Below are 114,211 nucleotides of genomic sequence, written 5' to 3'. Positions count from 1 at the left end.
CTGCGCACCGGCCCCGGCATCACCACGTCCGTGAAGAGCAGATCCACCGGCAGGCCGCTCTGGATGACCGCGAGCGCGCTCTGCCCGTCGGACGCCTTGAGCACGCGATAGCCCAGCTCCGTCAGCACCTCCACCACCGTGGCCCGCACCGCCGCGTCATCCTCCACCACCAGGATGGTCTCCGTGCCGCCCTCCACCGCCCCGGAGGTGGCGTCCACCGGCTGCACCGCCGCCTGGAAGGTGCGCGGCAGGTAGATTTTCAGCGACGTCCCGTGCCCCACCTCGCTGTAGATCTTCACGTGGCCGCCGGACTGCTTCACGAAGCCATACACCATGCTCAGCCCCAGGCCCGTGCCGCGGCCCTCTGGCTTGGTGGTGAAGAACGGCTCGAAGGCGCGCGCCATCACCTCCGGCGTCATGCCGGTGCCCGTGTCGGAGATGGCCAGCATCACGTACTGCCCCGCGGTGACCTCCGGGTGCAGCAGCGCGTAGTGGTCATCCAGCATCGCGTTGCCCGCCTCGATGGTCAGCTTGCCCCGGCCGTCCATCGCGTCGCGCGCGTTGATGGCCAGGTTGAGGATGACGTTCTCCAGCTGGTTGCGGTCCACCGACGTGTTCCACAGCCCGCCGGCGATGACCGTCTCCACCTCGACGTCCTCGCCCAGCGCGCGGCGGAGCAGGTCGTCCATGTCACGCACCAGCCGTCCCACGTTGAGCGACGTGGGCGCCAGCGGCTGCCGCCGAGCGAACGCGAGCAGCTGCGAGGACAACCGCGCCCCGCGCTCCACCGCGCCCAGGGCCATCTCCAGCCGCCGCTGCGCGCGGGCATCCCCCACCGTGTCGCGCTGGAGCAGCTGCAGGTTGCCGCTCACCACCTGGAGCAGGTTGTTGAAGTCGTGCGCCACGCCGCCCGTCAGCTTCCCCACCGCCTCCATCTTCTGCGCCTGCAGCAGCGCGGCCTCCGTCTGACGGCGCTCCGCCTCGCTCTCCGCCAGCGCCCGGGTGCGCTCGCGCACCAGCTCCTCCAGGTGCTCGCGGTGGCGTGCCAGCTCCTCCTCCGCCCGCTTCTGCGCCGTCATGTCGTGGCCCTGGACGAAGATGCCGGACACGCTCCCGTCCGCCTCCACCACGGGCTGGTACACCAGGTCCACGAAGGCCTCGCTCAGCGGCCCGCCGGGCTCGCGCTGGACCTCCACGCGCATGCCGTGGCCAATGAAGGGCTCCCCCGTCGTGAAGACCCGGTCCAGCAGCTCGAAGTAGCCCTGCCCCTCCACCTCCGGCAGCGCGTCCCGGACCGTCTTGCCCACCAGCTCCCGGTGGCCCACGAGCTGGAGATAGGCGCGGTTGGCCAGCTCGAACACGTGCCGGGGCCCGCGCAGGGAGCACATGAAGCCCGGAGCCTGTTCGAAGAGGCGGCGCAGGTGCTTGCGTTCATCGTCCAGCGTGCGGTTGGCCTCCTGGACGGCCTGGGCCCGCGCGAACATCCCGCCCAGGAGCTGGACCCCGGGCCCGCCCCCGTCCCGCGAGGGCTCCACGCCGCGCACCGCCTGCTTGAGCTGGTGCACCTCCGTGACGTCCATCGTGTGCTGGAGGATGAAGGCCACCTCGCCCTCCGCGTCCAGAAGGGGCGTGTGCGTGGCGCTCCAGAAGCGGTCCTCCATCACCACGCCCCCGTCTGTCTCGCGGGGCACCCGGTAGGGAATGAGCGCCAGCGTGTCCAGCGCCCGCTCCCTCAACACCCGGAGGAAGGACTCGCGCAGCATCCGCGCGCTGGCGTTGGCGGGGTCGTCCGGGTCATGCGGGAACGCGTCGAAGACGTTTCGCCCGACCAGGTCCTCCAGCCGGCTGGCCGTCACCCGCAGATAGGCCGCGTTCGCCGTCACGTACCTCAGCTCGCGGTCCAGCAGCATGTACGGGTTGGGGGACAGCTCGAAGAGCGTCTGGAAGTCGAAGGGTGCCTGCATCCATTCACCGGGGAGCACGAAAACCTCCCTGTCTTTCCTGGGGCCGCGGGACGCGGAAAGGGCGTTCTTGACCAGTGTACGGACAACACCTCCAACGCAACGCCCAAAAGACCCGAGCCCCCTTCTTCCCGTGCGCCAGCCCCCCTGGAGGGCCGGCTTCTGGAGACCTTTCAACACCTGCTCAACCGCCCAACCGTTTGGGTTTCCACGTCCGTCATGGCTGTAAGTCTGAGCGGGTATTTCAGACCTCACAATTACTGTGATATGAGATTATTACCGCCAAGGCGGTGTAGTCCCACATGAACCGGGGTGCGCGGCAGGGGGTCGCCTTGGGTGGGGGAGGGATGAACCTCCCGGCCTCCCGCCAGAGCGCTCGCGCCCGGCAGGAGGTCTGTCCCAATGCTTGCCGTCCCAGAACAGCCGTCGCTGGATGACTCGGAAGCGGTCACCTCTCGCGTGTTCGACAGAAAGGCGGTGACTGGCACCGTCCGGGAGTTGTCGGTCGTGGGCAACATCCGGGGGCTGTGGGCCGCGACCCGCCAATGGCTCATCATCGCGTTGGCCGTGGCGTTCGTGGTGCAGGTGGACCGGTGGTGGGCGTGGGTGCTGGCCGCGGTGGTCATCTCCTCACGTCAGCACGCGCTGTTGAGCCTGGTGCACGAAGCCTCTCACTACCACCTGCACAACCACCGCGGGTTCAACGACTTCATGGCGGATGTGCTCTGCGCGTTCCCCATGAACATCACCACGGCGGGCTACCGCAAGGAGCACGCGGAGCACCACCGCTTCGTCAACACGCCGAAGGACCCCTACTGGCGCACGGCGCAGCGCGACGCCGCGTGGATGTTCCCGCGCACCCGCTGGAGCACGGCGCGGGTGCTCCTGGGGGACCTGGTGGGCATCTTCACCCTGTCCCACGTGCGCATCATGATTCCCTGGTCCTATACAGGGCGCGCGCTGGGCAAGGGCGGTCCGCCGCCCTCACGCGCGGAGCACCTCCGGTACGCGCTGTGGATGGGCGGCTTCATCACGTTCCTCACGCTCACCGGAGGCTGGCTGCACTACCTGCTCCTGTGGTCGGTGCCATCGCTGACGCTGATGATGGTGGCGTTCCGCATCCGCGCGGTGGTGGAGCACCCCTTCACCCCGGCCACCCCCGACGAGACGCACGAGACGCGGGACGTGGAGTCCGCCACGTGGCTGGAGCGCTTCTTCATCGCGCCCTTCAACGCGAACTACCACCTGTCCCATCACCTCTTCCCGTCGGTGCCCTACTACCACCTGCCCGCGCTGCACGAGCGGCTCAAGGGGACGGCCCTCTACCGCCCCGGGGAGAATCATTTCCAGACGTACCTGGGCGGAGAGAAGAGCGCGTGGCGTTTCCTCACGTCAGCCGCCAGGGATTGAGTCCGGCGGTCCGTTGTCCGTGAGGGATTGAAGAGACGCAGGGCCTGCTCCTGAAGGCGCGCATGTGGCGCCTCCAGGGACAGGCTTCTGTCCTCTCATCAAGCCGAAGGGGGCACGGCCGAGGGCGCTCCCGCGGACGCGGCCGGTTCGGGGCTCGCGGCGTAGACGCCCCGGTACTCCGGCGGGAGGAGCGCGGCCACGCGGTGCATCATCGCGTCCACCAACGCCTGACGCGCGTCGGAGGCGCCGGCCAGCTCCGGCTCCAGGTCCTCCATGCGGAAGGCGGGCCCGAAGGTCACGGTGACGTCCGCCTTGAACAGGCGCTCGCCCCCCATGTCGGAGTCGTTGATGGGCATCAGCTTCTCGGTGCCCGTCAGCGCCACCGGGACGATGGGCACCCCGGCGCGCTTGGCGATGAGGCCCACGCCCTTCTTCGCTTGCAACAGCCCCGCGGAGCGGCTGCGGCCCCCCTCCGGGAAGATGAGCACCGACTGGCCGCCCTTGAGCAGCTCCACGCAGCGGCGCAGCGCTTCGATGTCCGGCGAGTTGGGCGTGATGTCGATGGTGTCCATCGTCTCCGCCGCCAGCCGCGTCATCACCGTGCCGTGCAGCTTCACACCCGCCAGGAAGACGACCCGCCGCGGACGCAGCGCGCGGTAGAGCGTGAAGCCGTCCGCGTTGGACAGGTGGTTGCAGATGAAGAGGCAGGGGCCCGGGGGCAGGTCCTTCAGGCCATGGACCTTCACGCGGGACAGCGTGCCCCACACGGCGTGCATCAGCCCGCGCACGATGTGCCGGCGGGGCCGGCGGGGCATCAGCGACATCAAGGCGAATAACAGTCGAAGCACGGCCGGCCCACGTCCTTTCCCGGTTCCCCCGTGGCGACACGGGGCGCGATGGCGAGACGTCCTCTCGCAGATGTAGTCCTGCCCCCCGGGGAGGGTCAGCGCCTGTCGGGCGGCGCCGCGCTGCCTGTCCGCCCATCCGTCATCCAGCCAACGTCGTATCATCCCCGGAGCCAGGGAGGGGACCGAGTGGGCGCGCGCGAGCCCGGCCGCGCGGCCCCCGTACCCCGCGTGTTATGGGGAACGCCATGAGCGTTGAAGCCACGCCTTCCCGCGCCAAGCGGCCTGTCGAGTACGAGGCCACCGTCACCGAAGTGCGGATGGAAACGCACGACACGGCGACCCTGCTGTTGGACCTGGGCCCGGGGCCGCTCGACTACAAGGCGGGCCAGTTCCTCAACATCGACCCGCATCAGTTCCCGGCGCTCGCCCACCAGTGCGCCTATCTGCAGGAGCAGAAGGGGCGCAAGGAGCCGGCGCGCTCGTACTCGCTCGCCTCCGCGCCGCACGAGCCGCGCGTGGCCATCACGGTGAAGGACGAGGAGTTCCTCCCCGGCATCACCCGCTACCCGCCGCTGCTGTCGCCGCTGCTGGTGCACGGCCGGCTCACCGGCGCGCGCGTGAAGGTCACGGGCTTCATGGGGCCGTACGTGCTGCCGGACGACGTGACCGAACGCACGGACCACGTCCTGCACGTGGTGGCGGGCTCCGGCGCCGTGCCCAACTTCGCCATCGTGAAGGACTCGCTGCACCGGGGCCTGAAGCTGCGCCACACGTTCCTCGCGTCCAACAAGACCTGGGGGGACATCCTCTACCGCGAGGAGCTGGCCGCCCTGGAGCGCGCCTCGCCGGACCGCGTGCGCGTGGTGCACACGCTCACGCGCGAGACGGATGAGGCGAAGTATGGCCCCCAGGTGCGCAAGGGCCGCGTCGGAGAGGCGCTCCTGCACGAGCTGGTGCCGGACCGCGACACCTGCCTCGTCTACGTGTGCGGCCCCGCCATCACGCCCTGGGACCGGCGAAAGGCGCTGGAGACGCGCACGCCGGCCACCCCGCGCTTCATGGAGGCGGTGCTCGGCCACCTGCACGCGCTGGACATCCCGGACAAGCGCATCAAGCGCGAGGCGTACGGCTGACGCCCCACGCGCAAGGCGGCTCAGGGCTCCGGGGCACTGCCCGGGTCCACGGGCCCCAGGGCGTCGAGGAACGCGAGCACGCGCTCGGCCGTCTCGCGCGGCTTCTCCATCGGGAACAGGTGTGAGGCGAGCGGCAGCTCCTCCACCTTCGTGCGGGGCATCTCCTGCTCCGCCCGCGCCAGCGCCTCCGGCAGGAGCGTGTCGGAGCGCTCGCCGCGCAGCACCAGCGTGGGCGCCGCGTTGGCGCGGATGAGCCTCCAGGGGTCCGCGGGGAAGGTCTCGAAGATGCGGGCCTCCCACTCGCGCGGGAAGCGCAGCCGGAAGTCGCCCGCGTCCGCCGGCACGAGCCCGTGGGTGATGTAGTCGTTGAAGCAGTCCGCGTCCCAGTCGCGGAACAGCCTGCGCTGCCGGTAGGCGGTGGCCGCCTCCTCGCGCGTCGCCCACCGCTCCCGCCGCCGCCGGGCGCCCTGCACGATGGCGGTGCGGTCCATGCGGCCCAGCGCCTTCATCAGGCGCACGCCCCACGCGCGCGGCCCGGTGACGAGCACGGGATCCAACGCGACGACGGCGCGGAACAGGCCCGGGTTCGCGGCGGACGCCATCAGCGTGCTCGTGCCGCCCACGCTGTGGCCCACGCCCAGCACGCCGGAGCGTCCCCGGAGCTGGAGCTCGCGCGCGAGGTCGTCGCCCAGCTCCTGCCAGGTCGTGAGCGCCTCCGGCGCCTGGTCCGGCGTCAGCGGCCGCGTGCGCAGCGACACCACGTGGTAGCGGGTCGCGAGCCGCGCGAAGAGCTTCCGGTACGTCTCCGGAGGAAAACCGTTCGCGCAAGCGAAGTGCAGCAGCGGACCGCTCCCGCCCCAGTCATCCAGCTCCAAGGCCATGCCCCCTTCCATCGACAGCGCCCGGCGCGCTCCAGAACGCCAGGCCCTCCCACCGGATTCCGGGGGAAGGCCTCCGGGACTCGCGCGCACGCGAACCGTGTCCAGCGCCGGTCCACTCCGAGACGAACCTCCGTCCCGTGGGATTAGACACCGTTCCCCGGGCTGGGGGTTCCCTCCGGCACCGACGTCTGCGCGCCCATGGGCCCTGACGCGCCCACGTCGTCCGACACGAGTCCGGGCGCGTCATCCTCCGCGCCGCCACCGGCCGCGGGCGTGATGCCCAGCAGCCGCGTCAGCCGGGGCTGCACCCCCGTCTCCGCCAGCAGCGCCTGGAGCTGGAGCCGCGCCCGCCGGTTGTCCCGGTGCACGCGCCGCCCGAGGATGAGCTCGTTCTTCAGCGAGTGCTCCCACCCGGTCAGCTCCGTCACCGTCACCTGGTAGCCGAACGCCTCCAGCGTCAGCGCGCGGATGACGTTCGTCAGGTGCGAGCCGAACTCACGCCGGTGCCAGGGGTGCTGGAAGAGCAGCGACATGGAGCCCGCCGGCTTCGCGCGCTTCTCCTTCAGCTGCGCGGCGACCTCCGCCTGACAGCACGGCACCACCGCCACGTGGTCCGCGCCGTGCCGGATGGCCGCCACCAGCGCGTCATCCGTGGCCGTGTCGCACGCGTGCAGCGCCATCAGCACGTGGAGCCGCTCCGGGTACTCCGCCGCGTCGATGTGCGCCGTCTGGAAGCGCATCCGGTCGAAGCGCAGCCGCTCGGCGCGGCCCTTCGCGCGCTCGGTCAGCTCCGGCCGGCCTTCGATGGAGAGCAGCTCGCCGCCCGCCGCGTCCTTGAGGAACAGCTCGTAGACGACGAAGCCCAGGTACGCGTTGCCGCTGCCCGCGTCCACCACCAGGGGGTTGGCGTGGCGGGCCTGCACATCCTCCATCGCCGGGCGCAACAGGCCCACCAGGTGGTTGACCTGCTTGAGCTTGCGCAGCGCATCCGCGTTGAGGTGTCCCTCGCGCGTGAGCAGGTGCAGCTCCCGCAGGAGCGCGGGGGACTGGTCCGGAAGCAGCTCCTTGCGGACCTGGGGCGCCTTGACGTTGCGTCTCAGACGGACACCACTTCCGTGACCTCGGGAATCATCTCCCGGAGCCGGCCCTCGATGCCCATCTTCAGCGTCGCCGTGGACGACGGGCAGCCCGCGCACGAGCCCTTCATGTGCAGGTAGACGATGCCGTCCTCGAAGCGGTCCAGCGTGATGTCACCGCCGTCCTGGGCCACCGCCGGGCGGATCTCCTCGTCCAGGATGACCTGGATGCGCTGCTCCACGGTGCCGTCCGCCGACACCGTCTGGCGCGCCGCCGCGATCGCCGCCTCGTCCACCACCGGCAGGCCTTCGCTCAGGTGCGTGTCCAGCGTGGACATCACGGAGTCGTTGAGCTCGTCCCACTCCCCCGACTCGCCCTTGGTCACGGTGACGAAGTTCGTGCCCAGCATCACCGCCGTCACGCCCTGGATGTCCATCAGCCGGAGCGCCAGGGGCGATTTGGCCTGCGCTTCGTCCCGGTTGGTGAAGTTCACCGCGCCACCGCCCAGCAGCTTGCGGTCCACCACGTACTTCAGCGTGCTGGGGTTGGGGGTCCACTCGAGCTGGATGTTCACTGACATGCGTGTTCTCCCTACGAAAGTCCGCTTCCTCTAAAGGGCGCCGGGCCCCATAGCAACCTGTCCGGCCGTCAGGCAAACGCCCCGCGACCTTCATTCACTCCGGATGGAGCCCGGCCCGCCGCCGGTGTAAGACACCAGGCCCGTCCATTTCCGGCCCGGGCCCCTCCTTCCCCTGCCCTGCTGGCGAGGACCCACCCCCATGCCCTTCCCGCCGCGCCTCGCCCACCTCGCCACCAAGGCCGTGGTGGTGGCCAAGCTGGGCCCCACCTACGCCGAAGCCCACCGGCTGGACGCCGAGGAGTCCGCCCAGCGCCTCTCCAGCGCCCTCGCCGGTCCCCTGCTGACCTCCCTGCTGGAGGCCACCTGGACGCAGATGCTCGGGAGCACGAAACGTCTCAAGGAAGAAGGCCTCCTGGAGAAGGTGGCCACCACCTTGAGCGACCGGCCCCAGCGGCCGGGCAAGGTCGCCTCCCTGACGCCTGGCTGGAGCGCCTTCCTCGTCCTGGTGGACCTGGAGGTGGGCACCGCCAGCGACGCCGCGCGCCGGGTGATGGAGTCCGACGAGGGCCGCAAGCGCGCCGCCGCCGGGCTCACGGAGGTCGCGGGCTTCCTCGCCCATGAGCTGACGCGCGGGAAGTAGGGGGCGTCCGGGCGGGCGTGGCGGCAGCCGCCACCCGCCGTTATAGGCTGGCGTTCGCCACGTCCATGTCCGCCCCGCTCCCCACCACGCTGCGCCTGCTCACGTCCATCACCGACGTCCCCGCGTCGGCCTGGGACGCGCTCGTGGACCCGGCGTCGGTGCCGTTCCTGGAGTGGGGCTTCCTCGCGGCGCTCGAGGAGAGCGGCTGCGCGGTGCCCGAGCGCGGCTGGCACCCGCGCCACCTCACCCTGTGGCGGGGCTCGCGCCTCATCGCCGCCGCGCCCGCGTACCTCAAGGATGACAGCCGCGGCGAGTTCGTCTTCGACGCCGCCTGGGCCACCGCGGCGGAGCGCGCGGGCCTGCGCTACTACCCCAAGCTGGTCCTCGCCGTCCCCTTCACGCCGGCCACCGGCCGCCGCGTGCTGGTGGCCTCCGGGGAAGACCGGCCGTCGCGCGAGGCGGAGCTGTACGACGCCGCCCTGGAGTACGCGCGCGCCGAGGGCATCTCCAGCGTCCACGTCCTCTTCCCCACCCCGGAGGAGCTGCCGGTGCTGGAGGCGCAGGGCTACGCCGTCCGCCTGGGCGTGCAGTACCTGTGGCGCGACGCGGGCTACCGGACGTTCGAGGACTTCCTCGGCCGCTTCCACTCCAAGCGGCGGCATCAAATCCAGCGCGAGCGGCGCGCGCCGCGGGCCCAGGGCATCACCCTGCGCACGCTCCGGGGCGAGGCCCTGGAGGAGCTGGACGCGGCGAGCGCGTACCAGCTCTACCGCTCCACGGTGGACCGCTACCCGTGGGGCGTGCGCTCCCTGACGGAGGACTTCTTCGCCCGCCTGCTCGCCCGGTTCAGCCACCGGTGCGAGTTCGTGGAGGCCCGGCGGGAAGGCCGGCGCGTGGCGGGGGCGTTCAACTTCACCGGGCCGCGCACGCTGTTCGGCCGTTATTGGGGGGCGTTGGAGGAACACCCGTTCCTGCACTTCAACGTGTGCCTCTATCACCCGGTGGAGGACTGCATCGCGCGGGGGCGCGAGCGCTTCGAGCCCGGGGCCGGCGGCGAGCACAAGCTCACCCGGGGTTTCGAGCCGCACCTCACGTACAGTGCGCATCTGTTCCTCCACCCCGGGCTGGACCGGGCGGTGCGCGGCTTCCTGGCGCACGAGCGGGCGGCCGTGGAGAGCGGCCTGCCGTTGTGGTGGGCGGAGACGGGTTTCAAGGAGCGGACCTGAGCGGTTCCCGTCAGGCCCGCCACAGGTTCGCGAAGCGAAGGCAAGGGAGTCCGCAAGCCCATGGCGCAGAAGCACCAACACGATGACGGCCAGGTCGTCACGGAGGCCGTCCCCAAGCAGAAGCTGAAGAGGCCGACCCTCTACAAGGTCCTCCTGCACAACGACAACTACACCACGCGTGAGTTCGTCGTCGCCGTGCTCAAGGAGATCTTCCACAAGTCGGAGACGGATGCCGTGCAGATCATGATGCACGTTCATTACAACGGCATCGGAGTGGCGGGCGTTTATACCTACGACGTCGCCGAGACGAAGCTCAAGACAGTGGAGGCCGCGGCGCGGGACAACGGGTTCCCCCTGCGGCTGTCCATGGAACCCGAGGAAGGCTGAACCGTGGCAGGACCATCGATCGCCAAAGAATTGCAGGCCAGCTTCCGCACCGCGCTCGACGAGGCGCGGAAGATGCGCCACGAGTACCTGACGCTGGAGCACCTGCTCCTGGCCCTCACCCGTGACTCGCGCACCCGCGAGGTGCTCAAGGGCTGCGGCGCGAACGTCAAGCGCCTGCAGGAGAACCTGGTCTCCTTCCTGGAGGAGACGGTCGAGCGGCTGCCCGACGACGTGGACGCCGAGCCGCAGCAGACCATTGGCGTGGAGCGCGTGCTCCACCGCGCCGCCATGCACGCCCTGTCCGCCGAACAGAAGTACATCGACGGGGGCGACGTGCTGGTCGCCATGTTCCGCGAGGAGGAGAGCCACGCGCTCTACCTGCTCCAGCAGGAGGGCGTCACCCGCCTGGACCTGCTCAACTTCATCTCCCACGGCGTCAGCAAGGACGGCGAGTCCGACGGCGACAGCCGCGCCGCGCCCGCGGGGGACGACGAGGACGGCGAGTCCCAGCGCAAGAGCCCGCTGGAGGCGTACGCCATCCAGCTCAACACCGAGGCCAAGGCGGGCCGCATCGACCCGCTCATCGGCCGCGACAAGGAGCTGGAGCGCACCATCCAGGTGCTCTGCCGCCGCCGCAAGAACAACCCGCTCTACGTGGGTGAGGCCGGCGTGGGCAAGACGGCCATCGCGGAGGGCCTGGCGCTCCACATCACCGAGGGCCGCGTCCCCGCCGCGCTGAAGGACGCCGTCGTCTACTCGCTGGACATGGGCGCGCTGCTCGCGGGCACCAAGTTCCGCGGCCAGTTCGAGGAGCGGCTGAAGGGCGTGCTCAAGGCGCTCCAGGAGCTGCCCGACGCCATCCTCTTCATCGACGAGATCCACACCATCGTCGGCGCGGGGGCGACGAGCGGCGGCTCCATGGACGCGTCCAACCTGCTCAAGCCCGCGCTGGCCTCGGGCCGGCTGCGCTGCATCGGCTCCACGACGTTCCAGGAGTTCAAGGCGTCCTTCGAGCGCGACCGCGCCCTGTCCCGCCGCTTCCAGAAGATTGAAGTGGATGAGCCCAGCGTGGAGGACACCGTCAAGGTCCTGGAGGGGCTGCGCAGCCGCTACGAGGAGCACCACCACGTGAAGTACGGCGAGGGGGCGCTCCAGGCGGCGGCGGAGCTGGCGGCCAAGCACATCAACGACCGCTTCCTGCCGGACAAGGCCATCGACGTCATCGACGAGGCGGGCGCCGCGGAGCGGCTCAAGCCGGAGGGCGTGCGCACGGGCGTCGTCAGCGCGCACGACGTGGAGCAGGTCGTCTCCAAGATGGCGAAGATCCCGGCCAAGAGCGTGTCCGCCAGCGAGGGCGTCCAGATCCAGAACCTGGACAAGGAGCTCAAGGGCGTCATCTACGGGCAGGACAAGGCCATCGAGGAGATGGTGGGCGCCATCAAGCTGTCGCGCTCCGGCCTGCGCGCGCCGGAGAAGCCCATTGGCAGCTTCCTCTTCTCCGGCCCCACGGGCGTGGGCAAGACGGAGCTGGCGAAGCAGCTGGCGCACAGCCTGGGCGTGGAGTTCCTGCGCTTCGACATGAGCGAGTACTCCGAGAAGCACACGGTGAGCCGGCTCATCGGCGCGCCCCCGGGCTACGTGGGCTTCGACCAGGGCGGCCTGCTCACGGACGCCGTGCGCAAGCACCCGTACGCGGTGCTGGTGCTGGATGAAATCGAGAAGGCCCACCCGGACCTCTTCAACATCCTGCTCCAGGTGATGGACCACGCGACCCTCACGGACAACAACGGCCGCAAGGCGGACTTCCGCAACATCATCCTCATCCTGACCACGAACGCGGGCGCGCAGGAGATGAGCACCAAGGCCATGGGCTTCGGCGACACCAGCGTCGTGGTGGACGGCTCGCGGGCGAAGAAGGCCATCGAGCGCACCTTCACGCCGGAGTTCCGCAACCGCCTGGACGGCTGGATTCTCTTCTCTGGCCTGCCCCCGGAGGTCATCCTCAAGGTCGTGGACAAGGAAGTGCGCCTGCTCCAGAAGGTGCTCGACGAGAAGAAGGTCACGCTGTCGCTCACGCCCGCCGCCCGCGCGTGGCTGGCCGAGCACGGGTACGACCCGGCCTTCGGCGCGCGCCCCATGGCGCGGCTCGTGGACAACACCCTCAAGAAGCCGCTCGCGGAGGCCCTGCTGTTCGGCTCGCTCAAGAGCGGCGGCGTGGCCCGCTTCGACGTGGTGGACGACGCGCTGAAGCTCCAGGCCGAGGCCACCGAGGCCGTGCCGGCGTAACGACGGCGCGGCGCGCTGGAAGCACCGCAGGCCCCGGGCCCCTTCCAAGGGACTCGGGGCCTTCGCGTTACTCCTTCTTCGCCTCCACCTTGTACGCGCCCACGGCGCTGGAGAGCTGCTCGGAGATGATTTGGAGCGTGGTGGCCGCCTCGCCCGTGGAGCCGATGCGGGCCACGGTGTCGTCCATCATCCGGGACAGGTCATTCACCGCCAGGGTGATTTGATTGATGCCCACGTTCTGCTGGTTCACCGCGGCGGCGATCTGCCGGACGGCGGCGGCGTTGTCCTGGACGATGGAGGACAGCTCGCGCAGGTTCTGCCCGCTGTCGCGCACCTGCGCCAGGCCCGCCTCCATGCGCTCCGCGCCGCGCTCGGTGATGCGCACCGCGGCGGTGACGGAGTTCGCGATGTCGTCCAGCAGCTCCCGCACCCGCGTGGTCGCCTGGATGGACTGGTCCGCCAGGGCGCGGATTTCACGCGCCACCACGCTGAAGCCCTTGCCGTGCTCACCGGAGCGCACCGCTTCGATGGCCGCGTTGAGCGCGAGCATGTTGGACTGGTCCGCCAGGTCCTTCACCGTCTGGGTGATGCCGCCAATCTGACGGGTGCGCTCGCCCAGCTCGAGGATCTTCTCCGCGATCTCCCCCACCTGCGCGCGGATGTCGTTGAGGCCCGCCATCGTCTGCTCGATGGAGGCCTCGCCCGCCTTGGCCAGGAGGTCCGCGCGCTCGGCGACGTTGAGCACGCTCTCCGCCTTCTGCGCGGCCAGCGTGGAGGTCTGCTTTATCTCCTGCGCCGTCACCTGCGTCTCCTGGAGCGCGGCGGCCTGGCGGGAGATGGTCTGCGCCTGCTCCGTGGAGGACGCGTTGAGGTGGTCCGTGGACTGGGTGAGCGCGGAGGCGGCGTGCTGGAGGTTGAGCGTCACCTCGCGCAGCTTGCCCACCATCTGCGAGAAGGAGTGGGACAGCCGCCCCACCTCGTCGGTGCCGCGCACCTGGATGGGGCGGGTGAGGTCGCCGGACGACACGATGTGGCCCGCCACCGACGTGAGCTCCGCCAGCGGCCGCACGATGCTCCTGCCGAACAGCGCCGCCAGCACCACGCCCGCCACCTCCAGCAGCAGCGCGAACAGCAGCATGTTCCAGCGCAGCGCCCCCACCTTCGCGTCGATGTACTCGCGCGCCATGCCCACGTGCACGGTGCCCAGGCGCCCCTCCGCCACGGCCGCCGCGACGTCCAGGGCGACCAGCGTCTTGCCCCCGCGCGACAGCCGCACCTCCGGGATGACGCGGGTCCGGTCGCGGCCCGGCGCGGCCTGCGCCTCCGTGGCGACCTTCAGCGCCTCCGGGAAGGGGCCCTTGAAGGAGTGCACCAGCACGTAGCCGGTGGGGTCCAGGATGAAGATGTAGGCCAGGTCGTCGCGCTCGCGGAACGCCTCCAGCAGCGGCTGGAGCGACCCCATGCCCGCGGACACGCCCTGCTCCGCCGCGATGGCCAGGCTCAGCGCCACGGCCTCGCCCTCGCTCGCGTGGCGGTCCTCCAGGTTCGCCTCCAGCTGCCGGGTGGCGATGCTGGTGAGGATGAGGGCCACGGAGGCGCTGATGACCGCCGTGACGAGCACGAACTTCGGCGCGAGCCCAAGCCCACGCAGGAACGAGACGGGGAGCGCGGCGGACGGCTTCAAGTGAACACTCCCGGGGTGGCATCTTCCGTGGGCCGACCGTCGACCACCCGACGCCAGGGACAACGCGGGCCGCGGCGGTTTATTGGCGGAAGCCTCACCGGGCCCCGCCCTCCGGGCCTCGCGAGGGACGGAACGACGGGCGCTGGCAGCTCTGGAGGATGAGGTCCGCCACCAGGGACAGCGGCGTGCCCCCGTCGGTGGCCTTCAGCTCCACGGCGGCGCGCGGCATGCCGTAGACGACGCTGGACGCCTCGTCCTGGGCCAGGGTGACGCCTCCCGCGTGGCGGATGGCCAGCAGCCCCCGCGCGCCGTCCTCGCCCATGCCGGTGAGGACGCCGCCGCCGCTGCGCCGGCCATACGCCATGGCCAGCGAGCTGAGCAGCACGTCCCCATTGGGACAGGGGCCGCCGTGGCTGCGCTGCAACCGGGCCAGCCCCACGCTGTCCACCAGCAGGTCATGGCCATCCATCGGGAAGTACACGCGCCCCGGCTCCAGCCGCTCGCCGTCGCGCGCCATGCCCACCTGCAGCTCGCACACCTGGGACAGCCAGCGCACCATGCCCTGGGTGAAGCCCACGGTGATGTGCTGCGCGATGAGCACGGGCACCGGCAGGTCGCGCGGCAGCTTGGACAGCACCTCCGCCAGCGCGGGCGGCCCCCCGGTGGAGGCGACCAGGCCGAACACGTCCACCCGCGCCCCGCTGGGCATGGGCGGCGGCGGCGCGGCGCGCGGGCGGCGGGAGATGACGGGCACCTCCGCCATCAGGCACACGGAGTGGGCCAGCTCCCGGCCCCACCGGCGCAGCTCGTCCGCGTTGGTGACGTTGGGCTTGCCGATGAGCTCCAGCGCTCCGGCGCTCATCGCCTGGAAGCCCAGGTCCACGCCGCGCTGCTCCGCCACCGCGCTCACCACCAGGATGCGCGCGGGCGCCTGGGACATGATGTGCCCGATGGCCGCCGGGCCATCCAGGCCGGGCAGCAGCAGGTCCATGGTGATGACGTCGGGGCGCAGCAGGCGCGCCAGCTGCACGGCGCGGTTGCCGTCCGCGGCCCGCCCCACCACTTCGATGCGCGGCTCCTCCGTGAGCAGCGCGGTGAGCGTGTTGGCCATGGTGGGCGAGTCGTCCACCACGAGCACGCGAATGGGCTTCTTGGAGCTCACGCGCGGCTCCCACGGCGGCTCATCACGTCCAGCACCTCCGCGAGCAGACGGCCCGCGGCGCACTCGCGCTTGCTGAGGAAGCCGTCCGCGCCGGACGCGAGGCCCCGCTCGCGCGCGGACGCGCTGTCGTGCGCGGAGACGAGGATGACGGGCAACGTGCGCGTGTCCTTGCGCTCGCGCAGCCGCGCGATGAGCTCGATGCCGTCCATCTCCTCCATGTCCAGGTCGCAGATGACGACGTCGTAGGTGTCCGCCTGCAGCCGCTCCAGGGCCCGGGCCCCGCTGGCCGCCAGGTGCACCTGGAACCCGCCCGCCTCCAGCATCGCCCGGTGCAGCGCCCGCGCCGTGAGCGAGTCATCCACCACCAGCGCCCGCCGGCTGGCCGCGGACACCGTCACCTTCTCCGAATCCGACACCACCCAGTCCGGCCGGAGGATGAGCAGCAGCTCGCCCCGGCTGAGCGTCGCCGCGCCCTGCCAGGCCGCCACGTCGCGCACCTCCGAAGGCAGCGGGCGGATGACCAGGTCCCGGTCCCCCACCACCGCGTCCACGCCCAGCGCCACGCGCTTGCCACCGCTCTGCACGATGAGCAGCGGCTGCCCTTCCGAGGGAGGCGCGGACGCCCGCAGGCCCAGCCGCGCGCCCAGGTCCACCACCGGCAGCAGCTGCCCCTGGTATTCCATGTGGGCCCGGCGCCGGCCCACGCGCAGCGAGTCCGCGCGCGCCAGCTGCGTGGACTCCACCGCCAGCATGGGCAGGCCCACGAACTGCTCCAGCGCGCGCACCATCAGCACCGGGGAGCTGCCCAGGTCCACCGGCAGGGTCAGCACGAAGCGGGTGCCCTGCCCGCGCGTGCTCGCCACCTCGATGCGGCCCTGAAGCGACTCCACCGTGTCTCGCACCGCGTCCAGCCCCACGCCGCGCCCGGAGGTGTCCGTCACGTCCGAGCGGGTGCTGAAGCCCGCGCTGAAGATGAGGTCGCGCACCTGGTTGTCATTGAGGCGGGCCACCTCGTCCGCGGTGACGAGCCCGCGCTTCTCCGCGACCTTGCGCACCTGGGCCAGGTCGATGCCGCGCCCGTCGTCGCTCGCCTCCAGGTACAGGAGGTTGCCCTGCTGCTCCACGCGCAGCGTGAGCGCGCCCTCGTGGTGCTTGCCGGCCTTCTCGCGCTCGGCGGGCAGCTCCAGGCCGTGGTCCACGGCGTTGCGCAGCAGGTGCACGAGCGCGCCCTGGAGCTTCTCCAGCAGGCGCCGGTCCAGCGACACCTCCGCGCCCACCACCGACAGCCGCGCCTCCTTGCCCAGCTGGCGCGACAGGTCGCGCACCATGCGCTGGAGGGGGTCCAGGATGGTGCGCGTGGGGCGCGTGGTGATGGCCTTGAGGCCCTCCTCCAGCGCGTCCACGATGTCGCTCGTCTCCTCGCCGTCGGTGCGCAGGGAGCGGCCCGTGCCGGACAGGAGCGTGCGCGCCTCCGCCGTCTCCGCCAGCAGGCCCTGCTTGGCGAGCAGCGCGGACACCCGCTCCAGCTCCCGGCTGCGCTCCTCCACCCGCAGGCGCACCTCGCGCAGGCGCTCCACCTCGCGCATCAGCGCCGTCACCTGGTTCGCGCTCACCCGCCACCCGGCGTCCGACGACTCGCCGGACGCGTCCGGCGACTCCACGGGCGCGGCGGGCGCGGCCGCCGGCGGCGGCTGCGCGAACGCCCCACCGGGCAGCACCGCGGCCTCCTCTGGCGGCGGCGCGGCGGAGACCAGCTGCGCCAGCGCGGCGGCGGGGTCCGGCAGGTAGTCCCCGCGTCCGTCCGCGTGGGCCTGCGCGCGCAGCATGAACAGGTCCAGCCCGTGCAGCAGGATGTCCACCACCGGGCGCGGCATCTTCTGCGTGTGCGCCTTGAGCGGCGCCAGCGCGTCCTCCAGCTTGTGGGCGATGTCGCCCAGGTCCTGGAGGCCCAGCGACGCGGCGCTGCCCTTCAGCGTGTGCAGGTGCCGGCCCAGCCGGGTGTAGATCTTCGCGAGCGCGTCGTTCTCCAGGCCCTCGCGCTCCAGCTCCAGCAGGTCCATGGTGACCTTCTGGATGACCTCCTGGGCCTCGACGGCGAAGCCCGCCACCAGCCCCTGCAGCATCGGATCAACGGGCATGGCGCCCCCCCGTGTCGGGCGTGGCGAACAGGCGCTTCGGGTCGATGAGGTGGATGAGCTGCCGGTCCTGGGTGAAGACCTCCACCACCGGCCCCTCCGCCCGCACGCGCGCGGCCTCCACCGACGCGAGCGGCAGCGTGGTGGGGCGCGGGATGGCCTCGCAGTCCAGCGCGCACAGCTCGCCGTCCCCGCGGTCCACCACCAGCAGCACCGCCGGGTCCTGCCGCCACCCGTGGCCGCCCAGGAGCGACGCCAGGCTGAGCGCGGACACCACCTGTCCCTGGAAGCGCAGCACGCCGATGACGGCGGGCGCCGACAGCGGCACGGGCGTCACCATGCGCAGCGGCAGGGCCGCGCGCAGGGACTCCAGGGGCAGCGCGTAGCGCTCCTCGCCCAGCGGGAACTCGGCGATCCAATGGACCGCCTCCTCCACGACCGACTCGCCCTGCTCGCGCAGACGCGCGGCCCGGCGCGCCAGCAGCTCGCGCGTCTCTGACTCCAGGGCCTCGTCCACCATCCGCGGCGTCCCCTTCATTCCAGCGCCCCCAGATTCAGGTAGGCGTCAGCGGACGCCAGATAGAAGCGCGCGGGCAGCGCCTCCGGTCCATCCACCAGCGTGTCCGGCGGCAGCAGCCCCGCGCGCGTGCGCAGGGCGCGCATCAGCGGGAAGGCCGCGTCCCGGGCCCCCGCGCGCTCGCGCAGCAGCGCCAGCTCCAGCAGGCCCGGCAGGTAGTCCGGCGCCTGCTTCACCAGCAGCTCCAACACCGCCGTCGCCCCGGCCACGTTGCCCTCTTCAATCCGCTCCAGCGCCTGGAGGTGCAGCCGCGCGGGCGGGGGCGGTGGGGACGGCGCGACGGGGGGCGGGGTGGGCAGGGGCGCCGACAGCCTCCGCGGCAGGGACACGGGGCGGGGCGCGGCCACGGGCGGCGGCGTGGGCGCGAAGGTGCGCTCCTCCGGCCGGGGCTTGCGGAAGGCCTGGAGCTCCGGAGGCCCCTCGCGCGTGAGCCCCGGCGGCGTGCGGTCCACCTCCACCGTGCCCAGGAACAACAAGCCCCCGGGGGTCAGCGCCCGGGACAGGTGGGTGATGGCCGCGTCGCGCGCGGACGGCGAGAAGTACGTGAGCACGTTGCGGCAGAGGATGAAGTCGAACTGGCCGAAGCGCTCCGGCAGCGGCGCCAGCAGGTTCGCGGGCGCGAAGCGCGTCACGCGGCGCACCTCCGGGAGGATGGACACCTGCCGGCCGTTGTGGACCTCGTAGACGGAATGCAGCGCGGGCGCGGACTCGCGCCGGGACCACGCGCCGTAGGTGCCGCGCCGCGCGGCCTCCAGGCTGGCCTCGTGCAGGTCCGTGCCCACCACCTCCACCGGCATCCCGGCGGGCGCGCACCCCAGCAGGCACGCGGCCAGCGAGTACGCCTCCTCTCCGGTCGCGCACCCCGCGCTCCAGCCGCGCAGGTGCATGGCGCCGTGGCGCAGCGCGGACGGGATGCCCTCCTGCGCGATGAAGCGGAAGTGCTCCGGCTGGCGGAAGAAGTACGTCTCCCCCACCAGCACCGCGCGCACCAGCGTGTAGGCCAGGGGCGACCCCAGCTGCTGCAGCTCGCTCAGGACCTCCGTGTGCACGCGGCCCCGGGCCAGCTCCGCGCGCAGCACGCGCTCCACCGCCTCCTGGGCGATGGCGTCCTCCCGGAAGCCGGTGGTGTCCGCCACCACTTCCCGGGCACGGGCCAGCAGCTTCGGGTCGAGCGCCGCATTCATGCGCTCCGCTCTTCCTCCACCGGCGCGAGCAGCGCGGGCAGGTCGCGCAGCAGTCCCCGCGCGATGAACACCTTCGGATCCAGGATGGGCAGCGCGCGGCCCCCCGTGCGCAGCATGCCCAGCAGCCCCTCCTGCAACAGGCCGTGCTCGGCGCCGCCCACCTTCTCCCGCCGGTCGATGTCGCTCGCCTGGAACTCCTCCGGGTCGCGCACCGCGTCCACGGTGAGCGCCAGCGACACGCCCTCCGCCTCGATGACCACCAGCATCCGCTCCGCGATGGGCACCTGGTGCTTCACGCCCAGCCGCAGCGCCACGTCCAGCACGCACACCGCATGGCCCCGCAGCTCCACGTACTCGCGCAGGTACGCGGGGCCGGTGGGCAGCGGCCGCGTCGCGGGCTGCAGGAGGACCTCCTTCACCGTGTCCAGGGGAACGGCGAACTCGCGCTCGCCCACGGTCAGCCGCAGCACCAGCAGGGCGCCCGTGCGCGAGCGGCGCCGGGCGTTCTCCAGCGCCTCGCCCACGCGGTTGAGCAGCTCGTCCGCGCGGAAGGGCTTGGACAGGAACGCCTCCGCGCCCAGCCCCAGGCACGCCTCCGCCCGCTGCTTCTCCGACGAGATGATGATCACCGGGATGTCCGCCGTGGCGGGATCCGCCTTCATCCGCTGGAGCACCTCGTCCCCGTCCATCTCCGGCATGGACAGGTCCAACAGCACCGCCGCCGGGTGCAGCCGCCCCACCTTGTCCAGCGCCTCACGGCCGTTGCTGGCCGTGTGGATGGTGTAGTGCCCGGAGAGGATGGCCCGCTCCAGCGCCAGGATGGCGTCGCTGTCATCGACCAGCAGCAGGGACGGCAGGCTCACGGTTTCAGGCCCCGTTCAGGAACTGACGCACCGTCTTGGTCAGCTCGTCGTGCGACACCGGTTTCTGGATGAAGGCGTTGGCACCCGCCTCCGAGCCGCGCCTGCGCAGGTCCTCGCCCTTCTCCGCCGTCAGCAGGATGACCGGCACCTTCTTCACCTGCTCCTGCGCGCTCGCGCGCACCTCCTTCACGAACGTGATGCCATCCATCACCGGCATGTTGATGTCGGCGATCACCACGCTCACCGGCACCAGCCGGAGCAGCTGCAGCGCGCGCTGCGCGTCCTCCGCCTCGACGATGCTGACCTTGAGGTTCATCAGGTAGATCTTGAGGATGTTGCGGACGGTCGGGCTGTCGTCCACCAGCAAGACGTTGGTGCTCACTGTGCCACGGCTCCTCGCACAGGCTCCGCGATGTGCGGATGCGATCTGCGCTGCATGGGTGATCCTACCGTGAGCGCTCCAACCGGCGGAAGCGGGGGGCCCCGTCCGCCGGAGGACCGGGCAGGTGAATGTCTGGATTTTCCTGCAAGGGGTCTGGCTTCAGCCTTCCTTGGGCGCAGGGGTCGCGGGGACCCCTTCGGGTGCCTCCACGGAGTCGACGGGAGGCGCGCCCACCGCGTGGTAGCCGCCGTCCACGTGAATCATCTCTCCCGTGGTGGAGGACAGCCAATCCGACAGAAGGGCACAGGCCGTCTTGGCCACGTGGTCATGGCTGTCCTTGTCGCTCCAGCCCAGCGGGGCCTGCTTGCCCCAGTACTGGGCCAGCGCCTTGAAGCCCGGGATGCCCTTGGCCGCCACGGTGGCCAGCGGCCCCGCCGCCAGCGCGTTGACGCGGATGCCCTTGGGGCCCAGGTCGCGCGCCAGATAGCGCACCGTGGCCTCCATGGCCGCCTTGCACACACCCATCCAATCGTAGATGGGCCACGCCTGACGGTTGTCGAAGTCCAGCGCGACGATGGAGCCGCCCTGCGTCATCAGCGGGGCGCACGCCACGGCCAGCTCCTTCACGGAGAACGCGGAGATGCGGAACGCGGTCTGCACGCTCTCCCACGGCGTGTGGAGGAAGTTGCCGCCCAGCGCGTCCTCCGGCGCGTACGCGATGGCGTGCAGCACGCCGTCCACGCGGCCCCACTTCGCCTTGAGGGCCTCCGTGAGCGCCGGGAAGTGCGCCGGGTTCGTCACGTCCAGCTCCAGCACCTCCGTGCCGGGCTTGAGCCGCTTCGCGCTGCGCTCGGTGAGGGACTTCGCCCGGCCAAAGCCGGTGAGGATGACCTCCGCGCCCTGCGCGATCGCGTGCTCCGCGACACCAAACGCCAGCGACTGCGGGGTGAGCACACCGGTGATGAGCAGCTTCTTGCCCTGGAGGAGCATGTCGGTACTTTCTCGAGCAGAGAGGTAAAGTGGGGGCGTGTGCTTACCACTCCTGGGCGGCCGAGGGGGGCCCTGGACCCACGTCCCGTCCACCCCTGGATGTACGTCCGTTCGGCATGTCGGTCGCGCAAGAGCTTCATTTGAGCTCATTCCAGCTTCGGGAATCCGGCGTTCGGTGAAGTTGGGCTCACGCGGGACATGACTCCACCTGCTCCCTTGGATTAAGCGACGCGGCCGGGCATGACGCGCTTCAACAAACTGAGGCGAAAACCCCCCAACGCGACGCCCATCCAGTAAAAGACCCCCGCCATGGCGAATTTCCAGGACAGCTTTCTCTCTGGTGCCAACATCGACTTCATCGAGGGGCTCTACGCGCGCTTCCTCGATGACCCCGGCAGCGTGGATTCCAGCTGGCGCGAGGTGTTCGAGCGGAACAACGGCACGGGCCGCCCCATCTTCAACGCGAAGCAGTTGGAGGCACCGACTGCCGCCGCACCTGAAGGAAAGGACGGCAAGGGGAAGGGCAAGGCCAACGGCGCCGCCGTGCAGGCCGCTCCGGCCGCCGCCGTCGCGCCGCAGCCCGCGGCCGCCCCCGCGCAGGACATCGGGCTGCAGTCCAAGGTGGACCAGGCCATCACCGCCTTCCGGCTGCGCGGGCACCTGCGCGCGAGCCTGGATCCGCTGGAGCGCCCGCGCCCGCCGCTGGGCCACATCGCGGACGTGGCGCTGATGGATGACAACCACTTCGCCGCCAAGGAGCTGGAGCAGGCGGTGGAGTGCAACAACGTCTTCCCGCAGCAGCGCGTGCGCCTGTCGGAGCTGGTCGCGCGGCTCCGCCGCACCTACGCCGGCCACATCGGCGTGGAGTTCATGCAGATGCTCGACAGCGAGCGTCGCCGCTGGCTCATGCAGCGCATGGAGCACAGCGACAACCGCACGCCGTTCTCCGTGGAGGAGCAGCGGCACCTGCTCACCAAGCTGTCGTACGCGGAGGGCTTCGAGCACTTCCTGCACACGAAGTACGTGGGCGCCAAGCGCTTCAGCCTGGATGGCGGCGAGGCCCTCATCCCCATGCTGGACGCCCTGCTGGAGGTCGGCAGCGGCATGGGCCTGAAGGAGCTGGTCATCGGCATGGCCCACCGCGGCCGCCTCAACGTGCTGACCAACATCCTGGGCAAGAAGCCGGATCAGATCTTCAGCGAGTTCGACGGCCCCAAGGACCCCAAGGCCTACCTGGGCCGCGGCGACGTGAAGTACCACATGGGCTTCTCGTCGGACCACACCACGCGCTCGGGCAAGAACGTGCACCTGTCGCTGGCCTTCAACCCCAGCCACCTGGAGTGCGTGGGCCCCGTGGTGGAGGGCCGCGTGCGCGCCAAGCAGGACCGCGGCGGCGACGCGGAGCGCACCGGCATCGTCCCGCTGCTCATCCACGGCGACGCGGCCTTCATCGGCCAGGGCGTCACGTCGGAGACGCTCAACTTCTCCGGCCTCAAGGGCTACACCACCGGCGGCACGGTCCACATCGTCATCAACAACCAGGTCGGCTTCACCACCGACCCGTCGGACTCGCGCTCCAGCATCTACTCCACCGCCATCGCGCAGATGCTGGACATCCCCGTGTTCCACGTGAACGGAGATGATCCGGAGGCGTGCGTCCACGTGGCGCGGCTCGCGGCGGAGTACCGCCAGACGTTCAAGAGCGACGTGGTCATCGACCTCATCTGCTACCGCCGCTACGGCCACAACGAGGGCGACGACCCGTCCTTCACCCAGCCGTCGATGTACGAGCTCATCCGCAAGCACCCGCCGGTGCGCGCGCTGTACGCGAAGGCGCTCGCGGAGGCCGGCCGCATCAGCACGGAGGAGTCGGACGCGCTCAAGCAGCGCTGCTTCCAGGACTTCGACGCGGCGCTCACCCGCGCTCGCCAGGAGAGCCAGTTCAAGGAGCCCAACGCGCTGGAGGGCCTGTGGAAGCCCTACAAGGGCGGCCTGCTGAAGAACGCGCCCCAGGTGCCCACCGCGGTGGCCAAGGCCACCTTGCGCGACGCGCTCCAGAAGCTCGCCACCGCGCCGGAGGGCTTCCAGGTCCACCGCGACGTGGAGCGCACCGTCCTCAAGAAGCGCCAGGGCATGCTGGAGAGCGAAGAGCTCCAGTGGAGCGAGGGCGAGTCGCTGGCGTACGCGACGCTCCTGTCGGAGGGCTACGGCATCCGCCTGTCCGGCCAGGACAGCGAGCGCGGCACCTTCAGCCACCGCCACGCGGTGCTGCACGACGTGCAGACGGGCGAGGAGTACGTCCCGCTGCGCCAGTTCGCCACCGGGAAGGCCGCGTTCAACGTCTACAACAGCCCGCTGTCGGAGATGGGCGTGCTGGGCTTCGACTACGGCTACAGCCTGGACGTGCCGGACGGCCTCACCCTGTGGGAGGCGCAGTTCGGTGACTTCGCCAACGGCGCGCAGATCATCATCGACCAGTTCATCGCCGCCGCGGAGAGCAAGTGGCGGCGGCTGAGCGGCATCACGCTGCTGCTGCCGCACGGCTACGAAGGCCAGGGCCCGGAGCACTCCAGCGCGCGCCTGGAGCGCTTCCTGGACCTGTGCGCCGAGGACAACCTCCAGGTCTGCTACCCCACCACGCCCGCGCAGATCTTCCACCTGCTGCGCCGCCAGGTGGTGCGCCCGGTGCGCAAGCCGCTGGTCATCATGTCGCCCAAGAGCCTCCTGCGCCGTCCGGAGGCCACCAGCCGCATGGACGAGCTGGCGACGGGCACGTTCCAGGAAGTGATTCCGGACGCGAAGGCGGACCCGGCCAAGGTGAAGCGGCTGCTCCTGTGCAGCGGCAAGGTGTACTACGACCTGGCCAAGGCCCGCGACGAGCGCAAGGACGAGTCCATCGCCATCGTGCGGGTGGAGCAGCTCTACCCGTTCCCGCACGACGAACTGTCGAACCTGGTGGCGAAGCTGCCGGCGCTCCAGGAGCTGTACTGGGTGCAGGAGGAGCCGCGCAACGCGGGAGGCTGGCACTTCATGTTCCCGCGCCTGCACGACCTCGTCTCCGGCCGGTCGCAGCAGCACCCCGTGAAGCTGGGCTACATCGGCCGAGCCGAAGCCGCCAGCCCCGCCACCGGTTTCACCAAGACGCACGACTACGAGCAGCAGCTCATCATCGAAGAAGCCATCCTCCGAGGACCCCAGAATGGCCGTTGAACTGAAAGTCCCGCCGCTCGGCGAATCCATCACCGAAGCCGTCGTCGGCAAGTGGAACAAGAAGCAGGGTGACACGGTCGCCGCGGACGAGCCGCTCGTCGTGCTGGAGACCGACAAGGTCACCATCGACGTGCCGGCTCCCGCCGCAGGCAGCGTCGCGTCCATTGCCTTCAAGGAGGGCGACAAGGTCCGCGTGGGCGACGTCTTGGGCACCATCGAGGCCGGGGCCGGCGCCGCTGCCTCCCCGGCGGCGGCCGCCGCCACGCCCGCGCCCGCCCAGGCCGCGGCCCCGGTGTCGTCCGCTCCGGCCGCCACCGACGCGCGCATCACCCCCACCGCCAAGAAGATGGCGGAGGAGAACCGGGTGGACGTGGGCCAGCTGAAGGGCTCCGGCACCGGTGGCCGCATCGTGAAGGAGGACGTGCTGGGTCAGATGAACCGCCCGGCCACGCCCGCCGCTCCGTCCGCGCCTCCCGCCCCGGCCGCGCCGTCCGGCCCGCGCCCCAACGCCGCGCGCGAGGAGCGCGTGCGCATGACGCCGCTGCGCAAGCGCGTCGCCGAGCGCCTCCTCCAGGCGCAGTCCAACGCCGCCCTGCTCACCACCTTCAACGAGGTGGACATGGGCGAGGTGATGGCGCTGCGCAAGAAGTACAACGACAAGTTCCAGGCGAAGCACGGCGTGAAGCTCGGGTTCATGAGCTTCTTCATCCGCGCGTCGGTGGAGGCCCTCAAGGCGTTCCCGCAGATCAACGCGGAGATCGACGGCGAGGACGTCATCTTCAAGCACTACTACGACATCGGCGTGGCCGTGAGCGGCAGCCGCGGCCTCGTGGTGCCGGTGGTGCGCGACGCGGACAAGCTGTCGCTCGCGGAGCTGGAGAAGACGGTCGGTGACTACGGCGGCCGCGCCCGCAACGACAAGCTCACCCTGGCGGAGCTGCAGGGCGGCACCTTCACCATCACCAACGGCGGCATCTTCGGCTCCATGCTGTCCACGCCCATCCTGAACCCGCCGCAGACGGGCATCCTGGGCATGCACAACATCGTGGAGCGCCCCGTGGCCCGCGACGGCCAGGTGGTCATCCGGCCCATCATGTTCATCGCCCTCACCTACGACCACCGCCTGGTGGACGGCCGCGAGGCGGTGCAGTTCCTCGTGCGCGTGAAGGAGTGCATCGAGGACCCCGAGCGTCTGCTTCTCGACATTTGACTTACCCCCTCGCACATGGTGGTGCGGGGGTTCGAAGACTGGCATTCCCGGAGGGCCGGCTGGACTTCCAGTCGGCCCTTTCACTACAAATAGCCCTGTCTCCCCGGTCGTCGGGCAGAACGGGTGGCCTTCCCCACGGCTGCCCTGCAAACGCAAGGAAGCGCAATGGCAACTGGTACCGTGAAGTGGTTCAACGACGCGAAGGGCTTCGGCTTCATCACCCAGGACGGCGGCGGCGAGGACGTGTTCTGCCACCACACCGCCATCAACATGGATGGGTTCCGCACGCTGGCCGAAGGCCAGAAGGTGGAGTTCGAAGTCACCAAGGGCCCGAAGGGTCTGCAGGCGCAGAACGTCCGCGCGGCGTGAAGTGACGCGTCCTCAGCCATTCCTCACGGACTGGTTGAAGTAAGGAGGCCCGGACCCCGCGGTGGGGGATCCGGGCCTCTGCCTTTCCAGGCGTCGCGTCCGCGCTACTTCAGGTTCTGCTCGAAGTGGGCGATGACCCGCTCGTACTGGCGCTCCGTGACGAGCGGATCCGGGACCATGTGCGTGAGGCCCGACAAGGGCAGCAGCTGGTGCGGCTTCCCGGCGCGGAAGAGCGCGTCCGACAGCTTCAGCGTGTGGAAGAAGTAAACGTTGTCATCCGCGGTGCCGTGCATCAGCAGCAGCGCGCCAATGGGGCTGTCCTTCTTCGCGTACGTCAGCAGGCTGCTGACCTCGTAGGCCTGGGGGGTCTCTTCCGGCAGGCCCAGGTAGCGCTCGGTGTAGTGCGTGTCGTAGTCGCGCCAGTCCACCACCGGGGCGCCCGACACCGCGGCCTTGAAGAAGTCCGGGCGCTTCAGCGCGGCCAGCGCGGCCATGTAACCGCCGAAGCTCCAGCCGGTGATGCCCACGCGCTGCAGGTCCAGCTCCGGCACCTCCTTCGCCAGCGCCTGCACCGCTTCAATCTGATCATCCAGGGTGATGGTGGCGAAGTCGTGCTTCACCACGCGGTTCCAGTCCGCGGTGCGCAGCGGCGTGCCGCGCCCGTCCACCTTGACCACCAGGAAGCCGTGGTCCGCCATCCACTGGCTGAGCAGGTGCGCCGCCATGGACTGGTGCACCACCGTGGTGGTGGGGCCCGCGTAGACCTCCACGATGACCGGCAGCTTCGTGCCGGGCTTGAAGTCGCGCGGCTTCACCAGCGACGTCCAGAACTTCTTCGCGCCCACCTGACGCACCTCGAAGTTCGGCGTGAAGGGCGGCTCCTGCGCCACCTCCGGGAGCTCGCCCAGCTTCGTGCCGTCACCCTTCAGCACCACCGTGCGCGGCATGCTCTTGGGGCCCTGCGTGTTCAACACAACGAGCCCGCCGTGCTTGGAGACGAGCCCCGTCTCCAGGCCCGGACCGCTCCCCGTGGCCACCTTCTCCGGAGCGCCGCCGGCCCTCACGCGCCACATGTGGCTCTCCGTGGGGTTCGGGTCGCCGGTGAAGAACAGCGTCTGGTCCGCCTGCACGAAGCGCGCGAGGTTGCGGAAGCCCGCGTCCGGCTTCACCACGGAGCGCTCCAGCTCTCCGTTGGCCTTGCGCAGCTCCACCTCCGGCCCCCCGTTGCGCTCGGTGTACCAGAGGAAGCCAGAGCCATCCTCCAGCCAGAGGGGGAAGTCCTGGTTCAGCTCCACCCAGGCCGCGTCCTTCTCCGTGAGGAGCACGCGCGTCTTGCCCGTGGCCGGATCCACCGCGAGCAGCTGCTCCTCCGTCTGGAGGCGGTTCTGCACCAGCGCCGTCAGTGGCCCGCCCTTGTCCCACTTCACCGTGGCCAGGTACGGGTACTTCCGCGCGTCCCACTGCGCCCACACCGTCTTGCCACCCGTGACGGGCGTGATGCCCAGCCGCACCTTCGCGTTCGGCTTGCCGGGGCGCGGGTACGGGAAGATCTCGCCGCCCTTCTCCGGGTGCATCACGTCCACGATGGTGAGCTTCTCCACGTCGCCCGTGTCGGACTCCGTGTAGGCGATGGACTTCGCGTCCGGGCTCCACCAGTAGCCGGAGAAGCGGCTCATCTCCTCCTGCGCGACGAACTCCGCCAGCCCGTGCGTCTTCTGCGCCGTGCCGCCCTGCGTGACGCGCTTCTCCTGGTTGGCGGCCAGGTCCACCCGGTACACGTCGTGCTCGCGCACGTACGCCACCTGCTTGCCGTCCGGTGACAGCCGGGGGTCGATGACGCCAGGGCCCGTCTTCACCTCCGTGGACTTCCCCGTGGCTCGGTCCACCACGTAGAGCCGGCCCGACAGCGGCACCAGCAGGCGGGTGCCATCCTCGGACAGGTTGTAGGACGTGAAGCCCCGAGCGCTCACGCGCATGCGCTCGCGGCGGGCCTTCTCCTCGGAGGAGAGCGTCTCTTCGTTGCCCTTGAGCAGGGCCTCCGGGGTGAGCAGCTCCCGCGCCTGTCCGCTGGCCACGTCGAACGCGTAGAGCATCTGCACGTTGGACGTGGGGGACGTGCGCAGGAAGAGGACGGACTGCTCATCCGGGGTGATGCGCAGCCCGACGGGGCGGCCGCTCATGAAGCGGCGCGTCTCGGCGTACTGACGCAGGAAGGTGTCCGGCTGCTTTTGCGAAGGGGCCATGGCGGAGGGTTTGCGCTCCTGGGCAAGGACGGGTGCGCTCACTAGGAGGAGCGCGGCGGTAAGGACCTGACGCATGAGTAGCTGAATCCCCGCGCGGGGCGGGGCTCCTTTCGCGGGAAGGTGCGGGCAAGCCTACACTCCAGCCGCCGCGCGGCCCTCCCAACGTCGGACGCCACGGAGGATTCCCACTCGGAAGCGGACGACGCTCCGCGGCACCCACGCTGTCTGGACGGTGCGCCGAGGCCCGAAGCTCACGAAAGCCCCGGCCCCCCGGCCCCGGTCCACGCCCCGAGGCGCGCTGCCGCCAGGGTCTGGCCCCAGGCGGCAACGGCGGGCATGGCGTCACAGCGCCTGCTACTTCAGGTTCTGCTGGAAGTGCTCGATCACGCGCGCGTACTGACGCTCCGTGACGAGGGGATCCGCCACCATGTGCGTGAGGCCCGCCAGGGGCAGCAGTTGGTGCGGCTTGCCCGCGCGGAAGAGCGCGTCCGACAGCTTCAAGGCGTGGAAGAAGTAGACGTTGTCGTCCGCGGTGCCGTGCATCAGCAGCAGCGCGCCGATGGGGCCTTCCTTCTTCGCGTACGTCAGCAGGTCGCTGACCACGTAGGCCTGGGGGCTCTCTTCCGGCAGGCCCAGGTAACGCTCGGTGGCGTGCGTGTCGTAGTCACGCCAGTCCACCACCAGCGCCCCAGCGACCGCGGCCTTGAAGAAGTCCGGGCGCTTCATCACGGCCAGCGCGGACATGTAACCGCCGAAGCTCCAGCCGGTGATGCCCACGCGCTGCAGGTCCAGCTCCGGCACCTCCTTCGCCAGCGCCTGCACCGCTTCAATCTGATCATCCAACGTGACGGTGGCGAAGTCGTGCTTCACCGCGCGGTTCCATTCGGAGGTGCGCAGCGGCGTCCCGCGCCCGTCCACCCTGACCACGAGAAAGCCCTGATCCGCCATCCACTGGTCCAGCAGGGTCGTGGCCATGGACTGATGCACCATCGTGATGATGGGACCTCCGTAGATGCTCACGATGACGGGCAGCTTCGTGCCGGGCTTGAAGTCGCGCGGCTTCACCAGCGACGTCCAGAACCTCCTCGCGCCCACCTGACGCACCTCGAGGTTCGGCGTGAAGGGCGGCTCCTGCGCCACCTCCGGGAGCTCGCCCAGCTTCGTGCCGTCACCCTTCAGCACCACCGTGCGCGGCATGCTCTTGGGGCCCTGCGTGTTCAACACGATGAGGCCGCCGGTCTTGGAGACGACGCCACTCTCCAGGACCGGACCGGAGGCCCCCGTGGCGACCCGCTCCGGCGCGCCTCCCGCCTTCACGCGCCACAGGTGGCTCTCCGTGGGGTTCGGGTCGCCGGCGAAGAACAGCGTCTGGTCCGCCTGCACGAAGCCCACGGGGTTGCGGAAGCCCGCGCCCGGCTTCACCACGGAGCGCTCCAGCGCTCCGTTGGCCTTGCGCAGCTCCACCTCCGAGGCCCCGTTGCGCTCGGTGTACCAGAGGAAGCCGGAGCCATCCTCCAGCCACAGCGGGAAGGCCTGATGCAGGTTGATCCACGCCGCGTCCGTCTCCGTGAGGAGCACGCGCGTCTTGCCCGTGGCCGGATCCACCGCGAGCAGCTGCTCCTCCGTCTGGAGGCGGTTCTGCACCAGCGCCGTCAGCGGCCCGCCCTTGTCCCACTTCACCGTGGCCAGATACGGATACTTCCGCGCGTCCCACTGCGCCCACACCGTCTTGCCGCCCGTGACGGGCGTGATGCCCAGCCGCACCTTCGCGTTGGCATGACCCGCGCGAGGATAGGGGAAGGACTCCGCGCCCTTCTCCGGGTGCATCACGTCCACGATGGTGAGCTTCTCCACGTCACCCGTGTCCGACTCCGCATAGGCGATGGACTTCGCGTCCGGGCTCCACCAGTAGCCGGAGAAGCGGCCCATCTCCTCCTGCGCGACGAACTCCGCCAGGCCGTGCGTCTTCCGCGCAGTGCCGCCCTGCGTGACGCGCTTCTCCTGGTTGGCGGCCAGGTCCACCCGGTACACGTCGTGCTCGCGCACGTACGCCACCTGCTTGCCGTCCGGTGACAGCCGAGGGTCGATGACTCCCGGCCCCGTCTTCACCTCCTTCGACTTCCCCGTGGCTCGGTCCACCACGTAGAGCCGGCCTGACAGCGGCACCAGCAGGCGGGTGCCATCCTCGGACAGGCTGTAGGACGTGAAGCCCCGAGCGCTCACGCGCATGCGCTCGCGATGGGCCAGCTCCTCGGGGGAGAGCTTCTCCTCACCGCCCTTGAGCAGGGCCTCCGGCGTGAGCAGCTCCCGCGTCTGTCCGCTGGCCACGTCGAACGCGTAGAGCATTCGCACGTTGGACGTGGGGGAGGTGCGCAGGAAGAGGACGGACTGCTCGTCCGGGGTGACGCGCGCGCCCACCGGGCGGCCGTTCATGAAGCGCCCGGTTTCGGCGTATTGGCGCAGGAAGGTGTTCCCGGTCTGAGCCAGGGCCTGGGATGTACCCTCCTGGGCAAGCGCGGGGACCCCCAGGAGGAAGAACGCGGCGGTGAGAATGAAGCGCATTTGTGGTCGAACCCCCGCGAGGCGGGGCTCCTTTCGCGGCAAGATGGTGCACCCCCCAACGCTGCCCCCCGGAGGGGGACTTCCTTCCCCATGACTCTGAAACATGACGACGCCCTGCGACACCTGCGGCTCGCGGGAATCGTGCGGCTCGCGCTGGGCGGAGGCCGTGGCCCGACCGACGCGTACGTGTTCGACCCGCATCGGCTCGCACTGCCCGCGTGGGCTTGCGCCCTGGGCGACGCGGGCCCCCCTGCCCTGCTCGTCACCCTGGACCGGCACCTGGACATCGTGGTGCCTGAACATCCCGCGGACATGCCGGACCGCTCCGCCGGACTGCGCGCGCTGGATGAACACGCGCGGTGGCACCTGGACGTGCGCAACTACGACCACATCGTCGCGGCGATGGAGGCCAACCTCGTGGGCGACGCGCTGATCATCGCGCGCACCCGGCCCCGGGGCGCCTTCGCCGGCGACACGTACGTGGACACGCGCGGCCGGTCCCACCGGCTGGTGACGGTCACGACGGTGGACCGCGCGGCGGAGGCGTACCTGCGCCCCGGCCCCACGGACGCGGTGCGCGACGTGCTGGAGGCCTCGCCGGCCGTGCTGCTGGACGTGGACCTGGACTGCTTCACCAGCCTGAGCGACGCGGACCCCACCACCGTGCTGCCCTGGCCCAAGTCCGTCATCCGCGAGTTCCTCCTGCCGCTCGACTCGGAGCCCTTCTGGGACGCGGTGCTGGGCAAGGCCGTGGCGCTCACGCTGGCGCGCGAGCCGCACCACTGCGGCGGGTTGCTCGCGTCCGGGGAGCTGTTCCGCGACGTGGCGGACGTGCTCTTCCGCGAGCTGCTGCGCGTCGAACCGCCCTGAGCCTCAGGGCGAGTCGAGGAAGGTCGGGCGGTAGTCCGTCACCTGCCCGCTGCTGAGGGAGAAGCGGCTGCCCACGGGCGGCCGGTCGCCGTTGAGCACGTAGCCGAAGTCGATGCGGAACGGGAACACGTTGAACTGGGGGAACAGCAGCCGCAGGCCCACGCCCACGGTGCTCACCATCTCCGGCCGCCGGTTGAAGGCACTGCCCGAGTCGAAGAAGAACACCCCGCCCAGGTGCACCGTGCGCACGACGAGCGGCGCGGTGCGGTACTCCAGGTTCACCAGCAACAGCCGCTTGCCCGAGTACGCATCCACCGCCGCGCCGCGCAGGCCGTTGCTGCCGCCCAGCAGGCTCACGCGTTCGGACAGGTCGTCGATGTTCACGTCCAACAGGCCGCGCGCCACGAAGCGCCCACCGAGCACGCGCGGCGACACCTGCACCAGCTCCGCGGCCCAGCGGCGGTTGGTCCACCCTTCCCGCACCCCGGGCTGCTGGGCGCTGAACTGCCGGCGGATGGACGCCGCCGCGGACGCGGTGGTGAGCGCGTCGCCCCAGTGCACGCGGTAGCGCGCGGACAGGCCGCTCTCGGCGAAGTGCGCCGCGGACGGGAACACCGGAGGCGCGTAGCGCAGCGTGGCCACCACCGAGTGCCCCAGCTGGTAGTCCTCCGACAGCGTGTACGAGTCCACGTTGCGGAGCACGTCGTACCGGGCCTTGAAGGCGCTCAGGGACAGGTTCACGTACCCCGCGTCCTCCGCGCGCGGCAGGTAGTTGCGGCGGAACCAGTCCACCTGCGCGTCGGAGAGCTGCGAGGCCACCGGCGCGGCGTAGGCATAGTGATAGGCCCCCGCGCCCAGGCCCACGTTCCACTTGTCGCGGGTGCCGTAGGAGCGCGTATACGTGGCGCCCGCCGCCACTTCGCGCGTGTTGTAGACGTATGGCACGGGCGCGCCATCCGGGAACGGGAGCTGCCAGATGTCCGCGCCCCGGAACTGGCGCGCCGTCTCCACGTTCCACGCCACGGACGTGCTCAGGCTCCACGGCGTGGAGAGCGAATACAGCGGGCGGCTCACGATGAGGCTCCCGCGCGAGCCCTCCGCGCGGCCCGTCTCCCGGTTGATGAGCAGGGCGGCGGACTCCGACAGCGACCAGCGGCTGCCGAGCACGCGCTTGTCCGTGTAGCTCTGGCCGAGGCTGAAGGTGTCCAGGCGCATGATGAAGTCCAGCGCCACCTTCTTGCCCCGCCCCAGGAAGTTCTGCTCCGTGCCCTGCAAGCGCAGGTAGAGGAGCAGCGAGCCGACGGCGGAGAACTCGTTGTTGAGCCGCAGCGACCACAGGTCCTTGGTCACCAGCAGCAGCGCGACCTTGCCGGGCTCACGGCCCTTCACCGGCACCGCGCGCACCACGGAGAACAGCCCCAGCTTGCGCAGGTTGCGCACCGACTCCGCGACCACCGCCTCCGAGTACGGCTGCCCCGGAGCAATCAGCACCTCCTGGCGGACGACCTCGTCACGGGTGCGGACGTGGAAGATGTTGAGCAGCGAGGGGTACGGGTCCATCGGCGCGACGACCTCCTCCGCGGCGACGAGCACCTCCTCCAGCACCTTGCCCTCGGGGGCGGGCTCCACCTGGCGCTCCACCTCCCCCAGCCCCCAGGCGATGAGCGCGTCCTCGTAGTTCGCGCGCGCGTCCGCAGTGGGGAGCGCCGGAGCATCCGTGCCCTCCGGCCCCACGGGCGCGGACTCCGCGCGCGGCGGCGCGGGCACCTCCGTGTTGGACACGCCCGACGGTTCGAAGTCCGGCGCGCGCACGGGCGCGTCCGGCGGCTCGGCGTCGCTCGGCCTGCCGGCGCCTTCCTGCTCCACGGGCGGCGTCTGCCGCGCCTCCTGTCCGGACGGCGCGCCCGTCGCGGCGAGCACGGTGAACAGCAAGACGGTCAGGGGGAGCGGCACGCACGCATCCTGTCACGCGCCGCGCTTGCCGCCAGCCTCCCCTCACTCCAGCGCGGTGCGCAGATCTCCAGGCCGGGCCATGGGCAGCTTCTCCCCCTTCGCGATGGCCGCCACGATGCGGGCCAGCTGATCCACCCCGTCCGTCAGCGCCGCCGGTCCCGGCTGGAGGATGTACGTGCTCCGCACTTCATAGAGCTGGTCGTCCACCACCGCGCGCACGCCCGCCCATCCAGGCCGGGAGATGATCTTCTCGCGCTTCGCCTTGCGCCCGCACCAGCTGGCGATGACCCCCTCCGGGTCGCGCTTCGCCACCTCCGCCGGGTCGAAGATGCGGCCCTTCGCCCCCTGCGACGCGCGCGACTCCTGGCACACGTCCTGGCCCCCCACCACCTCCACCAGCTCCGAACACCAGCGGATGCCGGAGATGAGCGGCTCGTGCCACTCCTCGAAGAAGATGCGCGGCCGCTTCGGCAGCGACTCGGCCGCGTCCGAGTGACGCTCCAGGTTCTTCTCCAAGTCCACCGCCAGCGCCTCGGCCGCCTCCGCGCGCCCCACCAGCGCCCCCGTCAGCCGCACCGTCTGCAAGATCTCCGCGAGCGAGCGCTGGTTGAACAGGTACACGGGCACCCCGCGCTTGCACAGCTCCCGCCCGATGTCCGCCTGCAGGTCGGAGAAGCCCAGCACCAGGTCCGGCTTCAGCTCCAAGATCCGCTCGAAGTTCGCGTCCAGGAACGAGCTGACCCGCGGCTTCTTGCGCGCCTCCGGAGGCCGCACCGTGAACCCCGACACCCCCACGACCAGGTCCCCCGCGCCAATGCGGTAGAGCACCTCCGTCGTCTCCTCCGTCATGCACACCACCCGCCGCGGATACCGCGGCGCGGACGACAACAGCGCGGACAGCTGGGCGTTCATGCCCGGCACCCTAACGCGCCCGCGCCCCCTCCACCTGGGATGACGCGACGCACCAGCCGCGGTCGACTGTGCGGCAGCGGACGGTGATTTTCGCGATTTCCAAACCGCCCGGGGCAAGGATCAGCACGGGAAGTGCGGGAGGGCGGGCGTGAAGCGCGGGCCGGAAACTCGGCCGCGGCGCGCGGCGATGATAGCGGCACGTCTCTTGGGCGGTTTTCAAAGGCGGTGCTAGCATCCGACGCGTTCGAACCGACGTAGGCGGTCCTTCTCTTGGCCTGGGGGAACACATGATCGAAAGCGACGCCCCCCGCAAGGGCGCGCCCACCGACGTGGCGGATCCCCTGCTCGGGCGGATCCTCAACGAGCGCTTCCGCATCCTGGAGACGCTGGGTGCCGGAGGCATGGGCCGCGTCTACAAGGCCATGCAGGCCCCGCTGGACCGGCTGGTGGCCCTCAAGGTCCTCAACCCCCAGTACAGCGGCGAGGGCAAGGACCCCGGCTTCCAGAAGCGCTTCTTCCTGGAGGCCAGCGTCACCGCGAAGCTGCGCCACCCGAACACCGTCACCGTCATCGACTACGGCAAGACGGAAGACGGCATCTATTACATCGCCATGGAGTACCTGGAGGGGCTGACGCTGTCGCAGCTGCTCACCCAGGAAGGCCCGCTGCCGTGGGAGCGCGCGCTCGCCATCGCGCAGCAGGTGGCCCGCTCGCTGCGCGAGGCGCACAAGGTCGGCCTCATCCACCGCGACCTCAAGCCCGCGAACGTGATGGTCCTCAACCAGGAGACGGACCACGACGTGGTCAAGGTCCTGGACTTCGGTCTGGTGAAGTCCTTCCTGGGGGACGCCTCCATGAAGGAGGACACCACCCTCACGCAGGCGGGCGTCATCCTCGGGTCGCCGCAGTACATGGCGCCCGAGCAGGCGCGCAACATCGCCGACCCGCGCAGCGACGTGTACAGCCTGGGCGTGGTGCTCTATCAGACCCTGATGGGCCGGCCGCCCTTCCAGGCGGCGCAGAGCATCGACGTCATCGTCAAGCACATCAACGACCCGCCGCCTCCCTTCCACACCGTGTGGCCGGACCACAACGTCCCCGCGGAGGTGGAGGCGCTGGTGATGAAGTGCCTGGCCAAGCGCCCCGTGGACCGCTACGCGTCCATGGACGCGGTGCTCCAGGGCATGCGCGCCGCCGCCTCCGCGTCCGGCGTCAGCGGCGTCTTCGCCACGCGCACCGGACTCAACGCGGTGGGCTCCGGCCCGCACAGCGGCGTCCACACGGGTCCCCACGCGCTGGGCTCCGGTCCCACCACCGGCCCCAACACCATGGCGCTGGACATCTCCGTGGACGAGGCCGGCGCCGCGCCCGCGAAGAAGTCCGCCAAGGGGCTGGGCATCGCCCTGTTCGGAGGCGCGCTGCTGGTGGGCCTGGCCACGGCGGGCATCTTCGTGCTGCGCTCGCCCCAGCAGGTCCCGGTGGAGCCCCCCCGGCCCGTGACCCGCGCGCCCGTCGCGGAAGCGCCCGTGGCCCACGACCCCGTCGCCGTGGCCGAGCCCGCCCCGCCGCGCCCCGCGGCCACGCCCCGCCCCGTGCGCTTCAGCGTGGACAGCGATCCCCAGGGGGCCGAAGTCACCGTCGACGGGACGGTGCGCGGCCATACCCCCATGGTGATCAACCACACGCCGGACGGCCCGGGCCTCGCCTCCGTGGAGGTCACGTTCGCGCTGGACGGCTACCAGACCGTCAGCAAGACCTACGCGGGTGAGCCGGGCAGCACCGTCCCCGTTTCCATCAAGTTGCCGCGCATCAAGAAGCAGGGACCGAAGCCCAAGGCTCCAGGTTCCGCGTACAAGGACGATCCGTACCAGTGAATCTCCCGACAGCCTTACGACGTGGGACGCTCCTCGCGTTCTGTCTGTGCGCGACCGAGGCCCTGGCGGACGCGCGCCTCGAAGCGCGCCGCCACTTCCGCAACGGCATGAACCTCATCGACCAGAAGCAGTTCGATGAGGGCATCGCCGAGTTGGAAGAGGCCTACAACATCAAGCCGCACCCCAGCGTCCTCTACAACATCGCCCGGGCGTACCAGGACGCGGGCCGGCTCGACGAAGCGCTGGACGCCTACAAGCGCTACCTCGCCTCCAACCCGCCGGACGCCGCCAATGTGCAGGCCCAGGTGACGCGGCTGGAGGCCACGCGCCAGGCGGCGCAGGCCGAGGCCCCCGCGCCCGGCGCCCCACCCAACACGACGGGTTCGGGCTCCAGCCTGCCCATGCCCCCGCCCCCTCCCACGAGCATCCAGGCCCAGCAGCAGCTGGCCGCGCTCATGGAGCGGCTGGAGAAGGCCGTCAACCGCGCGGAGTCGCTGGCGGCCCAGCCCGCGCCGGCGCAGGCCACGCCCACCCCGGGCCCCACCCCCACCGCGAGCGGCGGCGCCGAGTCCGGCGACATCTCCGGCGACCAGGGCCTGGTGCCCTACGAGGAGCGCGTGGTGACGGCGAGCCGCCGCGCCCAGTCCTCGCTCGAGGCGCCCAACGCCACCACCGTCATCACCGCGGAGGACATCCGCCTGTCCGGCGCCACCACGCTGCCGGAGCTGCTGCGGCGCGTGCCCGGCGCGGACGTGATGGCCATGGGCGTGGGCAGCGCCAACGTCAGCCTGCGCGGCTTCAACCAGCGCCTGGCCAACAAGGTGCTGGTGCTGGTGGACGGCCGCACGGAGTACCAGGACTTCCTCGGCCTCACGCTGTGGGCGGGCCTGCCCATCGGCCTGGAGGAGATCGACCGCATCGAGGTCATCCGCGGCCCGGGCAGCGCGCTGTACGGCGCCAACGCGATGTTGGGCGTCATCAACATCATCACCCAGGCCCCCGGCACCGGCCGGCGCGCGCGCTTCGGCGCGATGGCGGGCGGTGGCAACACCGTCCAGGGCTCCTTCGTCAGCCACGGCCAGAACGGGGCGCTGCGCTATCGCGCGTCCGCCGCCTACCGCCAGGAGGACAAGTGGAGCCGTGACTACGCGAGCGGCCGCTCGGACTTCGACATCACGGGGCCCGCCCCGGACCTGGGCCAGCGGGGCGCCCGCGCCAACCTGTCCACCATCTATTCATTCGAGGAGGGGCGCGCGATCGGCCTGTCCGGCGGCGTGCACCGCTACCTCACGGAGATCTACCCGCTGGGCCTCCTGCGCAACTACTACATCGACGGCCTGGGCGCGTACGCCAAGGCCGACGTGGAGCTGGGCGCGGTGAAGCTCAAGGCGTTCTGGAACCACCTGTCCGGTGACGCGGGGCCGCAGTACGAGGCCATTGGCCAGCGCTCGCTCAACACCAGCGTCGCCTCCAACGTCTTCAACGCGGAGGCGCTGTACGCCCGCGGCTTCGAGCTGGCCGGCGAGCACCAGGTGAACATCGGCGTGGAGGGCCGCCTGAAGCGCGTGGCCTTCACCTACCTGGACGGCCTGCGCGAGGAGTACCACGCGGCGGCCTTCGTGCAGGACGAGTGGCGCATCGTGCAGCCCCTGCGCCTGGTGGTCAGCTACCGCGTGGACCGCCACCCGCTGCTCGACAAGGGCAAGCCGGGCCTCGCGCAGTCGCCGCGCCTGTCCGCCGTGTTCCAGCCCATTGAAGGGCACGCCTTCCGCGCGTCCGTGGCCACCGCCTTCCGCGAGCCCACGTTCCTGGAGAGCTACACGCGGCTGCCCGTGCCCGTGCCGGGCGTCAACGGCGTGAGCCTGCTCACCACCGGCAACCGCGAGCTGCGGCCGGAGCGCCTCAACGCGCTGGAGCTGGGCTGGCGCGGTGAGTCGCCCCGGCTGGGCCTGGACTGGGACGTGGCCCTCTACCAGAACACGGTGAAGGACCTCATCGCCCTGTCCTCCGTGCAGCCGCTGCACGCGGGGGACGCCTATGACAGCGGCACCGGCAGCTACCTGCTGGGTCGCTCGCTGTTCACCAACGAGAACGCCATCTACACCGCGCGCGGCGTCGAGGTGGGCCTCAACGTGTCCCCCATCGACGGCCTGGGCGTGAAGGCGAGCGCCGCGTACCAGAGCGTCACCTCCGACCTGCCGGAAGAGGGCCAGTGCGGCCCGTGCAGCCAGGCGCCGGGCTTCCGGCTGTTCGGCGGCGTCACCTACCGCACGCGCACGGACCTGGAGTTCGGCATCGACGCGGCCTTCACGTCCTCCACCACCTGGATTGAACGCGAGCCCGCCGCGACCGACCCGACGCGCGTGGAGCTGCAGGCCAACAACCTCCCCGCGTACACCGTCGTCAACGCCCGGGTGGGCTACCAGGTGGTGAAGGACTTCGTCTCCGTGGCGCTGCAGGGCAGCCAGCTCGGCGGCAACCACTCGGAGCACCCCTTCGGCAACCGCATCGAGCGGCGCGTGTTCGCCAACCTCACGGTGACCCCATGAAGCGCGCCCTTCCCTGTTTCGCCGTCGCGCTCGCGTCGCTGCTGGTCTCGGGCTGCGAGGGCCCGGACGTGGTGCCCACCGCGGACGGCCGCCAGAACACGCGCGCCGCGCGCATCGAGGGCAGCCTCGTCGTGCAGTCGCGCGCCCGCGGCAACGCCATCGTGTTCATCTACGACGCGACCCACCCGCCCCCGCCGCAGGGCTCCGGCCGCCCGAAGGCCTTCACCGTCGTCCCCGCGGGAGAGCTGTTCGGCGCGTCGCTGGGTGACAACTCCACGGGTCCGTTCACCGCGCCCTTCGCGCTGAGCCTCGTGCAGCCGGGCCGCTACCTGCTGCGCGGCTTCATCGACGCGGACACCTGCCGCAACGTGCCGCAGCCGTGCCACGTGCCGGACTTCAACCCCTTCTACGGCGTCACGGCCGAACCCAACGCGGGCGACGTGGGCGGTGGCAGCGTGGACCCCACCACCGGCGCCACGCGCATCCTGGAGGTCACGACGGACGCGGACGGCTGGCCCCAGCCGCTCACCGGCGTCTCCGTGTCCTTCTCCGACACCGCCACCGTGCCCTTCGACCGGCCCGCATTCCAGGTCGCGGAGCCGCGCGAGTTCGACACCGCGACCACCCCCACCAAGCTGCTCACGCTCTCGCCCCAGCCGCTCACCGGCGCGGTGGACCAGCGGCCTCCAGGCTTCTGGGTGCAGCTCACGGGCACCAGCCGCGACGGCGTGCCGGAGTTCTGGCCGCGCGTCATCGTGCGCAAGCTGGCGGAGGGCGTGACGGGCATCGTCGACGAGAACGACCTGAACCGCGACGGCGTGGTGGACGCGGAGGGCGTGGACTACGCGCGCCTCAGCGGCGGCAAGGACGGCAAGCCGGACGCGGTGGTGCTGGCGGCGGGACTGGTGCCCGGTCCCCTGCTCGACGCCCTGCTGGACGGACAAGGGGCTCCCCGCCCGCAGCCCGTCTTCGTCCCGCAGCTCCAGGTGGCCATCCGCGCGCAGGCGCTGGACGCGCGCGATCCCGCCGCGCCCGCGCCCCTGGCGGCCGTGCCCCCGGGTCGCTACAGCGTCACCCTCCTGCAGTCCACGGGTCAGACCTGGCGGGTCCCGAATGAACTGGACCCCGCGCTCGCTGGGCCCGCAGGGCTGTCCGGCGTGCAGTCCCAATCATTCGTGCTGGAGGTTCGTTGAGGCCTTCACGGCCCTCCTGAATTCGCGGCGGGGAGTTCTGGGTTGCTTTGACTTCGCAGGGCCCATCCGCGACCATGGGGAGGTGCTGCCGGAGGCTTCCGCCTCCCCGAGGTCCTGATTCCGATGAAGTCCGGCCCCCTCTCCGCCCCCGAAACCGCGCCCTCCCGTCCCACGGGGAGCACGCCTCCGGTCCGACCGGCCGGCGGGGCCGGTCCGCAGCGCGTGCTGCTGGTGGACGACAGCCGCTCCATCCGGACGCTGCTGAAAATCTACCTCATGGCCCGCAGCTTCGAGTTCCTGGAGGCCGAGTCCGCCGAGGAGGGCCTCAAGGTCGCCGAGGTGGAGCAGGTGGACCTCATCCTCACCGACTTCCACATGGACGGGATGAACGGCGCGGACTTCGCCGGGCAGATCCGCGCCAGCAGCAACGTCAGGCTGTCCAAGGTCCCCATCCTGATGATGACGGGCGACCCGAACGTGGCGGAGGTGCGCGCCCTGGGCCAGAAGGCCGGCATCAGCGCCTTCGTGCGCAAGCCCGTCAGCTGCGCCCAGCTGATGACGCTGGTGGACACCATCCTCCCGCTGCCCCGCGTCGCCAAGTAGCCCTCACGCGGGGCGCTGCTGCGCGAGCGCCGCCCGCCGCTTGCGCACGGCCTCCCCCACGCGCACGGCCAGCAGCAACGTCAGCACGGCGCCGTAGAGCACCGGCTCCGTGACGTCCTTCTTCACCCGCCACACGAAGTGCACCACGCCCAGCACCGCGGCCACGTAGGCCAGCCGGTGCAGGCGCTGCCACGCCGGGAAGCCCAGCCTGCGCACCCACTGGTTCGTGGAGGTGACGGCCAGCGGCACCAGCAGCAGCAGCGCGGTGAAGCCCACGGTGATGAAGGGCCGGGTGAGGACGTCCTCCAGCATGGCGCGCACATCCAGGCCCTGATCCAGCACGGAGTAGGTGAGGAAGTGAGCCGCCGCGTAGGTGAACGCCAGGAGGCCCAGGGTGCGGCGGATGCGCGCGGGCCACGTCCAGCCGGTGACGAGCCGCGCCGGCGTGCACGCCAGCGACGCCAGCAGCACCACCAGCGCGAAGAGGCCCGTCTGGTTGAGGGCGAACTCGATGCCGTTGGCCCCCAGCTGCCCCTGCGCCCCCTGCACCGCGAGGAGCAGCAGCGGGGAGAGGCCTCCGACGGCGACCGCGGGGTTGAGCCAGGAGAGCTTGGAAGAGGCCATCGGTCAGAAGTCCCGCTTCAGGTCCATGCCGCGATAGAGGTCGGCCACCTGCTCCGCGTAGCCGTTGAAGGGGAGCGTGGGCCGGCGGGAAGTCTCGCCGATGCGCCGCTCGGACGCCTGGCTCCAGCGCGGGTGGTCCACCGCCGGGTTGACGTTGGCGTAGAAGCCGTACTCGCGCGGGTTCGCCAGGTTCCACGTCGTGGGCGGCTGCTCGCGCGTGAGCGTGATGCGGACAATCGACTTGATGCCCTTGAAGCCATACTTCCACGGCACCACCAGCCGCAGCGGCGCGCCGTTCTGCGCGGGCAGCTGCTTGCCGTAGAGGCCGGTGGCCAGCAGCGTCAGCGGGTGCAGCGCCTCATCCAGCCGCAGCCCTTCGACGTAGGGCCAGTCCAGCACCGGGCTCTTCTGGCCGGGCATCTGCTCCGGGTCATCCAGCGTGGTGAAGGCCACGTACTTCGCGAACGACGTGGGCTGCACGCGCTCCAGCAGCTTGCCCAGGGGCAGCCCCAGCCACGGAATCACCATGGACCAGGCCTCCACGCAGCGCATCCGGTAGACGCGCTCCTCCAGCGGGAAGGCGGAGATGAGCTGATCCACGTCCACCGTCCACGGCGTGTGCACCTCGCCGTCGATGACGACGGTCCACGGCCGCGTCTTCAGCGCGTGCGCGCGGCGGGCCGGGTCGTTCTTGTCCAGGCCGAACTCGTAGAAGTTGTTGTAGGTGGTGACGTCCTCGTAGGGCGTGCGCAGCTCGTCGGTGTCGAAGACGCCCTGGGCCGGCGCCACCGGCTGCGCCACCGTGCCGGCGTCCGGCACGAAGCCATCCATGGGCCGGGTGCGCTTCATCCCCAGCAGGTACAGCCCTCCTCCCACCACCGCGGCGGTGCCCGCGAACAGCCCCGCGTTCTTGATGAACTCGCGGCGGCGCAGGTAGAGGTGCTCCGGCGTCACTTCGGAGCCGGGGGGCTCGGGAGGGAGCTTGTCGCGCATGGCTCCCTCTATAACGTCCCAGCCCCCATTCCGGTTACCGCCGGGCGTCCTTCGCCCGCCACAGCCGCCACCAGGGCGTCCCAGGGGACGCGTGGTGCTCCCAGTGGTAGCCGAAGAAGAAGCATGACAGCAGGGCCCACGGGTGGTTGCGCGACAGGCTGCGCGCGTGGTGTGGCGCCATCCGGGGCGTGTCCGGGCGCCGGTGCGGCTGGTACGTGCCGAAGTAGAAGAGCTGCACGGTGGCCAGCAGCGACGGCAGCACCCAGAAGGCCAGGATGCGCGCCTGGGGCACCCCCAGCCAGAGCAGCGCGTTGAACTTCAGCGCCATCACCATGAGCTGCGGCCACGTCGTGTAGCGCACCATGAACGTGCCGAACCATGGCCAGAAGGCCTGGGTGCGGGTGGAGAAGTCCGGGTCGTGCTCGCCGGTGGGGTCCTCATGGTGCGCGCGGTGGTTCACCCCCAGCCGCCGGTAGGACAGGCCCGCGAAGAGGAAGCAGGCCACCCGGCCCACCGCCGCGTTCACCCGGCGGTCCCGGGACACGGTGCCATGCATGGCGTCATGGCCGGTGATGAAGAGGCCGGTGGACAGCCACATCTGGAGCACGACGTGCAGCCAGGGGAGCGGTGAGGCCCACGGCAGCGCGGGCCCCGCCAGCAGCCACGCCAGGTGTCCGCCCCACGCGCCCAGCACCGCCAGCGCGAGCACGACACCCCACGGGTCGGGTGACGCGGGATGAGGGGTGGGCTCGGGCACCATGGCCTCCTGACTGGCCATGCCCCGCCCCGCGCGCACGGAAAAAGTCGCGCGGTGGGACGGGGAATGGCGGCGGACGCTACTTCGTCCCCGACGCCGGGGCGCCGAAGTCCTTCACCACCGCGTCGGCCGTGACGTAGCGCGGCTCGATGTCCACCGGCACGTTCTTCAGCCGCTCCAGCACCTTCTGCACGGAGGGCCGCACCACGCCCTGCTTCGCGAGCAGCGCCTCCGCGGCCGCGCGGTCGCCCTGGGCCTGGAGGGCCATGAGCTGGTTCGTCAGCGACGTGACGGACGCCTGGATCTTGTCCGGCACCACTTCAAAGGTGCCGTCCGCGTTCACCTTCACCGCGCCGGTGTCCAGGAAGTGGTTGAGCTGCAGCGCGATGCCCTTGCCGTGCGCCTCGTCGATGCCGAAGCGGATGGAGCGGAACGCGGACGCGAGGAACGTCGTGTACATGGTCCGCTGCAGCTCCTTGTCCAGCGTGCCCTTGTCCACCAGCCGCTGGAGCGCCCACAGGCCGGAGATGTCCGCCTTGGCCTCCTCGATGGCGCTGGAGGACGCCTGGAGCGCCTGCCGCACCGTGGTCTGCTTCCCGGCCACGGTGACGTTGTGGGGCCCCAGGCCGTGCATCAGCTCGTGCATCAGGATGTGCGTGAAGAAGGCGTCGAAGGACACGTCCTTGCGGTCCTTCGCGGGCAGCGCCACCTTCGCGATGGGCAGCAGCACGCGCTGGAACTTGGCCTCCTGCACGTTCTTGAGCATCACGCGCTTGGTGCCCTTCTCCGCCGCCACGCGCTCGTCGTTGGGCAGGTTGAAGGCCGCCGTCTGCACGCCCCGGTTGCCGTCGCCGGAGGAGTAGATGCTGTTGATGACGCGGATGGGGGCCAGCGCGCCCAGCTTCGGGTTGCGCAGCGCGGGCTCGATGGGGAGGTTGTTCTCCAGCTCCTGGAGCTCCGCGCTGAACTTCGCCAGCTTCTGGGTCTCCGCGTCGTCGCGCAGGCCGATGAACGCCTCGAACGCGGCCTTGTAGTTGAACCAGCCGTCCTCGTAGACCTCATAGGGGCCCACGGTGGGCTCCACGCTCGCGTCCAGCTCCATCCACGCGACCTCGCTCGCGTAGTAGTCGTTGGACAGGAACGCCTCCGCGCGCTTCTCCAGGAAGGCCTTGAGCGTGGGCTGCTGGGTGAGCGCCGCCGCCTCACGCAACAGCTGCGCGGCCATGGCCAGCTCGCCCTGGTACTCCACGCTGTAGGGCACGGTCACGAACTTGCCGTCCGGCGCCTTGCGCAGCGTGGTGAAGAAGCCCGTGGCCGCGTGCTGCTGCGCCTCCGGCAGGCTCTTCACCCACGCCTCCACCTCCGCCTTGGTGGCGCCCGCGGGATAGAAGTTGCCCTCGTCCGGCTTCGGCGGCACGCCGGGCAGGAACGGCTTCGCCTCGTCCAGGCGCGACCAGGGGCCCTTGTTGAGCAGGAACGCGTGCAGCCGCTCCTTGCCCAGGGGCGTCGTGTCCTTCACCAGGTCCAGCAGCAGCGCCTCGTTGCCCGCCCAGGCCTGGCGCAGGAAGAGGGGGTCCATCAACTTCGCGGCCTGGATGACCTTGGCCAGGGCGCGCTTCTCCGCGTCCGGCAGCTTCGAGACGTCCACCTTGAGGTCCACCGGGGCGAAGCGCGCGGTCATCCGCTTCAGCGTCGGGGCATCGGGCAGGCGGGCGGGCGCTTCCGCGGCGGGGGCGGTGCCCGACAGGAGCATCGCGCCGAGCAGGGGCAGGAGGGTTCGGGACTTGGGCATGCCCCTTCCCTACCCCAACCCGCCCCCGCCTCCCAGCGGAAGGGTGGGACATGGATTCCCTCTTCTCGACAAGCCGGCGGGCATGGTTATGGGGAAGGCATTGGCGCGTGTCGTCAGCGCCCGGAGGCCTTCATGTCCGCAGAGACCCACCCCCAGAGGGAAACCCACTCATTCCAGGCGGAGATCCAGCAGCTGCTGAGCCTGGTCATCAACTCGCTCTACAGCCACCAGGAGATCTTCCTGCGCGAGCTGGTGTCCAACGCGTCCGACGCGCTGGACAAGCTGCGCTTCCGCGCCATCACGGAGCCGGACCTCCTCAAGGACGAGCCCACGCTGGAGCTGCGCATCGTCCCGGACGCCGACAAGGGGACCCTCACCCTGGAGGACACCGGCATCGGCATGACGCACGACGAGCTGGTGAAGAACCTGGGCACCATCGCGCACTCCGGTTCGCGCGAGTTCCTCCAGGCGCTGGCGCAGAAGGGCCAGAAGGACATGCAGCTCATCGGCCAGTTCGGCGTGGGCTTCTACAGCGCGTACCTGGTGGCGGACCGCGTGGAGGTGGTGAGCCGCGCCGCGGGGGAGACGTCCGCGTGGAAGTGGGCGTCGGAGGCGCACGGCACGTTCACGGTGGAGCCCGCGGAGAAGGCCACGCGCGGCACGGCCATCACGCTGCACCTGAAGCCGGACCAGAAGGAGTTCCTGGACGAGTGGAAGCTGCGCCAGCTCATCACCCAGTACTCGGACTACGTGGGCCACCCCATCAAGCTCCAGGTGACCAAGCACGTGGGCAGCGGGGACACCCAGGCCACGGAAGCGGCGCTGGAGGTGGTGAACAAGGCGAGCGCCCTCTGGCAGCGTCCGAAGAGCGACATCACGGACGAGCAGTACCAGGAGTTCTACAAGCACCTGACGCACGACTTCGACCAGCCGCTGGCGTGGACGCACTTCAAGGCGGACGGCACGCAGCAGTTCACCGGCCTGCTCTTCGTGCCCAAGCACCCGCCGTTCGACTTGAACTCGCAGCAGCAGCGCGGCGTGCGGCTGTTCGTCAAGCGCGTGTTCATCATGGACCGCTGCGAGGACCTGGTGCCGCAGTGGCTGCGCTTCGTGCGCGGCGTCATCGACTCGGACGACCTGCCGCTCAACGTGTCGCGTGAGATGTTGCAGGACTCCGCGGTGGTGCGCGCCATCCGCAAGCACGTGGTGAAGAAGTCGCTGGACCTCCTGGAGAAGCTGGCCAAGGACAAGCCGGACGACTACCGCGCGTTCTGGGAGTCCTTCGGCACGGTGGTGAAGGAAGGCCTGACGCTGGAGACGGAGTACCGCGAGAAGCTGGGCGCGCTGGTGCGCTACGAGTCCTCCCGCGAGGAGGGGCTGACGTCCCTGGCGGACTACGTGGGCCGCATGAAGGAGGGCCAGGAGGCCATCTATTACGTCTACGGCGAGAGCCGGAAGGCGGTGGCGGACAGCCCGCACCTGGAGGCGCTGAAGCAGCGCGGCTACGAGGTGCTCTTCATGACGGACCCGGTGGACGAGTGGGCCGCGCAGGGCCTGCGCGACTTCCAGGGCAAGCCGCTGGTGTCCGCGCTCAACGCGGACCTGAAGCTCCAGTCCACGGACGAGGAGAAGAAGGCGAAGGAGCAGCAGTCCGAAGGGCTCAAGGGCCTGACGGAGAAGATGAAGGACGTGCTGAAGGAGGACGTGCGCGAGGTGCGCGTGTCCGACCGCCTCACGGATTCGCCGGTGTGCCTCGTGGTGTCGGAGGGCGGGACGCCGGCGTACCTGGAGCGCCTGCTCAAGGAGCGCGGCAAGGGGATGCCGCGCGTCAAGCGCATCCTGGAGGTCAATCCCAAGCACCCGGTCATCGAGCACCTGCGCGGCCTCATCGCCCGCGACCCGTCCACGCCGCAGGTGGGGGAGTGGATCGAGCTGCTCCACGACCAGGCGCTGCTCACCGAGGGCAGCCCGCTGAGCGACCCGAACCGCTTCGCCCGGCGGATGACGGCGCTGCTCACGCAGGTGGCCACGAGCGCGGGGCCCGGCGCACCGAGCGCGGCCCAGGTGCCGCCGCCCGCCGCCAGCGCTCCGGCGGAGACGTCGCCGTCCACCTGAGCCTTGGGGGCGGGGCCCCCGCCCCCTGAGGACGGAGCGCACGGGCGTGCGCGGGTCGGAAGGCCCGCCACGCTCCCGGGTACGGCGCCTCGAGCCCTACCCCTTCGAAGCCTGCGCGGCCGTCAGGTCGGCGAGCAGCGCTTCACCGGTCCACGCCCGGCGGTCGCCGCGCTCCGCCTCGCGGATGAGCGCCACGAGGCGGGCGTTCACCGGCGCGGACAGGCCCTGCGTCCGGGCGAGCTGGACGACCTCGCCGTTGAGGAAGTCCACCTCCGTCTTGCGGCCCGCGTGCAGGTCGTCCCACATGGACGAGCGCGCCTTGGGGTCGATGGCGAGCATCTTCTTCGCGAGCACGGAGAACACCGCGTCCGGCAGCTTCAGCAGGGCCGGAACCCAGTGCGTCGGCAGCGGCGTCAGCTTCGCGGGCCTCACCCCGGCCCGGTCCAGCACCGCCAGCGCCTCTGCCTGCGCGAGCGCCAGACACCGCCGCCAGGCGCGCTGGGACAGCTCCTGCTTCAACGGCAGGTCCGCCAGCGCGTTGAGCGCGTTGTTGAGGTTGAACAGCAGCTTCGCCCACTGGACCGCGAGGATGTCCGCGTGCTGCTTCAACGGGAGCCCCGCCCGGGCGAAGTCCTCCAGGAAGGGCGCGAGCGCCGCGTGCCGGGCCACCTCCAGGGTGCCCTCCGAGCCCGCGTGAAAGCCGCCCCTCCCCTGCGCCGCGACGTTGAAGGGCACCATGCCGGTGAGCACCGTGCGGCCGGGCAGCAGGCCGCGCAGCACCTCCGCGTTGTGCAAGCCGTTCTGGAAGCTGATGACGCTGGCGCCGGGCTTGAGCCACGACGCGAGCGTCCGCCCCGCCTCCTCGGTCGCCGCGGACTTCACCGTGACGAGCACCAGGTCCGCCGTGGCCAGCGCCTCCGGCTCCGTGCCGATGCGCACCTCCGCCGCGGGCACCTTCAAGTCCGCGCCCCGCCAGTCCGTCAGGTGCAGCCCGTGGGCGCGGACCTCCTCCACCACGCGCTCGCGGCCAACGAAGCGCACCGCCGCGCCCGTCGCCGCGAGCCGGCCACCGACGTAACAGCCGATGCTGCCCGCGCCGAAGACACCGATTTCAGGGGACGAGGCCATGGGCGCGCATTGTGTCACGCCCCCTCACGTCGCGGGCCACACCACGACGATGAGCACGTCCCACAGTGCATGGCTCAACCATGACGCCAGCGGCGTCCGGCGCCACTCGGCCAGCGCTCCCCAGGCGAGCGACGTGGGCAGCGCGGCCAGCGCCAGCAGCGGCTCCCCGAAGCCCAGCAGCACCAGGCTGGACGCCACCGCCGACCCGGCGACCGCCCCCCACCGGCCCAGGCGGGGACGCAGCGCGCCCTGCACCCAGCCCCGCCAGAACAACTCCTCCGCGGGGACGAGCAGCAGCACCAGGGCCAGGGCCATGCCCGGAGACCCCGTTCCGAACGTCGAATAGACCGCGTGCAGGGGCTCGCAGAGCGCGTCGGTGAAGCCGCCGCAGAAGGCCCACAGGAAGACCCGCGCGCCCACGTACAGCACCACGCCCTGCGCCCCGCCCCACGCCGCATCCAAAAGCGACAGCGTGGGAGGCGGCCTGCGCCAGGGCCCCATCGCCCGCCACGTCACCGCGAGCCAGAGGGCGCAGAACGCGGAAGCGACGGTGAAGAAGCGGGGCGGATGCGCGTGCACCAGCGCCGTCCAGGCCAGCACGCCACCGATGGCCACGGCCCGCCACGCGGTCTGGGCCGCGCCCTCCGGAGCCGGCGGTGCAACGGAAGAGACGCTCATCGCGCGCGGCAGCGTACCCCGGCGCGGAGGCCGCCGGCGGGCACGTTCACACGCGCGCCGCCGGCGGACGGGACTTCACCTCACGGCGTCAGGCACACGCCCTTGCCCGCGCCGTCGTCGCTGCACACGTAGCCCGCGCGGCACGTGCCCTGGGCGCTGCCAGAGGACGGCGGCGTGCAGGACGCGAAGCAATAGGCGCTGGTACCGTCGGTGCTGCTGTAGCAGGCCGAACCCGACGGGCAGCTCGCGGACAGGCAGCTCTGGGTGCAGTAGCCCCCCGGGAAGTAGCTCCCCGTCGCGCACAGGCCATTGGTGCCGCACTGGCTGCTGCTGGTGCAGGGCTGCCCGATGGTCGTGTTGGGATGCTCGTCCTGGTCCGCCTGGTAGGGGACCAGCGTGAAGCTGATGCCGCTGGTCGTCTGGCCCTTGGTGACGGTCACGGTCTCCACCTGGGTGGTGTCGCGCCAGAAGCCCACGCGGTCGCCGTCGTCGAAGTAGTCGCCTTCGCCGGTGTCGTCGATGCACGCCAGCACCAGGTAGTCGCGCGCGGTGATCTTCGTGCTGTAGTTGTACCCGCCGGCCGCGGACACCGTGCCGATGCCGTCGTCGTCGATCTGCACCTCGCCCGCGGCATCCAGGTAGGCGAACGCGAGGACCGCGTCCTTCGTCTCGGTGGCGCCCACGCGGAACTTCACCAGCACCTGCGCGGAGCCCGCGCCCGAAGCGCCGGTGAGGTCCACCTGCGCCAGGTAGGTGCCCACCGCCAGCGAGCCCGGATTGACGCTCACGTTCAGCGTCGCGGACTTGTACGCGGGGATGGACAGCGTGCTGTTGGACACGGACACCGCGGAGGCGTTGGCGCCGGAGACGGCGACGCTCACCTGCAGCGTGCCACCGCCGTTGTTGCGCACCGTCAGCGCCTGGGAGGCCGCCCCGGTGAAGGCCAGCTGCGTGGTGCTGATGGCGAGCTTCGGGGGCCGCGTCGGATCCCCGCCGCCCTTGGCGCGCAGCACCGCGGCGTACGCGTCCACCAGGCCCGCGCCGCAGCCCTCGGAGCACTTGCTCGTCGCGTCCGCGGTGTCCTTCAGGATGTTCTCCACGTCCGCCGACGAGAGCGCGGCGTTCTGCGCCAGCATCAGCGCGACGATGCCCGCGACGTGCGGGGTGGCCATGCTGGTGCCCTGGTACCAGTCATACGAAGGCTGGTTGCTGCTGTTGGGCAGGGTGGACAGCACGCCGTCCGGGAAGCCGTCTCCGTTGCGGTCCTCGCTCGTCTGGCCGCCGGTGGCCATGACGTCCACCTGCGCGCCGAAGTTGGAGTAGCTGGCGCGCTTGCCGTTGAAGCGCACCGCGCCCACGCAGATGACGTTCTGCTGGTTGCACGGGAAGCTGTTGGAGGTGTTCTCGTTCTCGTTGCCCGCGGCCACCACGAGGATGGCCTTGCGCGCCACGGCCTGGTCGATGGCCTCCTGGAACGCCTGCGACGGGCTGCCGTTGCCGCCCAGGCTCATGTTGATGACCCGCGCGGGCGTGGTGTTCAGCCGCACGCCGGTGACGTTGCCGCCGCTCGCCCAGGTGACGCCCGCGATGATGTCCGCCAGCGTGCCGCCCTGGGTTCCCAGCACGCGCACCGGCAGGATGTTCTGGCCGCTCCAGGTGACGCCCGCCACGCCCACGCCATTGTTGGACAGCGCGCCAATGGTCCCGGCCACGTGCGTGCCGTGGTACGACGAGCCGCCGTTGGGCAGGTCCTTGCCCTGGTCCGTCGGGTCGGAGTCCACGCCGTCGCCGTCGCCCGCGGAGGCGGGGTTGGAGATGAGGTCGATGCCCGGGAGGATGCGCGAGTTCAGGTCCGGGTGCTTCGTGATGCCGGTGTCCACCACCGCCACGACGATGGACGGGCTGCCCGTGCCCAGGTCCCAGGCCGCCGGCAGGTTCATGTTCGCGTAGTGCCACTGCCGCGAGTAGAGCGGATCATTGGGCACCGCGAGCGGCCGCACGCGCAGGTTGCTCTCCGCGTACCGCACGCCCTCCACGGCCTGGACCTGCTGGAGCACGCGCACGTGCTCCGCCTCGGTGAGCGCGCGCACGTTGGGCGTGCCGCTGGCCATCGCCTGGGGCTGGCTGACCTCGAAGCGCAGCAGGTGCTGGGTGTCGCTCAGGAAGGCCTGGTGCACGACGTGGTAGCCGGCGACGCGCGCCCGCGCGACGGCCTCCTCCGCGGACAGGTCGGGCGTGTCGAAGCGGACGATGATCTCCCCGGGCATCAGCGACGACTGCTGCGTCAGGGGCTTGGACGGGATGCCCGTGCGCCACACGCCGCGAGCGGCGAGCGCGTCGGCGACCTTCCGAGACAGGCTCTTCGCCCCCGGCAGGGAGAAGAAGGCATCCAGCGACGAGGGCGCGCTCAACGCGGCGGCGGACCCGGCCTGGAACGGCTGGAGGGTGCCGGTGACGGTCCCCTTCGTCGAGGTGGTGTCGTCATCATCATTGCTGTCGCCGGTACAGGCCACGAGACCGAGCAACCCCAAGAGGGCAAGGCGGCGGAACATGAACGGAATCCTTGGACGAGGAGAGTGTGCGTCCGACCCTAGGTCCGCTGCGGGCAGTGCGTCCAGCCGTCCAATGTCTGGCTGGCCGGTCGCTCCGCGCGCTTCCACATGGGTCGCAATCCTCCGGGGAGCGTGTGGCCTCGCAGGCAACATGCCGCCTCGCGCGACCCGGTGAGAGCTGTCCTTGGGTGAGGGTCTCCCGCCCTCGGAGGGCTACCGTCCCAGGTCCTGCAACACCGCCTCCGCCGCGCGGCGCCCCGACATGAGCGCTCCATTGATGGAGGCGTTCTCGCGATGGTCGCCGCACACGTAGAGCCCCGCGGACAGGCGCACGGGCCGGTGCGGCTCCCCCAGCACCGCGGGCGGCTGCGCGGGCAGGGCCTGCGCGATGGCATACGTGCGCAGGTGCCGCCATGCGGGCACCGCCGCGCCGAACCACTCCGCGAGCTGCGCGCGCACGCGCGCCTCCAAGGACTCGGCGTCGCCGTCGTCATCCACCACCGACACGGACACCAGGGACTGCCCCTGGGGTGCGTAGGCGGGGGACACCTCGCTCATCACCGCCACGCTGTTCACCGGGCCCTGCCCGTCGCCGTTGAGCGTGAGCCAGGGCCCCTCCACTGGCGGCTCCGGCGCAGCGAAGTACAGACACGTCGCCGGGTTCATCACGGGGGACGGCATGCCCACGAGCAGCGACGCGGCCGTGCCGGGATCCGTCGCCACGACGACGGCATCCGAGTGCAGCATCTCCCCGTCCGACAGCCGCACCCGGTGGCCCCACACCTCCGCCACCCGCACGCGCATCCGCAGCGCCCCCGACGGCAGCTTCGCCGCCAGCTGCGCCGGGATGGCCTCCATGCCCCGCTCCGGCACCGCCGCGTGCCCCTGGGAGAACATCCGGAACACGAACTCCAGCATCCGGCTGGACGTCGTCAGCTGTCGCTCCAGGAAGATGCCGCCGAAGAAGGGCCGCAAGAACGCGTCCAGCATCTCGTCGGAGAAGCCCAGGTCGCGCAGGAAGCGCAGCGAGTCCTGCTGGGGCCGCTGCCACACGTCCTCCAGCTCACCCGACGTGGCGTGCTGACGCAGCTCCAGCACCCGCAGCTTGTCCGCCAGTCCCCCCACCGCGTCGAACAGATGCGACACCGCCGCCACCGGATGCCGCAATGGGTCCGCCACCGTGTGCAGCCGCCCACCCCGCCACACCTTGGCGCCCGGGATGAAACGGTGGAGTGACAGGGCCTGGAGGTCCAACACCCGCTGCCCCTCCGGGTAGGCCGTGAGGTACACCTGGAAGCCCCGGTCCAACAGGAAGCCCTCGTAAGAGTCGGTGCGCACCCGGCCGCCCGGCGCCTCCGCTGCTTCGAGCACGTGCGCATCCACGCGCGCCTCGAGGAGGGCGTTCGCGCACGCCAGACCCGCGAGCCCTCCCCCCACGACGATGACCCCGGGCCGCTTCGCCATGGTCCGCCTCCAGTCCAGCAAGCGTTCGGACCCTGGCTTGATAACGCCAGGACGTGCAAGCGAGACTCGGGAGCGGTTGCGGGCATCCGACAGTTGCGGCAAACGTTGAGCAGGGGCCCGACGCCCCCGGCACGACCCACACGGGCATCCGCCCGTGTGACTTTTGGAGAGAGAAAGAGCAGGAGTCCCCCATGTTGATCGTGATGCGACCCGACGCGACGGCCCAGGACATCGAGCGTGTGAACGACGAGATCCGCCGCCGTGGCTGGCATCCTCACGCGATCCCTGGAGGCTCCCGCACCGCCATCGGCATCACCGGCAACCCGGGCGCGGTGGAGCCCGAACCCTTCCGCGTGCTGCCCGGCGTCGCGGACGCGGTCTCCATCTCCCAGCCGTTCAAGCTGGTCAGCCGTGAGGTGAAGCCCGAGGACAGCCTGGTGCGCGTGGGCGACCTCACCATTGGTGGCGCCGCCATCCACGTCATCGCGGGCCCCTGTTCAGTGGAGTCGCGCGAGCAGATCATCTCCACCGCCCAGGCGGTGAAGAAGGCCGGCGCGACCATGTTGCGCGGCGGCGCGTTCAAGCCGCGCACCAGCCCCTATGAGTTCCAGGGCCTCAAGGGCGACGGCCTCCAGCTGTTGGCGGAGGCACGCCAGGAGACGGGCCTGCTCGTCACCACGGAGGTGAAGGACACGGCGACGCTGGCCTCCGTCGCGGAGCACACCGACATCCTGCAGATTGGCGCGCGCAACATGCAGAACTTCAGCCTGCTGGAGGCGGTGGGCGAGACGCGCAAGCCCGTCCTGCTCAAGCGCGGCATCAGCGCCACCATCAAGGAGCTCCTGATGGCGGCCGAGTACATCGTCGCGCGGGGCAACACGCAGGTCATCCTCTGCGAGCGTGGCATCCGCACGTTCGAGAACATGACCCGCAACACGCTGGACCTGAACGCGGTGCCCATGCTCAAGGCGCTGACGCACCTGCCCGTCTTCGTGGACCCCTCGCACGGCATCGGCGTGCGCAAGGCGGTGCCGGCGATGATGCGGGCGGCGATCGCCGCGGGCGCCGACGGCATCATCGTCGAGGTGCACCCGGATCCGCCGCGCGCGAAGTCGGACGGCTTCCAGTCGCTGGACTTCTCCGAGTTCGAGAAGGCCATGGGCGAGGTGCGTGCCATCGCGCAGGCGATGGGACGCGAAGTGGTCCGGCTGGGATAGACCATGACCCTCAAGGAAGCGCTGGGCAGGGTGGTGGGCCGGCGCGACCTCTCCCGCGAGGAGATGGCCTCCGTGATGGGCCAGATGCTCGCGGGCGAGGCATCCGCCGCGCAGGTAGGCGCGCTGGCGGCGGCGCTGCGCATGAAGGGGGAGACCGAGGACGAGATCCTCGGCGCGGCGGAGGCCATGCGGGCCTGCGCGGCGAAGATTTCTCCCCAGGCGGAGGTGGTGCTCGACACCTGCGGTACGGGGGGTGACGGGGCGCACACCTTCAACATCTCCACCGCGGTGGCCTTCGTGGCCGCCGGGGCGGGGGTGACGGTGGCCAAGCACGGCAACCGCGCGGTCTCCAGTCGTTGTGGCAGCGCGGATGTGCTCGCGGTGCTGGGTGTCTCCATGGAGCGGGCGCACGCGCAGGTGGCGCGCGACATCGACGAGCACGGGGTGGGCTTCCTCTTCGCGCCGTCGCACCACAGCGCGCTGAGGCACGTGGCGCAGGCGCGCAGGGACCTGGGCTTCCACAGCGTGTTCAACCTTCTGGGGCCGCTGACGAACCCGGCGGGGGCGCGCTACCAGTTGCTGGGGACCTTCGACCAACAGCGCGTGGAGCAGACCGCGCGCGTGCTGGGGCGCCTGGGCAGCCGTCGTGCATGGGTGGTGCACGGGCACGACGGACTGGATGAGATTTCACCGTGCGCGCCCACGGAGGTCGCGGAGCTGTGCGCGGACGGCACGGTGCGCCGCTTCACGGTGACGCCGGAGGATGCGGGCCTGTCCACGGTGGCGCGCGAGTCCATCGCGGGAGGCGACGCGGAGGAGAACGCCCGGAGGCTGCGCGCGCTGCTCGCGGGCGAGCGCGACGGCGTGCGCACGGCGGTGCTGCTCAACGCGGCGGCGGCGCTGCTCATCGTGGGGTTGGTGGACACGCTGAAGGACGGCGTGAAGCGCGCGGAACACGCCATCGACTCCGGGGCCGCCGAGCAAAAGCTGACCGCGCTCATCCAGAAGGCCGCGGCATGACGGCGCGCGCTCTTGATCCCCACGCAGCGGTAGCCCTCAGTCCCCGAGGCAACCTGTCAGCGCGCGCCTCTGACACGCGGGCGGCGGCCATGACAACCGCCGTTTCGAGCGCGAAGCAGGCGGGAGCCTCCGGCACCTGGCATCAGGTGGCGATGGATCCGCGTCATGGTGCGAAGGACACTGCCCTGGCGACCGCCGCTTGCATCGTGAAGCGGGAGGTGGCCTCCAGCACTTGGAGCCAAGCGAAGACGAAGACGCGTCATGGTGCGGAGGGCACTGCCATGACGACCGCCGACTCCATCGCGAAGCGAGCAGCAGCCGCCATCACCTGGGGCCCAGCGAAGACGAAGACGCGTCGTGGTGCGGAGGGCACTGCCATGACGACCGCCGACTCCATCGCGAAGCGAGCAGCGGCCGCCATCACCTGGGGCCCAGCGAAGACGAAGACGCGTCATGGTGCGGAGGGCACTGCCATGACGACCGCCGACTCCATCGCGAAGCGAGCAGCGGCCGCCATCACCTGGGGCCCAGCGAAGACGAAGACGCGTCATGGTGCGGAGGGCACTGCCATGACGACCGCCGACTCCATCGCGAAGCGAGCAGCGGCCGCCATCACCTGGGGCCCAGCGAAGACGAAGACGCGTCATGGTGCGGAGGGCACTGCCATGACGACCGCCGACTCCATCGCGAAGCGAGCAGCGGCCGCCATCACCTGGGGCCCAGCGAAGACGAAGACGCGTCGTGGTGCGGAGGGCACAGCCTTGACGACCGCCGCACCCACCATGAAGCGGATGGCCACCTTCGGCATCGAGCACCGAGTGAAGACGCATGCCCCTATGAAGCGAGGAAGCCTGTCATGACGGCCTCCTCAAACACCGCCACGGCGGAAGCCCCCGGCACGCTGGACGTCATCATGGCGCGCAAGCGCCGGGAGCTGGGAACCCGCCCTGCCCCCGCGCACGGCTCGCATCCCCCCACGCGGGACTTCGCGCAGGCACTGGTGCGCCGCGTCCCCGGGACCCCTGTCAACGTCATCGCGGAGGTGAAGCGCAAGAGCCCATCGGGCGGCGCCTTCCCTCACGCGGACGTGGTCGCGGTGGCCCGGGCCTATGAAGCCGCGGGCGCCTGCGCCATCAGCGTGCTCACCGATGGGCCGGACTTCGGCGGCAGCCTGGAGGACCTCGTCGCGGTCCGGACCGCCGTCGGCATCCCCGTCCTGCGCAAGGACTTCCTTGTCGCCGCCAGCGAAGTAGAGGAGAGCGCGGCCTGGGGCGCGGACGCGGTGCTGCTCATCGCGGACGCGCTCGAGGACTCCCTCCTGCGCGAAATGGTCGCCGCGGCGAAGCAGGTGCGAGTGGCCGCTCTCGTGGAAGCCCACACGGAGGCGCACGCCGAGCGCGCGCTCGCCGCGGGCGCCTCCATCATCGGCCTCAACAACCGCAACCTCGCCACGCTGAAGACGGACACCGGCACTGCGCTCCGGGTGATGCCCGCGCTGCGCTCCCGCTCCACCGCGCTGGTGGCGGAGAGCGGCCTCAAGCACCTGATGGACCTCACCGCCGCACGCGACGCGGGCGCCGACGCCGTCCTCGTGGGCGAATCGCTCCTGCGCGACGCGGATCCAGGCCGTGCCCTGCGCCGGCTGCTCGGCCTGGAAGGCGGCGGCGCGTGAACGTCACCGTCAAGGTCTGCGGCGTGACGCGCCTCGAGGATGCTCGGGGCGTCTGGGCCGCGGGCGCGGACGCGATGGGGCTCAACTTCCATCCGGGCTCGCCCCGCTTCGTGGACCTGTCCACGGCGGCGGCGCTGTCGCGCACGCGGCCTCCGCTGGGCGCGGTGGTCGGCGTGTTCGTCAACGCGAAGCCGGACGACATCCGCCTTCGTGTGCGCGAGTGCGGCCTCACCGCCGTGCAGCTCCACGGCGACGAGCCGCCCGAGGCCTGCTCTGGCTACGGCGTGCCCGTCATCAAGGCGCTGCGCGTACGCGGGCCCGAGGACGTGGCCCGGGCCCGCGCCTACGTCGGCGTGGGCGACGTCGCGGGGCTGCTCCTGGACGGCGCGGCCCCAGGCTACGGCGGTGGCGGCGTCACCTTCGACTGGTCGCTGGTGAAGCAGCTGGGAGACTGCGGCGCACCCGTGCTGGTCGCCGGCGGCCTCAAGCCCTCGAACGTGGCCGAGGCCGTGATGGCCACCCGGCCCTACGGCGTGGATGTCGCCAGCGGCGTGGAGTCCGCCCCTGGCATCAAGGACCTGGATGCGGTGCGCGCCTTCGTGCGCACCGTCCGGTCCCTCAACCTCTGGAGTTAGTGCCATGACGACGGACACTGCCGTGGGCCGCTTCGGCCGCTACGGCGGACGCTATGTGCCGGAGACCCTGGTCCCGGCGCTGCTGGAGCTGGAAGAGGCCTACGCGAAGGCGCAGCAGGACACCGGCTTCGGAGACGAAGTCACCCGCGTGCTGCGCGAGTTCGTGGGGCGGCCCACGACGCTGACGCCCGCGCACCGCCTCACCGAATCCTGGGGCGGCGCCCAGGTGTGGCTCAAGCGCGAGGACCTGGCCCATACGGGCGCGCACAAGATCAACAACACCGTGGGCCAGGTGCTGCTCGCCCGGCGCATGGGCAAGAAGCGCATCATCGCGGAGACAGGCGCGGGCCAGCACGGCGTGGCCACCGCCACCGCGTGCGCGCTCTTCGGCCTGCCGTGCGAGGTGTTCATGGGCGCGCTGGACGTGGAGCGGCAGGCGCTCAACGTCTTCCGCATGCGCGCGCTGGGGGCGGTGGTGCGGCCGGTGGAGTCCGGCTCACGCACGCTCAAGGACGCGATGAACGAGGCCATGCGCGTCTGGGTGTCGCAGGTGCAGGACACCTACTACGTCATCGGCAGCGCGGCGGGTCCCCACCCCTACCCCACCATCGTGCGCGACTTCCAATCCGTCATCGGCCGGGAGATTCGCGCCCAGACGCTCGCCGCGCTGGGCCGGCTGCCGGACGCCATCATCGCGTGCGTGGGCGGCGGCTCCAACGCCATCGGCGCGCTCCACCCCTTCATCCCGGACACCGCGGTGCGGCTGGTGGGCGTGGAAGCGGCGGGCCACGGCCTCCAGTCCGGCCAGCACGGCGCGTCGCTGACCCTGGGCACGGAGGGCGTGCTGCACGGCTCGCGCTCCCTGGTCCTCCAGGACGAGCACGGCCAGATTCAAGAGGCGCACAGCATCTCCGCGGGCCTGGACTACCCGGGCGTGGGGCCGGAGCTGGCGCACCTGGCGAAGACGGGGCGCATGGAGGTGCGCACCGCGACGGACGACGAGGCCCTGGCCGCCTTCTACGAAGTCGCGCGCACGGAGGGCATCCTCCCCGCGCTGGAGACATCGCATGCGTTCGCGGCGGCGCGCTCCCTGGCCCGTGACATGGGCAAGGGTCAACACTTGATCATCAACTGCTCGGGCCGAGGCGACAAGGACGTGGCGACCATCTCCGCGCGGGGTGTGCCTCCGGCGACGGGGGTGAAGTCATGAGCGGAGAACTGGGCAAGGCGTTCGCCCGCGCGAAGGCCCGGGGCGAGGGCGCGCTGGTGGCCTACGCCATGGCGGGAGACCCGGACCTGCCCCGGTCCGTGGACGTGTTCGCGGCGATGGTGGAGGGCGGCGCGGACGTGCTGGAGATTGGCGTGGCGTTCAGCGACCCCATCGCGGACGGCCCCGTCATCCAGGCCGCGTCGGAGCGGGCCCTCAAGGCGGGCGCCAACCTGCGCCGCGTGCTGGACGAGGTGGTGCCCGAGGTGCGCCGCCGCTGCCCGGAGACGCCGCTGGTCATCATGACGTACGTCAACGTGGTGATGGCGTTGGGAGAAGAGCGCTACGCGAAGCTCGCGCGCGAGCGGGGCATCGTGGGCACCATCCTCCCGGACCTGCCCCCCGAGGAGAGCGCGGGCATCCGCGCCGCGTTCGACCGGGAAGGCATGGACCTCATCCCCCTCTGCGCGCCCACGACGCCGCCCGCGCGGGCGGAGGCCATCGCGAAGGACGCCCGGGGCTTCGTCTATTGCGTGTCCGTGGCGGGCGTCACCGGCATGCGCTCGGAGCTGCCGCCGGACCTGTCTCAGCGGCTGGACCTGGTGCGCCGGGCCGCGTCCGTGCCCGTGGTCGCGGGCTTCGGCATCTCCAACGCGGAGACGGCCCGGACGCTGGTGGCCCACGCCGACGGCGTCGTGGTGGGCAGCGCCCTGGTGCGCGCCGCGTACACGGATGGCCCGGGCGCGGCGCGGCGGCTTTGCGCGGACATCAAGCAGGGCCTGAAGCGCTAGAATCCGCCCCATGCCAACCCTGGGCCCCACACTCGAAACCCCTCGCCTCATCCTGCGTCCCCCCACGCTCGACGACCTGGACGGCTTCGCGGCGATGATGGCGGACCCGGAGGCCGCGAAGTACATCGGCGGACTCCAGCCGCGCTCCTCCGTGTGGCGCGCGGTCTGCGCCATGGCCGGCTCGTGGGCGCTCCAGGGCTACGCCATGTTCTCCATGCTCGAGAAGTCCACCGGGAAGTGGGTGGGCCGGCTCGGGCCCTGGAAGCCGGAGGGCTGGCCGGGCACCGAGGTCGGCTGGGGGATGCCGCGCGAGGCCTGGGGCAAGGGCTACGCGACCGAGGGCGCCACGGCCACCATCGACTGGGCCTTCGACACGCTCGGGTGGACGGAGGTCATCCACTCCATCTCCCCGGAGAACACGCCTTCGAAGAAGGTGGCCGAGCGGCTGGGCTCGCGCTTCCTGCGCATGGGGGCGCTGCCCGCGCCCTACGACGACCACCCCGTGGAGATCTGGGGCCAGAGTCGTGAGGAGTGGCGAACACGGAAGCGGGAGCGCTGAACTTTTCCCTCCCGTCCCGCCACGGGCTGACACAGATTGGCGCCATGAACACTCGCGCGCCCCAGGTGGTCCTCGTCCGTCACGGTGAGACGGAGTGGAGCCGCAGCGGCCAGCACACCGGCCGCACCGACCTGCCCCTCGTGGAAGAGGGCCGTCTCATGGGCGAGCGCCTCCGCGTGCCCCTGCGCGCCTGGCGCTTCGCCGCCGTGTGGACCAGCCCGCTGACCCGCGCCCTGGAGACCTGCGTGCTCGCCGGCTACGGCGACGTGGCCCAGAAGCGCGACGACCTGATGGAGTTCAACTACGGCGACTACGAGGGCCGCACCGGCGCGGACATCCGCACCACGCGCCCGGGCTGGACGCTGTGGAACGACGGCGTCCCCAACGGGGAGACGATGGAGCAGGTGGGCGCCCGCGCGGACCGCGTCATCGCGGAGGCGCGCGCCCTCCAGGACGACGTGCTCCTCTTCTCCCACGGACACCTGCTGCGCATCCTCGCCGCGCGCTGGCTGGGCCTGCCCCCGGACGACGGCAGGCTCTTCCACCTGAGCACCGCCTCCATCAGCGTCCTGGGCTTCGAGGCCGGCCGCAGTCAACCGGTCCTCTCGGGATGGAACGACACCACGCACCTGAAGGAGTAGGCGCTACCGCCGGCCCTCCAGGAAGTTACGCACCAGCGCCGGGCCCTCCGGCGTCAGCACGCTCTCCGGATGGAACTGGAGGCCCACCACCGGCCGCGTCCGGTGACGCAGCGCCATCACCAGCCCGTCCTGGCTCCAGGCCGTGGCCTCCAGCTCCGGGGGCAGCGACTCCGCGGCCACCACCAGCGAGTGGTACCGCGCCGCCTGGAAGCCCTGGCTCAGGCCCGTGAACACGCCGGTGCCGTCATGCCGGATGCGCGCGGCCTTGCCGTGCACGGGCTCCGGCGCGCGCACCACCTGCCCTCCGAAGGCCGCACCAATGGACTGGTGTCCCAGGCACACGCCCAGCACCGGCACTCGCGACTGGGCGATGGCCGCCACGCTCACCCCGGCCTCGTGCGGCGTGCACGGCCCCGGCGACACCACCAGATGGGACGCGCCCGACGCCGCGACCCCGGCGGCATCCAGCGCGTCGTTGCGCACGACCTTCACCTCCGCGCCCAGCGTGTAGAGCAGCTGCACGAGGTTGAACGTGAAGGAGTCGTAGTTGTCGATGACGAGGATCACCGCCCACCTCCCTCGCGCGCCAGGCGCAGCGCGGCCGCCATGGCCCCCGCCTTCGCTTCCGTCTCGTCCGCTTCCTTCATCGGCTCCGAGTCCGCCACCAGCCCCGCGCCGGCGGTCCACATCGTGCGGTCGCCATCCACGAAGAAGGTGCGCAGCGCGATGGCCACGTCCAGCGTGCCGCAGAAGGACAGGTAGCCCACCGCGCCGGCATAGGGCCCGCGCCGCATGGGCTCCAGCTCGTCGATGATCTGCATCGCGCGAATCTTGGGCGCGCCCGACACGGTGCCCGCCGGGAAGGTGCTCGCCAGCGCATCCAGCGCATCGAAGCGCGTCGTGTCCAGCTTGCCGCGCACCTGGGACACGATGTGCATCACGTGGCTGTAGCGCTCGATGATCATCAGGTCCTCGATGCGCACGGTGCCCGGGGCCGCCACCCGGCCCACGTCGTTGCGCCCCAGGTCCACCAGCATGATGTGCTCGGCGCGCTCCTTCTCGTCCGCGAGCAGCTCCTTCTCCAGCGCCTGATCCTCGGCCTCGGAGCCGCCCCGGCGGCGCGTGCCCGCGATGGGCCGCACCACCACGTCTCCGTCACGCACCTGCACCAGCAGCTCCGGCGACGCGCCCACCAGCGCTCGCGCCTCGCCCAGGTCCACCAGGAACAGGTAGGGCGACGGGTTCACCCGCCGGAGCGCCCGGTAGAGCGACAGCGGGGGGATGGCGCCCTTCGCCTCGAACCTCCGCGCGAGCACCGCCTGGAAGCAGTCGCCCGCGCGCACGTACTCCTTCACCTTCTCCACCGCCGCGGCGTAGCCCTCGCGGTCCCAGCACGCGACGGGCGCGGCGGCGTTCTTCTGCGAAGGCGCGGGTGCGTAGGCCTCTTGCGGCAGCGGCTGGCGCAGCTTCTGCGCCATCGCCTCCGCGCGGGCCTCCGCGTCCTTCAGCGCCTGCTCGACGCTGCCATGCAGCGCGGGCCGCGCGATGGCGATGGCCTTGAGCGTCTGGGTGCGCGTGTCGTGGGTGACGAAGTCCTCGGCCACCAGCCACTCCGAGTCCGGGAAGCCGGTATCGCGCGGGTGCCGGTCCGGCACGCGCGGCTCGAACCACGACGTGGCGTTGTAGCCCAGGTAACCCACGAGTCCGCCCAGGAAGGGCGCTTCACCCGGCAGCGTGGCCACGGAGAGCTCGCGCCACAGGGTGCGCAGGACATCCAGGGGGCGGCCCTCACGGCGCTCCTCGTGCGAGCCCCGCCACAACGTGAGCCCGTCCGCGTCCAGCCGCACGCGGCCCGCGGGATTCGCGCCCACGTGGCTGTAGCGCCCGAAGCGCTCGCCGCCGTAGCACGACTCGAGGATGAAGCCGCGGCCACCGCCGCCCAGCTTCAGGTATGCCGACAGCGGCGTATCCAGGTCCGCCGGCAGCTCCACCGACACCGGCACCGCCTGGCCTGCTTCCGCGCGCTGCCGGTAGGCTGCCTTCCGCTCCTGCGCATCCATGGTCGATTGCCCTGGCCCCTCATCCACCACCCGGAGGGGCGCCCGGGTGCCCGGCCTTCCGGGCCCTGCGTCTACGGCTTCACTTCCGACACGGCGTCCGGCGAGGCGGGCTTCTTGACCTCGGCGTACTCGCCGTCCTGCCACTGATACACCTTGCGCTCCGTAACCTTCTGGGGCTGTCCTTCTTCCTCCTCGATGGTCGTCCGGGTCACCAGGACCTGCTTCTTGGCGGCCTGGAAGGAGACCTTGAAGGTGCTCTCGTTCGGAGGATCCTTCAGTCCGCCCAGCACCAGCGCGAGCCGCGCCTTGCCGAGCACGCCCTTCTTGCCGCCGGTCCCCGTGTAGCTCACATACGAGGTGACGAAGTCGCCGCAGCGCTCCGGCGCGGAGTCCAACTGCAACAGCGGCACGCCCGCCTTCTTCGCGGGGAGGAGCTTCACGTCCACCGGACCGCCCCTCCCTCCGCCATACACCGTGGACGCCACGTCCACGTCCACGCTGCTCACCCGGCGCGGCGGCTTCACGTTCGGCTCCAGCACGCGCACGCGGGCCTTGAACTCATTGCTCATCACCACCGTGGCCACTTCCAGCTCGCCGTCGCCATCCAGGTCGGCCTCGAAGCGGAACGGCGTGAGCGTGTTCCCGAAGAGCCACCCCGTGACGGGCGCTGTCCCCTGCGGGGCCTGCGCGTCCACGACCGACACCTGATACCAGGCGTTGACGTACTCGCCCACCGTCGCCCGGGTCCCCGCCGCCATCACGCGAACGGGCGTGCCCAGCATCAGCGTCTGGACGCGGGCTCCATCCGCCGCCGCGGTCGCGCGCAGGTTCGCTTCATCCACGCCCAGGTAGAGCAGTTGTCCCGGCGCGAACGCGGTGAACTGGATCTCCTCCCGATCCACCGCTCCCGACTCCTCGCTCATCGGCCCGCTGTATTCGAGCACCGACGCGGGAGGCGGTTCGGACTGCGTGAGGGCAAGACACAGGAGCAGCGCGGGCGTTGGCGTCACGAAGGGGTCCTGGCGAAGAGGGGCTCTGGGTTTATCCCCCGTTCGCGCAGGCCATCCAAGGGGCCCTCCGGTCCCGGCCCCCGTCGTTTGCGTCTCAAGCATGGCCCGGACGCACGCGCGTGATGCCCCCGCCCGGAGCGGCACTCAGCGCGACCTGGGAGCCCGCGCGGGGTTGAGCCTGTCGCAGCGCCGGCTGAGCGCGAACGCGGTCATCGACTTGATGGAGTACGGCGAGACGCTGACCATGAGCGCCCACCCCAAGCGCCACGTGCGGGGCGGCGAAGGGCTCCGCGACGAGCATCGGAGTGAAGTGTGGGTCCTCACCGGCGACGACCAGGGCACGCGCCCCCCGCGTGCGCGCCTTTCAAGGTGGTGAGCCGCCACACGTCCAGCACCGATGCGGCGCTCGGCCTCCACGCCTATCACCGGGATGATCCACGCCTCGTGGCCGAGGAGCTCCTGCACGGGTAGGAAGCGAGCCGCGAGGCGGGCATCGCGACGCGGCTCACGCGGTCGGCACCGGAGAAGAGCGCGAGGCGGGAGGCGCTGCTCCAGGGACACTCCCAAGGAGCGCGGGTCCCACGCCGATACCTACCCCGCCTGCCGAGCGCGGATGTGGAGCGGCCGCGGCCGGAGCGGCGCGCCCCGCACTGCCCTGGGCAGGGGGCACGCCACGGCCGACCCGCACCGGGTCAGGACGGAGTCCATCCCGCGGCACGGCCTCCCCCGTCCTCCCGGCCATGCCGCACGACGGCCTGTCGCCGCTCTCCAGCGCCCCCGCCGCCACGGGCACCCGGGAGGCGCCTGCTCGCGGGGAACCTCGTCCACTCGCGTCGGTGGCGCGCGGTGGGCACCATTAGAGAAGCGACTGCATCGAGTGGAGCTAATGTTTCACTAGAAGCAGTGCTGATACGTAGGGGGCTAGCGCCATGAGCCACGCCAAGCGCCGCCGGGTCCTGGGGATCATCGCCACGGACGCCACCTTCGAGCGCGTCCCGCACCGGGGCACCGAGGTGTGGATGGGCAAGTGCCTGCACTGCAACGCGCACCTCACCGTCGCCCTGGACGGCGAGCCCATCAGCCGCGCCACCATCGAGCACATCGTGCCCCGGACCGCGGGCGGCACGGACGCCCTGGAGAACCTGGGCCTCGCGTGTGCCCGCTGCAACCAGGGCAAGGGCAGCCGCCACGACGCGAACTTCCACCGCGACGCCCGCGTGCGCGACCTGGTGGACCGGCTGCTCCAGAAGCGCCGCGAGCGCTGGCGCGACCCGGACTCCGAGTAGCCGCGCTTCAGGGCTGGCGCGAACCGTCTCGCCCTGTAGCGCGCACCCTGAGAGGGATTGAGGCCGGGGCGCGGGCGCCTTCGCGCAATGCTCCCTTCCGATCTCCAGAAGCGGGATTCATCACCGCGCGCGGGCAACTTGTCGCAACCGCCCCGGGAAGTGCTAAGCGATCCTTATTCCCACTCCCCACAGAATGGTTGACACTGCCGTGTTGATGGTTGATGGTCCCGCGCCGCATTGGGTCGGGAAATGCATGAGGGACCCGCGCCCACGGCACCATCCTAGAGGTTCGTTGGACGTGACTGCCTTGCCGTCTGAGCGCCAGGAGCCACCGCCCGCCCGGTCCACCGGGGCCGGGATGGCCCCCTCGACTTTCGCGCCGGACGGTTCTCCCGCGTCCACCCCTGCTTTCATGTCGCCTTCAGTCCCCTTGCCCCTGGTCCTGGTATGAGCGGCCCTCTCTTCCCACGTTGGACGAATACGGTGTCGCGCCTGTCGGCCGCGATGCTCCTCGCGGTGCCCGCCATCGCCATCGGCGGCCTCCTGGCTTATGTGCGCTCCCCGCACGTGACCAATCAGGCGCACCCGGTGGAACAGCCCATCGAGTTCGACCACCGGCACCACGCCGGTGACGAGCAGATCGACTGTCGCTACTGTCACTGGACGGTGGAGAAGTCCCCGTCGGCGGGCATCCCCTCCACCACCGTGTGCATGTCCTGCCACGCGCAGGTGTGGAACAAGAGCCCGTACCTCACCGAGGTCCGCAAGGCGTTCTTCGCCGACCAGCCCATCCCCTGGGTCCGCGTCCACAACCTGCCGGACTTCGTCTACTTCAACCACTCCATCCACGTGGGCAAGGGCGTCGGCTGCGCCACCTGCCACGGCCGAGTGGACCAGATGGGCGCCATCGAGCAGGCCGCCCCACTGACGATGAGCTGGTGCCTGGACTGCCACCGCAACCCGGCCCCCAACCTCCGCCCCGCGGAGTTCATCACCAGCATGACCTGGGCCCCGCCCGCCGATAAGGCCGAGGCCGCCGAGCTGGCTGAGAAGCTCTCCAAGGAATACGACGTTCACTCGCGCACGAGCTGCTCCACATGCCACCGATGAACACCAAGCCTGACAGCGCGCCCGCGCAGGATACCCCCTCGTCGTTCGCGCTCCCGGTCGTCTCGGGCCGCAACGAGGCCGCCCCCCACGCGCACGACCACGACGATGTCGTGGCCGAGGCGCTCGAGCACGCCACCACCCGCGCGGTCCCGGCGGAGGGCGCGTACGGCAAGACCTACTGGCTTGGCCTGGAGGAGAAGCTCGCCACGCCGGAGTTCCTGGAGGAGACCCGCCCGGAGTTCCCCGTCGGCGCGGACCTGCCCCCCACCGGCTTCGCCCGCCGCGAGTTCATGCAGCTGATGGGCGCGTCGCTCGCCCTGGCCGGCGTCACCGCGTGCAGCACCCGCCCGCAGGATGAGCGGATGGTGCCGTACACGAAGACGCCGCCGGAAGTGACCCCCGGCAACCCGCTGCACTACGCGTCCGGCATGACGCTCGCCGGCCACACCTCCGGCCTGCTCATCACCGCGCGTGAGGGCCGCCCGGTCAAGGTCGAGGGCAACCCCCAGCACCCCATCAACCAGGGCGCGGCGGGCATCTTCGAGCAGGCGTTCCTGCTCTCCCTCTACGACCCCCAGCGCGCCCGCGTGCTGCGCCAGGGCACCAACCCGCGCGCCCTGCGCACGCTGACCGAGGACATCACCCAGCTGGTGAGCCAGAAGGCCACGGCCGACGGCGGCGCCCGCGTGCGCTTCCTCTCCGAGCCCACCAGCTCCCCGCTGCTGCGCGACATCAAGGCCCGCATCCAGCGCAAGCTGCCCTCGGCGCGCTTCCACGCGTTCGCGTCCGTGTCCTATGACGCCTCCGCGGAGGCGCACCGCGCCCTCTTCGGTCAGCCGGTGCAGCCGGTCTACGACCTGACCCGCGCGGACATCATCGTCTCCCTGGACGCCGACTTCCTGGAGAGCCGCCCGGAGAACCTGGCCCTGTCGCGCCAGTTCGCCGACCGCCGCGACCCGAAGAACGGCGAGCTCAACCGCCTCTACGTCGCCGAGCCCCGGATGTCGATCACCGGCGGCATGGCCGACCACCGCCTGCGCGTGAAGTCCGCCGAGGTCTTCGGCGTCGCCGCGGCGCTGGCGCAGGCCGTGGGCGGCTCCGCCGCCAGCCTCGGCGCCACCGCGGCCGGCAAGGCCGGCGCGCTCCGTCCGGAAGTCGGCTCGTGGGTGCAGGCCGTGGCCGCGGACCTCAAGTCCAAGGCCGGCCGTGGCGTGGTGCTCGCCGGTGAGCGTCAGCCCGCCGCCGTGCACGCGCTCGCGCAGGCCATCAACGCCGCGCTGAGCAACCTGGGCACGACCGTGAAGGTCGTCCCGGCCGTCGCCCCGGAGGCCGCGGGCCTCGCGGAGATCCACTCCCTGGTGGAGGACATCAAGGCCGGCCGCGTGGACACGCTGGTCATCACCGCCTCCAACCCGGTCTACACCCTGCCGGTGGACGCGGGCCTGGCGGAGGTGCTGGACCCCAAGCAGAACGCCAACCGCAAGGCGCTGAACGTCCTGTACGCGGGCAGCTACGAGGACGAGACCTCCAAGTTCGCCGACTGGTTCGTGCCCCTGGCGCACCAGCTGGAGACCTGGAGCGACGGCCGCGCGGTGGACGGCACCGTCACCATTTCGCAGCCCCTCATCCAGCCGCTCTTCAACGGCGTGCCGGAAGCGGAGCTGTACGCGCTGTTCCTCGACCAGCCGTTCCGCCCCGCCTACCAGCTGCTCCGTGAGTACTGGTCCGCGCAGGGCGCCGAGGCCGGCCACGGCGACTTCGAGTCCCGCTGGGAGACCTGGGTCTCCGAGGGCATCGTCCCCGGCAGCATCGCCACCGCGCTGACGGCCGCTCCGGACGCGGGCGCCGCGTCCAAGCTGGTGTCCGCGTACCAGGCGCCGGCGGGCGGTGACCTGGAGATCAACTTCGTCTCCGACTACAAGCTGCTGGACGGCCGCTTCGCGAACAACGCGTGGCTGCAGGAGCTGCCGGACCCCATCACGAAGATCGTCTGGGACAACGCCGCCATCCTCAGCCCCGCCACCGCCGCGCGGCTGGGCCTGGAGAACGGCCACCTCGCGGAGCTGGAGTACGGCGGCCGCAAGCTCCAGGTCCCCGTCACCATCCTCCCCGGCAACGCGGACGACACCGTCACCGTGGCCCTGGGCTACGGCCGCACCGGCCTGCACGAGGTGGTGGCCAAGGGCGTGGGCTTCAACGCCAACCTGCTGCGCACCGTGAGCGCCCCCTGGTTCGACAGCGGCGCGAAGCTCAGCAAGGTCCGCGGCAGCCACACCTTCGCCCGCACCCAGTACCACTGGCGCATGGAGGGCCGCCCGCTGGCGCTCGACATGTCCGTCAGCGAGCTGGCGCACCCCTCCAAGAAGACCCAGCACGTCCTGGAGCGCGTCAAGGAAGAGCTGACGCCCGGCAAGCGGGACCTGATGGTCCGCCAGCAGACCGTGGACGGCAAGGAGGTCCTCAAGCCCGGCTACGACTACGCGCAGACCCCGGAGCAGGGCTACAAGTGGGGCATGTCCATCGACCTGTCGCGCTGCACGGGCTGCAACGCGTGCGTCGTGGCCTGCCAGGCGGAGAACAACATCCCCGTCGTCGGCAAGGAGCAGGTGGGCCGCGGCCGTGAGATGGCCTGGCTGCGCATCGACCGCTACTTCGAGGGCAACGAGAACGACCCCGCCATGGTCATGCAGCCCGTCGCGTGCGTGCACTGCGAGAAGGCCCCCTGCGAGTACGTCTGCCCGGTGAACGCCACCGTGCACTCGGACGAGGGCCTCAACGACATGGTGTACAACCGCTGCGTCGGCACGCGGTACTGCTCCAACAACTGCCCGTACAAGGTCCGTCGCTTCAACTACCTGCACTACACGCAGGGCAAGACGCCGACGGAGAAGATGCTGATGAACCCGGACGTCACCGTCCGTGCTCGCGGCGTCATGGAGAAGTGCACGTACTGCGTCCAGCGCATCGAGCGCGTGCGCATCAACGCCCGCATCGAGAAGCGCCTCATCCAGGAGAAGGAGCTCCAGACGGCGTGCCAGCAGACCTGCCCCACGCAGGCCATCGCCTTCGGCTCGCTCGCGGATCCCGCCCAGCGCGTCACCCAGCTCCACGAGGACGAGCGTGCCTACCGGCTGCTGCACGAGCTGGGCACCCGTCCCCGCACCGCCCACCTCATCCGCCTGCGAAACCCCAACCCCGCCCTCGTGGCCGCGGCCCCCGCTGAGGCGGCGTCGGCGCACGAAGGAGGTCACTGACCGTCATGGCCGAGACCGCTCACGCACTCCCGCTCGACCCGCTCGAGCCCCGGGACCTCGTCGCGCCGCACCACGACGACAAGTCCCTCAATGAAACGCTGCTGGACCATGTCTGGCGCAAGCCCGGCAAGGGCTGGTTCATGCTGCTGGGCATCACGTCCGCGGCGCTGGGCCTGCTCGTCGTCGGCGTGACCTACACCCTGGCGCGCGGCATCGGCGTGTGGGGCAACAACCAGCCGGTCGGCTGGGCGTTCGACATCATCAACTTCGTCTGGTGGGTCGGTATCGGCCACGCCGGCACGCTCATCTCCGCCATCCTCCTGCTCTTCCAGCAGAAGTGGCGCACGAGCATCAACCGCTTCGCGGAAGCCATGACGCTGTTCGCGGTCATGTGCGCGGGCCTCTTCCCGCTGCTCCACACGGGCCGTCCCTGGTTCGCCTTCTGGCTGTTCCCCTACCCCAGCACCCTGGGCGCGTGGCCGCAGTTCCGCTCGCCGCTGGTGTGGGACGTGTTCGCCATCTCGACGTACCTCACGGTGTCCGCGCTCTTCTGGTTCGTGGGCCTCATCCCGGACCTGGCCGCCCTGCGGGATTCGTCCAAGACGAAGCTCCAGCGCACCATCTACGGCCTGTTCGCCCTGGGCTGGCGCGGCTCCGGCCGCCACTGGCACAACTATAAGATCGCCTACCTGCTGCTCGCCGGCCTTTCGACGCCGCTCGTGGTGTCCGTGCACACCATCGTGTCGTTCGACTTCGCCGTGTCGCAGCTGCCCGGCTGGCACGCGACCATCTTCCCGCCCTACTTCGTGGCCGGCGCCGTGTTCAGCGGCTTCGCGATGGTCATCACGCTCATCGTGCCCGCCCGCAAGTACCTGGGCCTCCGGGACGTCATCACCGACCGCCACCTGGAGAACATGAACAAGGTCATCCTCGCGACGGGCCTCATCGTGTCCTACGGGTACATGATGGAGCACTTCATCGCCTGGTACTCCCAGAACCAGTACGAGCTCTGGACGTTCTATGTGAACCGCGCCACGGGCCCCTACGCTGGCGTGTACTGGCTGATGATCACCTGCAACGTGGTGACGCCGAACATCTTCTGGTTCAAGAAGTGCCGCACCAGCATCCCCATCATGTGGGTGGCCTCCATCGCCGTGAACATCGGCATGTGGTGCGAGCGCTTCATCATCATCGTCACGTCGCTCTCCCAGGACTTCCTGCCCTCGTCGTGGGACCTCTACCGCCCGACCTGGGTGGACTGGTCCATCTACATCGGCACGCTGGGCCTGTTCGGCACCCTGTTCCTCCTGTTCCTCAAGTTCGTTCCCGCCGTCGCGGTGAGCGAGGTGAAGGAGCTCCAGTTGGAGCTCAAGCACGCCGCCCACGCCGCCCATGGCAACGGACACCACGGCTCGGACGCCGCGGCCACCCACGGAGCGCACTAGCATCATGGAAGCCAAGGTCCTCGATTCCTGGGTGCTGGCCGAGTTCGCCACGCCGGAAGCCCTCGTGGATGCCACCCGGCAGATGCGAGAGAAGGGCTTCCTGGGCATGGACACCTACTCCCCCTACCCGCTGCACGGCGGGTCGGAGGCGCTGGGTCTGCCGCCCTCGCGCGTGCCCTTCATCGCCCTGGGCGGCGGTCTCACCGGCATGGTGACCGCCCTCACGATGCAGACGTGGATGAACACCATCGACTACCCGCTCAACATCGGCGGTCGTCCGCTCCTGAGCCTCCCGGCGTGGGTGCCCATCACGTTCGAGCTGAGCGTGCTGTTCGCCGCGTTCGGCATCTTCTTCGGCCTGCTGGGCCTCAGCCGGCTGCCCCAGCCCTACCACCCCGCCTTCGAGGCGGAGGCCTTCCGCAGCGCGTCCACGCACGGCTACTGGCTGAGCGTGCCCCACCCCACGGGGCAGGACGCGACGGACACCACGAACCAGTTGAAGGCCCTGGGCGCCACCCAGGTGACCGTCGTCTCGGGAGAGAACGAATGAGGTGGCTCATCCCCGCCGCGGGGCTCGCCGCGCTCACGGGCTGCAACGTCAGCTCGGAGTTTCTCCAGCGCATGGAGACGCAGCCCAAGTACGAGTACTACGAGACGTCCGAGTTCTGGGCGGACGGCCGCGCCATGCGCGTGCCCCCGGCCGGGACCGTCCCGCGCGAGCGCCCGGTGGGCAACCCCGGCATCAGCACGGGCCGCAGCAACGGCGTCGCCGTCACGGCCATCCCCCTGACGGTGGACAAGCCGCTGCTCGCCCTGGGCCAGAAGAAGTACAACATCGTCTGCTCGCAGTGCCACGGCGTGCTCGGAGACGGCAACAGCGTCGTCGCGGAGAACATGGCGCTGCGCCTGCCGCCGTCCCTGCTGGAGCTCGCGGACAAGCCGGCCGGCCACTTCTACACCGCCATCAACGAAGGCTACGGCATCATGCCGTCCTTCTCGGGTGAGCTCGACACGCGTGAGCGCTGGGCCGTCGTCGCCTACGTGCGCGCGCTGCAGGCCGCCCGCAGCACCGCCGGGGCGCAGCCCGTCCCGCAGGAGAACCGATGACTGCCATGGAGCGCTACACCGGCACGCCCAAGCTGATGGTGCCCGCGTTCGGCCTGGGCGTGGTGGGCCTCGTGCTCACCGCCGTGGGGTTCTTCATGAACCCCCAGGCCACCAGCTTCAGCTATCTGCTGGGCTTCACCTACTGGGTGGGCATCAGCGTGGCCGCCCTCATCATGCTGGCCATCTTCCACACGGCGAAGGCCAAGTGGCTCATCGTCCTGCGGCGCGCCATGGAGACCATGGCCGTCTCGGTGCCCGTCTTCGCGGTGCTCATCCTCGCCTTCATCCCCTTGATGAAGTACCTCTACCCGTGGTTCCCGGGCTCGCCCCTGGCCGCGGACATCCACGGCATCGAGGTGGAGCACCTGGCCCACAAGCAGCACGGCTACCTGTTCCCCAGCTTCTTCGTCGTCCGTCAGCTCATCTACTTTGGCGTGTGGACCTTCGTGAGCCAGCGGCTGTACGGCTGGAGCACGAAGCAGGACGAGGCGGGCGGGCTGGAGCTCACCGTGAAGCAGCGCCGCTTCTCCCCGGGCGCCCTGCCCTTCCTGGCGCTGACCATCACGTTCGCGGCCTTCGACTGGCTGATGAGCCTCACGCCGCTGTGGCAGTCCACCATCTTCGGCGTCTACTACTTCGCCGGCAGCTTCCTGGCCGCCTTCTGCATGCTGACGCTCGTCACGGTCAACGCGCAGGGCAAGGACCTGTACGGCAGCCTGGTGAAGACGCCGCACTACCACAACCTGGGCAAGCTGATGTTCGCCTTCACGGCGTTCTGGGCCTACATCGCCTTCTCCCAGTTCCTGCTGGTGTGGATCGCCAACATCCCGGAAGAGGCGCCCTGGTACGGCCTGCGCATGTTCGGAGCGTGGCGCCCCATGTCCATCGCCATCTTCCTGCTGAACTTCGTGCTGCCGTTCTTCACGCTGCTGTCACGCAAGCTGAAGGAGAAGCCCCGCCTCCTGGGGGTGGCGGCCGTCTACCTGCTTCTCATGCACGCCGTGGACCTGTATTGGCTCATCTGGCCGGCGTTCTCCGGCGAGGCCGGTCCGACGTTCCACTGGACGCTCATCACGGCCTTCGTGGGCGTGGGCGGCATCGCGGTGGGCTACGCCCTCATGAAGGCGCGCGGAAAGTACACGCTGCCGGTGAAGGACCCCTACATCGCGGAGTCCCTGAGGTACGTGCAGCCATGAAGAAGACCCAGTCCGAAGTCGAATCGCGGGTCATCGTCGGCGCGCATGGCGTGGCGGCCGAGGAAGACCACATCGTCATGGGGAAGGTCGTCGGCATCGGCGTCGGTGCCATGGTCCTCTTCTTCGCGGGCGCGGTGTGGGCCTGGCGCGTCCAGGTCGTGACGATGCAGGAGGCCCAGCCGGACGGCCCTCCGCCCCGTCCGGCCGCGGTGGGCCAGTACGAGATTGGCATCGTGAACCAGCGCCTGTTCGAACAGGACTGGCGCGCGACCGAGAAGCTGGGCGGCCAGCAGCAGGCGCTGAAGAACGGCTGGGGTGACCAGCCGGGCGTCGCGGCCCACAAGCCGCTGGAGCAGGCCATGGACCAGGTCATCACGACCGAGGCCCAGAAGGCCCGCGAGCCGGCCCCGGCGCCCACGCCGGCCCCGGAGCCCGCGCCTCACGTGGCGCCCCCGGCTCCTGCCCCGAAGAAGTAGGCTCCTCCCGCACCTCCTACCCCGAGCCGTCCTGCCCCCATGCCGTCCCACTTCCACTCCCCCTCCGCCCGCGCCGCCGGGCTCCTGGCGGCGCTCGCGCTGGTGCTCACCAGCGCCACGCCCGCGTTCGCCCTGCCGGGTGGAGGCAAGACGCCCCGCGCCATCCTGGAGGCGGACTCCGACCTGCCCCCGCCGGTGACGGGCGTGGACGTGTTGGAGCACCTGGGGGAGCCGCTCCCCCTGGAGACGCGCTTCCTGGACTCGAATGGGGACGAGGTGCGGCTGGGGACGCTGCTGTCGAAGACGCGCCCCACCCTGCTCACGCTCGTGTACTACGAGTGCCCCATGCTCTGTAACCTGGTCATCAACGAGCAGGTCCGCGTGATGCGCGAGCTGGGCCTGGAGCTGGGCAAGGACTACGAGGCCGTCACCGTCAGCATCGACCCGAAGGACACCCCGGTGCAGAGCGCCGAACGGCGGCGCAAGTACCTCCAGTCCATGGGCAAGCCGGAGACGGCCCCCTGGCATTTCCTCACCGGCACCGACGAGAACATCCACAAGCTCGCCGATGCCGTGGGCTTCAAGTACACGTATGAGCCGAGCACGAAGCAGTACGCCCACCCCGCGGTGGTCACCGTGCTCACCCCGGAGGGGAGCATCTCCCGCTACCTCTACGGCACGTCGTTCGACCGCAAGGACGTGAAGCTTTCGCTGCTGGAAGCTGCGGGCGGTCGGGTCGGGACGAGCGTCGATCGCATCGTCATGTCCTGTTTCAAGTATGACACCGCCACGCGGCGGTACGGTTTCTACATCTTTGGTTTCATCCGCCTGGGCTCCCTGGCTGTCTTCGGCGCCCTGGCCACGATGCTGATCTATTTCTGGAGGCGCGAGCTGAAGAAAGGCGCGACTACATGAGCGACCTGGCCAACCAATTCCTGTTCCTCCCGGAGCGCGCGTCCACGTTCGCGGAACGGGTCGACTTCCTGCACTACTTCGTCGTCGGCACGACGATGGTGATGTCCGCGGGCGTCGGTCTCGCGGCGCTCTTCATGTTCTTCCGCTACCGTCGGCGGGAGGCCCACCAGACGACGGAATACGTCGTGCCGGACCTGAAGACGGAGTTCCTCTTCGTCTCCGTCCCGCTGGTGTTCTTCCTGGCGTGGTTCGCCATCGGGTTCCGGGACTTCACCTGGTACACCACTCCGCCCAAGGACTCGATGGATGTCTACGTCATGGGCAAGCAGTGGATGTGGAAGTTCTCCTACCCGGAGGGCCCCAACGGCGTGAACGTGCTGCACGTGCCGGCGAACCGCCCGGTGCGCCTGCTCATCACGTCCCGCGACGTCATCCACTCCTTCTACGTCCCGTCCTTCCGCATCAAGATGGACGCGCTGCCGGGCCGCTACACGCAGGCCTGGTTCGAGGCGACGAAGCCCGGCACGTACCAGGTGCTCTGCACCGAGTACTGCGGCCTGTCGCACTCGAAGATGCTGGCGGAGGTCGTCGTGCTCGCGCCGGAGGACTACGAGAACTGGCTGAAGGAGCAGCAGCGCGGCCGCCTGCAGGACCGGCAGGACGCGCTGGCGGACACCTCGCTGGTGCCGCCCGTCGCCCGCATGGCCGAGCAGGGCCAGAAGCTGGTGGGCACGCAGGGCTGCCTCAAGTGCCACTCGGTGGACGGCTCGAAGCACATCGGCCCCACCTTCCTGGGCCTCTACGAGCGCACGGAGCGGCTCGATGACGGCCAGGAGATCCGCGTGGACGAGGCCTACATCACGCAGTCGATGATGGACCCGGGCGCGCACATCGTCGCCGGCTACCAGAACGTGATGCCGACCTACCAGGGCAAGCTCCAGGGCCCTGAGTCCGCCGCCATCGTCGAGTACATCAAGACGCTGCGCACTCCGAACGTGCGCGAGAGCGCTTCCGAGGGACCCGCCTATGACCCCATCCAGTAGCATCGCCGCGCCGGGGGCCGCCCCCGGCCATGAGGCGACCGACGACCACGGCCACCACCCGAGCTACCTGACGGACGGCACCACGGTGAAGTCGTGGCTGCTGACGGTGGACCACAAGCGCATCGGCATCATGTACATGATCTGGGTGCTGCTGTTCTTCCTGGTGGGCGGCATCTTCGCGCTGCTCATCCGGATCGAGCTGCTCACGCCCGGCCCGACCATCATGGACGCGATGACGTACAACCGCGTCTTCACGCTGCATGGCATCGTCATGATCTTCTTGTTCATGATCCCTGCCATCCCCTCCATCTTCGGCAACTTCCTGCTGCCGCTGATGCTGGGCGCCAAGGACGTGGCGTTCCCCCGGCTGAACCTGCTGTCGCTCTACGTGTACCTGGCGGGCGCGGGCTTCGCGCTCTGGGGCATGCTCAACGGCGGCCTGGACACCGGCTGGACGTTCTACACGCCGTACAGCGCGCACACGACGACCACGGTCGCGCCGGTGCTCTTCGGCGCGTTCATCATCGGGTTCAGCTCCATCCTCACGGGCATGAACTTCATCGTCACCACGCACACCATGCGGGCGCCGGGCATCACCTGGTTCAAGATGCCGCTGATGGTCTGGGCGCTCTACGCGACCAGCTGCATCCAGGTGCTGGCGACGCCGGTGATTGGCCTGCTGACGCTGCTGGTGGCGGCGGAGAACCTGTTCAGCCTGGGCATGTTCGACGTGGCCCGCGGCGGCGACCCGGTGCTCTTCCAGCACCTGTTCTGGTTCTACAGCCACCCGGCCGTGTACATCATGGTGCTGCCGGCGTTCGGCGTGATGAGCGAGATCGTCTCCGCGTTCAGCCGCAAGAACATCTTCGGCTACCGCGCGGTGGCGTACTCCTCCCTGGGCATCGCGTTCGTGGGCTTCTTCGCCTGGGGCCACCACATGTTCGTGTCCGGCCAGTCCACCTTCAACGCCGGCGTGTTCGGCGTGCTGACGATGCTGGTGGGCGTGTTCACCGCCATCAAGGTCTTCAACTGGGTGGGCACCGTCTACAAGGGCGCGGTGGAGTTCAGCACCCCGTTCGCCTACTTCTGCGGCTTCCTGTTCTTCACCGTGTTCGGCGGCATGACGGGCATCGCGGTGGGCACGGTGTCGCTGGACGTGCCGTGGCACGACACGTACTTCGTCGTGGCGCACTTCCACTTCATCATGGTGGGCGCGACGATCATGGCCTTCCTGGCCGCGCTCCACTACTGGTTCCCGAAGATGTTCGGGAAGATGTACCACGAGGGGTGGGGCCTGGTTTCCGCGGCCCTCATCATCCTGGGCTTCAACGCGACGTTCATCCCCCAGTTCCTCGTGGGCAACGCGGGCATGCCGCGCCGCTACTACGAGTACCCGGAGCGCTTCCAGGCGCTGAACGTGGCGTCCACGGCGGGCGCGTCGCTGCTCGCGTTCGGGTTCATCATCATCGCGGTGTACCTGACGTACGCGCTCATCTACGGCGAGCGCGTGGACAACCCGTGGCACAGCAAGGGCTACGAGTGGCTGACCATGTCCCCTCCGCCCACGCACAACTTCATTGGCCCGCAGCCGACGTATCCCGAGGAGCCGCACTTCTACGTGGATCCGAAGAAGGCCGAGGGCGAGGTGTCGGATGTCTAGCGCGCACGTGACGCCGGGCTCGCTGCCCGGTCCCAAGCTGGCCGCCCACTTCGCGTCGCTGGATGTCCAGAAGCACGCGGCGCGGTTGGGCATGTGGCTGTTCCTCGCCACGGAAATCCTGCTCTTCGCGGGTCTGTTCGCCTGCTACGCCTCCTACCGCTTCCTGTTCCCGGAAGCGTGGGCGGCGTCCAGCCGGAGCCTGGACCTGACGATGGGCACCATCAACACGGTGGTGCTCATCACCTCCTCGTTCACCGCCGCCATGGCGGTGCACTACGCCAAGGAGGGGAAGAACAAGATGGTGGGGCACATGTTCGTGCTCACGCTCCTGATGGCGCTGGGGTTCCTCGTCATCAAGTTCTTCGAGTACAAGCACAAGTTCCACATCGGGACGCTGCCGGGCCGGTACTACTTCTACGAAGGCATCCAGCTGCCGGGCGCGCCGCTGTACTTCACGGTGTACTTCGCCTCCACCGCGCTGCACGCGCTGCACGTCGTCATCGGCATGACGGTGCTCGCGTTCGGCACGGTGCGCGCGTACCGCGTCGGGGACTTCAACGCGAACAACTACACGCAGATCGAGCTGGGCTCCATGTACTGGCACCTGGTCGACCTGGTGTGGATCTTCCTCTTCCCGATGCTGTACCTGGTCTGAGGGTTAAGACATGGCCATCGCCAACGAATCGCATCAGGAAGAGCACAACATGCAGGAGCACCACGGCGCCGGGCGCTACGTGGTCATCTGGATCGCCCTGCTGGTGCTCACGCTCGTCACGGTCTTCACCGGCCGCATGCACCTGCCCAGCTTCGGTCTGCTGCTGGCGCTCGTCATCGCCAGCGTGAAGGGCACGCTGGTGGCGCTGTACTTCATGCACCTGTCCGAGCACCGCGGCGCGAACCGCCTGGTGTTCGGGGTGTCCATCGCCTTCGTGGTGCTGCTCATCGGCTTCACGCTGATGGACTTCGGCACCCGCTTCCGTCTGGCCAACCCCCCGGGCTCGCAGTACAGCGACCTCCAGGCGGTGGACATCGGCGCGAACAAGGCCGAGGGCCGCTCCGGCGGGCACATGGACGTCAAGCAGAAGCATGAGACGCACGAGTAGTCCGGCGTCTCACGCGGTCCCTTGAAGCACGAACGCGGCGCCCGGGATTCTTCCCTGGCGCCGCGTCGCTTTTGGACAGGACCCTCGCTGCTGCGAGACGGCTACAGCGCGACGGTCAGGTTGAAGGAGAGCGCCGTGTCGGTGGACACCTTGCCCGGGGGCGGAGAGGTGTCCGACTTCACGAGGAAGCCCACGCCCAGGGCCAGCGCGTCGGTGAGGTTCGCCATCACCTGCGTCTGGCTGCTGAAGAGCAGGCGGGACTCGGTGATGACGCTCACGAGCACCTCCGCCTCTTCCTGGAAGGTGATGTCCTTGGAGATGCCGTAGCGGAACAGGGCCCCGAAGCGCGGGCCGCCCAGGTCCACGTCCTCCAGGTCCATGCGCTCCGGGTAGTACTGGAAGCGCATTTCGCGCGCGTAGCGGAAGGCGAGGTCGGTGCGAAGCACGGACTCGCGCACGCCCAGCTTCTCGTCCCGCTTGGTGTCGAACCAGAGGATGCTGGCGCCGGCTTCACCGGAGGGCCGCGCCTCCACGCTCTTGACGTGGTCCGTGTCCACGCCCGCCAGCAGGTAGCCGCTGAGCTGCTCCGTGAAGCGGCGGTCGCCGCGCAGCTCGACGCCGGCGTTGAGGGCCACCACCTGCGACGCGGACTCGACCTCGCCCTTCAGCTGCGGCGCGCGGCTGCGGCCGTACGCGCCGTAGGCCTTCACCGAGTAGATCCAGTTGTCCGTCTTGCGCAGCGCGCTCGCGAGCCCGCTCACCGTCAGCGTGGACGCGTTGCCGGTGAGGGAGATGAGGCTCATGCCCACGCTGACGTCCCAGGTGCTGGGCTTCGCGGCGGCGGGCGCGGCGGCGGCCTCGGGCGACGGCGCGATGGGGCCACGGGCCGTCACCTCGGCCAGGCGCTCGATGGCCTCCGCGAGCCGGGCGGTGGCCTCGGCGGAGCGCTCCGCGGCGAGGGCGGCGCGCTCCGCGGCGGCGGCGGCGCGCTCCGCGGCGGGAGCATCCGCGGGGAGGGGGGCGGGCGGCATCGGGGGCGCGGGCGGAGGGACGGCGGCGGCCGGAGCACGGGCGGCGGCGGCGGGCGGCGGCGGCGGTGCGGGCGGCGTCTGGGCTTGCAGCGACGAGGCGAGCAGCAGTGCGACGGGGAGCATCGGGGTTCCTTGAGGTGAAGCAGGCACGACAACGGACCTGCAAGGGAGCGTGAAAGGCCGGCTCCCTTTCCGGCACGGAACTTCTTAGCGCATGCGGGACACGGAGCGTCCTGACCTTCTACGCTCGAAATGCGGGTCCTTGTCCGGGCCCGGTACGCGAGGACCCGCCTTGAGGCCCACCCTGCTTCCCCTGCTGTGCGCGCTGTCGTCCTGGCCCACCGTCGTCCTCGCGGGCCAGACGGTCACGGCGCCGGTGGACGTGGGCGTGGGCCCGGCGGTGTTCGTGTTCTCCGGCCCCATCGCGGACGACCAGTTCCTGCACACGGGCCTGAAGCTGTCGGTGGACGCGGTGCTGGACAAGGAGTGGCTGCGCAAGAACCAGCGCGTCATCCCGCTCCGCTACCGCAAGCAGGCCAAGCAGTTGGAGGAGGTCCGCATCTCCCCGTCCATCTTCATCCCGGACTCCTTCATCATCTCCCCCAAGTGGCGGAACACGGGGATGTACGGGGTGACCTTCAAGCCGCTGGGCGTGGGGCTGCCGCTGACGTCCAGCCCGGTGCGCTTCAAGCTGGGCGTGGGGCTGGTGTTGACGTACGCGTACATCTTCTCCGACACGCTGCCAGACACGCACTTCCTGCGGCCCGGCGCGAACGTGGGCGCGGACCTGGAGTTCCAGCTGGCGAAGAGCTTCCTCATCAGCGTGGGGTGGGAGTCCACCTTCTACGTGCCGCAGGAGCTGGGCGGGCTGGGGCTGCCGGACCGCGTGGGCGACGGCATCTTCCACGTGGGGCAGGCGTACCTGCAGTTCCACTTCCGCTTCCCGTACACCACGCGGTTGTAGCGCTCGCGCCGGGGCGGCTCTCGTGCCTAGCCTGCCCGGCACCATGTCCCTCGTCCTCGCCACCGACGCGCAGAAGGCGCAGCGCGACGCCGTCACCCATGCCGCGTGGGGCTCGCCCCTCAGCGTGCCGCAGTATCAGGAGCGCGAGGCGCGGCTGCGCGCGCACGCGTGGAGCCGCGAGGGCATGAACACGTGGCTGTGGCTCGCGGACGACGGCCGGGTGCTGGCGTCCTGCGAGACCTTCCACACCGACAGCTTCCTCCGGAGCGCGAACGGACAGCTGACGCCAGGGGACAGCTACGCCATCGCCAGCGTCTTCACGGAGGACCACCTGCGCGGCCGGGGGCATGCCACGCGGTTGATGGACGCCGTCGCCGCGGAGCTGGAGCGCGTGGCGCCGCGTCCGCATTCGGTGGTCCTCTTCTCCGATGTCGGGGCACCGCTGTATCGCCGGTCGGGATACCTCGAGGTGCCCGCGTGGGACTGGCACCTGGACGCCTCGGCGGCGCCGGCGAGCCGACCGGTGGAGGGCGGGATTCAAGAGACGGACGTCGCCTCGGCGCTCGCGCGGATGCGCCAGCCCGACGCGCCCTTCTTCCTGTGGCCCAGCGCCGCGCAGGTGGACTGGCACCTGGAGCGAGAGCGCATCTACGCGGAGCTGCTGGCGCGGCCGCGGCCCCGCACGTGCGGCGCGGTGGTGGGGGACTCCACCGCGCTCTGGACGATGATGGCGCGCTACGGCGAGCTGGTGGTGTTGATGCTGGATGCGCGCGACGCCTCCGCCGCGGAGGCGCTGCTCACGGAGGCGCGCCGCGTGGCGCACGAGGCGGGACTCAAGCGCGTGGTGTGGTGGGAGGAGGCCGCGACGGCGCCCCTGCTCGCGAGCGTGCCCGGTGCCGTGCGCGTGCAGCGGGATGGCTCGCTGCCCATGCTGCGTTCCCTGCGCGCGGGCCTGCCCGCCGCCCCCGAGGTCCCCTTCCCTCGCGCCCTCTGGGTGTGAGGCCATCCGCGCTCCCAGCCCGGTGGACCTGGCGAAGACGCCCACCCGGATGTGTCAGGCGGCGACAGGTCCCCTAGGATGCGCGCCATGGCGGAACGAAGGCGCATCATCGAGGGCACCTGGAACTGCACATCCTGTGGCGCCAAGAGCATCCCGGCCCGACACAAGAACTGCCCCTCCTGCAACAATCCGCGGGAGCTCAGCGGCAAGGAGTCGGAGTTCGACTTCGGGGACGTGGACGCGGCCTCCGGGAAGTCCCTCCGCGAGGGCGTCACCGATGCACAGGCGCTGGAGCTGGCGGGCGCGGGTGAGGACTGGTTCTGCGCCTACTGCGGCGCGGCCAACCGGGGTGACGGCACCCGGTGCCGGCAGTGCTCCGCCGAACGGGGCTCGGATGCGAAGACGGCGGCGCGCGCGGACCTGTCCCCCCGGGCGCCTCCGAAGCCCGCGCCGAAGCCCCGGCGCCTGGGCAAGGTGGCGCTCATCGTGTTGGGCGTCTTGAGCTCGTGCTGCCTGGGGACCTGCGCGGTGGGCATCTGGGGCAACCTGAAGCATGAGTTCAAGGGCGAGGTGGTGGCGACGAGCTGGCGCCGCGCGCTGGTGCAGGAGCGCTTCACGCCAGAGACGCACACGGGCTGGAGGGACGAGCTGAGCTCCACCGCCCCGCGCATGCCGGTGAACGGCGCGGGTGAGGTGGCGGGCGTGACGAACATCCGCGACTGCGTGTCCCGGCAGCGGGGGACGCGCCGGGTGGCGGATGGCACGCAGCGCGTGTGCCGGACGAAGACGCGCAAGGTGGCCTGTGGCACCGAGGAGAAGTGCCGGCGCCGCGACAAGGGCAACGGCTTCGCCGAGGAGGTCTGCCACGACGAGACGAAGTACTGCAACGAGTCCTACGAGGACTGCTCCACGGAGACGCGCTACCGCAACGAGCCCGTCTACGCGCAGCAGTGCGCCTACGACACGTATGCGTGGAAGCCGGTGGGCACCCGAGAGCTCAAGGGCACGGAGGAGCCCCCGCGCTGGCCGGAGCTCACCGCGGGGACGAACGAGCGGGTGCGGCGCGAAGAGGACTACACCGTGCTGGTGCGCTACGAGGATGACGGGGCGAAGCAGCACGCGTTGAAGCCCACGCGCGAGGACGAGTTCCTTGCGTGGAAGAAGGGACAGGGCGTCACGCTCACCGTGACGAACCTGGGCAAGGTGGAGCAGGCTGTCCGCCGCTGACGGGAGCGACATGGAGTGCACCTGCTGTGGCGCCTGCTGCGTGGCGCCAGACATCGCCGCGCTGGACAAGCCCCTGGGGCTGAGGTGCCCGCACCTGGGCGCGGACAACCTCTGCACGGTCTACGAGCGGAGGCCGCAGGTGTGCCGGGACTACGCGGCGGACGAGGTGTGCCGCCGCATCGAGGCCCCCACGCTGGAGGAGCGCGTGCACAACTACCTGGCGCTGTTCCAGCTCACCGGGGAGGCGGAGGCCGTGCGGAAGTCCGGCTGCGCCTCCATGCGGATGGCGCGGACCCTGGGAGCACGCAAGTGAGGTTCCAACCCACCGAACCGTTCGTCCCCGCGCCGGGCCTTGGCGGCGCGCACGCGCAGACCATCTTCGCCTCGCTCGCGCGGCCCACCCACGTGCCGCCCCTGCGCCGGGAGCGGCGCGAGCTGCCGGATGGGGACTTCGTCGACCTGGACACCTTCGACGGCCCGGCGGGCGCGCCACACGTGGTGGTGCTGCACGGCCTGGAGGGTTCGTCCCAGGCGGGCTACGTCACGGAGGTGCTGAGGGGCGCGGCGAAGCGGGGCTGGGGCGCCACCGCCATCAACTTCCGCTCGTGCAGCGGGGAGCCGAACCGGCTCGCGCGGGCGTACCACTCCGGGGACACGGCGGACACGCTGCTCGTGATGGCGGACGTGAGCAGGCGGCTCACCGGGCCGATGCTGGCGGTGGGGTTCTCGCTGGGCGCCAACGTGCTGTGCCGGCTGCTGGAGGAGACGGGAGCCCAGGCGCCCGTGGCCGCCGCCGCGTCCATCAGCGCGCCGTACGACCTGGACGCCTGCTGCCGGAAGCTGGACGGCGGCGGGGGCTTCCACTGGCTCTACCGTGAGCGGTTCCTGCGCACGCTCAAGCACAAGGCCCGCGCGAAGCTCCAGCGGTTCCCGGATGCGTTCGACGGAGCGCGCATGCAGGCGGCGCGCACCATCCGCGGCTATGACGACGTCGTCACCGCGCCGCTGCATGGCTTCCGGGATGCGGAGCACTACTACCGGGAGGCGTCCTCGGGGCCCCGGCTCGCGGACATCCGCCGGCCCACGCTGCTCCTGAGCTCCGCGGATGATCCGATGCTGGAGGCGCCGGTGATTCCGCCCTCCGCCCGGGACAACCCGTCCTTGAGCGTGGTGCTGACGGAGCGGGGCGGACACGTGGGCTTCGTCGCGGGCAGCGTGCGACGGCCGTACTTCTGGGCCGAGGCCCAGGCGCTCGCGTTCTTCGAGCAGGTGCTCGCCGGTTGATCAACCGAAGAAGAGCGTGAAGCCGAGCTTCGCGGACGGCCGCAGGGTCCGCATCATCCACGACTCCGTCTCCACGGGAGACAGCGAGTCGCGGAAGGGCTCATCGAGCTTCTGGAGGCTGGGGACATCCATCTCCATCAGGCTCATGCCGCCGCGCACGAAGAAGCTGATCCGCCGGGTGGCGTTGAACTCCAGGCCCAGGTGCGCACTGGCGTACGAATAGCCGACGCGCTCCATGGAGGAGGAGGGCAGCTGCGTCCGGTCCGCGAGCCGCCGGCTCAGCGTCTCCGCGCTCGCGGCCTGGGCGTGTCCGAACTCCAGCGACAGCGAAGGCGAGAACCGGCCTCGCAGCGGGAGCAGCGTGAGGCCTGCTCGCGCGGCGCCGCGCAGACCGTTGTGCGCGCCACCGATGTGCAGCCTCAGATAGGGAGACGGCCGGAAGACGCCGGAGAGCCCCGCGCCCTCGGGCATGCCCGCGTCGAGCATCAGACCGAATGGCGCGAGCCGCTCTGGGTCGCTCGTCCGGACGCGGATCTCCTGTGACTGGGCAATGGCCGTGTGCGCGGCGAAGACGATCACCGCCGCGGTGACAATGGACACCGCTCCCATGAGGCGACTCCCCGTTCCAGACATCGCGGCCACGCGCGATGAGATTTGCGAGGTACGCCGGCTCCCGAGCACGCGCTCCATGGGCTCCGGCTGTGTGTTGCTCCCCCCGACCCGCCACTCCACGCCCGCTCCTGCCCCACGTCCGGTGCTGAATGTCGCGTCGCCTTGACGCCGCCGATGGCTGGCTCACGAAGCGCCCTCCGCCACGTCGTGCATCCCTGCCCGTCACTGCGTCCGTCCGGCGACCCTGACCGCGTTGCCGGACTCCCCCAACCTGCGCACTGCCCCATCCCGCCGCCCAGCCCCGTACCGCGTCCTGCTTGCTGCCTTGCTCGACCGCGCTGCCACCCCGTGCCGCGTGCTGCCCCGTCCCGCCCGTCCAACACCGTGCTGCCCTGCTGATCCGTGCTGCTCGCTGCTCCGTCCCTCCGTCTGCGCTGCGTCCGCCCTGCCCTGCTGATCCGTGTTGCCTGCTGCCCCGTCCCGCCCGTCCTGCCCCGTTCAACCGTTCTGCCCCATCCCGCCCGACCCCGTCCTGCCTCGCTGCCCCATCCCGCCCGTCCTGCTCCGTTCAACCTTGCTGCCCCGTCCCGCCCGTCCTGCCTTGCTGCCCCATCCCGCCCGTCCTGCCCCGCTCAACCTTGCTGCCCCATCCCGCCCGACCCCGTCCTGCCTTGCTGCCCCGTCCCGCCCGTCCTGCTCCGTTCAACCTTGCTGCCCCGTCCCGCCCGTCCTGCCTCGCTGCCCCGTCCCGCCCGTCCTGCCCCACTCAACCTTGCTGCCCCGTCCCGCCCGTCCTGCCTTGCTGCCCCGTCCCGCCCGTCCTGCCCCGTTCAACCTTGCTGCCCCGTCCCGCCCGTCCTGCCTTGCTGCCCCGTCCCGCCCTGTTCACCACGAAGCAGTACGGCTCCCCCCCACCGACTCCGTCCCCCACCGCACTGCCCGTCCCTGCTGCCGGAGAGCCTTAGCATTCGCCGTGCCGACGCCTTTCCAGACATCATTCACCTGAAACATCAATCACTTGGCTCACTCGGTCCCTCTGAACAGGCCGGGCTGTAAGCACCGAGCCGGAAAAAACTCCTGACCCTCCGGGGCCCCGGCCTAACGTGTGACAGCCTTGTTGACGGGATGATGGAGGAACCCTTGCGCCTTCCGGTCGCCGCCGCACTGCTCAGCCTGGTCGCCTGCTCCGAATCGACCGAAGGCACCACCCCGAAGCTCGAAGGTCTCATCAATCCGCTCCAGCGGCTCGTCACCCCCGCGCGCGTGTGCAACGCGGGTGGCGGCCCGGCGGGATGGCGCCTGGAGCTCATCGGCAGTCGCTTCACCCCCGTGCCCCGCGACGCGCTCACCGACACGCCCACCGTGGAGCTGCCGCAAGTGACGCTGAGCGGTCCCAGCGACTACACGCTCCCCGCGGACCACCTGTCCTTCGCGCGCACCGAGCTCATGCGGATGGACCTGCCTACCCGCGACAGCACGCCCGCGAACACGCTGCCCCCCGGCGCCTATACCGTCGCCGTCACGAACCCCCTGGGCGGCACCGCCGAGCTCGCGGAGGGCCTGCACGTCGTGCCCCCGCCCCAACTCACGACCCTCACCGCGCCCCAGGGCTTCCACTACAGCGACGGCAGCCCGCTCATCATCGAAGGCAGCGGCTTCCGCGCGGACGCGCTGCCGCTCATCACCCTTCAGCGCGAGGGCCTGGAGGACCAGCCGCTCTTCACCCTCGCCGTCATCTCCGAGACGCGCATCGAGACCGAGGTGCCTCCCGCGACGCCCGAAGGCACCTACGCCCTCACCCTCACCAACCCCGAGGGCTGCTCCGTCACCCGTCCCCAGGCCCTCACCGTCACCTATCCGAAGCTGGGCACCGTCACGCTGGCGCCCCGGAGCGGGCCCGCGAGCAGCGACACACCCATCACCCTCACCGTGGCCGGTAACGGCGCCCCCCTGTCCCCCGGCCACCACGACGTGTACCTCGTCGCGCCCGTGAAGGCGGACCCCGGCCAGCTCGTGAACATCCCGCTGCGCGACGTGACGTTCGACTCCGCGACCCAGCTCCGCGCCACCGTGCCCACCTGCGCGGGCTTCGAGCCGCCGCCCAGCACCGACCCCACCTGCCCCAGCGGCGTCGTCCCCGGCGGTCCCTATGGCCTCGTCGTGACGGACCCCAGCGGCGCGGTGGCCCACGTGCCCGCGGCGTCCGGCTTCACCGTCTCCGGCTCCCCCTCTCCATGATGAACGCCCTCGCCCTGCTCACGGTCGCGGCGCTGGCCGCCGCCCCTTCCCCTTCCAGCAAGAAGGACCGGGAGGGCCCCCTCTTCCTCGCGCCCAAGGTGGGCTTCATCAAGCCGCTCACGTCGCTCGGCGGCGACCTCTACCTGGCCGGAGAGGTGGGCTACCTCACGCCCCTGCTCCAGCGGCGCCTCGCGCTGGTGCTGGAGGTGAACTACCACCGGCCCTCCACGTCGGGGACGCTGCGCGGGCCCTCACTCAACAACCTGGGCCAGCCCGTGGAGGCCCCGTACACGCTGGCCGAGCGCGAGGTCGCCATCCAGCTGTCCGCCGTGTTCCGCTTCCCCCGCGCGCTCGGGCCGCTCACGCCCTACGTGGGCGCGGGCCCCGGCCTGTACCTGCACCGCGCGACGGTGGAGTCGTTCGACAGCACCGCGTCGGAGAGCGGCGGCGGGCTCGGGTTCCAGGCGCTCGCGGGCGCGGAGCTGCCCGTGGGCCCCGGCGGCGTCTTCCTGGAGGCGAAGTTCCACTTCGCCCCGGTGGGCTTCATCACCACCGGCGACGTGAACGTGGGCGGGGTGCTCGCGGCCCTGGGCTACCGCCTGCGCCTGTAAGGACCCACCGGACTCAGGCCCGCCCCACCGGCGGGCGCAACATCCGTAGCAGGTGCTGGGCCAGCAGGTCGCGCACCGCCTGGATCACCGACGCCATCAGGTGGTGCAGCGACTCCGCGGTGTCGCCGTGGGCCTCGCGCACGCGCTCCGAGCGACCGTCGAAGATGCGCAGCCGGCCGGGCACCAGCGAGATGACCGGCAGCGACGGGTGCCGCTTGCGCAGCAGCCCCAGGAACAACGGGTGGTCCTCGTCCGGGCGGCGCAGGTCCACCACCACCAGCGCGGGCTTGTTCTCCGCGATGGACGCGAAGGCGTCGTCGGGCTCGCCGGTGGCGGACACCTCCACGTCGGGCTCCGCGTCCAGGAAGCGGCTCAGCAGCGCGCGGGACGCCGCATGCGGGCTGACGACGAGGACCCGCATCAGCGCGCCCACGGCCGGAAGGGCGCGGGCCTCCACGCGAAGGGGAGCGCACGGCGGGCTGCTGCGGAGTGGGAGCACATGGGTTCAGCAGGTAACGCCCGGCCCCCCATCAAAGCAACCCGCCCCGCGTCCAGAAGGCATGCCGTGCCGCCAGGCAGTCAATCGTCCGCGCCCGTGGCTTCTTCCAGTCCCACGGGCCAGAGTGGCGCGGCGCCTTCCAACCCGCTACTTCCCTTCCCCCGCGCGCCCCCTCCCACGTCGGTTCCCCGTCCCGAGCGTCCGTCATCGAGCCCCTGACCTCCCCCCTCACCGAGCTGCACTACGACAGCGGCACGCTGGTGGCCCCGACGCTGCCCGAGGACGCGCGCCTGCACGCCCTCTTCCAGAAGGACGGACGCACGGGCGTCTTCCGGGCGCCGGCGCTGCACTACCGCGACGTGGTGATGCGCCTGCGCGAATGCGGGCTGCCCTATGAGGACCGCGCGAAGCGCTTCGAGCCGGTGGAGCTGCCGCTCACGGTCCCCATCGAGCCCTTCCCCCACCAGCGCGCGGCGCTGGACGCGTGGACGCGCGCGGGAGGCCGAGGGCTGGTGGAGCTGCCCACCGGCGCGGGCAAGACGCTGCTGGCGGTGCTGGCCATCGCGTGGGTGAAGCGGCCCACGCTGGTGGTGGTGCCCACGCTGGACCTGATGGCGCAGTGGCAGGGCGTGCTGGCGAAGCACTTCCCCGGGCCCGTGGGAATGGTGGGGGGCGGCGTCAACGACCGGCAGACGCTCACGGTGACGACGTACGACTCCGCCGCGATGCAGATGGAGTTCACCGGCAACCGCTTCGGCCTGCTCATCTGCGACGAGTGCCACCACCTGCCCGCGCCCAGCTACCGCTTCATCGCGGAGGGCACGCTCGCGCCGTACCGCCTGGGCCTCACCGCGACGCTGGAGCGCGCGGACGGCGGCGAGCGCGTGTGCGAGGAGCTGCTGGGCCCGCTGGTGCACCGCACCGGCATCGACGAGCTCCAGGGGCAGTACCTGGCGCCCTACGAGGTCCGCCGCATCGAGGTGCCGCTGACGCCCGACGAGAAGACGCGCTACGACGAGGCGCGGGGCCGCTACCTCACCTTCGTGCGCCGGCTGGGCGTGCCCCTGGCGTCGCCGGAGGGCTGGGCCCGCTTCCTCGCGCAGAGCCAGCGCAGCGACGAGGGCCGCGCGGCCTACCGCGGCTACCGCGAGCAGCGCCGCATCGCCCTCACCTCCAGCGGAAAGCTGGACGCGCTCTGGCGCATCCTCCTGGAGCACCGCGAGGACCGCGTCATCGTCTTCACCGACGACAACGAGACCGTCTACACCCTGGCCCGCAGGCTGCTCCTCCCGGCGCTCACGCACCACACGCCGCTGCCGGAGCGCAAGGCGCTGCTGGCCGCGTTCGCCAGCGCGGAGCTGCCGGTGCTGCTCACCTCGCGCGTGCTCAACGAAGGCGTGGACGTGCCGGACGCGCGCGTGGGCGTGGTGCTCAGCGGCAGCGGCAGCGTGCGTGAGCACGTGCAGCGCCTGGGCCGCATCCTGCGAAAGCGCCCCGGCAAGCGCGCCCTCCTCTACGAGGTCTGCTCCGCGCAGACGGCGGAGAGCGGCATCAGCGAGCGCAGACGGCAGCACCGCGCCTACCAGGACCCGGAGGGACCTCCCGATGCTGACGCGTGAACTGCTCGCCTCGCGCGTGCGCGAAGGCATCCTGCGGCCCTCCTTCGTCAAGACACACGACCCGTCCCTCCAGGCGCTCGCGAAGGAGCTGCTCGCGGACGCGGAGGCCCTCCGCGGCCAGAGCCGCGACGACGTGGAGGAGACCTTCAGCCTCAAGGCCGGCGCGTTCAGCCGCCCCAAGGTGGCGCGCGGGCTGGTGAAGCTGCTCCTGGACCGGCTCCTCTTCGACGAGGCCGGAGAGGGCGCCCTGGACGCGCGCTGGCGCACGCTGCTCGTGGGCTCGAAGGTGCTGCGCACGCTGCCCCCGGACACCTCGCTGGAGGCCTACGAAGCGCGCCTCACCGAGGCCCTGGGCGCGCCTCTGCCGGAGGTGCGCGAGGCGCTCTACTCGGACCTGCCCGGCAACCGGAAGCTGCTCGGCTGGGACGGCGAAGCGCTCACGCCGCAGGGCCTGCTGGACCGCTACAACCTGGCGCTCGCGCAGGGGCCGCTCCTCAACGCCCGGCGCCTCACGCTGCGCGCGCGCTCGCCGGAGCTTTTGCGCGTGCGCAAGCTTTTGCGCTGGCTGAAGTTCTGCCGCCTGGTGGCCGAGGTGCGGCGCGACGGCGAGGACTGGTCCCTGGAGGTGGAGGGCCCCGGCGCGATGCTGGCCCTCCAGAAGAAGTACGGCCTCCAGCTGGCCAGCTTCCTGTCCGTGGTGCCCATCCTGGAGCGCTGGGAGCTGTCCGCGGTGCTGGAGGACGCGCGCAAGCGCTCCACGCTCCAGCTGAGCCACGAGGATCCGCTGGTGTCCCCGCTGCCGGCCGCGCTGGGCCACGTGCCGCCGGAGGTGTCCGCGCTGGCCGACGGCTTCGAGGATGAGGCGTGGGAGCTGGACCTGACGCCCCTGCCGCGTCACACCGGCGCCGCGGGCCTGTGCGTGCCCGACCTCACCTTCCGCCACCGGAAGACAGGCCACGAGGTCGCGCTGGAGCTGTTCCACGCGTGGCACGCGGCGCCGCTGTCGCGCCGGTTGTCGGAGCTGCGCGCGCGCCCCGACGCCGGACTGCTGCTGGGCGTGGACCGCGCGCTGGCGAAGGAAGCGGCGGAGCGGCAGGTGCTGGAGGAGCACCCGCAGGTGGTGCTCTTCAACGGCTTCCCCTCCGTCCGCAAGCTGCGGGAGCGGCTGTCACGCTGGGACGGCGCGGCGCCGGCCTGAGAGCGTGGGCGCTCCGCGCTTCAGCTCCGGGGTTTGAACTGCGAGGCCAGCACGCTGAGGATGCGGATGGAGCCCCGGTCCAGCTGCTTCGCGCGGCGCAACAGCCGGCGCAGCTCCGCGGATTCGCCGTAGTCGGACGGGGGCTCCGCGGCCCACTTCACGTCCTGCGACGGCTTGAGCCCCAGCGCCTCGTCCGCGGAGATGGACAGCACCACGCACAACCGCCGGAAGGTCTGGATGCTGGGCAGCATGTGCCCGCGCTCCAGGCGCCCATAGACTTCACTCGCGATGCCGATGCGCTCCGCCACGTCCGCCTGGGTCAGGTTCAGACGGGTGCGGGCGACACGGGCCGCTCCTCCGAGCCGGGATGCGAGGGTCTTTTCCATGGGGTCGTTAACCTACCGGGTTCGCCCATGTCGATATGACTTGAGAGGTTGGCTTCCAAGAACTTCCGGGGTAGGCTTTTCGCGACACAACCTCTTGCGTCAAGCCCGTTCGGACCACCCATCGCCTTCATGCGAGAGCCCTCCACCTCCCTCCCCAGCTTCCTCTTCGTGGACGCGGATCCGCGCGCGCTCGCCGCGCTCCGGAGGCTCGCGAGGCACCTGCCGGGCGACAAGCGCTTCGCCCTGGGCGTGCGCGAAGCGGAGCGGCTGATGGGGGAAGCGGCGCCGTCCGTGGTGGTGAGCGGCTACGGCCTGCCGGATGGTGACGGGCTGTGCCTGCTCACGTGCGTGCGCGCCCGGCATCCGCGCGCCGCGTGCGCGCTGCACACCACGCACCCGCCCACGCGCGGGCTGAAGGAAGAGGGCATCACCTGGATGGACCGCGCCGCGCCGCCGCAGCAGGTGCTGGCGCTCCTGGCCTCCCTGGGCTGACCCGGCTCCGTGGCGTTCCCGTGGCGCGCGCGGTCGCGCGCGTTAAGGTAGGGCCCTGCCCCAAGCGCCATGAAGCTCTACGCCATCAGCGACCTGCACCTGCGTCACAAGGAGAACCACGAGGCGCTGGCCGCGCTCGCGCCCCGGCCGGACGACTGGCTCATCGTCGGCGGCGACGTGGGTGAGACGCTCGCGGACATGGAGCTGATGCTGCGCACGCTCACCGCGCGCTTCCGCCAGGTCGTCTGGGTGCCGGGCAACCACGAGCTGTGGACCATGCCCTCCGAACAGCCTCCGCTGAAGGGCGAGGCGCGCTACCTGCGCATGGTGGACCTGTGTCACCGCTACGGCGCGCTCACGCCGGAGGACCCCTATCCGCGCTGGCCAGGGGAAGGCCCGCACCGCGTCCTCGTCCCCATGTTCCTGGGCTACGACTACACCTTCCGCCCGGACACCGTGCCGGCGGACAAGGCGCTGGAGTGGGCGTGGGAGGACGACCTGATGTGCACGGACGAGGTCCTGCTGCATCCGGAGCCCTACCCTACCCGTCAGGCCTGGTGCCACGCGCGCGTGGAGCGCACCCGCGCGCGGCTGGAGCGGCTGCCGGAGGGCTGCTCCACCATCCTCATCAACCACTACCCGCTGCGCTACGAGCACGTGCGGCTGCCGCGCATCCCGCGCTTCTCCATCTGGTGCGGCACGCGCCTCACCGAGGACTGGCACACCCGCTACCGCGCGGAGGTGGTGGTGACGGGGCACCTGCACATGCCGGCCACCCTGTGGCGCGACGGCGTGCGCTTCGAAGAGGTCTCCCTGGGCTACCCCATGCAGTGGCGGCACCGAGGGGGACTGGAGCGCTGCCTGCGCGAGGTTCTGCCCGGCCCGGAGAAATCCGCCAGTCCTCCGTGACGTCCCGAGTCACGCGTGAGGAAAGGCCTCGCCGCACCGGGTGCGTTTGACGCTGCCGAGGGCGCGGGCATGTAGTTCCCGCCATGTCCGAGCCCTCCGCCGCCGGTCCCGTCGAGCTCTCCGAGCGCGTGCACCTGCTGGACGCCCTGCGCGGCTTCGCGCTGCTGGGCGTCTTCGTCTCCAACAGCCTCAGCTGGTTCAGCGGCCGGTCGCTCCTGCCGCGCGAAGAGGCCCAGGCGCTGGTGGCGTCCCCGCTGGAGACGACGGTCAACTCGCTCTACGCCTTCTTCGTCGACCAGAAGTTCATCACCCTCTTCTCCTTCCTCTTCGGGCTGGGCTTCGCGCTCCAGATGACCCGCGCGGAGGCGCGAGGCGCGTCCATCGTGCCGGTGTACCGGCGCCGGCTGGCGGTGCTGTTGGGCCTGGGCCTGGTGCACATGTTCGCGCTGTGGGTGGGCGACATCCTCAGCACCTACGCGCTGGTGGGCTTCGCGCTGCTGCTGTTCCGCACGCGCTCGGACCGGACGGTGCTCACCTGGGTGGCGGTGCTCTTCGTCCTGCTGCCGCTCACGCTCTCCGTGGCGCAGCGGTACGGCCCGGAGCTCCTGCACGGCAAGGAGGCCGCGGAGCAGGCCGTGAAGGCCACGCGGGAAGTGGAGGCCGCGCACCGCACGGCGTTCCTCGCCGGGCTGTCCAGTGACTCGGTGGTGACGTCGCAGCAGGCCAACGCGCGCTTCGCCTGGGAGAACCTGCCCAACCCGGGCCGCCCCATCTGGCTGTGCATCATCCTGGGCCGCTTCCTGGTGGGCCTGTGGGCCGGACGCCGCCGGCTGATGCAGGACGTGGAGCGCCACCGCAAGCTCTTCGTCCGCGTGATGGCCTGGGGGCTGGGCGTGGGGGGCGCCATCGCGACGCTGTCGCTGGTGCTCGCCCTGAGGAACAAGGGCGCGCCCGCGGGCCCCTGGGGGCAGGCCAGCCCGCCCGCGTGGATGGTGGGGATGCGCACCCTGCGCGAGGTGGGCTACCTCTGCATGGGCATGGGCTACGCGGCGGCGTTCGCGCTGCTCTTCCAGAAGGAGCGCTGGCGCAAGGTGCTGGGCGTGCTCGCCCCCGCGGGCCGCATGGCCCTGACGCTGTACCTGATGCAGTCGCTGGTGAGCGTGTGGCTCTACGACGGCTGGGGCCTGGGGCTCGTGGGCCACACGCCTCCATCGCTGACCGTGCTGCTGTGCCTGGGCGTCTTCGCGGTGCAGGTGGTCCTCAGCCACGGGTGGCTGGCGCGCTTCCGCTTCGGGCCGGTGGAGTGGCTGTGGCGCTCGCTCACCTACGGCCGCGCCCAGCCCATGCGGCTGACGCCCGCGAATCCGGCGCGCGTCGCGCATTGATCCTCGCGCCCCGGGAGGGAGACGTTTGACGGTGCCAAGACCGCCAGCGTGTAGTGCCCGGCATGTCCGAGCCCTCTTCCGCTGGCCCCATTGAACACTCCGAGCGCGTCCACGTGCTGGACGCCCTGCGCGGCTTCGCGCTGGTGGGCGTCTTCATCTCCAACAGCCTCAGCTGGTTCAACGGCCGGCTGTTCCTGCCGCGCGAAGAGGCCCTGGCGCTGGCCGCGTCTCCGCTGGAGCTCACGGTCAACTCGCTCTTCGGCCTCCTCATCGACCAGAAGTTCATCACCCTCTTCACCTTCCTCTTCGGGCTGGGCTTCGCGCTCCAGATGACCCGCGCGGAGGCGCGGGGTGCCTCCATCGTGCCGGTGTACCGGCGCCGGCTGGCGGTGCTGCTGGGCCTGGGCCTGGTGCACATGTTCGCGCTGTGGGTGGGCGACATCCTCAGCACCTACGCGCTGGTGGGCTTCATGCTGCTCGCGTTCCGCACGCGCTCGGACCGGACGGTGCTCGTCTGGGCCGCGGTGCTCCTGTTCGTGGTGCCGCCCGCCTTCACCGTCTTGCAGCGCGTGGGCACGGAGCCGTGGGACGGCCGGGAGGCCACGGAGCGCGCCCAGAAGGCCGCGCGGGAGGTGGAGGCGGCGCGACGCGCGGCGTTCCTCGCCGGCCTGTCCAGCGACTCCGTGGTGACCAGCCAGCAGGCCAACGCGCGCTACGCCTGGGACGGCATCCCCAACCCCAACCGCCCGCTGCTGCTGTCCATCGTCCTGGGCCGCTTCCTGCTGGGCCTGTGGGCCGGGCGCCGGCGGCTGCTGCAGGACGTGGAGCAGCACCGCCCGTTCCTCCGGAAGATGGCGGCCTGGGGCCTGGGGGTGGGCGGCGTCATCGGGGTCATCGTCCTGGTGCTCAACCTGCTGTACCGGGGCGTCAGCAGTCCGCCGGGGTGGCTGGCGTGGATGCGACTGCCGAAGGACGTGGGCTACCTCTTCATGGGCGCGGGCTACGCGGCGACGTTCGCGCTGCTCTTCCAGAAGGAGCGCTGGCGCAAGGTGCTGGGCGTGTTCGCGCCCGCGGGCCGCATGGCCCTGACGCTGTACCTGATGCAGTCGCTGGTGAGCGTGTGCCTGTATGACGGCTGGGGCCTGGGCCTCGTGGGCCGCACGCCTCCGTCGCTGACCGTGCTGCTGTGCCTGGGCGTCCTCGTGGCGCAGGTGCTCTTCAGCCACTGGTGGCTGGCGCGCTTCCGCTTCGGCCCGGTGGAGTGGCTGTGGCGCTCGCTCACCTACGGCCGCGTCCAGTCCCTGCGGGAGGGCCTGGCGAACCCGGTGAGCGCGGCGCACTGAGCGCGGCGTCTCGCGCGGACAAAAAAGAACCCCGGGTCCCGCGAGGAAGCGGGAGCCCGGGGTCTCAGGAGCGGAGCGCGGCGGCTTCGCCGCGCCCCACACCGTCAGGCACTACGGGACCTTGTACGAGGCCGCGAACACGGTCTTGATGTAGCCGTCCACGGTCTTGTCGACCAGGCTCGGCACACCGACGATCGTGATGTAGTACTTCCCGGCCGGGATGTTGCGCAGGATGACGCTCTCCGTCGCGCTCTCCTTCACGCCACGGCCCAGGTAGGACGTGAACGTGGGGGCGGAAGCAGCCTGCACGTACAGGTCCGCGTTGCCCTCACCCTCGCCCAGGGCGAGCGACAGGGTGTTGATGCCGGAGTCCTTCTTGTACTCGGGCACGTCGATGATGAAGGTGCGGGTGGAGCCCGGCACGCCCGACAGGTTCTCGATGCGGGTCTCGTTGCCGATGTCCTCGAAGCCACCCTTCCAGGTCACGGACAGGCTGGTGTTCGCGTAGGAGGTGAAGCCCTTGATCATCACGTACCAGATGCCCTTGGCGCCGGAGGTGGCGAAGGTGCAGGTCTCCGCGTTGCCGGACTTGTACGGACGGCAGTCGTACAGCGCGTCCGTCGGGGCGTTGGTCTTGCGGACGTAGAGGTCCGCGTCACCCGTGCCACCGGACATGGTGAAGGTCACGTCCGTGGCGCCCTCGGGGATGGTCACCGAGTAGTACACGCGGCTGCCGGAGGAACCGGAGATACCGGTGATGGGGACGTTCTTCTCGATCGGCGTGGTCACCGGGGGAGGCACGGGCACGCCCACGCCCACGGCCTTCCACGCGTTGCCGACGTCGGCGATCTCAGCGGCGGTGAAGCCCAGCTGCGCCGCGGCCTGCTCGGAAGCCGTCTTCGCGGCCTCGAAGTTGGACGAGGCGACCAGGATGTCCGCGTTGATCTTGTAGAAGACCCGGGCGGCCTTCTCGAACCCGACGCCGTTGACGACCTGGGTCGTCTTGGCGCGCGGGTGCGTACCACCCTGGGACATCAGGTAGAACGCCAGGTTGGAGATGCCGGAGCTGTAGTGCACGTCCACGCCGGAGGAGTAGTCCGGGTAGTAGTCGAGCGAGTCCCCGTCCAGCGTGGGGTTGTTCATGTAGCGCAGGCCGTCACCCGGGATGCTCGGGGTCCAGACGTCGTCGCCGACGATCCAGGTGCCCGCGTCGATGACCTTGCCCTTGCCGTACCACTCGCAGACCGCGCCGAAGATGTCGGAGATGGACTCGTTGAGGCCACCGGACTCACCGGAGTAGGTGAGGTTGGACTCGGACGAGGTCACCGCGTGCGTCAGCTCGTGCGCCGTCACGTCCAGCGACTCGGCCAGGTTGGAGGCGTTCACGCCGTCGCCGTCGCCGTACACCATCTGGGAGCCGTCCCAGTAGGCGTTCACGTAGTTGTTGCTGTAGTGCACGTAGCTCTTCAGGACGTGGCCCGCGTTGTCGTACGAGTCGCGGCCGAAGAGGCTGTTGTAGCAGTTGTAGACCGTGCCGAGGTGGTTGTAGTTGTTGTTCACCACCGCGTCCGCGTGGGCCGGGTCACCCTCGAAGCGCGCGCGCACGCCCGTGGAGATGGTCGTGCGGTGCTGCAGGTCGTACACCTCGCGCTTCAGCGCGGAGTGGATGTGCGGAACGCGCTCGAAGACGTCGCCCGTCTTGGCGTTCACGTACACGGAGTCGTCCACCGGCGTGGTGTCCTTCAGCTCGCCCTGGACGCGAACCTCGTACGCCAGGATGAGCTCGTTGCCGGAGCGGTAGTACACCAGCTGGGGCTCGGCGTTGGTGGAGGCGCGCTCGGGAGAGCCGCGATCACCAATGGCCGCCGCGATCGCCGCGTCGGCGGCGATGGAGGCCTTCGCCTCACCCTTCAGGTCGCCACGGGCGTTCGTGTTCACCGCGAACACGGAGCCGTTGCGCGCGTGCAGGCGGACTTCCGCGTTCTGCACCAGGATGCCGTTGTGGGTGACGCCGTAACGGTAGTGGGTGTCACCGTCGAAGCCGACATAGGCCTTCTTCAGGAACAGGTCGTTCGGGTTCAGGCGGAACAGCGGAGCCACGCCCGCGAGCACCGGGGCCAGCTCGCGGGGAGCCGCGATGCCCTGGATGGCCGACGGCGCGGGAACGGCACCAAAGGAACCCGTGACGAAGGTGGGGATCGCGTCGGAGTCCGCCGCGACCACCGTCTGGCCCGCCGCCGTCAGGTTGGCGGAAGCCTTCTGGAGGTTGCTCTCCTCCTTGTTCGCGGCAGGAGCGCCATCAGTGCAAGCGCCAACCAACAGGGACAGGGCTGCGGCACCCAGAGCGCCGCGTACTCGCTTCTCGTACATTGCAATCCTCCTAAGTGGAAAGATTAGAAACCACTGTGTCACAGGAGAGGCGCGTATTTCAAGTACAGGCGAGAATTTTACGATTACATCACTTCTCAGGTTTCGAGAATATCTCGCAACTGCTTGAAATAACGGAGGAACCCACGCAGTCCGTCCGAAACGGGGTAGCCATTCAAACCTGCAAGACGGAAACTTCAGGTTTGAAGCGCTTATCGGCAGATGCGTGCAAAAGGTGAACGACGAGGAGAAATTGCCGTCTCATTTATTCCCGATCCAGGCGGGTCGCGGGCGACAGCGACACCGCAAGGGGCCCCGGGGGAGGGACGAGCGGGCTAGCGTCCCCGTCCCGGGAGGCAGCAGACATGCGCGCATTACAACTTCAGCGTCTGACAGGTCCGGAGGGGCTGGAGCAGGTGGAGCTGGCGGAGCCGGAGGCCGGGGACGGGGTGCTCATTGATGTGGTGGCGGCCGGGGTGAGCTTCCCGGATCTGCTGCTCACCCATGGCCAGTACCAGATGAAGCCGGAGGTGCCCTTCGTGCCGGGGGTGGAGGTGGCGGGCGTGGTGCGCGCCGCTCCCGCGGGGGCGCGGGTGAAGGCCGGAGACCGGGTGATGGGCTTCTCCTTCACGCTGGGCGGCTTCGCGGAGGCGTGCGTGGTGGCGCCGGAGCTGGCCTTCCCCATTCCGCCAGCGTGGAGCTTCGAGCAGGCGGCGGGCGTGGTGATGAACTACCACACGGCGCACTTCGCGCTGCACCGGCGCGGACAGCTGCGCGCGGGGGAGACCGTGGTGGTGCACGGCGCGGCGGGCGGCGTGGGCACCGCGGCGGTGCAGGTGGCGAAGGGCGCCGGGGCGCGAGTGGTGGCGGTGGTGGGCGACGCGCGCAAGGCGGAGGTGGCGACGCGCGCGGGCGCGGACGTGGTGCTGCTCGCGAAGGACTGGCCGGCGGGCGTGCGCGAGGCCACGGAGGGCCGGGGCGCGGACGTGGTGCTGGATGTGGTGGGCGGCGACGTGTTCGACAAGAGCCTCAAGGCGCTCGCGCCAGAGGGCCGGCTCCTGGTGGTGGGCTTCGCCAGCGGACAGATTCCGTCGGTGGCGGTGAACCGGCTGCTCCTGCGCAACGTGTCCGTGGTGGGCGTGGCGTGGGGCGCCTTCCTGATGCAGGCGCCCGAGCTGACGGACACCATCGCCCGGGACCTGGACGCGCTCGCGGCTCGCGGCATCGTCAACCCGGTGGTGGGCAGCGTCTTCCCTCTAGAGGACGGCGCGAAGGCGCTGCGCGAGCTGGAGTCTCGGCAGGCCGTGGGCAAGGTCGTGCTGAGGGTGAAGCCCGGCTGAGCCGGTGGCCTCGCGTCCCACCGGGACGCCCGCGTCACTCCCCGGCATCCATAAGAGGAGCGGGCGTCCCCGCCTCGCGCTCCAGCACGTCCGCGGCGCGGGCGTCGCGAGGCAGGCCGAAGCGGGCGCGTGACCCCATGAGCAGTTGCCCTGCGTAGACGCTGTCCGCCAGCGCGTCCGCGTACCGGCCATGCGCCTCGCACAGGCGGGCCCGCTCATCCACCAGACGGGCGAGGATGCGCGCCTGCTCCGGGTGGGAGAAGAGGCCGACGACGGAGCGGGCATCGAAGCGGGTGAGCGTGTCGAACTCCATGCCCAGCGACGCGACGCACGTCTCGCGGATGCGCTCCAGGCACGCGTCCCAGGAGGCCCGCGCCCGGGCGATGTCCGGCGCCGAGCGGCCAAGCTCCCGGACGGCGTTGAGCAGGAAGGCGTAGCGGAGGGAGGGCATCCGGAGTCCCACTACAGCCCAGCCCGCCTGAATCATCCAGCGCGCCAGGGGGTACGGACCCACCCTGACGAATCAGGGAGCACCCACCTGCCCGGGCCCTGCCCGCACGTCGGCGGCACACCCCCACGGGAAAAAGACAGACACCGTCCTACCGGACAGGTGGCGGGGACCCGCATTGTTTTAAAGATATATCCAGACAGGAATAACACACACAGAGTGCGTACATCTCCCGAGGGAGACGGGGGCACGGATGACCCGATGTCTTGTGTCACGGCCTGTGCTCCGCGTGTATCAGCGCGTGGTTCCCACGTATTGCGCGGGCGCTGCCAGTCTTTAGACTTTTGATACGCGAAGCACCCACTGCGTGAGTCACTCATCCAAGGAATGCACCATGGCCCTCCCGTCCACGCTGCGCCTTCCCCCGACCGCGGAGGTCGTCTTCGGCGACACGGTGCTGAGACAACCGGAGCTGCTGCGTCGGGCCTCGCGGATCGCGCGGCGGCTGCGCACGGAGTGGAACGTGGGGCCGGGGGACCGCGTGGGGTTGGTGGTGGTCCCCGGGCCGGAGGTCATCCCGGCCATCCTGGGCATCTGGATGGCGGGGGCGGCCTACGTGCCGTTGGATCCGTTCCTGCCGGATGAGCGCCTCCTGCGCATCCTGCGCGACGCGGGGCTTCGCGGGGTGGTCACCCAGCGGATGCACCGCATCTCCGTGGAGCTGCTGGAGAGCTGGCTGGGGACGCCGCTGCCCTTCCTGGAGGCGGACGCGCCCACGGACCTGATGGAGGAGGCTCCGTCGGACGTCATCGACGCGCCGCCGGACCGCCCCGCCTACCTCATCTACACCTCTGGCAGCACGGGGGAGCCCAAGGGCGTGGTGTGCACCTTCCGGGGGCTGCTCAACCTGGTCCACGGCGTGGCGCCCATCCTGGGGCTGGGGCCGGATACGCGGCACCTCCAGTTCGCCAGCATCAACTTCGACGCGTCGGTGTGGGAGGTGTTCCCCACGCTGTTCGCGGGCGGCGCCGTCGTGCAGGGCACGCGCGAGGACCTGCTGCCGGGCCGGCGCATGGCGGAGTACGTGCGGCGCCACCAGGTGACGCACCTGTGCCTGCCGCCGTCGGTGCTGGGGCAGCTGGGGCCCCACGTGGACACGCTGCCGGACGTGGCGTGCGTGGTGATGGCGGGTGAGCGCTGCCCGGCGCCGCTCGCGGAGCGCTGGCACGCGTCCGGCCGCCGCGTCTTCAACGCCTACGGCCCCACGGAAGGCACGGTCTGCGCCTCCATCCACCGGGTGACGGGGGGAGAGACGCCCGTGCCCATCGGGCAGGCGCTGCCGGGGGTGCTCCTGCGCGTGGTGGGACCGGACGGCCGGGACGTCGCGGAGGGCGCGGCGGGCGAGGTGTGGATTGGCGGCGAGGGCGTGGCGGAGGGCTACCGCGGCCAGCCGGAGCGCACCCGCGAGCGCTTCCCCACGGACGGGGACGGCGCCCGGTGGTACCGCACCGGCGACGAGGCGGTGCGCCGCGCGGACGGGGCGCTCGTGTTCCTGGGCCGGATGGACCAGCAGGTGAAGCTGCGCGGCTTCCGCATCGAGCTGGAGGCCATCGAGCATGCGCTGTACGCGTTCCCTGGCGTGGCGCAGGCCGCGGTGAAGGTCTTCGAACACACGGACGCGCAGGGCCAGACCTCCGGCCTGCTGGTGGCCTACCACAGCGTGCAGGAGGGCCACTCGGTGGCGTCCGACGCGCTGCGCGCGCACCTGGGCGTGGTGCTACCGGACTACATGGTGCCGCACCGCTTCGTGGCCCTGCCGCGCCTGCCGCTCATGCCCCACCTGGGCAAGGTGGACCGGGACGCCCTGCCGCCGCCGGCGGACTGGGTGGGCGCCAGCGCGTCCGGGGCCTCGCCGTCCAGCGCCCCCGCGACGCCGCTCGAGCAGCTGTGCCGCGCCTTCGAGCGCGGCCTGCGCGCGGCCCCGGGCAGCGTCACGCCCACCACGCACTTCTTCCAGGCCGGGGGAGACTCGCTGGGCGTGGCGCACGTGCTGGCGCAGGTGGAGGAGTCCTTCGGCGTGTCGCTGCCGTCGCGCCACGTGTACTCGCACCCGACGCCGCTCGCGCTCCTGCCCTTCTGCGAGGCAGGCGCGGCTCCGTCCGAGGCGGCGCCCCGGAGCGTGCGAGCCACGCTGCTCACCGATGCGCGCTCGGCCCCCCTGTCCCTCGTGACGAGCCCGGAGATGGCGCTTCCGCGCACGCTGCTGCTCACGGGGGCGACGGGGTTCCTGGGCATCCACCTGCTGGCGGCGCTGGCGCCCCGCGTGGAGCGCGTCCACTGCCTGGTGCGGGCCCGCGACGACGCGGAGGCCGGCGCGAGGATCCGCGCCACCGCGAGGAAGTACGGCGTGCACCTGCCCTGGGGCGAAGGGCGCATCCAGGCGGTGGCGGGCGACATCACCCGGACGCGGCTGGGCATGGAGGCGTCCACGCACGACGCCCTGGCGCTCCGCTGCGACGCGGTGGTGCACTCGGCCGCGAGCATCAGCTACATCCTGCCATACGCGGACGCGGGCCGGCCCAACGTCGCGGGCACGCAGCAGGTGCTGGCCTTCTGCGCGCACGGCCGGGTGAAGCCGCTGCACCATGTGTCGTCGCTCAGCGTGCACGGCGCGGTGGGCACGCTGCTGGGCGTGGAGGAGGTGGACGAGGACTTCGCGCTGGAGCGCTCGCTGGACCTGATGGCGTACGAGAACGGCTACACCCGGGCCAAGTGGGTCGCGGAGCGCATCGCGGCCGACGCGCGCGGCGGCGGCCTGCCGGTCAGCATCTACCGGCCGGGCTTCATCCAGGGCCACAGCCGCACCGGCATCGGCAACCCGGACGACATGCTGTGCCGGCTGCTGGTGGGCAACGCGCAGCTGGGCCTGTCGCCGGACCTGCCGGACAAGTACTGGCTGCCCGTGCCGGTGGACTACGTGGCCAGCGCCACCGCGCACCTGGTGCTCACCCAGCCGCCCGGCGGCACGTACAACCTGGCCCCCGAGCGCGAGCAGGAGCCGAGCCACAACGCCCTCTTCGACCTGCTGGGCGCGCACGGACATCCGGTGCGCCGCGTGCCGCCAGCGGTGTGGCTGCGGGAGCTGGGCCGGGTGGGGCCGGACAACGCCCTCTTCCCCCTGGTCGCGTTCCTGCGGGAGAAGGTCTACCACGGCACCCGCACGGTGCTGGAGCTGCACCACCGCACGCCGCGCGTCCGCACGGACCACACGCGCGCCGCGCTGGCCGGCACCGACCTCCAGTGCCCGGACATCGACTGCGTCCTCATTGGCCGCTACGTGAGGGACCTGTTCGCGCGTCACCGCCGCGCCCCGGCCCTCGCCGCGTAGCGGTCGGCCCCGGGGGCTTCAGCCCGAGCGGGCCGGCGGCGGAGGCTGGGGCCGCACGTCGGTGAAGCGGTAGTGGGCCACCACCGGCTGGTGGTCGGAGGACTCGGTGGAGCGGTCCACCTCGAAGAGGACGGGGGCCAGGGTGCGCGTCGCGTAGAAGTTGTCGAAGCGCTTGCCCGTGGCGTGCACCACGCCGTGGCTGTCCGGGTGCGAGGTGAGCGTGGCGCAGTCCGCGATGTCCTGGAGGCGCCACCACGCGGGGCTGCCCTTGGGCACCTGGCCCGAGCCCAGCTCCGCGCGGGCCACCTGGGGCGTCGTCAGCGAGTGGTCCGCCAGCCGCACCCGCACCGTCGTCGCGTGGCACACCGTCTCCGGCAGGTCCTGCTCCAGCGTGTGCAGCTCGTGGCGCAGGCGGGGATCCGCGATGTTGCCCACGCCCCGGTCCCCCACCGTGACGTTGTGCATGTCGTCGCCGTAGCGGAGCCGGTACTCCTCGATGGTGTCCGTGTCGCTGTCCTGCTTCGGATGCAGCAGGTGCGCCACCAACCAGGAGCCGCCGCGCTTGATGGCGGTGTTGGCGTTGAAGTCGCCCAGCACCACGGCGGGGATGCCCTCGCGGCGGCGCAGGAGCGCGTTGAGCTGGCGCAGGTTGAGCGCGTTGATGGCCGAGTCGCCCAGCGCGTGGTGCAGGTTGTAGAGGTAGAGCGGGCGGCCCTCCACCGCCAGCTTCACCCACAGCACGCCCCGGTCCTCCTCCAGCTCTCCGGCGTAGCCCTGGCGGGTGATGGCGTCCTGGCGTTCGGCGTCGGTGAGGACGTAGGTGAAGTGCGCGGCGTCCTGGATGGGGTGGCGGCTCAGCCAGGCCTTGCCGTTCACCAACCGGGCGCCGTCGCCGCCGTCGTTGCCCTGGTAGGCCAGGTGGAAGCCGAAGCGGGACGCGAGCAGCACCGACATGGGCACGCCCGCCTCCTGCAAGCCGATGACGTCCGGCATGCGGTCCTCGGCTTCCAGCTGCGTGAAGTACTCCAGCAGCGCCTCCTGGCGCTCGCCGCCCATGAGGATGTTGTAGCTCATCACCGTGAGGCCGGGTCCCCGGGGGGCGCGCGCCGACGGGTGGTGCACGATGAAGGTGCGGCCGTCGCCCAGGCGCCGCGCGCCGCGAGGCTGCGGCACGGCCTGGAAGTCCGGCACGGTGAGGGTGGGATCACGCTTCGGCAAGACGTCCTCCTGCCCACCCGGCTTGCGGCCGAGCAGGTGACCCACGGCGGGCAGGTGGTCCAGCAGTTCGGGCATCTTCATGGCGCCCTCCCCGCCCTGGGGTGCCGCTCGCACGGCGCGCCGGGCACGAAGGGGGAGCGAGGTCGGGCGTCATGCCGTCGCGCTGTGGGTTCCACCATGCCTCCATCCAGGGGTCCTCCGCTCAAGTTCGTGGCGGTGGGCCCCGTCCGCCAGCGCCATGGAGGAGTCAGAGGCTCGACTGGACGCCTGCCCTGCGTGCGCGGGACGGGGCGAGAGCGTCTGGCTACACACAGCCGCGAGGCGAGGAATCGGCCCGGGCGTGGGCCGTGGATGCTTAGATGAACGGGCGATGAGGGAACTCGACGACATCCTGCGGGCCCAGGGGCGAGCCGCGGGGCCCATGGTGCTGGCGACGGTGGTGGCGGTGGCGGGGTCGTCGTACCGGCGCCCGGGCGCGCGCATGTTGATGGGCGGGGACGGGTGGCTCGCGGGCGGGGTGAGCGGCGGGTGCCTGGAAGGCGACCTCGTGCGCAAGGCCTTCTTCTGGACGGCGGAGGGGCCGCGCGTGCTGCGCTACGACACCACCGGCGACAACGCCGAGGACGAAGGCGGCCTGTCGTTCGCGCTCGGATGCAATGGCGTGGTGGACATCCTGCTGGAGCGCTGGGAGCCCGGCCCCGGTGACGCGCTCGGCTTCGCGGCGGAGGCCCGCCGCCGGTCGCTGCGCGCCGTCATCGCCACGGTGTACCGGGGGCCTTCGGAGGCCGTGGGCTCACGGCTGATGTTGCGCGAGGACGGCACGGAGGCGGGGACCGTCGCGGGGGCGCTGCGCGAGCCGGTGCGCGCGGCGGCGCTCGAGGTGCTGGAGGGCGGCCTGCCGTGGAGCGGCACCTGCGGAGGCGCGGAGGTGCTGGTGGAGGTGGTGGAGCCCGCGCCCCAGCTGGTGGTGTTCGGCGGTGGCTTCGATGTCGCGCCCGTGGTCGCGCGGGCGCAGGGGCTGGGCTGGCATCTCACGGTGGTGGCGGACCGGCCCGTGGAGATGCTGCGCCGGAGGTTTCCGCAGGCCCAGGCGCACGTCGCGTCCCGGGCGACCGAGGTCCTGGAGAAGGTCGCGCTGTCCGCGCGCAGCCTGGTGCTGGTGATGACGCACAGCCTGCCGCAGGACCGGGAGCTGCTGGCGCGGCTGGTGCCGCTGCCCGTGCGCTACCTGGGAGTGCTGGGGCCTCGCGCCCGGACGGAGCGCATCCTGCGGGAGCTGTCACAGGCGCCCACCTCCGCGCAGCTCGACAAGCTCCACGCGCCCATGGGGTTGGACCTGGGCGCGGAGGGCGCGGAGGAGATCGCCCTGTCCATCATCGCGGAGGTGCAGACGGTGCTGGCTGGACGCGAGGGAGGACGGCTGCGCGAGCGACAGGCCCCCATCCACGCGGATGCCATCGCGCCAGAGCGCAGGTCGGCCTGACGGAGGGCGGCGGACATGCGCGTGGCCATCGTCGTGCTCGCCGCTGGGGGCTCCTCCCGACTGGGTCAGCCCAAGCAGCTCCTGCGCCATGAGGGCACGTCCCTGGTGCGGCGCGCGGCGGAGCTGGCCCTCGCCGCGAGCCCGGTGGTGGCCGTGGTGCTCGGAGCCCGTCACGAGGAGGTCCGCGCGCGGTTGGACGGGCTCGCCGTGCGGTGCGTGGACAATCCGGACTGGGCGCTGGGACAGGGGACGTCCCTGCGCGCGGGCCTGCGCGCCCTGCCCCCGGACGTGGACGCCGCGCTCCTGATGCTCTGTGATCAGCTCCGCGTGGACGCGGCCCACCTGCGGGCCCTCATCGACACGTTCGAGAGAGAGCGCGCGCCCATCGTCGCGTCCGCCTACGCGGGCACCCGGGGCGTCCCCGCCCTCTTCTCGCGCGCCCTCTTCCCCGAACTGGAGGCCCTTCCTCCCACGGGCGGGGCGCGCGGGCTCATCGCCCGGGACCCCTCGCGCGTCGCGGAGGTCCCGCTGCCGGGGGGCGAGGAGGACGTGGACACCCCAGGGGACCTGGCGCGCCTCACGCGCTCCGGACGCGATGGGTGATGCCGTCCGGCCCGGCCACCACGAGGTCGGAGGTCAGGTGGAGGAACAGGCCATGCGCCATCACCCCGGCCCGGGACTCCAGCCGCGCGGCCAGTCCCACGGGGTCGCTGATGGGACCGAAGTCGCAGTCCAGCACCACGTTGCCCTGATCCGTGTGGAACGGCGCCCCGTCCAGCGCGGGCCGCACCACGACGCGCGCCCCCAACGACTCCAGGAACAGCGACTGCGAACGCCAGCCGAACGGCAGCACCTCCACCGGCACCGGCCACTTCGTGCCCAGCCGGGGCGACAGCTTCTGCGCGTCCACCACGATGATCTCCCGCCGGCTGGCCTGCGCCACCACCTTCTCGCGCAGCAGCGCCCCGCCCCCGCCCTTGATGAGCGACAGGTCCGGCGCCACCTCGTCCGCGCCGTCGATGGTGAGGTCCACCACCGGGTGCACATCCAACGTGGTGAGCGGCACGCCCAGCGACACGGCCAGCGCCTCGGTCGCGCGTGAGGTCGGAACGCCCACCACGTCCTTCAGCGTGCCCGCGGAGAGCAACGCCCCCAGCCGCCGCACCGCGTACGCGGCCGTGCTGCCCGACCCCAATCCCACCACCATTCCCGGCTGGATGAAGTCCACGGCGCGCTCCGCCGCCGCGCGCTTGAAGGAAGCCGAAACGCTCTCATCGGAAGTCATGGCGGGCTCGGGAAAGGGGGATGGCTCAGTGGGGCGACCCAGGATGCCCGGAGTCGGGCGGAGGCGCACGCCGCGCTTCCGTTGAAGGCGGCGCGAGTGGACCCGCCAACAGTGCCTCGTCCGCGTTCCCAGGCGCTTGGGAGGCGGTGGCCGCCGCGGCGAGGCGCCGCTCGCGGTTCCACACCTTGCGGCGCTCGCGCTGCACCTCCGTCAGGAGCACCTGCCCCGCCGCCGCCGCCGGCACCGCGAGGATGACGCCCAGGAGTCCCGCGACGGTGCCACCCACCAGGGCCACCAGCGAGATGAGCAGCGGGTTCATCTTGATGGCGCGCCGCTGCACCAGCGGGCTGAGCAGGTGCGCCTCCAGCTGCTGATAGACGATGAAGATCGCCAACGCGATGAACGCGCGCCGCGAGCCCACCGTCGCCAGCGTGGTGACGCTCACCAGCACCGCGGTGATGACGCTGCCGATGTAGGGGATGAGCCCCAGCACCATCGCCACCAGCCCCAGCGGCAGGAAGTACGGCACGCCCAGGGACAGCGACAGCAGCGCCGTGCAGGCGCCGCCCACGCTGATGATGAGCAGCGTGCCCACGAGGTAATTGCCCACGGCCTCGCGCATCCGGCCCACCACCCTGCGCACGCGGCCACGGCTGCTGGGGCGCACCCAGCCCAGGATGCTCGCGTAGAGGTCCTGGCCGAACAGCAGCCCGAACACCGCCAGCGCCAGCACCGTGATGCCCGCGCCCATCAACTCCAGGGTGGAGGACAGCACGGTGATGAGCGGCCGGGTCAGCACGCCGGGCTCCACGTTGAACCCGTTGCCTGGGTGCGCCAGCACGCCGAAGTGCTCATCCAGCCTCCGCACCCACGGGGCCCGCGCCAGCTCATCCAGGAAGCCCGGCGCCGCGTACACCAGGTTCTGGAGCTGCTCCACCAGGAGCGGCACCAGCGTGAGGACGAGCAGGGCGATGAGGCCCAGCAGCGTCAGCGCGATGAGCGCCACGCCCAACCCCCGGCGCAGGCCCCACGACTGCAACCGCCGCACGACGGGGTCCGCCGCGAGGCCCAGCAGCAGCGCCACCGCCAGCAGCGTCAGCACGGGCCCCAGGCGTTGCAGCGCGGTGCCCAGCAGCACCAGCAGCACCACCTGGGCCCCCACCGACCACACGGTCCGGGGCGGCACGTAGACGGGGAGCGCCTTGCGCGAAGCCTTCATGGCCACAAGGTAGGGAGTGCCCCCCAGGCAGGCGATGGCGCCCGGCAGGAGGACGCGCTCCTGTCAGGTGCAGGACGCTGTCCGCGCGGCCCGGGGCCCACGGAGCAGGCAGGCGGCCGGGCCTTTCCAGCGCCCTACCAGGAATCACTGGCGCCGCCGCCACCGGAGGAACCTCCGCCACCCCCCCAGTCCGACGAGGACGACGAACTGGAGTCACTGCTGGAGGACGAGGAGCTGGAGCTCCAGTCCGTGGACGAGGAACCCACGCTCCAGCTCCCTCCGTCGGAGTGCCGGGCCCGCCCACCTTCGCCCAGCTGCTTCAGGCCCCTCCAGAGGATGAGCGGCGACAGGAGGATGCAGAGCGAGGGGGTCAGCAGGCTGAAGAGCAGATCGACCATTCCCGGCGGCCGGGGGAGGTCCTGGGACAGCGCGAACAGGACGCTCAGGGCCGTGCCCAGGATGCAGATGAAGCCCAGGGCCCGCCGCTGTCGCGTGATGGCGTAGCGCCCCCCGAAGAAGCCCCCCAGCATCGCACCGTACGCGAGGAGGGTGGGGACCGGAGGCGCCTGCGGAGAGAACGCGCTCACGACGAACACCGCGGGAGGCAGAACCATCACCCCGATGGTGAGCGAGCGTGAGAGGCCCAGCTTGATGCGCTCGACCAGGACCATCGCCGCCACGAAGGACGTCACCGCCATGGCGAAGAAGAGCCACCGCAGGCCGTTCTCGGTCCAGGCCCCCTGGAGGCGGGACTCCTGGGCGCTGGCCTCGTCGACGTCGGGGGCCGTCCTCCGTGGATCCGTCGACACCTCGGCGCGCACGCCCGCGATGATGGCCAGCAGCGCGTCCGCCGTCCGCCCGTGGGCCAACAGCGGCCCCTGCGCGTGGAGCAGTGCCCGGGCCTCGCCGTCCGTCAGCGACGGCTCCAGCCCGTAACCCACCTCCAGGCGCGAGCGCCGGTCGCCGCGCGCGATGACGAGCAGCAGCCCGTTGTCCTTCCCCGCCTGCCCGCCCCTCCATGCACGGAAGACCGCTTCGGCGTAGTCCTCGATGGGCTGCCCCCCCGTGGTGTCCACGAGCAGCACCGCCATCTGAACCTGCGTCGCGGAACGCAGGTCCACCAGCGCCTGGGCGACATGCTCCATCTCCTGAGGTGTCAGCATGCCCCGCGGATCCGTCACCGGCCGCGTGATGGCGGGCACCTGGGCCAGGACCAGCATGGGCAGCAGCAACGTCAACAAGACGGCCTTCACCATGTGGAGACCTCCGAGGACAGCGGCAGCACCGGGGGCAGCCCGCTCAGACGGACCACCCAGTTCGTGGGAAAGGAGGCCGCGGAGGCGTTGTAGCCAGCGGCCCGCTCGTCGTAGCGGCGCTGCTCCACGGCCACGCGGTTGTCCGCGCCTGACAGCTCCGCGTCGCGCTCCAGGCCGGGCGTCAGCAGGCCCAATCTCGCGCGCAGGGACTCACGGCGGTCCACCACGTTGCGCACCTGCGCACGCTGCCGCGCCACGTCCGACAGCGTGGAGGTCAGCCCGTTGCGCACCACGAGCCCCGACACGGCCATGAGCCCCACGACGGCCGCGCCCACCCACGCGCCCTTGCGCAGCCGCGCACGGCGCTGCCGTGACAACCGCTCCCGAGCCAGGGCCTCGCGCGCCTGGGCCTCGCGGCGCTTCGCCAGCGCCTCCAGCGCCTGGTCCACGTAGCGCGCGGGGATGTCCAGCTCCTCGCCAATCCGCCGCACGTCGTCCGGCGTCAGCGTGTCCGGCGCCGCGTCCTTCTGCATCAGCCTCGTGGCCGTGGCGATGAGCTCGTTGACATCGTCATAGGCGACAGCCCTGGGCGGCGCCCCATCACGCGATGCCGTGCTCAAGCGCCCGCCCCCCCGTGCTCCATCATCGCGATGTCCCCCTCTCCACGGACGTGCTTCACGGTCCGGCGCCTCTCCCCGGACCACCAAAGGGGTTCACCTCCCGGCGAAAGCCCCCGTCGCCCTGGGACGACTCCTCCCCAGCGGCTGATGGGGACGACGATATTCCATCCGACATCCTCCCGACATGGGAGCGAAGAGCGCTCCTGGCGCACGTCCACCGACCTGGGCAGACTGCCGCGCCCATGGACAAGAAGCCCCAGACGATGCGGTCGTTCGTGAAGCTGCTGGTGACGGATGCACCGGCCTCCGTGCGCTTCTATGAAGGCCTCGGCTTTGAACGCGTCGCGTCGGAGCCCCCCATCCTCCGCCTCCAGTGGGGTGGAGAGTCGGACATCTACCTCGTCAGCCCTCCTCCTGGCCTGAAGCTGGAAGGCCGCAGGGGCATGGGCGTGCTCGTGGGTTTTCGGGCGGGCGAGGACGGCGTGGACGCGGTGGCCGCGAAGGCGGCCGCGCTGGAGGCACCCGTGGAGGGACCGACGGTCCAGCCCTGGTACACGCGGGAGATCATCGTCACCGACCCGGACGGCTACCGGCTCAACTTCATCGAGCCCGCCTGAGCCTCAGGCGGCCTCTTTCGTTCCATGCCCTCACTCTTTAAGGGGCGGGACGAACGATGGAAGCCACGCCGCTTCGCGAGGAAGCCACGCCGCTTCGTGGGTCGGGGGACGCCCCGCCGGCCCTTGATTGCCCCAACGGCTTGCGCCAGCCTGTCGCGGCCTCCGTGAGCCCACCCCGCTACTTCGTTCCCCACGCCGCCAGCCCGGTCGAAGCCGTGCCGTGCGATGCCGCCGAGGTCGTCCACGCCGTGGACGCGTTCCGCCTGGACCCCGCGTACCTGGGCGAGTCCGAGTGGTTCGTCTGCACCGACGTCGTGGGCCAGCTCCAGGTCATCCCAGGCAGCGAGCGCGCCCGCCTGCCCGCCTCCGTGCAGGCGCAGCTCGCCCTCCACGAGGTCGCCTCCGGACGCCTGCCGCGGAGGCTGGCCGCGACGGAGCTCTACTTCTTCTCCATCGAGCTGGTGGAACACCCCGCGGACGCCGAGGGCTTCAACGACCCCGTCTACCTCTACGGCACGCTGAGCGGCCCGTGGCCCGGCCCGAACGCCCAGCGGATGAAGGGGCAGCTCACCGTGACCCGGGGCGACGTGCTCGCGGGCTTCGCGCACGCCACCCCGGATGCCTTCCAGTACGTGAAGGACGCGGAGAGCCGCGACGCGCCCCGCGCCTACCACGCCCTCCTGCCCGGCGACCGCGCGGATCAGCTCGCGCAGGGCAAGGGACTCGTCCTCGCGTGGCCGGCCGTGGCCGCCGAGCTTCAGGCCCACAACGTGGCCAATGGCGCCCAGGTCGCGAGCGTGCTGCACGCGGTGCTCGCCCAGCTCCAGGCGGACGCGCGCGCGAACCAGGGGCCTGCGGCGCTCGCCTCGCTGGAGCTGCCCGTGCCCAGCCGCGCGATGGCCATCGCGGACCTGGAGCTGAAGGGCTACGAGGTGAAGGGCGACATCGCCACGCCGCGCCCCACCAAGGGCGGCCTCGTCGGGAAGCTCGCGGGATGGATCCAGGACACCTCGGTGCGGGTCCCCCGCGAGGCCCCCCCACCGGAGTTCCTGGAGCTCGCGCGCCGCGTCCTGCCGATGCTGCCCGGCTGGCCCACGGAGACGGAGCGCACCCTGCGCACCCACGTGCTCGCGGGCACGCAGTCCCCGAGCAGGCCCTCCTCGAACACGCTGCCCCCGGGAACGACGGCGCCCCGCGCGCCCACGCCGCCCCCGTCCCTGCCGCCGCGCCTGCAGACGCGGCCCGTGGGCTCCAGCGAATGGATGGTGGATTTCCTCGACGCGCACGACAAGCCGGGTGGCGCGCAGCCCCACATCACGCGCCTGCAGCCAAAGCCCGAGCCGCGTCCGGCCCCCAAGCCCAAGCCCAAGCCCCAGGTGGCGAAGGCCTCGTGGAAGATGGACTTCGTGAAGGCCACGCCCACCCCGCCGGCCCCGACCCAACGGGAGACGTCGCCCGCCACGCCCGGCAAGCAGCCGGGCCCGAGCCAGCCGAAGCCCGAGCCGCGTCCGGCCCCCAAGCCCCAGGTGGCGAAGGCCACGTGGAAGATGGACTTCGTGAAGGCCACGCCCACCCCGCCGGCTCCCAGCCAGCAGGAGAAGTCGCCCGCCGCGCCCGGCAAGAAGCCGGACTGGATGCGCGACTTCGAGGACTGACCCCGCCCGTTTGCGACGCTCGCATCCAGAGCGCTAGCGTTTTCACCCTCCAGAAAGGCAGGCCATGGGACACGAGAAGCCGATCGAGCCGTTTTCGGATCTCCACCGCGAAGGAGACCGCGTGCGCGCGGTGCTGATGCACGACCCCACGGTGGAAGGCCTGGACATGGCCATCTACATGGACGCGTCCGGCAGCATGCGCGACGAATACACATACAAGGCGGAGCCGCGCTCCTTCCTGGAGTGGATCCGCGGCGCGCCCATGAAGGAGCCCTCCAACCAGGTGGAGCCGCAGGTGCGGTGGATGCTGGAGTATCTGGCCACCAAGGACCGCAACGGCCTCTTGCGCGTGGCCTACTGGGCCTGCGGCACCAACGGCCGCCAGGTGGAAGCCGTGGGGGAGCTCAAGGGCACCGACGTGAAGCAGTACAAGTTCCCCGGCGCCAAGCAGTTGGGCGGCTTCACCTACCTGGAGCCCGCGCTGCGCGACTACGTGAGGTACCTGGAGGAGCAGGTGAAGGTGGGCGCGAAGCGCGGCTGCGCCATCATCGTCACCGACGGCCGCCTCCATGACGCGGACGCGGTGGAGAAGTTCTCCGAGGAGATCGCGAAGAAGATCGCCTCCGGCCGCCTGCCGCGCATCAACTTCGTGCTGGTCGGCGTGGGCGACGACATCGACGAGGAGCAGCTGGAGCACATCGCCCACGCGGAGTTCCCGGGCGTGGGCCACCTGTGGTGCCACCGCATCGCCAAGGAGATCACCCAGGTGGCGGAGCTGGTCGCCGTGCTGGTGGACGAGACGATGACCGTCGCCGCTGGCGGCACCGTCTACGACGACAAGGGACAGGTGCTGAAGACCTACGAGGGCCGCCTGCCCGCGGTGCTGGAGTTCGACGTCCCCGACGGCGCGAAGAGCTTCACGCTGGAGGTGAACGGCCAGCGCTACACCCAGCCGCTGCCCGACGAAGAGCACCACGAAGACGAGGACCACCACTGATGGCCGGCCAGGAAGTCATCAACCGCCCCTTCTCCGACGTCCACCGCATGGGGAACAAGGTCATCGCGACGCTCCTGCATGACCCCACGGTGGAGGGCCTGGACGTGGCCCTCTACATGGACGGCTCCGCCAGCATGGAGAACGCCTACGGCCCGCGCGGCATCCTGGCGAAGCTCGCCCCGGTGAAGAACCAGGTCGAGCCGCAGATGCAGTGGATGCTGGAGTACCTGGCCAACAAGGACCGGGACGGCAAGGTGCGCGTGGCCTACTGGGCCTCGGGAGACGGCACCCAGTTGGAGCTGGTGGGCGACCTCACCGGTCCCCAGGCCAAGGGCTACCGCTTCCCCGGCCCCCGCTCCTACGGCAAGGCCACCGTGATGCTCCCGGTGCTGCGCGACTTCGTGGCGCACATCAAGCAGCAGGTGGGCGAAGGCGCGAAGCGCGGCCTCGCGGTCATCATCACGGACTCGCAGATCAACGACGCCCACGACGTGACGGCCTACGCCACCCAGGTGGCCAAGGAGATCGCCTCCGGCCGCCTGCCGCGCATCAACTTCGTGTTCATGGGCGTGGGCGAGCACGTGGATGAAGCGCAGATGGAGGAGATCTCCCACACCCAGTATCCGGGCGTGGGCCACCTCTGGTGCCACCGCCACGCGGACCGCATGGAGGAGATGGCGGAGCTGGTCGCCGTGCTGGTGGACGAGACGATGACCGTCGCCGCTGGCGGCACCGTCTACGACGAGCAGGGCCAGGTCCTGAAGGCCTACGAGGGCCGCCTGCCCGCGGTGCTCGAGTTCGAGGTGCCGCCGTCCTGCAAGCGCTTCACGCTGGAGGTCGCCGGGCAGCGCTACGACCAGCCCGTCCCCGAGGACCACGAGGACGAGGACTCTCACGACGAGGATGAGGACCCGGCCCCCGAGTCCTCCGCGCCTCCCTCCGCCGCCCCGTCCTCGCATTCACGCCGCGGACACCGCCACTAGGCCGTGTCTGATGGATGCAGGTGGCGCAGGTAGGAGAAGATGAGCGCCACCTGCACCAGGGCCAGGTAGTTGA

At 70.8% G+C, this 114,211-nt stretch carries 98 protein-coding genes (1 of these 98 cut by a window edge); 59 read left to right on the top strand and 39 right to left on the bottom strand.

Features of this window, described 5'->3' with window-relative positions; all coding sequences use genetic code 11:
- Positions 1–1,964, bottom strand: partial view of a response regulator gene (locus GTY96_RS34060; protein ID WP_161666904.1) — the 5' portion only. Its footprint begins 640 nt before the window's first position; only the first 1,964 of its 2,604 coding nucleotides appear in the window; the start codon lies at positions 1,962–1,964; the stop codon falls past the left edge of the window.
- Between the two features lie 399 nt (positions 1,965–2,363).
- On the opposite strand from GTY96_RS34060, the gene GTY96_RS34055 reads away from it, so the two are divergent.
- Positions 2,364–3,371: a fatty acid desaturase family protein gene (locus tag GTY96_RS34055; RefSeq protein ID WP_143905165.1), complete on the top strand. Its 1,008-nt coding sequence runs from the start codon at positions 2,364–2,366 to the stop codon at positions 3,369–3,371.
- 98 nt (positions 3,372–3,469) lie between these two features.
- Here the strand turns inward: GTY96_RS34055 and GTY96_RS34050 are convergent, their stop codons facing one another.
- On the bottom strand, positions 3,470–4,186 hold the full coding sequence (locus GTY96_RS34050) for a lysophospholipid acyltransferase family protein (RefSeq protein WP_235686063.1): 717 nt from the start codon (positions 4,184–4,186) through the stop codon (positions 3,470–3,472).
- Positions 4,187–4,464: 278 nt separating this feature from the next.
- Between GTY96_RS34050 and GTY96_RS34045 the strand changes: the two genes are divergently transcribed.
- Positions 4,465–5,352 (top strand): ferredoxin reductase domain-containing protein, encoded by an 888-nt coding sequence (locus GTY96_RS34045; protein ID WP_143905167.1) that lies wholly within the window; start codon positions 4,465–4,467, stop codon positions 5,350–5,352.
- Between the two features lie 20 nt (positions 5,353–5,372).
- On the opposite strand, the gene GTY96_RS34040 is transcribed toward GTY96_RS34045, so the two are convergent.
- The 3 genes from GTY96_RS34040 to GTY96_RS34030 all read right to left on the bottom strand — a co-directional run bounded on the left by GTY96_RS34040 (position 5,373) and on the right by GTY96_RS34030 (position 7,890).
- Complete coding sequence (locus tag GTY96_RS34040; RefSeq protein ID WP_235686062.1) at positions 5,373–6,233, bottom strand: alpha/beta fold hydrolase; 861 nt, start codon at positions 6,231–6,233, stop codon at positions 5,373–5,375.
- 143 nt (positions 6,234–6,376) lie between these two features.
- Entirely contained in the window at positions 6,377–7,216 is an 840-nt protein-coding gene (locus GTY96_RS34035) for a class I SAM-dependent methyltransferase (RefSeq protein ID WP_255442657.1), read from the bottom strand.
- Positions 7,217–7,329: 113 nt separating this feature from the next.
- The gene (locus GTY96_RS34030; protein WP_143905169.1) at positions 7,330–7,890 is read right to left on the bottom strand and encodes a NifU family protein; all 561 of its coding nucleotides are present in this window, start codon (positions 7,888–7,890) and stop codon (positions 7,330–7,332) included.
- A 199-nt stretch (positions 7,891–8,089) separates the two neighbouring features.
- On the opposite strand from GTY96_RS34030, the gene GTY96_RS34025 reads away from it, so the two are divergent.
- The 4 genes from GTY96_RS34025 (at position 8,090) to clpA (ending at position 12,429) form a co-directional block, all read left to right on the top strand.
- Entirely contained in the window at positions 8,090–8,530 is a 441-nt protein-coding gene (locus GTY96_RS34025) for a hypothetical protein (protein WP_161666891.1), read from the top strand.
- Between the two features lie 65 nt (positions 8,531–8,595).
- The gene (locus GTY96_RS34020; protein WP_161666890.1) at positions 8,596–9,756 is read left to right on the top strand and encodes a GNAT family N-acetyltransferase; all 1,161 of its coding nucleotides are present in this window, start codon (positions 8,596–8,598) and stop codon (positions 9,754–9,756) included.
- 60 nt (positions 9,757–9,816) lie between these two features.
- The gene (locus GTY96_RS34015) at positions 9,817–10,143 is read left to right on the top strand and encodes an ATP-dependent Clp protease adaptor ClpS (protein WP_014399347.1); all 327 of its coding nucleotides are present in this window, start codon (positions 9,817–9,819) and stop codon (positions 10,141–10,143) included.
- A 3-nt stretch (positions 10,144–10,146) separates the two neighbouring features.
- Positions 10,147–12,429, top strand: coding sequence for an ATP-dependent Clp protease ATP-binding subunit ClpA (gene clpA / locus GTY96_RS34010; protein ID WP_143905172.1), 2,283 nt, complete (start codon positions 10,147–10,149; stop codon positions 12,427–12,429).
- 67 nt (positions 12,430–12,496) lie between these two features.
- Here clpA and GTY96_RS34005 read toward each other — a convergent pair whose 3' ends face one another.
- From GTY96_RS34005 to fabI, 8 genes are all read right to left on the bottom strand, one after another.
- Positions 12,497–14,113: a methyl-accepting chemotaxis protein gene (locus GTY96_RS34005; RefSeq protein WP_161666889.1), complete on the bottom strand. Its 1,617-nt coding sequence runs from the start codon at positions 14,111–14,113 to the stop codon at positions 12,497–12,499.
- Positions 14,114–14,207: 94 nt separating this feature from the next.
- On the bottom strand, positions 14,208–15,275 hold the full coding sequence (locus GTY96_RS34000; protein ID WP_143905174.1) for a chemotaxis protein CheB: 1,068 nt from the start codon (positions 15,273–15,275) through the stop codon (positions 14,208–14,210).
- Positions 15,272–17,413, bottom strand: coding sequence for a hybrid sensor histidine kinase/response regulator (locus GTY96_RS33995; protein WP_143905175.1), 2,142 nt, complete (start codon positions 17,411–17,413; stop codon positions 15,272–15,274). Before GTY96_RS33995 ends, GTY96_RS34000 begins: the two co-directional genes overlap by 4 nt.
- Positions 17,403–17,948: a chemotaxis protein CheW gene (locus GTY96_RS33990; RefSeq protein ID WP_143905176.1), complete on the bottom strand. Its 546-nt coding sequence runs from the start codon at positions 17,946–17,948 to the stop codon at positions 17,403–17,405. The genes GTY96_RS33995 and GTY96_RS33990 overlap by 11 nt, the downstream gene beginning before the upstream one ends.
- Positions 17,945–19,171 carry a CheR family methyltransferase gene (locus GTY96_RS33985; RefSeq protein WP_143905177.1) on the bottom strand — a complete coding sequence of 409 codons (1,227 nt, stop codon included), beginning with the start codon at positions 19,169–19,171 and terminating at the stop codon, positions 17,945–17,947. The genes GTY96_RS33990 and GTY96_RS33985 overlap by 4 nt, the downstream gene beginning before the upstream one ends.
- The gene (locus tag GTY96_RS33980; protein ID WP_143905178.1) at positions 19,168–20,034 is read right to left on the bottom strand and encodes a response regulator; all 867 of its coding nucleotides are present in this window, start codon (positions 20,032–20,034) and stop codon (positions 19,168–19,170) included. The genes GTY96_RS33985 and GTY96_RS33980 overlap by 4 nt, the downstream gene beginning before the upstream one ends.
- A 4-nt stretch (positions 20,035–20,038) precedes the next feature.
- Positions 20,039–20,416, bottom strand: a complete 378-nt coding sequence (locus GTY96_RS33975; protein ID WP_143905179.1) for a response regulator — start codon at positions 20,414–20,416, stop codon at positions 20,039–20,041.
- A gap of 159 nt (positions 20,417–20,575) precedes the next feature.
- On the bottom strand, positions 20,576–21,406 hold the full coding sequence (fabI, locus tag GTY96_RS33970) for an enoyl-ACP reductase FabI (protein ID WP_161666888.1): 831 nt from the start codon (positions 21,404–21,406) through the stop codon (positions 20,576–20,578).
- Between the two features lie 309 nt (positions 21,407–21,715).
- On the opposite strand from fabI, the gene GTY96_RS33965 reads away from it, so the two are divergent.
- The 3 genes from GTY96_RS33965 to GTY96_RS33955 all read left to right on the top strand — a co-directional run bounded on the left by GTY96_RS33965 (position 21,716) and on the right by GTY96_RS33955 (position 26,195).
- Positions 21,716–24,616, top strand: coding sequence for a 2-oxoglutarate dehydrogenase E1 component (locus GTY96_RS33965; RefSeq protein ID WP_143905181.1), 2,901 nt, complete (start codon positions 21,716–21,718; stop codon positions 24,614–24,616).
- Positions 24,606–25,826 carry a 2-oxoglutarate dehydrogenase complex dihydrolipoyllysine-residue succinyltransferase gene (gene odhB, locus GTY96_RS33960; RefSeq protein ID WP_161666887.1) on the top strand — a complete coding sequence of 407 codons (1,221 nt, stop codon included), beginning with the start codon at positions 24,606–24,608 and terminating at the stop codon, positions 25,824–25,826. The genes GTY96_RS33965 and odhB overlap by 11 nt, the downstream gene beginning before the upstream one ends.
- Positions 25,827–25,991: 165 nt before the next feature.
- Positions 25,992–26,195, top strand: coding sequence for a cold-shock protein (locus GTY96_RS33955; protein ID WP_014397260.1), 204 nt, complete (start codon positions 25,992–25,994; stop codon positions 26,193–26,195).
- A gap of 104 nt (positions 26,196–26,299) precedes the next feature.
- On the opposite strand, the gene GTY96_RS33950 is transcribed toward GTY96_RS33955, so the two are convergent.
- Entirely contained in the window at positions 26,300–28,513 is a 2,214-nt protein-coding gene (locus tag GTY96_RS33950) for a S9 family peptidase (protein ID WP_143905183.1), read from the bottom strand.
- Positions 28,514–28,792: 279 nt separating this feature from the next.
- Positions 28,793–31,000, bottom strand: a complete 2,208-nt coding sequence (locus tag GTY96_RS33945) for a S9 family peptidase (protein WP_161666886.1) — start codon at positions 30,998–31,000, stop codon at positions 28,793–28,795.
- Between the two features lie 90 nt (positions 31,001–31,090).
- Between GTY96_RS33945 and GTY96_RS33940 the strand changes: the two genes are divergently transcribed.
- Positions 31,091–31,870, top strand: coding sequence for a UPF0489 family protein (locus GTY96_RS33940; RefSeq protein WP_161666885.1), 780 nt, complete (start codon positions 31,091–31,093; stop codon positions 31,868–31,870).
- Between the two features lie 3 nt (positions 31,871–31,873).
- Here GTY96_RS33940 and GTY96_RS33935 read toward each other — a convergent pair whose 3' ends face one another.
- Together GTY96_RS33935 and GTY96_RS33930 are read right to left on the bottom strand one after the other, a co-directional pair.
- Positions 31,874–33,823 (bottom strand): BamA/TamA family outer membrane protein, encoded by a 1,950-nt coding sequence (locus GTY96_RS33935; protein ID WP_328701096.1) that lies wholly within the window; start codon positions 33,821–33,823, stop codon positions 31,874–31,876.
- Positions 33,824–33,865: 42 nt separating this feature from the next.
- The gene (locus GTY96_RS33930) at positions 33,866–34,735 is read right to left on the bottom strand and encodes a cobalamin-binding protein (protein WP_161666884.1); all 870 of its coding nucleotides are present in this window, start codon (positions 34,733–34,735) and stop codon (positions 33,866–33,868) included.
- Positions 34,736–35,022: 287 nt separating this feature from the next.
- Here GTY96_RS33930 and GTY96_RS33925 point away from each other — a divergent pair, with 287 nt between their 5' ends.
- The 4 genes from GTY96_RS33925 to GTY96_RS33910 all read left to right on the top strand — a co-directional run bounded on the left by GTY96_RS33925 (position 35,023) and on the right by GTY96_RS33910 (position 40,954).
- A complete protein-coding gene (locus tag GTY96_RS33925) occupies positions 35,023–36,609 on the top strand; it encodes a serine/threonine-protein kinase (protein WP_161666883.1) in 1,587 nt (528 codons plus the stop codon).
- Positions 36,606–39,158, top strand: a complete 2,553-nt coding sequence (locus GTY96_RS33920; protein ID WP_161666882.1) for a TonB-dependent receptor plug domain-containing protein — start codon at positions 36,606–36,608, stop codon at positions 39,156–39,158. Before GTY96_RS33925 ends, GTY96_RS33920 begins: the two co-directional genes overlap by 4 nt.
- Positions 39,155–40,351 (top strand): YgdI/YgdR family lipoprotein, encoded by a 1,197-nt coding sequence (locus GTY96_RS33915; RefSeq protein WP_143905189.1) that lies wholly within the window; start codon positions 39,155–39,157, stop codon positions 40,349–40,351. Before GTY96_RS33920 ends, GTY96_RS33915 begins: the two co-directional genes overlap by 4 nt.
- Before the next feature lie 123 nt (positions 40,352–40,474).
- Positions 40,475–40,954 (top strand): response regulator, encoded by a 480-nt coding sequence (locus tag GTY96_RS33910; RefSeq protein WP_143905190.1) that lies wholly within the window; start codon positions 40,475–40,477, stop codon positions 40,952–40,954.
- Positions 40,955–40,957: 3 nt separating this feature from the next.
- Here the strand turns inward: GTY96_RS33910 and GTY96_RS33905 are convergent, their stop codons facing one another.
- From GTY96_RS33905 to GTY96_RS33890, 4 genes are all read right to left on the bottom strand, one after another.
- Positions 40,958–41,578, bottom strand: coding sequence for a protein-methionine-sulfoxide reductase heme-binding subunit MsrQ (locus tag GTY96_RS33905; RefSeq protein WP_143905191.1), 621 nt, complete (start codon positions 41,576–41,578; stop codon positions 40,958–40,960).
- A gap of 3 nt (positions 41,579–41,581) precedes the next feature.
- Positions 41,582–42,571, bottom strand: a complete 990-nt coding sequence (gene msrP / locus GTY96_RS33900) for a protein-methionine-sulfoxide reductase catalytic subunit MsrP (RefSeq protein WP_143905192.1) — start codon at positions 42,569–42,571, stop codon at positions 41,582–41,584.
- Positions 42,572–42,605: 34 nt separating this feature from the next.
- On the bottom strand, positions 42,606–43,331 hold the full coding sequence (locus tag GTY96_RS33895; protein WP_161666881.1) for a fatty acid desaturase: 726 nt from the start codon (positions 43,329–43,331) through the stop codon (positions 42,606–42,608).
- Between the two features lie 76 nt (positions 43,332–43,407).
- Complete coding sequence (locus GTY96_RS33890; RefSeq protein WP_161666880.1) at positions 43,408–45,120, bottom strand: dipeptidyl-peptidase 3 family protein; 1,713 nt, start codon at positions 45,118–45,120, stop codon at positions 43,408–43,410.
- Positions 45,121–45,252: 132 nt separating this feature from the next.
- On the opposite strand from GTY96_RS33890, the gene htpG reads away from it, so the two are divergent.
- Positions 45,253–47,235: a molecular chaperone HtpG gene (gene htpG / locus GTY96_RS33885; RefSeq protein ID WP_161666879.1), complete on the top strand. Its 1,983-nt coding sequence runs from the start codon at positions 45,253–45,255 to the stop codon at positions 47,233–47,235.
- A 96-nt stretch (positions 47,236–47,331) separates the two neighbouring features.
- Here the strand turns inward: htpG and GTY96_RS33880 are convergent, their stop codons facing one another.
- From GTY96_RS33880 to GTY96_RS33865, 4 genes are all read right to left on the bottom strand, one after another.
- Positions 47,332–48,363, bottom strand: coding sequence for a 2-dehydropantoate 2-reductase (locus tag GTY96_RS33880; protein WP_161666878.1), 1,032 nt, complete (start codon positions 48,361–48,363; stop codon positions 47,332–47,334).
- A gap of 24 nt (positions 48,364–48,387) precedes the next feature.
- Entirely contained in the window at positions 48,388–49,041 is a 654-nt protein-coding gene (locus GTY96_RS33875; protein ID WP_235686061.1) for a CPBP family intramembrane glutamic endopeptidase, read from the bottom strand.
- A gap of 80 nt (positions 49,042–49,121) precedes the next feature.
- Positions 49,122–51,593 carry a S8 family serine peptidase gene (locus tag GTY96_RS33870; protein ID WP_161666877.1) on the bottom strand — a complete coding sequence of 824 codons (2,472 nt, stop codon included), beginning with the start codon at positions 51,591–51,593 and terminating at the stop codon, positions 49,122–49,124.
- Between the two features lie 213 nt (positions 51,594–51,806).
- The gene (locus GTY96_RS33865) at positions 51,807–53,057 is read right to left on the bottom strand and encodes an NAD(P)/FAD-dependent oxidoreductase (protein ID WP_201756644.1); all 1,251 of its coding nucleotides are present in this window, start codon (positions 53,055–53,057) and stop codon (positions 51,807–51,809) included.
- 191 nt (positions 53,058–53,248) lie between these two features.
- Between GTY96_RS33865 and aroF the strand changes: the two genes are divergently transcribed.
- The 9 genes from aroF to GTY96_RS33820 all read left to right on the top strand — a co-directional run bounded on the left by aroF (position 53,249) and on the right by GTY96_RS33820 (position 60,799).
- Positions 53,249–54,274, top strand: coding sequence for a 3-deoxy-7-phosphoheptulonate synthase (gene aroF, locus GTY96_RS33860; protein WP_143905199.1), 1,026 nt, complete (start codon positions 53,249–53,251; stop codon positions 54,272–54,274).
- Positions 54,275–54,277: 3 nt separating this feature from the next.
- Positions 54,278–55,294 (top strand): anthranilate phosphoribosyltransferase, encoded by a 1,017-nt coding sequence (gene trpD, locus GTY96_RS33855; protein WP_161666875.1) that lies wholly within the window; start codon positions 54,278–54,280, stop codon positions 55,292–55,294.
- Positions 55,295–55,383: 89 nt separating this feature from the next.
- Complete coding sequence (locus GTY96_RS33850) at positions 55,384–56,154, top strand: hypothetical protein (protein WP_161666874.1); 771 nt, start codon at positions 55,384–55,386, stop codon at positions 56,152–56,154.
- Positions 56,151–56,966: an indole-3-glycerol phosphate synthase TrpC gene (locus GTY96_RS33845; protein ID WP_161666873.1), complete on the top strand. Its 816-nt coding sequence runs from the start codon at positions 56,151–56,153 to the stop codon at positions 56,964–56,966. Before GTY96_RS33850 ends, GTY96_RS33845 begins: the two co-directional genes overlap by 4 nt.
- On the top strand, positions 56,963–57,601 hold the full coding sequence (locus tag GTY96_RS33840) for a phosphoribosylanthranilate isomerase (RefSeq protein WP_143905203.1): 639 nt from the start codon (positions 56,963–56,965) through the stop codon (positions 57,599–57,601). Before GTY96_RS33845 ends, GTY96_RS33840 begins: the two co-directional genes overlap by 4 nt.
- A 4-nt stretch (positions 57,602–57,605) precedes the next feature.
- Complete coding sequence (gene trpB, locus GTY96_RS33835; protein ID WP_143905204.1) at positions 57,606–58,811, top strand: tryptophan synthase subunit beta; 1,206 nt, start codon at positions 57,606–57,608, stop codon at positions 58,809–58,811.
- On the top strand, positions 58,808–59,599 hold the full coding sequence (gene trpA, locus GTY96_RS33830; RefSeq protein ID WP_143905205.1) for a tryptophan synthase subunit alpha: 792 nt from the start codon (positions 58,808–58,810) through the stop codon (positions 59,597–59,599). Before trpB ends, trpA begins: the two co-directional genes overlap by 4 nt.
- 10 nt (positions 59,600–59,609) lie before the next feature.
- Entirely contained in the window at positions 59,610–60,158 is a 549-nt protein-coding gene (locus GTY96_RS33825) for a GNAT family N-acetyltransferase (protein ID WP_143905206.1), read from the top strand.
- Between the two features lie 44 nt (positions 60,159–60,202).
- A complete protein-coding gene (locus tag GTY96_RS33820; protein WP_143905207.1) occupies positions 60,203–60,799 on the top strand; it encodes a histidine phosphatase family protein in 597 nt (198 codons plus the stop codon).
- A 3-nt stretch (positions 60,800–60,802) separates the two neighbouring features.
- Here GTY96_RS33820 and GTY96_RS33815 read toward each other — a convergent pair whose 3' ends face one another.
- From GTY96_RS33815 to GTY96_RS33805, 3 genes are all read right to left on the bottom strand, one after another.
- Complete coding sequence (locus GTY96_RS33815) at positions 60,803–61,366, bottom strand: anthranilate synthase component II (protein WP_161666872.1); 564 nt, start codon at positions 61,364–61,366, stop codon at positions 60,803–60,805.
- Positions 61,363–62,859 carry an anthranilate synthase component I family protein gene (locus GTY96_RS33810; protein ID WP_143905209.1) on the bottom strand — a complete coding sequence of 499 codons (1,497 nt, stop codon included), beginning with the start codon at positions 62,857–62,859 and terminating at the stop codon, positions 61,363–61,365. Before GTY96_RS33810 ends, GTY96_RS33815 begins: the two co-directional genes overlap by 4 nt.
- Positions 62,860–62,930: 71 nt before the next feature.
- Positions 62,931–63,869, bottom strand: coding sequence for an SH3 domain-containing protein (locus tag GTY96_RS33805; protein WP_161666871.1), 939 nt, complete (start codon positions 63,867–63,869; stop codon positions 62,931–62,933).
- A 100-nt stretch (positions 63,870–63,969) separates the two neighbouring features.
- Between GTY96_RS33805 and GTY96_RS33800 the strand changes: the two genes are divergently transcribed.
- The 14 genes from GTY96_RS33800 to GTY96_RS33735 all read left to right on the top strand — a co-directional run bounded on the left by GTY96_RS33800 (position 63,970) and on the right by GTY96_RS33735 (position 78,464).
- Positions 63,970–64,245 (top strand): hypothetical protein, encoded by a 276-nt coding sequence (locus GTY96_RS33800; protein ID WP_143905211.1) that lies wholly within the window; start codon positions 63,970–63,972, stop codon positions 64,243–64,245.
- Positions 64,246–64,798: 553 nt separating this feature from the next.
- Positions 64,799–65,155 (top strand): HNH endonuclease, encoded by a 357-nt coding sequence (locus GTY96_RS33795; RefSeq protein WP_143905212.1) that lies wholly within the window; start codon positions 64,799–64,801, stop codon positions 65,153–65,155.
- A gap of 447 nt (positions 65,156–65,602) precedes the next feature.
- Entirely contained in the window at positions 65,603–66,265 is a 663-nt protein-coding gene (locus GTY96_RS33790) for a cytochrome c3 family protein (RefSeq protein ID WP_143905213.1), read from the top strand.
- A complete protein-coding gene (locus tag GTY96_RS33785; protein ID WP_161666901.1) occupies positions 66,262–69,519 on the top strand; it encodes a TAT-variant-translocated molybdopterin oxidoreductase in 3,258 nt (1,085 codons plus the stop codon). Before GTY96_RS33790 ends, GTY96_RS33785 begins: the two co-directional genes overlap by 4 nt.
- A gap of 5 nt (positions 69,520–69,524) precedes the next feature.
- Positions 69,525–70,964, top strand: coding sequence for an NrfD/PsrC family molybdoenzyme membrane anchor subunit (nrfD, locus tag GTY96_RS33780; protein WP_143905214.1), 1,440 nt, complete (start codon positions 69,525–69,527; stop codon positions 70,962–70,964).
- Between the two features lie 4 nt (positions 70,965–70,968).
- Complete coding sequence (locus tag GTY96_RS33775) at positions 70,969–71,514, top strand: DUF3341 domain-containing protein (protein WP_143905215.1); 546 nt, start codon at positions 70,969–70,971, stop codon at positions 71,512–71,514.
- Positions 71,511–72,071 carry a c-type cytochrome gene (locus tag GTY96_RS33770; protein WP_143905216.1) on the top strand — a complete coding sequence of 187 codons (561 nt, stop codon included), beginning with the start codon at positions 71,511–71,513 and terminating at the stop codon, positions 72,069–72,071. Before GTY96_RS33775 ends, GTY96_RS33770 begins: the two co-directional genes overlap by 4 nt.
- Positions 72,068–73,267, top strand: a complete 1,200-nt coding sequence (locus GTY96_RS33765; protein WP_143905217.1) for a hypothetical protein — start codon at positions 72,068–72,070, stop codon at positions 73,265–73,267. The genes GTY96_RS33770 and GTY96_RS33765 overlap by 4 nt, the downstream gene beginning before the upstream one ends.
- On the top strand, positions 73,264–73,743 hold the full coding sequence (locus GTY96_RS33760) for a hypothetical protein (RefSeq protein ID WP_143905218.1): 480 nt from the start codon (positions 73,264–73,266) through the stop codon (positions 73,741–73,743). Before GTY96_RS33765 ends, GTY96_RS33760 begins: the two co-directional genes overlap by 4 nt.
- A gap of 39 nt (positions 73,744–73,782) precedes the next feature.
- Positions 73,783–74,658, top strand: a complete 876-nt coding sequence (locus tag GTY96_RS33755) for an SCO family protein (RefSeq protein WP_161666870.1) — start codon at positions 73,783–73,785, stop codon at positions 74,656–74,658.
- Entirely contained in the window at positions 74,655–75,701 is a 1,047-nt protein-coding gene (gene coxB / locus GTY96_RS33750) for a cytochrome c oxidase subunit II (protein WP_143905220.1), read from the top strand. The genes GTY96_RS33755 and coxB overlap by 4 nt, the downstream gene beginning before the upstream one ends.
- Entirely contained in the window at positions 75,685–77,361 is a 1,677-nt protein-coding gene (locus GTY96_RS33745; protein WP_143905221.1) for a cytochrome c oxidase subunit I, read from the top strand. The genes coxB and GTY96_RS33745 overlap by 17 nt, the downstream gene beginning before the upstream one ends.
- Positions 77,354–78,016 carry a cytochrome c oxidase subunit 3 family protein gene (locus GTY96_RS33740; RefSeq protein WP_143905222.1) on the top strand — a complete coding sequence of 221 codons (663 nt, stop codon included), beginning with the start codon at positions 77,354–77,356 and terminating at the stop codon, positions 78,014–78,016. Before GTY96_RS33745 ends, GTY96_RS33740 begins: the two co-directional genes overlap by 8 nt.
- A gap of 10 nt (positions 78,017–78,026) precedes the next feature.
- A complete protein-coding gene (locus tag GTY96_RS33735; protein ID WP_143905223.1) occupies positions 78,027–78,464 on the top strand; it encodes a cytochrome C oxidase subunit IV family protein in 438 nt (145 codons plus the stop codon).
- Positions 78,465–78,565: 101 nt separating this feature from the next.
- On the opposite strand, the gene GTY96_RS33730 is transcribed toward GTY96_RS33735, so the two are convergent.
- Positions 78,566–79,618, bottom strand: coding sequence for a DUF481 domain-containing protein (locus GTY96_RS33730; RefSeq protein ID WP_161666869.1), 1,053 nt, complete (start codon positions 79,616–79,618; stop codon positions 78,566–78,568).
- A 169-nt stretch (positions 79,619–79,787) separates the two neighbouring features.
- Between GTY96_RS33730 and GTY96_RS33725 the strand changes: the two genes are divergently transcribed.
- The 5 genes from GTY96_RS33725 (at position 79,788) to GTY96_RS33705 (ending at position 83,970) form a co-directional block, all read left to right on the top strand.
- Positions 79,788–80,459, top strand: coding sequence for a hypothetical protein (locus GTY96_RS33725; protein ID WP_143905225.1), 672 nt, complete (start codon positions 79,788–79,790; stop codon positions 80,457–80,459).
- A gap of 43 nt (positions 80,460–80,502) precedes the next feature.
- Positions 80,503–81,459, top strand: a complete 957-nt coding sequence (locus GTY96_RS33720) for a GNAT family N-acetyltransferase (protein ID WP_161666868.1) — start codon at positions 80,503–80,505, stop codon at positions 81,457–81,459.
- Between the two features lie 87 nt (positions 81,460–81,546).
- Entirely contained in the window at positions 81,547–82,686 is a 1,140-nt protein-coding gene (locus tag GTY96_RS33715; protein WP_143905227.1) for a hypothetical protein, read from the top strand.
- Positions 82,687–82,696: 10 nt separating this feature from the next.
- Positions 82,697–82,999, top strand: a complete 303-nt coding sequence (locus GTY96_RS33710) for a YkgJ family cysteine cluster protein (RefSeq protein WP_143905228.1) — start codon at positions 82,697–82,699, stop codon at positions 82,997–82,999.
- On the top strand, positions 82,996–83,970 hold the full coding sequence (locus tag GTY96_RS33705) for a hydrolase (RefSeq protein ID WP_143905229.1): 975 nt from the start codon (positions 82,996–82,998) through the stop codon (positions 83,968–83,970). The genes GTY96_RS33710 and GTY96_RS33705 overlap by 4 nt, the downstream gene beginning before the upstream one ends.
- On the opposite strand, the gene GTY96_RS33700 is transcribed toward GTY96_RS33705, so the two are convergent.
- A complete protein-coding gene (locus tag GTY96_RS33700; protein WP_143905230.1) occupies positions 83,971–84,579 on the bottom strand; it encodes a hypothetical protein in 609 nt (202 codons plus the stop codon).
- 1,143 nt (positions 84,580–85,722) lie between these two features.
- Here GTY96_RS33700 and GTY96_RS38450 point away from each other — a divergent pair.
- On the top strand, positions 85,723–86,820 hold the full coding sequence (locus GTY96_RS38450; RefSeq protein WP_143905231.1) for a hypothetical protein: 1,098 nt from the start codon (positions 85,723–85,725) through the stop codon (positions 86,818–86,820).
- A complete protein-coding gene (locus GTY96_RS33690; RefSeq protein ID WP_235686060.1) occupies positions 86,817–87,431 on the top strand; it encodes a hypothetical protein in 615 nt (204 codons plus the stop codon). The genes GTY96_RS38450 and GTY96_RS33690 overlap by 4 nt, the downstream gene beginning before the upstream one ends.
- A 13-nt stretch (positions 87,432–87,444) precedes the next feature.
- Here GTY96_RS33690 and GTY96_RS33685 read toward each other — a convergent pair whose 3' ends face one another.
- Positions 87,445–87,855: a response regulator gene (locus tag GTY96_RS33685; RefSeq protein ID WP_143905584.1), complete on the bottom strand. Its 411-nt coding sequence runs from the start codon at positions 87,853–87,855 to the stop codon at positions 87,445–87,447.
- Between the two features lie 290 nt (positions 87,856–88,145).
- Between GTY96_RS33685 and GTY96_RS33680 the strand changes: the two genes are divergently transcribed.
- Together GTY96_RS33680 and GTY96_RS33675 are read left to right on the top strand one after the other, a co-directional pair.
- Positions 88,146–89,549, top strand: coding sequence for a DEAD/DEAH box helicase family protein (locus GTY96_RS33680; protein WP_143905232.1), 1,404 nt, complete (start codon positions 88,146–88,148; stop codon positions 89,547–89,549).
- A complete protein-coding gene (locus GTY96_RS33675) occupies positions 89,536–90,747 on the top strand; it encodes a DUF790 family protein (RefSeq protein WP_143905233.1) in 1,212 nt (403 codons plus the stop codon). The genes GTY96_RS33680 and GTY96_RS33675 overlap by 14 nt, the downstream gene beginning before the upstream one ends.
- A 20-nt stretch (positions 90,748–90,767) precedes the next feature.
- Here GTY96_RS33675 and GTY96_RS33670 read toward each other — a convergent pair whose 3' ends face one another.
- Complete coding sequence (locus GTY96_RS33670; RefSeq protein WP_120528580.1) at positions 90,768–91,133, bottom strand: helix-turn-helix transcriptional regulator; 366 nt, start codon at positions 91,131–91,133, stop codon at positions 90,768–90,770.
- Between the two features lie 129 nt (positions 91,134–91,262).
- Between GTY96_RS33670 and GTY96_RS33665 the strand changes: the two genes are divergently transcribed.
- The 4 genes from GTY96_RS33665 to GTY96_RS33650 all read left to right on the top strand — a co-directional run bounded on the left by GTY96_RS33665 (position 91,263) and on the right by GTY96_RS33650 (position 95,262).
- A complete protein-coding gene (locus GTY96_RS33665; RefSeq protein ID WP_143905234.1) occupies positions 91,263–91,625 on the top strand; it encodes a response regulator in 363 nt (120 codons plus the stop codon).
- Between the two features lie 69 nt (positions 91,626–91,694).
- Complete coding sequence (locus tag GTY96_RS33660) at positions 91,695–92,534, top strand: metallophosphoesterase family protein (protein ID WP_143905235.1); 840 nt, start codon at positions 91,695–91,697, stop codon at positions 92,532–92,534.
- 83 nt (positions 92,535–92,617) lie between these two features.
- On the top strand, positions 92,618–93,919 hold the full coding sequence (locus GTY96_RS33655) for a DUF418 domain-containing protein (RefSeq protein WP_161666867.1): 1,302 nt from the start codon (positions 92,618–92,620) through the stop codon (positions 93,917–93,919).
- Between the two features lie 62 nt (positions 93,920–93,981).
- Positions 93,982–95,262: a DUF418 domain-containing protein gene (locus tag GTY96_RS33650; RefSeq protein WP_161666866.1), complete on the top strand. Its 1,281-nt coding sequence runs from the start codon at positions 93,982–93,984 to the stop codon at positions 95,260–95,262.
- A gap of 111 nt (positions 95,263–95,373) precedes the next feature.
- Here GTY96_RS33650 and GTY96_RS33645 read toward each other — a convergent pair whose 3' ends face one another.
- Complete coding sequence (locus GTY96_RS33645; RefSeq protein ID WP_143905238.1) at positions 95,374–97,632, bottom strand: M4 family metallopeptidase; 2,259 nt, start codon at positions 97,630–97,632, stop codon at positions 95,374–95,376.
- Positions 97,633–97,994: 362 nt separating this feature from the next.
- Here GTY96_RS33645 and GTY96_RS33640 point away from each other — a divergent pair, with 362 nt between their 5' ends.
- Entirely contained in the window at positions 97,995–98,969 is a 975-nt protein-coding gene (locus GTY96_RS33640) for an NADPH:quinone oxidoreductase family protein (RefSeq protein ID WP_161666865.1), read from the top strand.
- 34 nt (positions 98,970–99,003) lie between these two features.
- Here the strand turns inward: GTY96_RS33640 and GTY96_RS33635 are convergent, their stop codons facing one another.
- Positions 99,004–99,420, bottom strand: coding sequence for a hypothetical protein (locus GTY96_RS33635; RefSeq protein ID WP_161666864.1), 417 nt, complete (start codon positions 99,418–99,420; stop codon positions 99,004–99,006).
- 391 nt (positions 99,421–99,811) lie between these two features.
- Between GTY96_RS33635 and GTY96_RS33630 the strand changes: the two genes are divergently transcribed.
- The gene (locus GTY96_RS33630; protein WP_161666863.1) at positions 99,812–102,805 is read left to right on the top strand and encodes a non-ribosomal peptide synthetase; all 2,994 of its coding nucleotides are present in this window, start codon (positions 99,812–99,814) and stop codon (positions 102,803–102,805) included.
- Between the two features lie 18 nt (positions 102,806–102,823).
- Here the strand turns inward: GTY96_RS33630 and GTY96_RS33625 are convergent, their stop codons facing one another.
- Positions 102,824–104,104, bottom strand: a complete 1,281-nt coding sequence (locus GTY96_RS33625; RefSeq protein WP_161666862.1) for an endonuclease/exonuclease/phosphatase family protein — start codon at positions 104,102–104,104, stop codon at positions 102,824–102,826.
- A 289-nt stretch (positions 104,105–104,393) separates the two neighbouring features.
- Here GTY96_RS33625 and GTY96_RS33620 point away from each other — a divergent pair, with 289 nt between their 5' ends.
- Entirely contained in the window at positions 104,394–105,506 is a 1,113-nt protein-coding gene (locus GTY96_RS33620) for an XdhC family protein (protein ID WP_143905243.1), read from the top strand.
- A gap of 15 nt (positions 105,507–105,521) precedes the next feature.
- Positions 105,522–106,109 (top strand): nucleotidyltransferase family protein, encoded by a 588-nt coding sequence (locus GTY96_RS33615; protein ID WP_143905244.1) that lies wholly within the window; start codon positions 105,522–105,524, stop codon positions 106,107–106,109.
- On the opposite strand, the gene rpiA is transcribed toward GTY96_RS33615, so the two are convergent.
- The 4 genes from rpiA to GTY96_RS33595 form a co-directional block, all read right to left on the bottom strand.
- Positions 106,084–106,791 (bottom strand): ribose-5-phosphate isomerase RpiA, encoded by a 708-nt coding sequence (rpiA, locus tag GTY96_RS33610; protein WP_143905245.1) that lies wholly within the window; start codon positions 106,789–106,791, stop codon positions 106,084–106,086. The two genes, GTY96_RS33615 and rpiA, sit on opposite strands and share 26 nt — an antisense overlap.
- A gap of 25 nt (positions 106,792–106,816) precedes the next feature.
- Entirely contained in the window at positions 106,817–108,010 is a 1,194-nt protein-coding gene (locus GTY96_RS33605) for an AI-2E family transporter (protein ID WP_161666861.1), read from the bottom strand.
- 134 nt (positions 108,011–108,144) lie between these two features.
- Positions 108,145–109,266, bottom strand: coding sequence for a TPM domain-containing protein (locus tag GTY96_RS33600; protein WP_161666860.1), 1,122 nt, complete (start codon positions 109,264–109,266; stop codon positions 108,145–108,147).
- Entirely contained in the window at positions 109,260–109,886 is a 627-nt protein-coding gene (locus GTY96_RS33595; RefSeq protein WP_143905249.1) for a LemA family protein, read from the bottom strand. The genes GTY96_RS33600 and GTY96_RS33595 overlap by 7 nt, the downstream gene beginning before the upstream one ends.
- A 242-nt stretch (positions 109,887–110,128) precedes the next feature.
- On the opposite strand from GTY96_RS33595, the gene GTY96_RS33590 reads away from it, so the two are divergent.
- The 4 genes from GTY96_RS33590 (at position 110,129) to GTY96_RS33575 (ending at position 114,138) form a co-directional block, all read left to right on the top strand.
- Positions 110,129–110,503, top strand: coding sequence for a VOC family protein (locus tag GTY96_RS33590; RefSeq protein WP_143905250.1), 375 nt, complete (start codon positions 110,129–110,131; stop codon positions 110,501–110,503).
- A 140-nt stretch (positions 110,504–110,643) separates the two neighbouring features.
- Positions 110,644–112,158: a hypothetical protein gene (locus GTY96_RS33585; protein ID WP_201756643.1), complete on the top strand. Its 1,515-nt coding sequence runs from the start codon at positions 110,644–110,646 to the stop codon at positions 112,156–112,158.
- Between the two features lie 64 nt (positions 112,159–112,222).
- Positions 112,223–113,155: a vWA domain-containing protein gene (locus GTY96_RS33580; protein ID WP_143905251.1), complete on the top strand. Its 933-nt coding sequence runs from the start codon at positions 112,223–112,225 to the stop codon at positions 113,153–113,155.
- Positions 113,155–114,138 carry a VWA domain-containing protein gene (locus GTY96_RS33575; protein WP_161666859.1) on the top strand — a complete coding sequence of 328 codons (984 nt, stop codon included), beginning with the start codon at positions 113,155–113,157 and terminating at the stop codon, positions 114,136–114,138. The genes GTY96_RS33580 and GTY96_RS33575 overlap by 1 nt, the downstream gene beginning before the upstream one ends.
- The last annotated feature ends 73 nt before the right edge of the window (positions 114,139–114,211 follow it).

This window comes from Corallococcus silvisoli (assembly GCF_009909145.1).
Classification (GTDB): Bacteria; Myxococcota; Myxococcia; order Myxococcales; family Myxococcaceae; genus Corallococcus; species Corallococcus silvisoli.
The sequence above is the reverse complement of the archived record's forward strand: the minus strand, read 5'-3'. Positions and strand labels throughout refer to the sequence as shown.

Excerpts from the sequence above, each read along its gene's own strand:
- coxB (WP_143905220.1), top strand. The coding sequence starts at position 74,655 with ATGAGCGACCTGGCCAACCAATTCCTGTTCCTCCCGGAGCGCGCGTCC.
- GTY96_RS33875 (WP_235686061.1), bottom strand. The coding sequence starts at position 49,041 with ATGAGCGTCTCTTCCGTTGCACCGCCGGCTCCGGAGGGCGCGGCCCAG.
- GTY96_RS33915 (WP_143905189.1), top strand. The coding sequence starts at position 39,155 with ATGAAGCGCGCCCTTCCCTGTTTCGCCGTCGCGCTCGCGTCGCTGCTG.
- GTY96_RS33950 (WP_143905183.1), bottom strand. The coding sequence starts at position 28,513 with ATGCGTCAGGTCCTTACCGCCGCGCTCCTCCTAGTGAGCGCACCCGTC.
- GTY96_RS33785 (WP_161666901.1), top strand. The coding sequence starts at position 66,262 with ATGAACACCAAGCCTGACAGCGCGCCCGCGCAGGATACCCCCTCGTCG.
- GTY96_RS33615 (WP_143905244.1), top strand. The coding sequence starts at position 105,522 with ATGCGCGTGGCCATCGTCGTGCTCGCCGCTGGGGGCTCCTCCCGACTG.
- GTY96_RS33925 (WP_161666883.1), top strand. The coding sequence starts at position 35,023 with ATGATCGAAAGCGACGCCCCCCGCAAGGGCGCGCCCACCGACGTGGCG.
- GTY96_RS33940 (WP_161666885.1), top strand. The coding sequence starts at position 31,091 with ATGACTCTGAAACATGACGACGCCCTGCGACACCTGCGGCTCGCGGGA.
- GTY96_RS33715 (WP_143905227.1), top strand. The coding sequence starts at position 81,547 with ATGGCGGAACGAAGGCGCATCATCGAGGGCACCTGGAACTGCACATCC.
- GTY96_RS33800 (WP_143905211.1), top strand. The coding sequence starts at position 63,970 with ATGGCCCGGACGCACGCGCGTGATGCCCCCGCCCGGAGCGGCACTCAG.
- GTY96_RS33590 (WP_143905250.1), top strand. The coding sequence starts at position 110,129 with ATGGACAAGAAGCCCCAGACGATGCGGTCGTTCGTGAAGCTGCTGGTG.
- GTY96_RS34020 (WP_161666890.1), top strand. The coding sequence starts at position 8,596 with ATGTCCGCCCCGCTCCCCACCACGCTGCGCCTGCTCACGTCCATCACC.
- GTY96_RS33895 (WP_161666881.1), bottom strand. The coding sequence starts at position 43,331 with ATGGTGCCCGAGCCCACCCCTCATCCCGCGTCACCCGACCCGTGGGGT.
- GTY96_RS33880 (WP_161666878.1), bottom strand. The coding sequence starts at position 48,363 with ATGGCCTCGTCCCCTGAAATCGGTGTCTTCGGCGCGGGCAGCATCGGC.
- GTY96_RS33605 (WP_161666861.1), bottom strand. The coding sequence starts at position 108,010 with ATGAAGGCTTCGCGCAAGGCGCTCCCCGTCTACGTGCCGCCCCGGACC.
- GTY96_RS33845 (WP_161666873.1), top strand. The coding sequence starts at position 56,151 with ATGACGGCCTCCTCAAACACCGCCACGGCGGAAGCCCCCGGCACGCTG.
- GTY96_RS33825 (WP_143905206.1), top strand. The coding sequence starts at position 59,610 with ATGCCAACCCTGGGCCCCACACTCGAAACCCCTCGCCTCATCCTGCGT.
- GTY96_RS33655 (WP_161666867.1), top strand. The coding sequence starts at position 92,618 with ATGTCCGAGCCCTCCGCCGCCGGTCCCGTCGAGCTCTCCGAGCGCGTG.
- nrfD (WP_143905214.1), top strand. The coding sequence starts at position 69,525 with ATGGCCGAGACCGCTCACGCACTCCCGCTCGACCCGCTCGAGCCCCGG.
- GTY96_RS34050 (WP_235686063.1), bottom strand. The coding sequence starts at position 4,186 with ATGCCCCGCCGGCCCCGCCGGCACATCGTGCGCGGGCTGATGCACGCC.
- GTY96_RS33710 (WP_143905228.1), top strand. The coding sequence starts at position 82,697 with ATGGAGTGCACCTGCTGTGGCGCCTGCTGCGTGGCGCCAGACATCGCC.
- GTY96_RS33600 (WP_161666860.1), bottom strand. The coding sequence starts at position 109,266 with ATGGTGAAGGCCGTCTTGTTGACGTTGCTGCTGCCCATGCTGGTCCTG.
- GTY96_RS33690 (WP_235686060.1), top strand. The coding sequence starts at position 86,817 with ATGATGAACGCCCTCGCCCTGCTCACGGTCGCGGCGCTGGCCGCCGCC.
- GTY96_RS34030 (WP_143905169.1), bottom strand. The coding sequence starts at position 7,890 with ATGTCAGTGAACATCCAGCTCGAGTGGACCCCCAACCCCAGCACGCTG.
- GTY96_RS34045 (WP_143905167.1), top strand. The coding sequence starts at position 4,465 with ATGAGCGTTGAAGCCACGCCTTCCCGCGCCAAGCGGCCTGTCGAGTAC.
- GTY96_RS33955 (WP_014397260.1), top strand. The coding sequence starts at position 25,992 with ATGGCAACTGGTACCGTGAAGTGGTTCAACGACGCGAAGGGCTTCGGC.
- GTY96_RS33625 (WP_161666862.1), bottom strand. The coding sequence starts at position 104,104 with ATGAAGATGCCCGAACTGCTGGACCACCTGCCCGCCGTGGGTCACCTG.
- trpB (WP_143905204.1), top strand. The coding sequence starts at position 57,606 with ATGACGACGGACACTGCCGTGGGCCGCTTCGGCCGCTACGGCGGACGC.
- GTY96_RS33905 (WP_143905191.1), bottom strand. The coding sequence starts at position 41,578 with ATGGCCTCTTCCAAGCTCTCCTGGCTCAACCCCGCGGTCGCCGTCGGA.
- GTY96_RS33965 (WP_143905181.1), top strand. The coding sequence starts at position 21,716 with ATGGCGAATTTCCAGGACAGCTTTCTCTCTGGTGCCAACATCGACTTC.
- GTY96_RS33945 (WP_161666886.1), bottom strand. The coding sequence starts at position 31,000 with ATGCGCTTCATTCTCACCGCCGCGTTCTTCCTCCTGGGGGTCCCCGCG.
- GTY96_RS33990 (WP_143905176.1), bottom strand. The coding sequence starts at position 17,948 with ATGAAGGGGACGCCGCGGATGGTGGACGAGGCCCTGGAGTCAGAGACG.
- GTY96_RS33890 (WP_161666880.1), bottom strand. The coding sequence starts at position 45,120 with ATGCCCAAGTCCCGAACCCTCCTGCCCCTGCTCGGCGCGATGCTCCTG.
- GTY96_RS33910 (WP_143905190.1), top strand. The coding sequence starts at position 40,475 with ATGAAGTCCGGCCCCCTCTCCGCCCCCGAAACCGCGCCCTCCCGTCCC.
- GTY96_RS33730 (WP_161666869.1), bottom strand. The coding sequence starts at position 79,618 with ATGCTCCCCGTCGCACTGCTGCTCGCCTCGTCGCTGCAAGCCCAGACG.
- GTY96_RS34055 (WP_143905165.1), top strand. The coding sequence starts at position 2,364 with ATGCTTGCCGTCCCAGAACAGCCGTCGCTGGATGACTCGGAAGCGGTC.
- GTY96_RS33675 (WP_143905233.1), top strand. The coding sequence starts at position 89,536 with ATGCTGACGCGTGAACTGCTCGCCTCGCGCGTGCGCGAAGGCATCCTG.
- GTY96_RS33700 (WP_143905230.1), bottom strand. The coding sequence starts at position 84,579 with ATGGGAGCGGTGTCCATTGTCACCGCGGCGGTGATCGTCTTCGCCGCG.
- GTY96_RS34040 (WP_235686062.1), bottom strand. The coding sequence starts at position 6,233 with ATGGCCTTGGAGCTGGATGACTGGGGCGGGAGCGGTCCGCTGCTGCAC.
- GTY96_RS33640 (WP_161666865.1), top strand. The coding sequence starts at position 97,995 with ATGCGCGCATTACAACTTCAGCGTCTGACAGGTCCGGAGGGGCTGGAG.
- GTY96_RS34025 (WP_161666891.1), top strand. The coding sequence starts at position 8,090 with ATGCCCTTCCCGCCGCGCCTCGCCCACCTCGCCACCAAGGCCGTGGTG.
- GTY96_RS33770 (WP_143905216.1), top strand. The coding sequence starts at position 71,511 with ATGAGGTGGCTCATCCCCGCCGCGGGGCTCGCCGCGCTCACGGGCTGC.
- GTY96_RS33745 (WP_143905221.1), top strand. The coding sequence starts at position 75,685 with ATGACCCCATCCAGTAGCATCGCCGCGCCGGGGGCCGCCCCCGGCCAT.
- trpD (WP_161666875.1), top strand. The coding sequence starts at position 54,278 with ATGACCCTCAAGGAAGCGCTGGGCAGGGTGGTGGGCCGGCGCGACCTC.
- odhB (WP_161666887.1), top strand. The coding sequence starts at position 24,606 with ATGGCCGTTGAACTGAAAGTCCCGCCGCTCGGCGAATCCATCACCGAA.
- GTY96_RS33720 (WP_161666868.1), top strand. The coding sequence starts at position 80,503 with ATGTCCCTCGTCCTCGCCACCGACGCGCAGAAGGCGCAGCGCGACGCC.
- GTY96_RS33850 (WP_161666874.1), top strand. The coding sequence starts at position 55,384 with ATGACAACCGCCGTTTCGAGCGCGAAGCAGGCGGGAGCCTCCGGCACC.
- trpA (WP_143905205.1), top strand. The coding sequence starts at position 58,808 with ATGAGCGGAGAACTGGGCAAGGCGTTCGCCCGCGCGAAGGCCCGGGGC.
- GTY96_RS33740 (WP_143905222.1), top strand. The coding sequence starts at position 77,354 with ATGTCTAGCGCGCACGTGACGCCGGGCTCGCTGCCCGGTCCCAAGCTG.
- GTY96_RS33635 (WP_161666864.1), bottom strand. The coding sequence starts at position 99,420 with ATGCCCTCCCTCCGCTACGCCTTCCTGCTCAACGCCGTCCGGGAGCTT.
- htpG (WP_161666879.1), top strand. The coding sequence starts at position 45,253 with ATGTCCGCAGAGACCCACCCCCAGAGGGAAACCCACTCATTCCAGGCG.
- GTY96_RS34015 (WP_014399347.1), top strand. The coding sequence starts at position 9,817 with ATGGCGCAGAAGCACCAACACGATGACGGCCAGGTCGTCACGGAGGCC.
- GTY96_RS33755 (WP_161666870.1), top strand. The coding sequence starts at position 73,783 with ATGCCGTCCCACTTCCACTCCCCCTCCGCCCGCGCCGCCGGGCTCCTG.
- GTY96_RS33930 (WP_161666884.1), bottom strand. The coding sequence starts at position 34,735 with ATGAACGCCCAGCTGTCCGCGCTGTTGTCGTCCGCGCCGCGGTATCCG.
- GTY96_RS33760 (WP_143905218.1), top strand. The coding sequence starts at position 73,264 with ATGAAGAAGACCCAGTCCGAAGTCGAATCGCGGGTCATCGTCGGCGCG.
- GTY96_RS33630 (WP_161666863.1), top strand. The coding sequence starts at position 99,812 with ATGGCCCTCCCGTCCACGCTGCGCCTTCCCCCGACCGCGGAGGTCGTC.
- GTY96_RS33870 (WP_161666877.1), bottom strand. The coding sequence starts at position 51,593 with ATGTTCCGCCGCCTTGCCCTCTTGGGGTTGCTCGGTCTCGTGGCCTGT.
- GTY96_RS33810 (WP_143905209.1), bottom strand. The coding sequence starts at position 62,859 with ATGGATGCGCAGGAGCGGAAGGCAGCCTACCGGCAGCGCGCGGAAGCA.
- GTY96_RS33575 (WP_161666859.1), top strand. The coding sequence starts at position 113,155 with ATGGCCGGCCAGGAAGTCATCAACCGCCCCTTCTCCGACGTCCACCGC.
- msrP (WP_143905192.1), bottom strand. The coding sequence starts at position 42,571 with ATGCGCGACAAGCTCCCTCCCGAGCCCCCCGGCTCCGAAGTGACGCCG.
- GTY96_RS33645 (WP_143905238.1), bottom strand. The coding sequence starts at position 97,632 with ATGTACGAGAAGCGAGTACGCGGCGCTCTGGGTGCCGCAGCCCTGTCC.
- GTY96_RS33775 (WP_143905215.1), top strand. The coding sequence starts at position 70,969 with ATGGAAGCCAAGGTCCTCGATTCCTGGGTGCTGGCCGAGTTCGCCACG.
- rpiA (WP_143905245.1), bottom strand. The coding sequence starts at position 106,791 with ATGACTTCCGATGAGAGCGTTTCGGCTTCCTTCAAGCGCGCGGCGGCG.
- GTY96_RS33660 (WP_143905235.1), top strand. The coding sequence starts at position 91,695 with ATGAAGCTCTACGCCATCAGCGACCTGCACCTGCGTCACAAGGAGAAC.
- fabI (WP_161666888.1), bottom strand. The coding sequence starts at position 21,406 with ATGCTCCTCCAGGGCAAGAAGCTGCTCATCACCGGTGTGCTCACCCCG.
- GTY96_RS33670 (WP_120528580.1), bottom strand. The coding sequence starts at position 91,133 with ATGGAAAAGACCCTCGCATCCCGGCTCGGAGGAGCGGCCCGTGTCGCC.
- GTY96_RS33765 (WP_143905217.1), top strand. The coding sequence starts at position 72,068 with ATGACTGCCATGGAGCGCTACACCGGCACGCCCAAGCTGATGGTGCCC.
- GTY96_RS33735 (WP_143905223.1), top strand. The coding sequence starts at position 78,027 with ATGGCCATCGCCAACGAATCGCATCAGGAAGAGCACAACATGCAGGAG.
- aroF (WP_143905199.1), top strand. The coding sequence starts at position 53,249 with ATGTTGATCGTGATGCGACCCGACGCGACGGCCCAGGACATCGAGCGT.
- GTY96_RS33795 (WP_143905212.1), top strand. The coding sequence starts at position 64,799 with ATGAGCCACGCCAAGCGCCGCCGGGTCCTGGGGATCATCGCCACGGAC.
- GTY96_RS33580 (WP_143905251.1), top strand. The coding sequence starts at position 112,223 with ATGGGACACGAGAAGCCGATCGAGCCGTTTTCGGATCTCCACCGCGAA.
- GTY96_RS33820 (WP_143905207.1), top strand. The coding sequence starts at position 60,203 with ATGAACACTCGCGCGCCCCAGGTGGTCCTCGTCCGTCACGGTGAGACG.
- GTY96_RS33995 (WP_143905175.1), bottom strand. The coding sequence starts at position 17,413 with ATGCCCGTTGATCCGATGCTGCAGGGGCTGGTGGCGGGCTTCGCCGTC.
- GTY96_RS33665 (WP_143905234.1), top strand. The coding sequence starts at position 91,263 with ATGCGAGAGCCCTCCACCTCCCTCCCCAGCTTCCTCTTCGTGGACGCG.
- GTY96_RS33790 (WP_143905213.1), top strand. The coding sequence starts at position 65,603 with ATGAGCGGCCCTCTCTTCCCACGTTGGACGAATACGGTGTCGCGCCTG.
- GTY96_RS33650 (WP_161666866.1), top strand. The coding sequence starts at position 93,982 with ATGTCCGAGCCCTCTTCCGCTGGCCCCATTGAACACTCCGAGCGCGTC.
- GTY96_RS33865 (WP_201756644.1), bottom strand. The coding sequence starts at position 53,057 with ATGGCGAAGCGGCCCGGGGTCATCGTCGTGGGGGGAGGGCTCGCGGGT.
- GTY96_RS33620 (WP_143905243.1), top strand. The coding sequence starts at position 104,394 with ATGAGGGAACTCGACGACATCCTGCGGGCCCAGGGGCGAGCCGCGGGG.
- GTY96_RS33985 (WP_143905177.1), bottom strand. The coding sequence starts at position 19,171 with ATGAATGCGGCGCTCGACCCGAAGCTGCTGGCCCGTGCCCGGGAAGTG.